This window comes from Citrobacter sp. Cpo142 (genome assembly GCF_030332425.1).
Classification (GTDB): domain Bacteria; phylum Pseudomonadota; class Gammaproteobacteria; order Enterobacterales; family Enterobacteriaceae; genus Citrobacter; species Citrobacter portucalensis.
In genome coordinates this window covers 1-115,343 of the sequence record NZ_JAOWHW010000133.1, presented here as the reverse complement: position 1 = coordinate 115,343, position 115,343 = coordinate 1, and the positions used below count along the sequence as shown (strand labels likewise).

Below are 115,343 nucleotides of genomic sequence, written 5' to 3'. Positions count from 1 at the left end.
GACGGCAATGCCGTGGCGGTGACGTATACCCTGAATACCACCTTCGGGACAGGCATCGTGGCGGGTAACACCGGCATTCTGCTCAATAATGAAATGGACGATTTCTCCGCCAAGCCGGGCGTGCCGAACGTTTATGGACTGGTGGGCGGTGATGCCAACGCGGTTGGGCCGAAAAAGCGTCCGCTGTCATCGATGTCGCCGACTATCGTGGTAAAAGACGGGAAAACCTGGCTGGTTACCGGCAGCCCTGGCGGAAGCCGAATTATCACTACCGTGCTGCAAATGGTGGTCAACAGCATTGATTTCGGGATGAACGTCGCCGAAGCGACTAACGCGCCGCGCTTCCATCATCAGTGGTTACCGGATGAACTGCGCATCGAGAAGGGCTTTAGCCCGGATACAATCAAACTGCTGGAGCAAAAAGGACAGAAAGTCGCGCTGAAAGAGGCGATGGGCAGCACGCAGAGCATCATGGTTGGACCGGATGGCGCACTGTATGGTGCTTCTGACCCGCGTTCCGTGGATGATTTAACGGCGGGATACTGATTTTTGATTAATAGCCCGGTGTCAGGCACCGGGCGTTTTGTTGGCTATGCCGTGAGTAACCGCGCTGGATTATCAATACAGAGCTTGCGAAGAGTATCGTTGTCTACTCCACGGGCAGCCAGATAGGCGAGGAAAACATTCGGGACAAACCCCCAACCGTTCCCCCCATTTTTTGCCCACATCTGTTTGAGAAAAACATCATGGCTTAAAACTATCTGATCGGCGTAACCCAGTTCAATCAGATGAGCTACCGCATCTGCGGTCTCCTGAACGCCTGGGGCGATACCTTCTTTAGGGAAGGTAATGTCCATACCAATCATGTCAAATTCAAGCCACACGCCGCGGTCGAGCATTTTACGTTGATAGGCAACATCTTTTCCTGACGGGTCCGAGTGTGCCAGCGAAACTTTTGCCGGAGAGACGTTCATCTCTTCAAGGACAATATCCAGTACCTCATCACCCAGCCGCAGCCACCCTGGCATATGGATATTCATCGCCGTATGGGGATTATTACGTTGTGCCAGAGACGCCGCTCGCAGACTGTTACGTTCCGCTTGGGTAAATGCGGGTGACACGCCAATTTCACCGATCATACCGGCGCGAATATCCGTTTCGCCAATCCCCTGATTCAGTTCCTTATCAATCAGTGCGGCTAATGAATCGACAGGTTTATGGATCCTGGTGCTTTCAAACTTCTCCAGATAAGGTCCTGATGAAGCAACGATATTCAAACCGGTTTTTATTGCCACTTCCCGTAACGATGAAGCGTCCCGACCGATAGACTCAGAACCCGTCGCGTCGACAATCGTCCTGCCTCCTAGTGACATAAAATTATTGATTTCAAAGATGACATCATCAATCTCTTTTCTGTCCATGTTATCGGCGCAGCAGTATGGGTCGTGTTTCAGTCCCCACTGAAGGTCAGCACTGACTTTTTTTCCTACCAGTTGCTGTGAAAAAGCATAATGTGGTTCATCAACAACGGATGACAGATCGTTAAACAGATGCTCATGCGGGAGCGTTAGCCCCATATCAGTGCGCGCCACTGGGCCTGTCACTGTTTGCAGGAAACCTTTCATCCTGACACCTCCATTTTTTGCGCCATTTTGGATGCTCTGTATTCTGGAATGGTGGTAACAATTGCGCCCACTAACGCGAACAACGTGCCGATGATGGTGACCAGATAGACCGTATTGCCTAAGGATGGGATCAATTCATCAATCAATACCGACCCAAGCAACTGGCCTGCGGTAGACGCTACCCCCAGCATTAGCAGACCTAAGCCTCTGACCAGAATCGCCATCAGCCCGATGGACAGCAGACCCAGCGGGCCACCGAGATACATCCACCACGTATCGGGTAACTGGACGGTGACATGGCCTAATGCGACACGTATCGCCAGTGCAGCGCCCAGCACACAAAAGCCGACAATGAAGTTCCAGGTAATGGAAACCAGCATAGAGCCCGTGGCCTCGGCAACTTTGGCATTTCCAGCAGGCTGCCAGCCAGCGAGTAATCCTGCCAAAAATGGAAGGATAGCGAGCAGGATAAAGGAGGTTGAATGCCACTGTGGCGACACGACAAAAATCGTGGCAATAACCGCGAACAATGCGCCAGCAACGCGCCATGGGGTGAAATATTTCTTCTCATCCACACCGACACCAAAACGGTCGCACAGTAGGCCGGAAAGGAGCAGGGCGGAAATTAATGCAGTTTGAAACGTGGCAACGCCCAACGCGCTGGCTGATGCCCCTTCCGAAAATACAACCATCGCTCCACATAATCCGGCAAACCAATTCCACAGCGGGATTTTTCTCTTTTTAATCAGCGTCGGGATCGATGCGAATTGCTGGCGTGTTTCTTTACGCGCAATAATAATGAAAAACATGACGACCAGACCGCTGGCGAACGAGATTACTGCACAAGCATTACCATCTTGCAACCAGTGTCCCAATTGCCCATTAACGGCAGACTGCATTGGGGAAAGCATACCGGCTAAGATGGTTGCAAGCATCAGTAAGGGAGTTGAGTACTTATTTTTGTTCATACATCAATCCTTGTATTTTATAAAAGGAGTAACTTTCGTTACTCCATTGTTTTTTATTTTCTGGCGATGAATTGAAGCGTGTTAACCCACAGGTCGGTATAAAACGGCCAGGACATAAATTGCTGTGTTCCCCAGTGTGGCGAACAGTCGCTCATGAAGCAGGCGGTTTTACCCTGTTGGTATTCACCGAACACTAACAGCGGGTCATTATTTATTGTTAAAACAACATCGGCATCTTCTCTGGCGACAACCTGGTTATATCCAAGAAATACCGGGTAGTCTGAGAATCCGTTAACGACAGGATGTTCCGGGGAGATAGCCTCAGCGCAGATACCCTCTGGTTTTTCTACCCGGTCATCGCCGTCAAGCATAATAACTGGCAAAACCTCGGCAAGAATGGTGTTCTTGTAATTAGCCTTGGCCTCAATGCCCATAAATGACAGATAGCCGCCAATCATGAGCAGACCACCACCATTTCTGACATACTCTTTAATTGATTCCAGAGCATTTGGCTTTATTTTTAGCTGATAGAACGTCTCGTTTTGCAACAGGAACGTATTGCTGCCGATATCGCTAATAACAATGACATCATAACGGTTTAGTTCATCAATGCTTTCTGGAAATACAATTTGCACGGTGTGAGCCGGCATATAATCAATTTCTACGCCACCTTTCTTTAAGCATTCCAGCAACCATGTAGCACCTTCTTCATATTTACTGGAGGTAAAACTGTCATAGCCTTTTGAATGAATCATGTGAATATGCCAGGATTCTCCAATAAAGAGCACCTTTAGTTTTTTCTGCGTATTGTTCATAGTCTGCTCCTTGATTTAGTGAGTAGAGATAGTTTGTTTGTAATGTGAGCCCTGAATGCGATGAAGAACGGATTCGTTTTCTGGCATGTCAGAGGCATTGGGTGTTTCAACAGCAAGCGAGGCGAATGCGCTCGCGTAGCACAATGCAGATGCCAGTGATTTTCCTTTAGCAAGGCCAGACGCGAGTGCGCCATTGAAGGCATCGCCAGCGCCAGCCGTATTTTTTACAACGGCCGGAAATGCCGGAGAATAGATGAATTGCGTTCCGTCATAAGCGAGAGAACCTTTGCTACCCAATGTGATAATGGTATTTTTGACACCTTTTTGATGAATAATCTTTGCTGCACATTTGGCTGATTCAATATCGTTGACGGACATGTTTGCCAGCAGACCAGCTTCGGTTTCATTTGGCGTGATATAATCGATGTCATCAATGATGGTATTAACCATTTCATTATATGGCGCTGGGTTAATAATGACCGGGATATCATTTTTCTGTGCGAGACGAATGGTTTGTTGAAGTGCTTCGTAATTTGTCTCCAGTTGTACGAGAACAATATCTGAATGAACGATGGCTTCTTTTTGTATGGTGATTTCATCAGGTGAAATTGTCATGTTAGCACCTGGATAGATAGCGATGACGTTATCCCCGGTATCTCCATTCACCATAATAGTCGCTGTACCTGTCTGTGTTTCTTTGGTCTGATAGATAACGCTTTTATGGATTTTTGATGAGTTTATAAAATTAATGGCGTAATCACTGAAATGGTCTGACCCTACTTTAGTAATAAAATGCACATCAGAATCGGCATAGCTTGCCGCTAATGCCTGATTGCATCCTTTACCACCGGGCGAAAAAATAAATTTATCGGCAAGTAATGATTCGCCTGTCGAGGGTAGCCTCGGTAGGTAACTGATAATATCAACATTGAACGAGCCAATAACACATACATTATTCTTCATGGCAGAGAGACCTTTTTTTATTTTCTGCGCTGATTCATATTTTTCCAGCACATAAGCAATTTCGTTTTTTGCAACGTTATCAAGAGAGTCAAGGGTAATAAATGCACCACCATGACAGCGAGTGAGATATCCCTGCCCGGCAAGTTCATTGAGATCTGAGCGAATAGTTTCCTTTGTTACCTTGAGACTTTTCGCCAGATTTGAAACTTTTACAACTCCCGAAATACTGATTTCTTTCAATATTCTATGATGGCGTTCAAATTTCATTTTTTACCTCACCGTGGTTAAGTTAGTCCTAGGGGAAGTATATTGTTGTGATTGTCACCATAAAGTGATGGCAGAAACCAAAAAAAAACAAAAATGTAATATTAATATTATTAAAGTTACGAAAAATAGCGATGAAGATAGAAAGCTGAATAACCATATAATTCAGGTGGTTGTTAAGCCTGAACATGACGGTGGGGGAAGGCGATAGGCTGTAATCAACAACTCTATGTCAGGACTGGATGGCGCTTCCGTTCTTGAATTTTTCGGTGGGATATAAAAAGAATGGCCTACAGCGTTTTGAACGATGTAGGCCTGACCGGTAGGTTATGGCGCATATCGCTGCAGTGATTCGGACCAGCGGAATATTTGGCTGCTTTTATCCTGTAGGTTAACGCGCTCTAAGTCATAAAACCCGTGCGTCTTTGCCGAGCGCATTTTAAGAATGTACTTACTTTCGCTGATGTCGTGCTGCCTTGTGCCGTCTTTATTCCAGTCTCCAGCAATGTCCGAATAGTAATAAACAAGGTCAGAAAACACGTTGATTATCTTGCTGTCTTTGATGGTGTAGAGTTCCAGCACTTCATAAAATGCGCCGCCGCCGGAATACGCATCAGAGTATCCACCCCGCACCCCGAATGCCAGGGTATCGGGGGCGATCCGGTAGGGTGCCAGATCCAGTTTTGTATAATAAGCCAGCGGTCTGACGGACTCATCATCGCTCTCTTTTTCTGCGGCTTTATTCCACTCTGAGAGCTGGTTTAACGGTTTTTCCGAGCGTGCAATCGGCGTTAGCTGTGGATTCTGCCAGGAAAAAACGCCGAGATATAATTTATTAGCGCGCCCGTTGCTGTAGTTTTCCGGACAGGTGTTATCCGCGTATTTTTTTGCTTGCACGGTGTCAGCCTTATTATCGGCGAAACAGGCAATGCCAATATATTTACCGTCTTTTCCCCAAGATTTAGCACCAGTCAGAATCAGGTTGTCAGGATCTTCATTCGGTGCAACCCAGGCAATCCACTGCTTTTCAGATAAGCCCTGAGGAAGCTCACCAAATCCTTTCGCGGGTGTTGCTCCCGCCATTTGTTCAGCGAAAATCTGTTTACCTTCCGGATGTTGGATGGCACTGGGTACAGAATCGAGATTTTGTACGGTAGTGGCAAAAGCAGGGGAGAGCGAGGCCAGCAACACCAGGGGAAGGTACTTTTTCACTATTGCGTCCTTTCAATAAGCAGGGCGATATGACTCGCCCTTAAATTTATTTCACGCGCGCCATAAAGTAGGCATCAACATACTCACCGTTGCGCAGGCCGTATTTCTTACCGGTGCCTTCGATTTCAAAGCCGTACTTCTTATAGACTGCTACAGCAGGCTCATTATCAACAAATACCGTCAGCTCAATGCGCTCGACGCGCAGCCAGTTGTCGCACATGTCGATCATCGTACGAATCAGCGCGCTGGCAACGCCACGATTGTGCCACCTGGCATCCACGCAGATACCAAAATCGGTCACGTGGCTGCGGCGCGGGCGCTGCGCGACCTCAATACAGAGATGCCCCACGACGATACCGTCAATGCAGGCAACCAGTTGTTTGACACCGGCTTGCTCGGTTAGCCGTGCTTGCCACATTTCGAGGGAAGGATGAGGAACCTGTAGCGTGTTGTGGTACACCTCCGGCTGGGCGTGGATCTGACGAATTGCGTCGTAATCTTTCGGTTCAGCGTGGCGTATCACTATCTCACTCATTCCTTATCTCCTGCAGGGTTAATTGTGCATTTACACTCGCTGAGAAAGAAAAATCCGTCAACTGCATTTTTTTGCAAAAAGAAGTAGACAAGTGCGAATGAGAATGATTATTATTGCTCTGCGTTCAGGGGAACCCCTACGGAGAACCTGAAAGCACGACATTGCTCACATTGCTTCCAGTATTACTTTAGCCAGCTTTTGCTGGCTTTTTTTTTGGGGTTTTGTTTCAGCCTGGCTTACTTGTCATTTTGTCCCCGGGGTGGGGCGACTGATGCCGGATGGCGCTTGCGCTTATCCGGCCTACAGCTGAGACCTGGGTTTTGTAGGCCGGATAAGGCAACGCCGCATCCGGCACGATGACAGGATGGATTCAGTCTCCAGCCGCTTTGCGCTATGGTGTAGACAATCACCTTCAAAAGGATCGTCTCATGACCTTACACTGCGCATTTATTGGATTCGGTAAAAGCACCACTCGCTACCATTTGCCGTACGTCCTCAACCGCAAAAATAGCTGGCACGTCGCGCATATTTTTCGCCGCAACGCCAGGCCAGAAGAGCAGGCGCCGCAGTATTCACATATTCACTTCACCAGCGACCTCGACGAGATCTTAAACGATCCGCAGGTGAAACTGGTTATCGTCTGTACCCATGCTGACAGCCATTTTGAATACGCTAAACGCGCGCTGGAAGCGGGTAAAAATGTGCTGGTTGAGAAACCCTTCACGCCGACGCTTGTGCAAGCAAAAGAGCTGTTCGAGCTGGCGCAAAGTAAAGGGCTGACCGTTACGCCGTATCAGAATCGTCGTTTTGACTCCTGCTTCCTCACCGCGAAAAAAGCCATTGAGAGCGGCAAGCTCGGCAAGATTGTTGAGGTTGAAAGCCATTTCGATTACTACCGTCCTGAAGCAGAAACCAAGCCGGGACTGCCGCAGGACGGCGCGTTTTATGGTCTGGGCGTACACACCATGGATCAGATTATCTCGTTGTTCGGACGCCCCGATCATGTGGCCTACGACATCCGCAGCCTGCGCAACAAAGCGAACCCGGACGATACCTTTGAAGCGCAGCTGTTTTACGGCGACCTGAAAGCCATTGTTAAAACCAGTCATCTGGTGAAAATCGACTATCCGAAGTTTATCGTCCATGGCACCAAAGGCTCGTTTGTGAAGTACGGCATCGACCAGCAGGAAACCAGTCTGAAGGCTAATATCATGCCGGGTGAGCCAGGTTTCGCTGCTGATGATTCTGTTGGGGTGCTGGAGTACGTCAACGATGACGGCATCACGGTGAAAGAAGAGGTGAAGCCGGAAGTGGGGGACTACGGTCGCGTCTATGATTCGCTGTACCAGACGCTAACCGCCGGTACGCCTAATTACGTCAAGGAATCTGAAGTTCTTACCAACCTGGAGATCCTCGAACGTGCCTTTGAACAAGCAACGCCTGCCACGATAACCCTCGCCAAATAGCCTGCACAGACTCCTCTGGGCTTGTTCATATTTTTTGAACAGAGGAGTCAATTTTCACCCTCTATGATCCCAGGCGGATTGAGTCCACACTTACTCCATCGAAAACATCTGGGGGTGAACACAATGATCTACTTACGCAAAGCTAACGACCGTGGCCACGCTAATCATGGCTGGCTCGATTCCTGGCATACCTTCTCTTTTGCCAACTACTATGACCCGAACTTTATGGGGTTCTCGGCACTGCGCGTGATTAACGATGACGTAATCGATGCAGGCCAGGGCTTTGGCACTCACCCCCATAAAGACATGGAAATTCTGACCTATGTGCTGGAAGGCGCGGTGGAGCATCAGGATAGCATGGGCAATAAAGAGCAGGTTCCGGCCGGTGAGTTTCAGATCATGAGCGCCGGGACGGGGATCCGTCACTCGGAGTACAACCCGAGCAATACTGAGAAGCTGCATTTGTATCAGATCTGGATCATGCCGCAGGAAAACGGTATTACGCCGCGCTATGAACAGCGCCGTTTCGATGCCGCTCAGGGTAAACAACTGGTGCTGTCGCCGGATGCCCGTGATGGTTCGCTGAAAGTGTACCAGGATATGGAGCTGTACCGTTGGGCGCTGCTCAAAGATGAGCAGTCGGTGCATCAGATTGCCGCGGAACGCCGCGTGTGGATCCAGGTCGTAAAAGGTAACGTGACGATTAACGGGACCAAAGCGACCACCAGCGACGGTCTGGCAATCTGGGATGAACAGGCAATTTCTATTCATGCCGACAGCGACAGTGAAGTGTTGTTGTTTGATCTGCCGCCAGTATAAAAATACACGTCATCCTTCAAGCTGCATCTGTGTTGGCTTTCCTCGCTCACCCCGGTCGCGTACTTAATGTACGCTCCCGGGGATTTAATGAGGGACATCCTTGTCCCTCACCAGAGGCAACCTTCGGTTGTTCAAATTCGTTCCTGACGAATTTGTCACTGCGTCGCCGCCTTGATGCAACTCGAATGATTTTGTGTATTTATCACAATAAAAAACTCCTTTTTTTCTCTGCGAAGGTTCACGCACGTCCGTGGTAAACTGGGGGAATCTATCCCTTTTTAACGCTTCAGGACGATGAAAAAGAAAAGACCCGTACTTCAGGATGTAGCCGACCGCGTGGGCGTGACCAAAATGACGGTCAGTCGCTTTTTGCGTAATCCGGAGCAGGTCTCCGTGGCGCTGCGGGGCAAAATTGCCGCTGCACTTGATGAGCTGGGTTATATTCCCAATCGCGCTCCTGATATCCTTTCTAACGCCACCAGCCGCGCTATCGGCGTGCTGTTACCGTCTCTCACTAACCAGGTTTTTGCTGAAGTGCTACGCGGCATTGAGGCCGTCACCGACGCCCATGGTTATCAAACCATGCTCGCGCACTACGGCTATAAGCCTGAGATGGAACAAGAGCGCCTGGAATCGATGCTGTCGTGGAATATCGATGGCCTGATCCTCACCGAACGTAGCCATACGCCCCGTACGCTGAAAATGATTGAGGTTGCGGGTATCCCGGTGGTTGAATTGATGGACAGCCAGTCTCCGTGTCTGGATATCGCCGTCGGTTTCGACAACTTCGAAGCCGCGCGTCAGATGACTGCCGCTATTATCGCCCGCGGGCACCGTCATGTAGCCTATCTTGGCGCACGTCTTGATGAGCGTACTATCATCAAACAGAGAGGCTACGAGCAGGCAATGCGCGATGCCAACCTGGTGCCGTACAGCGTGATGGTGGAACAGTCTTCTTCCTACTCCTCCGGTATTGAACTCATCCGTCAGGCGCGGCGCGAATACCCGCAGCTCGACGGCATTTTCTGTACCAACGATGACCTGGCGGTAGGGGCGGCCTTCGAATGCCAGCGTTTAGGGCTGAAAATCCCGGATGACATGGCGATTGCCGGATTCCACGGTCACGACATCGGGCAGGTGATGGAGCCGCGTCTGGCGAGTGTGCTCACGCCGCGTGAACGGATGGGCAGCATTGGCGCAGAACGCCTGCTGGCGCGCATTCGTGGTGAAGCAGTCACGCCTAAAATGTTAGATTTAGGTTTCACCTTGTCACCGGGCGGATCTATTTAAGCCAACAACTTTGAAGTAGCTCACACTTATACACTTCGAGCACGAATGGATATTGCTTCTCTATTTATCCGGCTGGACAATGTTACCGATAACAGTTACCCGTAACAATTTCCTGATTCTTGTACCAGTGGGGGCAACGCTTTGAGCACGACTAATCATGATCACCACGTTTACGTTCTGATGGGCGTATCGGGCAGCGGTAAATCTGCTGTCGCCAGCGAAGTGGCGCATCAACTGCAGGCCGCGTTTCTTGATGGCGATTTTCTCCATCCGCGCAGCAACATCATGAAAATGGCTTCCGGTGAGCCACTCAACGATGACGACCGTAAACCGTGGCTACAGGCGCTGAATGACGCCGCTTTTGCGATGCAGCGTACCAACAAGGTTTCGCTGATCGTCTGTTCTGCCTTGAAAAAAGTCTACCGCGACCAGTTGCGCGACGGTAACCCGAACCTCTCTTTCATTTATCTGAAAGGGGATTTTGACGTTATCGAAAGCCGTCTGAAGGCGCGTAAAGGCCACTTCTTCAAAACACAGATGCTGGTTACCCAGTTTGAAGCGCTGGAAGAACCGGGTGCGAATGAAAACGATGTACTGGTGGTCGATATCGATCAACCACTGGACGGTGTGGTCGCCAGCACCATTGAGGTTATTAACCAAGGCAGTAAGTAGTGAGCACATTAACGCTTGTTTTAACAGCAGTAGGGTCCGTTTTATTACTGCTGTTTTTAGTGATGAAGGCGCGTATGCACGCCTTCGTTGCTTTGATGGTGGTATCCATTGGTGCAGGTCTCTTTTCCGGTATGCCGCTCGATAAAATCGCGGCGACCATGGAAAAAGGGATGGGAGGCACGCTCGGTTTCCTGGCGATTGTGGTGGCGCTGGGGGCGATGTTCGGCAAGATTTTGCATGAGACCGGCGCGGTCGATCAGATTGCCGTCAAAATGCTGAAATCCTTCGGTCACAGCCGCGCACATTACGCGATTGGCCTGGCCGGTCTAATTTGCGCGCTGCCGCTGTTCTTTGAGGTGGCGATTGTGCTACTGATTAGCGTAGCGTTTTCAATGGCACGCCATACCGGTACTAACCTGGTTAAGTTGGTCATTCCGCTGTTTGCGGGCGTGGCGGCTGCCGCAGCGTTCCTGCTGCCGGGGCCTGCGCCGATGCTGCTGGCCTCTCAGATGCACGCCGACTTTGGCTGGATGATCCTGATTGGCCTGTGCGCCGCGATTCCGGGCATGATTATCGCCGGGCCGCTGTGGGGTAATTTCATCAGCCGTTACGTTGAGCTGCACGTACCGGAAGACATTACCGAGCCGCATCTGGGCGAAGGCAAAATGCCCTCCTTTGGCTTCAGCTTATCGCTTATCCTGCTGCCGCTGGTGCTGGTTGGTCTGAAAACCATCGCCGCACGCTTTGTTCCGGTCGGTTCTTCAACCTACGAATGGTTCGAGTTTATCGGTCATCCGTTTACCGCGATTCTGGTTGCCTGTCTGGTGGCGATTTACGGTCTGGCGGTGCGCCAGGGCATGCCAAAAGACCGCGTGATGGAGATCTGCGGCCATGCGCTGCAGCCAGCGGGAATTATTCTGCTGGTGATTGGCGCGGGCGGTGTGTTCAAACAGGTACTGGTGGATTCCGGCGTTGGTCCGGCGCTGGGCGAAGCGTTAACCGGTATGGGCTTGCCGATTGCCATCACCTGCTTCGTGCTGGCGGCGGCGGTGCGTATCATTCAGGGTTCCGCGACCGTGGCCTGCTTAACGGCGGTCGGTCTGGTGATGCCAGTGATTGAGCAACTGAACTATTCCGGTGCTCAGATGGCAGCGCTGTCTATCTGTATCGCGGGCGGCTCTATCGTGGTCAGCCACGTTAACGATGCCGGTTTCTGGTTGTTCGGTAAATTTACCGGCGCGACCGAAGCGCAAACGCTGAAGACCTGGACGATGATGGAAACCATCCTCGGTACGGTCGGCGCGATTGTCGGTATGATTGCCTTCCAGCTGTTGAGCTGATGGCATTGCCCGGTGGCGCTTGCGCTTACCGGGCCTGGAAACGAGCATATATCAACACCGTAGGCCGGGTAAGGCGAAGCCGCCACCCGGCTTTTTTACAGCACCATCACACCATCCTCGATTTTCAACCAACGCGGCGCTTTTAACGTATCGGCGAAATAGCCTACCAAATCCTGCAGTAAATCGCCCGCCACGCGTTCCATCTCGTCAGACAGCGTTTTGCTCATCAGTAAATGCGTCAAAAGCTGGCAGTAACGCCCCATCTGATCTGGTTCGGGTTCAAAGAGGGGAGTGCGGGTCGGTAAGGTTTCTACCGTCAGGCTGGCCTGTAGATGCTGCGGTACAGGTTCCGTTAAGGTTGCTTGTAGTAGTGCCAGACAGGCCGACAGGCGCGCACATATCGCCAGTTTTTCAACAGGGTCATGACATTCAACAAGCCCTTCGACAAAACGCTCACAGTTATCTGCCAGCTCGGTAAAATCCGTTGCATGGCTAAAGGGCAGGGTAAATAAGAGTGTGAAAAGAGAGGGGTAGTCGCCATAGGGCAGCCTCCAATGAGTGAAATTTACCACCACCGAAGGGACCAACCTTTTGGTGGCGGGCTGAACGGAGTTGGTCCTACCGGCCTCATTGGATACCGGTGCGTCTTGTGACGCCACCGTCCAGCCCACCATTGAGGTGTAGCTGGTCGCACGACAAAAGTGAATTTTATCGCGAATGAGGTAATCAGGGGACCAATCCTGGCACCTGATTTTGCAGGTGCAGCGAGAAGATAATTCTTATCCGCGATGCTGACAAGAGCGTATTCCGGAAGGTGCTTCGCAGAAATGAAAATACGCTTTTTCAGAGACTTAAATGATTGAGGTGTTTCTCACAAACACATTCACGGCGCTGATTGCCCGGTGGCGCTAGCGCTTACCGGGCCTACAAACGAGCACATATCGACACCGTAGGCCGGGTAAGGCGAAGCCGCCACCCGGCATAAAGTGAGTGCGTTACCCCTTCATCCACATCCGAACGCCGTCGAGGAACATCTGGGTTGCCATCATCACCAGAATCAGCCCCATCAGGCGCTCCAGCGCGTTAACCCCTTTCTCTCCCAGCAGGCGTAAAAATAGCGAAGACTGCAGCAAAATCACGAATGTGCCGCCCCAGGCGATCAGCAGCGCAATCACCAGGTGCCCCATCTGGTTTGGATACTGATGCGACAACAACATTAATGAGGCCAGGATTGTCGGCCCGGCTACCAGCGGAATCGCCAGCGGTACGATAAACGGCTCTTCACCAGCCGGAAGCCCGGTGCTATTCCCGGTGGCGCTGGGGAAAATCATCTTAATGGCGATCAGGAACAGAATGATGCCCCCGGAGATCGATACGGTTTCTGCACGCAGGTTAAGAAATGCCAGAATTTTCTCGCCCGCAAACAGGAATATCAGCATCACCAACAGCGCAATAAACAGCTCGCGAATCATAATCGCGCGGCGACGTTTTGGTTCGGTATGTTTCAATACGGACATGAAAATGGGCAGATTTCCGAGCGGATCCATAATCAGGATCAATAAAACTGCCGCTGAAATGATTTCATTCATAACTCAAATTCCCTGATAATTACCGCGGACTTTCTGCTTGCTTGCGCAGCGGGATAAGTCGCATTACTGATGGCTTCGCTATCATTGATTAATTTCACTTGCGACTTTGGCTGCTTTTTGTATGGTGAAGGATAGGCCAGTAGGATACTGGTTAGCATACACAGCACACATCTCTGCAGGAAAAAACGCTATGAAAAATGTTGGTTTTATCGGCTGGCGCGGTATGGTCGGCTCTGTTCTCATGCAACGCATGGTTGAGGAGCGTGACTTCGACGCCATTCGCCCTGTTTTCTTCTCTACTTCCCAGCTTGGGCAGGCGGCACCGACGTTCGGTGGCACCGCGACCGGCACACTTCAGGACGCTTTTGATCTGGATGCGCTGAAGGCGCTCGATATCATCGTGACCTGTCAGGGCGGCGATTATACCAACGAAATCTATCCAAAGCTTCGTGAAAGCGGTTGGCAAGGTTACTGGATTGACGCAGCCTCTTCGCTGCGTATGAAAGACGATGCCATCATTATTCTCGATCCGGTTAACCAGGATGTCATCACCGACGGCCTGAATAAAGGTATTAAGACCTTTGTCGGCGGCAACTGTACCGTTAGCCTGATGCTGATGTCTCTCGGTGGCCTGTTTGCCAATGACCTGGTTGACTGGGTTTCCGTGGCAACCTATCAGGCGGCTTCCGGCGGCGGCGCGCGCCATATGCGTGAACTGCTGTCTCAGATGGGGCATCTGTATGGCCATGTGGCCGAGGAACTGGCGACCCCTTCCTCTGCTATTCTCGACATCGAACGTAAAGTGACGACCCTGTCCCGCAGCGGCGAACTGCCGGTTGATAACTTTGGCGTACCGCTGGCCGGTAGCCTGATTCCGTGGATCGACAAACAGCTCGATAACGGTCAGAGCCGCGAAGAGTGGAAGGGACAGGCGGAAACCAACAAAATTCTCAACACGTCTTCCGTGATCCCGGTTGATGGTCTGTGCGTGCGCGTCGGCGCGCTGCGCTGCCACAGCCAGGCGTTCACCATTAAACTGAAAAAAGATGTGTCTATTCCGACCGTGGAAGAACTGCTGGCGGCGCACAATCCGTGGGCCAAAGTTGTACCAAACGATCGGGATATCACCATGCGTGAGCTAACCCCGGCGGCCGTCACCGGCACGCTGACCACGCCAGTAGGCCGTCTGCGTAAGCTGAACATGGGACCGGAGTTCCTGTCAGCCTTTACCGTGGGCGACCAGTTGCTGTGGGGTGCTGCGGAGCCATTGCGCCGTATGCTGCGCCAATTGGCGTAATAGTTTGTTAACGATCAAGGGGTGAGGAATCACCCCTTTTTTTGCGTAATACAGGAGTAAGCGCAGATGTTTCATTTTTTACCAGGAGTAAGATAAAGCATTGGCTATTCTTTAAGGGTGACTTAGTACCGGAGGTATTAAGTTGTTGCCTGAAGGTGGGACGACGCAGAGAGGATGCACAATTGTGCTGCGCCGTTCAGGTCAAAAAAAGTGTCACTACCTGATGTCGAAAATCAGTTGGAAGGGGTGACACCATAAAACAGGATGACAACCATGTCCGTTCGTATCGATAGAGACGTGATTAATGCGCTAATTGCAGGCCATTTTGCGGATCCTTTTTCCGTACTCGGTATGCACCAAACTGATGCTGGACTCGAAGTCCGCGCCCTATTACCTGACGCCACCGAAGTGTGGGTGATCGAACCCAAAACCGGACGCAAAGTCGGCAAGCTGGATTGCCTCGACTCTCGCGGTTTTTTCTGTGCAGTACTTCCCCGCCGTAAAAATTTCTTTCACTATCAGCTGGCCGTTGTCTGGCATGGACAGCAGAATCTGATTGATGACCCTTATCGTTTTGGTCCGCTGATCCAGGATATGGATGCATGGCTGTTATCTGAAGGTACGCATCTGCGACCTTACGAAACGCTGGGTGCGCATGCGGATACCATGGATGGCGTCACCGGTACTCGTTTCTCCGTCTGGGCACCCAACGCCCAGCGTGTTTCGGTGGTTGGTCAGTTCAACTACTGGGATGGCCGTCGCCACCCGATGCGCCTGCGTAAAGAAAGCGGTATCTGGGAGTTGTTTATCCCCGGTGCGCAGCATGGTCAGCTGTATAAATACGAGATGATCGATGCCAACGGTAAGCTGCGGATTAAAGCCGACCCTTACGCGTTTGAAGCGCAAATGCGCCCGGAAACCGCGTCACTTATTTGCGGTCTGCCGGAAAAAGTGGTGCAAAGCGAGGAGCGTAAAAAAGCCAATCAGTTTGATGCGCCGATCTCTATCTATGAAGTACATCTGGGTTCATGGCGTCGTCATACCGATAACAACTTCTGGCTGAGCTACCGCGAGCTGGCGGATCAGTTAGTGCCTTACGCCAAGTGGATGGGCTTTACCCACCTCGAACTGTTGCCGATTAACGAGCATCCGTTCGACGGTAGCTGGGGTTACCAACCTACCGGCATGTATGCGCCGACCCGTCGCTTCGGGACGCGTGATGATTTCCGCTATTTCGTGAATGCCGCGCATCAGGCGGGGCTGAACGTCATTCTCGACTGGGTGCCGGGCCATTTCCCATCGGACGACTTTGGTTTGGCAGAGTTTGATGGCACTAACCTTTATGAGCACAGCGACCCGCGCGAAGGGTATCACCAGGACTGGAACACGCTGATCTACAACTACGGTCGCCGTGAAGTCAGCAACTACCTGGTGGGTAATGCTCTGTACTGGATTGAACGTTTTGGGATCGACGCGTTGCGCGTGGATGCCGTGGCGTCGATGATTTATCGCGACTACAGCCGCAAAGAAGGGGAATGGATCCCAAACGAATTTGGTGGTCGTGAAAACCTTGAAGCCATTGAGTTTTTGCGCAATACCAACCGCATTCTTGGCGAGCAAGTTCCGGGCGCGGTGAGCATGGCGGAAGAGTCCACCGACTTTGCCGGCGTTTCAAGACCACAGGATATGGGCGGTTTAGGGTTCTGGTATAAGTGGAACCTCGGCTGGATGCACGACACGCTGGACTACATGAAGCTGGACCCGATTCATCGTCAGTACCATCACGACAAGCTGACCTTCGGCATGCTGTACAACTACACCGAAAACTTTGTCCTGCCGCTGTCGCATGATGAAGTGGTACACGGTAAAAAATCCATTCTCGATCGCATGCCGGGAGACGCATGGCAGAAGTTTGCCAACCTGCGCGCCTACTACGGCTGGATGTGGGCCTTCCCGGGCAAAAAACTGCTGTTTATGGGCAACGAGTTTGCGCAGGGACGTGAATGGAACCATGACGCCAGCCTCGACTGGCACCTGCTGGAAGGTGGCGATAACTGGCACCACGGCGTACAGCGTCTGGTGCGCGATCTGAACCACACCTACCGTCATCACAAAGCGCTGCACGAGCTCGACTTTGACGCCTATGGCTTTGAGTGGCTGGTGGTAGATGACAATGAACGTTCGGTGCTGGCTTTCGTGCGTCGTGACAAGGTCGGCAATGAAATCATCGTGGTCAGTAACTTTACGCCTGTGCCCCGCCACGGCTATCGCTTCGGTATCAATCAGCCAGGCAAATGGCGTGAGATCCTCAATACCGACTCGATGCATTACCACGGCAGCAATACCGGTAACGGCGGTGCGGTGCACAGCGATGAAATCGCCAGCCATGGTCGTCAGCACTCACTGAGCCTCACGTTACCGCCGTTGGCAACGATTTGGCTGGTCCGGGAGGGGTAATGACGCAACTGGCAACCGGCAACGCCACCCCCCATGGTGCAACGTATGACGGCCATGGTGTCAATTTCACACTCTTCTCGGCCCACGCTGAACGCGTTGAATTATGCGTATTCGATGAGCAAGGGTGCGAACTTCGCTATGACCTGCCGGGGCGTAGCGGTGATGTCTGGCATGGCTATCTGGCCAACGCCCGGCCCGGTCTGCGCTATGGCTATCGTGTTCATGGCCCATGGCAACCGCAGCAGGGCCACCGGTTTAATCCGGCCAAGCTGCTGCTTGACCCTTGCGCCCGTCGGGTGGATGGCGAGTTAAAAGATAACCCGCTGCTGCACGGTGGGCTAAATGAACCGGATCATCATGATAATGCCACCATCGCGCTGAAGGGCGTGGTGGTGTCCGATCATTATGACTGGGAGGATGATGCCCCGCCGCGCACGCCGTGGGGCAATACCGTGATTTACGAAGCGCATGTCAAAGGGTTGACGTATTTGCATCCTGAGCTGCCGGAAGAGATTCGCGGAACCTACAAAGCGCTGGGCCATCCAGTGATGATCGATTACTTCAAGCGCCTCGGCATTACCGCGCTGGAGCTGCTGCCGGTGGCGCATTTTGCCAGCGAACCACGGCTTCAACGGCTGGGGCTGTCGAACTATTGGGGCTACAACCCGGTAGCGATGTTCGCGCTGCATCCGGCCTATGCCTGTTCGCCGGAGAGTGCGCTTGATGAGTTTCGCGACGCGGTAAAAGCGCTGCACAAAGCGGGGATTGAGGTCATTCTCGATATCGTTTTGAACCACAGCGCCGAGCTGGATCTCGAAGGCCCCGTCTTCTCGCTGCGCGGAATTGATAACCGTAGCTATTATTGGATCAGGGACGATGGTGATTACTACAACTGGACCGGTTGTGGGAACACCCTCAATCTGAGCCATCCCGGCGTTGTGGAATACGCATGTGAATGCCTGCGCTACTGGGTTGAAACCTGCCATGTGGATGGTTTTCGTTTTGATTTGGCTTCCGTCATGGGGCGTACACCTGCGTTTCGTCAGGATGCGCCGCTGTTTACCGCGATCCAAAACTGTCCGCAGCTCTCACGCGTTAAGCTGATTGCGGAACCGTGGGATATTGGTGAAGGCGGCTATCAGGTGGGGAATTTCCCTCCGCCGTTTGCCGAGTGGAATGACCATTTCCGCGATGCGACCCGACGCTTCTGGCTCCAGCGTAATCTCTCGTTGGGTGAGTTTGCCGGGCGTTTTGCCGCATCAAGCGACGTGTTTAAACGCAATGGTCGCAAACCCAGCGCGACGGTCAATCTGGTGACTGCGCACGACGGTTTTACGCTACGCGACTGTGTGTGCTTCACAAATAAGCACAATGAAGCGAATGGTGAGGAAAATCGCGACGGCACTAGCAATAACTACAGCGACAATCATGGTAAAGAAGGATTAGGCGGCACGCTGGACCTGATTGAGCGGCGGCGCGACAGCATTCATGCGCTGTTAACCACGCTGTTGCTCTCCCAGGGGACGCCGATGTTGCTGGCGGGCGATGAGCATGGTCATAGCCAGCACGGCAACAATAACGCTTACTGCCAGGATAACGTCCTAACCTGGCTGGACTGGCAGCAGGCAAACAGCGGACTAACCACATTTACCGCAGCCCTGATCCATCTTCGTCAGCAAATTCCTGCATTAACGGGTGATCGCTGGTGGGAAGAGGGCGATGGCAATGTTCGTTGGCTGAATAAGTACGCACAACCCTTAAGTGCGGATGAGTGGCAAAACGGCCCGAGGCAGATGCAAATCCTGCTTTCAGACCGTTTTCTGATTGCAATAAATGCCACGCTTGAGGTGACAGATATCGTTTTACCTGAAGGGGGATGGTGCGCCGTTCCCCCATTTGCCGGAGAGGATAATCCGGTGCTTACGGCTGTCTGGCAGGGACCTGCGCACGGACTGTGTGTGTTCCAGAGAAGATAAAAAAGGAGTTAGTCATGGTGAGTTTAGAGAAGAACGATCGTGTAATGTTGGCGCGCCAGCTGCCATTAAAATCTGTTGCCCTGATCCTGGCCGGTGGCCGCGGTACCCGCTTAAAAGATTTAACCAACAAACGTGCCAAACCTGCTGTGCACTTTGGCGGTAAGTTCCGCATTATCGATTTTGCCTTATCCAACTGTATTAACTCCGGGATCCGTCGCATTGGCGTGATCACCCAGTACCAGTCCCACACGCTTGTGCAGCACATTCAGCGCGGCTGGTCATTCTTTAGCGAAGAGATGAATGAGTTTGTCGATTTGCTGCCTGCCCAGCAGAGAATGCAGGGTGAAAACTGGTATCGCGGCACGGCGGATGCGGTGACCCAAAACCTGGACATCATTCGACGCTATAAAGCGGAATATGTGGTGATCCTCGCGGGCGATCATATCTACAAGCAGGACTACTCACGCATGCTGATCGACCACGTCGAGAAAGGCGCGCGTTGCACAGTGGCCTGTATGCCAGTGCCTATTGAAGAGGCCAGCGCGTTTGGCGTAATGGACGTGGACGACAGCGACAAAATTATCGAGTTTGTTGAAAAACCCGCTAACCCGCCAGCCATGCCAGGCGACCCGACCAAATCTCTTGCCAGTATGGGGATCTACGTTTTCAACGCCGATTATCTGTATGAATTGCTGGCGGAAGATGACCTCGATGAAAACTCCAGTCACGATTTCGGTAAAGACATTATCCCGAAAATCACCGAAGCTGGCATGGCGTATGCACATCCATTCCCGTTGTCCTGCGTGCAGTCTGACCCGGAATCCGAGCCGTACTGGCGTGATGTGGGTACGCTGGAAGCCTACTGGAAGGCGAACCTCGATCTGGCTTCGGTGACGCCTGAACTGGACATGTACGACCAGGACTGGCCAATCCGTACGCACATGGAATCGCTGCCACCGGCAAAATTTGTTCAGGACCGTTCCGGCAGCCACGGAATGACGCTGAACTCGCTGGTTTCTGGCGGATGCATAATTTCAGGTTCGGTGGTGGTGCAGTCCGTTCTGTTCCCGCGAGTGCGGGTGAATTCATTCTGTAACATTGATTCGGCAGTGTTGTTACCTGAAGTGTGGGTGGGACGTTCGTGCCGCTTACGTCGTTGCATTATCGACCGCGCCTGCGTTATTCCTGAAGGCATGATAATTGGTGAAAATGCGGAAGAAGATGCACGTCGTTTCTACCGTTCAGAGGAAGGTATTGTGCTGGTCACGCGTGAAATGCTGCGCAAACTGCAGATCAAACAGGAGCGATAATGCAGGTTTTACACGTTTGTTCAGAGATGTTCCCCCTGTTAAAAACCGGGGGACTGGCGGATGTTCTTGGGGCGTTACCCGCAGCGCAAATAGCGGACGGCGTGGATGCCCGCGTGCTGCTCCCGGCATTTCCTGATATTCGTCGCGGCATTCCCGATGCACAGGTCGTGACGCGTCGGGATACCTTCGCCGGACGTATCACGTTGCTGTTCGGGCATTTCAACGGCGTGGGTATTTACCTGATTGACGCGCCGCATCTCTATGACCGCCCCGGTAGTCCGTATCACGACACTAACCTGTTTGCTTATACCGATAACGTGCAGCGTTTTGCATTGCTGGGCTGGGTTGGCTGTGAAATGGCCTGTGGCCTTGACCCATTCTGGCGCCCGGATGTGGTGCATGCGCACGACTGGCATGCGGGTCTGGCTCCGGCGTATCTGGCGGCGCGCGGCCATCCGGCGAAATCGGTGTTCACCGTCCACAACCTGGCGTATCAAGGCATGTTTTATGCAAAGCATATGGATGACATCCAATTGCCATGGTCGTTCTTTAATGTGCACGGACTGGAGTTTAACGGGCAGATTTCGTTTCTGAAGGCAGGGTTGTACTACGCCGACCACATTACGGCGGTCAGTCCGACCTACGCGCGGGAAATTACCGAGCCGCAGTTTGCCTACGGCATGGAAGGTCTGTTGCAGCAACGTCATCGCGAAGGGCGCCTTTCCGGCGTGCTGAACGGCGTTGATGAAAAAATCTGGAGCCCGGAAACCGATCTCCTGCTGGCATCGCGATATACGCGCGACACGCTGGAGGAGAAGGCAGAAAACAAACGTCAGCTTCAGATAGCGATGGGACTTAAGGTCAACGATAAAGTACCGCTGTTTGCTGTGGTGAGCCGTCTGACCAGTCAAAAAGGGCTGGATCTGGTGCTGGAAGCGCTGCCGGGGTTGTTAGAGCAGGGTGGACAGCTGGCATTGCTAGGCGCGGGCGATCCGGTATTACAGGAAGGATTCCTCGCCGCAGCGGCGGAACATCCAGGACAGGTGGGTGTGCAGATCGGCTATCACGAAGCCTTCTCGCACCGCATCATGGGTGGGGCCGATGTGATATTGGTTCCCAGCCGTTTTGAGCCGTGTGGCTTAACGCAGTTGTATGGACTGAAGTACGGCACGCTGCCGCTGGTGCGGCGCACCGGTGGGCTGGCTGATACAGTCTCTGACAGTTCGCTGGAAAACCTGGCGGACGGTATCGCCAGTGGGTTTGTATTTGAAGATAGTAATGCCTGGTCGCTGTTACGCGCGATCCGGCGTGCTTTCGTATTGTGGTCCCGGCCTTCGCTTTGGCGGTTTGTACAACGTCAGGCCATGACCATGGATTTTAGCTGGCAAGTCGCGGCGAAGTCATACCGTGAGCTTTACTATCGCTTGAAATAGATATCCAGGAATCACCTATATGAATGCTCCATTTACTTATGCATCGCCCACACTCAGCGTAGAGGCACTTAAGCATTCTATTGCCTATAAGCTGATGTTCACGATTGGTAAGGACCCGGTCATTGCCAATAAACATGAGTGGCTGAACGCCACGTTGTTCGCGGTGCGCGACCGTCTCGTGGAGCGCTGGCTGCGTTCTAACCGTGCGCAATTATCTCAGGAAACTCGTCAGGTCTATTACCTGTCTATGGAGTTTCTGATTGGCCGCACGCTTTCCAATGCACTGTTATCGCTGGGCATTTATGACGATGTCAAAAATGCGCTGGAAGGAATGGGGTTGGATCTTGAAGATCTGATCGACGAAGAAAACGACCCGGGTCTTGGCAATGGCGGTCTCGGGCGCCTGGCGGCCTGCTTTCTGGACTCTCTGGCAACGCTGGGATTGCCGGGACGCGGCTACGGTATTCGTTATGACTACGGCATGTTCAAGCAGAACATTGTTGATGGCCGCCAGAAAGAGTCGCCGGACTACTGGCTGGAATACGGTAACCCGTGGGAATTCAAACGCCACAACACGCGCTACAAAGTGCGTTTTGGCGGGCGCATTCAGCAGGAAGGTAAGAAAACGCGCTGGATAGAAACCGAAGAGATCCTCGCGGTCGCCTACGACCAGATTATCCCCGGCTACGACACCGACGCCACCAACACGCTGCGTCTGTGGAATGCCCAGGCCAGTAGCGAGATTAATCTCGGTAAATTTAACCAGGGCGACTACTTTGCGGCGGTGGAAGATAAAAACCACTCCGAGAACGTCTCCCGCGTACTGTACCCGGACGACTCCACCTATTCAGGACGTGAACTGCGGCTGCGCCAGGAGTATTTCCTGGTCTCCTCCACGGTGCAGGACATTCTGAGCCGTCATTACCAGCTGCACAAAACCTACGACAACCTGGCGGATAAAATTGCCATTCACCTCAACGACACCCATCCGGTGCTGTCGATCCCAGAGCTAATGCGTTTGCTGATCGATGAGCATAAGTTCAGCTGGGACGATGCGTTTGAGGTCTGCTGCCAGGTCTTCTCGTATACCAACCACACTTTGATGAGCGAAGCGCTGGAGACCTGGCCTGTCGATATGCTGGGCAAAATTCTGCCGCGCCATCTGCAAATCATCTTTGAAATCAACGACTACTTCCTGAAAACGTTACAGGAACAGTATCCGAACGATACCGATCTGCTGGGGCGGACGTCGATTATCGATGAATCTAACGGCCGTCGTGTGCGTATGGCATGGCTGGCGGTGGTGGTGAGCCACAAGGTTAACGGCGTTTCCGAGCTGCACTCCAACCTGATGGTGCAGTCACTGTTTGCTGATTTTGCGAAGATTTTCCCGACTCGTTTTTGCAACGTCACCAATGGCGTGACGCCGCGTCGCTGGCTGGCGCTAGCCAACCCGTCGCTCTCTGAAGTGCTGGATGAGAACATTGGACGCACCTGGCGAACCGATCTCAGCCAGCTCAGTGAGCTTGAGCAGCACTGCGATTACCCGCTGGTAAATCAGGCGGTGCGCCGCGCGAAGCTGGAGAATAAAAAGCGTCTGGCCACGCTTATTGCCCAGCAGCTGAACGTGGTGGTGAACCCGAAATCGCTGTTTGATGTGCAGATAAAGCGTATTCACGAATACAAACGTCAGTTGATGAACGTGCTGCATGTGATTACCCGCTACAACCGCATTAAGGCCGATCCTGACGCTGAGTGGGTACCGCGTGTGAATATCTTCGCAGGTAAAGCGGCTTCTGCTTATTACATGGCGAAACACATCATTCACCTGATCAACGACGTCGCGAAAGTGATCAACAACGATCCGCAAATTGGCGACAAGCTGAAAGTGGTGTTTATCCCCAACTACAGCGTCAGCCTGGCGCAGGTGATTATTCCTGCTGCCGATCTGTCTGAGCAGATTTCTCTGGCCGGGACCGAAGCCTCCGGTACCAGTAATATGAAATTTGCTCTTAACGGCGCGCTGACCATCGGGACGCTGGACGGTGCCAACGTTGAGATGTTGGAGCATGTGGGCGCAGAAAATATCTTTATCTTTGGTAATACGGCGGAAGAGGTCGAGGCTTTACGCAGCCAGGGCTACAAGCCGCGTGAGTATTACGAGAAAGATGAAGAGCTGCACCAGGTGCTGACGCAGATCGGCAGCGGCGTATTCAGCCCTGAGGAGCCGGGACGCTATCGCGACCTGGTGGATTCGCTGATTAACTTTGGCGACCACTATCAGGTTCTGGCGGATTATCGCAGCTACGTTGATTGCCAGGATAAGGTTGATGAACTGTATCGTCACCCGGAAGAGTGGACCACCAAGTCGATGATTAATATCGCCAACATGGGGTACTTCTCGTCGGACAGGACGATCAAAGAGTACGCCGAAAACATCTGGCATATTGATTCGGTGCGGTTGTAATAAGGGATAGGACTACCTGTAGGCCGGATAAGGCGCTAGCCGCCATCCGGCAAAAGGCCCGATAGCGATGACGCTTACCGGGCCTACAGGGCGCTCGTTGCCGGGGGCGCTTCGCTTGCCCGGCCTACGTTCGTGTACTTGCTTACGACGCCAGCGACAGCTGGTGTTTCTCGATATACTCCGCCAGCCACTGGGTCATGCGTGACTGCTGCTCAGCGTTCAGCCACATACCTTCTTTCGTGCGACGCCACAGCGCATCTTCCGCGCGACGAACCCATTCGTGATCGACCAGATATTTCAGCTCGGCCTCATAAAACTCATGGCCAAAGTCTTCACCTAACTCGGCAAGCGAGGTGGCTTCGCCGATGACCCATTCGGTGTTGCTGCCGTAGGTGCGAGAATAATGGCGTGCCAGCGACTCGGTCAGGAACGGGTATCGACGGCGCAGTTTGGCTGCGTAATCTTCGCGATCGCCGCCAATGTCACCGCCAGGCAGAATGCACTCTTTCGTCCACGCCGGACCAATTCCCTGATAGTACGATGCCAGTTTTTCCATCGCGTGCTCAGCCAGCTTACGATAGGTCGTCAGCTTACCGCCAAAGACCGACAGCAGCGGCGCTTTGCCGTTTTCGTCGTGGATATCCAGCGTGTAATCACGGGTGATCGCCTGCGGTGAGTCAGACTCGTCATCGCACAGCGGACGCACGCCCGAGTAAGTCCAGACGATATCACCACGGCCCAGCTGTTTCTTAAAGTGCGCGTTGTAGACCTTCAGCAGGTAATTGATTTCGCTTTCATCAATTTTCACTGCTTTCGGATCGCCTTTGTATTCAACGTCTGTCGTCCCAATGATCGAGAATTCATCCATCCATGGGATAACAAACACAATGCGTTTATCTTCGTTTTGCAGAATATAAGCTTGCTTCTGGGTATGTACGCGCGGCACTACGATGTGGCTGCCTTTAATCAGGCGAATGCCGTACGGCGATGGCAGGTGCATACCGTCGTCGAAGAACTCTTTCACCCACGGACCGGTGGCGTTGACCAGGCCACGCGCCTGCCAGGTGTATTTTTTGCCGGTATCGATATCTTCAGCTTCAACAATCCACAGACCGTTTTCACGGCGAGCAGAAGTGGCGCGAGTGCGGGTTAATACTTCTCCGCCTTTGCGTACGACCATTTGGGCGTTTGCCAAAACCAGTCGCGCATCGTCTACCCAGCAGTCAGAATATTCGAAACCGCGCACAATCTCAGGTTTCATTACGGAATCTGCGCCAAAACGCAAACCGGTAGAACTTGGCAAACTGGTGCGTTTGCCCAGATGATCGTACATAAACAAACCAATGCGGATCATCCACGCCGGACGCAGGTGCGGGCGGTGGGGCAGACGAAAGCGCATCGGGAAGGCGATATGCGGTGCCATTTTCAACAGCACTTCACGTTCGGCCAGCGCTTCGCTTACCAGACGAAATTCGTAGTGTTCCAGGTAGCGCAGGCCACCGTGGATGAGTTTGGAGCTAGCGGAAGAGGTGGCGCAGGCTAAATCCTGCGCTTCCAGCATCAGCACGGATAAACCGCGTCCAGCGGCATCTGCCGCGATACCGGCACCGTTGATGCCTCCACCTATCACAATCAGATCTTTGGTTTCCATGCTGGCCTCTCGCACTTTCGTTATAGCTCATTAATGTTCGTTATCGAGCATAATAGCAAAGAATCGCGCCATTGGTAACATCGGATAAACAATTTACAGTGATACATATAACATTATGGCGTTTAACTGCCGTCGGGACGTACACTAAGCAGTAACATGTCCGAAAAGCGTCACCTGCCATATAAAGAAGAGAGAGCAATGGATCAGTTTGAATGTATTAATGTCGAAGAAGCGCATCAGAAGCTGCATCAGGGTAGCGCGGTGTTAGTGGATATCCGTGATCCGCAAAGCTATGCCATGGGTCATGCCCCGCAGGCGTTTCATCTGACGAACGACACGCTGGGGTCATTTATGCGCGAGCATGATTTCGACACCGCCGTGTTGGTGATGTGTTATCACGGCAACAGCAGTAAAGGCGCGGCGCAATATCTTCTTCAGCAGGGCTATGACGCGGTTTACAGCGTTGACGGCGGCTTCGACGCCTGGCATCGACACTTTCCGGCAGAAGTGGCATACGGTTCGTAAGCTAACAAAGATGCAGCCTGAAACGGGCAGGGTATATATACTGTCCTCTTTTGTGTGGATGAAGCGACAGCAACCATGTTGATGATTACCTCTTTTGCTAACCCCCGCGTGGCGCAGGCATTTGTTGATTATATGGCGACACAGGGCGTTACCCTGACGATTCAACAACATCAGCAAACGGATGTCTGGCTGGCGGATGAGTCCCAGGCCGAGCGCGTGCATGCTGAACTGGCGCGATTTCTGGAGAATCCGGGCGATCCGCGCTACCTCGCGGCAAGCTGGCAGTCGGGTCAGACCGACAGCGGTCTGCACTACCAGCGTTATCCGTTCCTGGCCACATTGCGCGAACGCGCAGGTCCGGTAACCTGGTTGGTGATGGCCGCGTGTGTGCTGGTGTTTATTGCGATGAACGTGCTGGGCGACCAGGCGGTGATGCTCTGGCTGGCATGGCCGTTTGACCCTTCGCTGAAATTTGAATTCTGGCGTTATTTCACCCACGCTTTTATGCACTTCTCGCTGATGCATATTCTGTTCAACCTGTTGTGGTGGTGGTATCTCGGCGGTGCGGTTGAAAAGCGTCTGGGCAGTGGAAAACTGATTGTAATTACCGTGATCAGCGCCCTGTTGAGCGGCTATGTTCAGCAGAAATTTAGCGGCCCGTGGTTTGGTGGACTGTCTGGCGTGGTATATGCGCTGATGGGCTACGTGTGGTTGCGCGGCGAGCGCGATCCGCAAAGCGGTATTTTCCTGCAGCGTGGTTTGATTATCTTTGCTTTGATCTGGATTGTTGCCGGCTGGTTTGATCTATTCGGCATGTCGATGGCGAATGGCGCTCATATCGCCGGATTGGCCGTGGGTCTGGCAATGGCGTTTGCCGATACTATAAATGTACGAAAACGAACTTGACTCAAGTTTTGTGGTGCCGGAAGGCGGTGTGCGTTTGGACCAATTTGTAGGCCGGATAAGCGTCAGCGCATCCGGCAAAATTTCAGGGAACCATAATGAAGCAAACACAACGACATGACGCGATCATCGAGCTGGTAAAAAAACAGGGATACGTCAGTACTGAAGAGCTGGTGGAGCATTTCTCCGTCAGCCCGCAGACGATTCGCCGCGATCTTAACGATCTGGCCGATCAGAACATGATTTTGCGCCATCACGGAGGCGCGGCGCTGCCATCCAGCTCGGTCAACACCCCGTGGCATGACCGTAAAGCGACGCAGACTGCGGAAAAAGAGCGCATTGCCCGCAAAGTTGCCACGCAGATCCCGAACGGCTCTACGCTGTTTATTGATATCGGAACCACGCCGGAAGCGGTGGCTCACGCGCTGCTTAATCACAGCAATTTACGTATTGTGACCAACAACCTCAATGTGGCGAACACGCTGATGGCGAAAGAGGATTTCCGCATAATCCTCGCCGGTGGTGAACTGCGTAGCCGCGACGGCGGTATTATGGGTGAAGCGACCCTCGACTTTATTTCTCAGTTCCGTCTGGACTTCGGCATCTTAGGGATCAGCGGCATCGACACCGATGGTTCTCTTCTGGAGTTTGATTATCACGAAGTTCGCACCAAACGCGCGATCATTGAGAATTCACGGCATGTGATGCTGGTGGTGGACCACTCGAAGTTTGGGCGTAACGCGATGGTGAATATGGGCAGCATCAGCATGGTGGATGCGGTATATACCGACACGCTGCCGCCTGCTGGTGTGATGCAGGTGATTGCTGACCATCATATCCAGTTAGAGCTGTGCTAAGGTAATTCCCGGCCTGATAAGCGTTGCGTATCAGGCATTAACTAAACGCCGTACCCCATCATCTTCAGCAGCTTCTGCGCATGTTGCACCGCATCCTGGCGATGTGCGACGCCGAGCTTTTGGTACAAATTGCGGATGTGCGTCTTGATGGTCGTTGCCGCGACGGCCAGCTCTCCGGCGATCTGCTCGTTGCTGTAGCCCGAATAAATCAGTCCCAGAACCTGCCATTCGCGCTGGGTCAGCGGGCTGGTGCGGATAAGCTCCGGCACTTCCGGGTGAGTAAGCAGACGCTCAACGAACCCTTCATCGAAGTGGGCAAATTTATGGCGGTGGTGCTGGTTAATCTCACGCAAAATGCGCTGGGCGCGGTGCTGATCGAGTTCCGGTAAGGTATTGAGCTGAATCAGCTGACGCAGTTGTTGCGCCATGGCCTCGCCTTCGATAACAAAGTGGCTGATGAATCCGGTGCGGTTCGCCAGCTGTAGGGCGTCGAGTAACACACGCTGGGCGTCATTTTTGCGCCCTGCCTGCCAGTAGAGCTGATTAAGCAGCAACAGGTTACGGTTCAGATCGCTCATCAGGCGCAGATTGCGCGCATTTTCATTCAACTCTTCCAGCACAATCTCAGCCGGTTCAAACTCGCCGAGCAGGATTTGCGCGCGAGCGATGTTGCGCCACTGGCTTTGCAGGAAGTGGTTATTGGCGAATTCTGGTTTTGGCGTGTGGCGCAGCCAGTTGGCGGCCGAGTTTTTGTCGCCCACCATTTGCCAGTAAATCACCCGCACCTTATCGGCGTTGGAGATCCAGTCGCTGTGATAGTGACCGTTGCCCAGCAGGTTTTCCAGACGGTTGAGCAGGCTGCGAGCGTTATCAAGATCGCCCCGCGCAAGTGAACACTGAACCAGCAGCGCCAGACACTGTAGCTGTTGCTGCGGCTGGAAAGTGGAAAGCAGTTCAATACCGCTACGGGCAGAGGCTTCTGATTCGTCCAGACGCGCCCATGCCCACAGTAGCTGCGCACGAATACGTACCAGAAATTCGTGCATCGGCAGCTGTTCCAGGTGCTGCTCTTTGATCAGCTGGAATGCTTTTTCCTGAGTTTCCCAGGCGGCCTGTAAAAAGCCCTGGGCAAACAAAATTTCGCTTTGCTGGATAAGACTCCACAGCGCGTAATGCCAGACGTCATGATGACGCGCCATTTGCTCGGTTTGCTGCATTAACGCCAGAGAGCGCGTGAGATCGCCCTTACAGTGCAGGACTTCGCCGTGCACCGAGGTGGCGACGATCCGGCTATAGAACCAGGCGATGGGTAACTCATCCAGGGCCAGTTTCGCCAGGCGTTCGGCTTCGTCAGGGTTGCCGTCGTTAATCGCTACCTGCGCCCGTAAAGCGTTGAATTCGGCGTGCAGTGTCGGCTCCATGTCGCCTTTCATTTCCTGCTCTGCGCGCGCCAGCAAGGTGTTAACCTCTCCGTAGCGGTGCTGGCTTTGCATCAGCCAGGCTTGCAACAGAACCAGACGCGGATTTTCCAGCAGGCTTTCCCACGGCAGGGCTTTCAGCGACTCTTCCAGTAACGTCAGCTCGCTATGGTTAAACAGTCCCCACGCATGATTCAGCAGGATATCGCGTAGCATATGGGCGTCGCCGGCTGCCAGCGCGTGGTGGATAGCTTCGCTGGGGAAGCCTTGCGCCATCCAGCTTTCGGCGGCGGCGCGGTGTATTTCGGGCAGTTCGTTCGCCAGCTCCCATTGGCAGCGCTGGCGTAAAAAGCTGCCAAACAGCGGGTGATAGCTGAACCACTCGCCAACGTCATCCATCCGCTGCAGGAATAACCCCTGGCGCTCAATTTCTTCCAGCCGCATCTGGCCGTTTTCTTCCCCGGTAACGCGGACGATTAGCGCATCGTTCATGGAACGCAGAATGGCGCTTTTCAGCAGGAAGTGACGGGTGCCGAGGTCGACGCTGTCCAGCACTTCATCAACCAGATAATCGGACAAATGGCTGGCGTTGATCCCCGCGAGGCGTCGTGCCGACTGGTGAGCAGAGTTATTATTCTGACGGGCGGAAAGGGCGATCAGTTGTAACGCTGTGGCCCAGCCAGCAACGTCATCGCACATCCGGCTGCTTTCTGCCGCTTCAATGGGAGAGGACAAACGTCGGTCGAAAAATTGTTTGGCTTCCTGATGGTTAAAGGCCAACTGTTGGCTGCCTATCTCCAGCAGTTGATCGCGTACCCGCAGGTTGGCAATACCCAACTGCGGCAGATTGCGCGACAGCACGACCAGCGTGAGGTTCTCAGGCTGGTGACGCAGGAAGAAACGCATCGCTTCGTGAATGGCCGGGTTAGAGATCAGATGATAATCATCTACTACCAGGTAGAGCGGGCGGTGCCACTCGGCCAGTTCGATAAATAGCTGGGCAAACAGTGATGTCAGGCTGGCGTACTGACGTTTTTGCACCATTGCTTCACTGGTGGTGCAGTGTCCACCTGTTGCCTGTTGGATAGCGGCGATCAGATAACTGGCAAAGCGCTCTTGCTGATTATCGCCCTCATCCAGAGAATACCAGCCTAAATCATTTTTCCCTGCCGCCCATTGTGAAACCAGCGTCGTTTTTCCATAACCAGCAGGACTTGTTATCAGGGCAAGCCTGAAATTGTTCGCGCCGGAAAGTTTAGCCAACAGGCGCTCACGAACCACCGTATGGTCGAGTCGAACCGGACGACTTAATTTAGACGGAATCAACATAAGTTAGTCACTTCACTGTGTGAAAATAGGGAAGAATGATTTTTTTTGCGCTTCGTAATTAATAGATATAAGGTCGGCCAGATTGGTGTTTTATGCAAGCTAAGCGGACTTTTTGTGTGTCTGATTTTGCACTATGTCACAAATCTATACATCTATTGCAATAAATGCTTTAAAGAGTCGCAACAGGCGTGGCGACTGGATCCGTTGTAATTTTGACTGTGTCGAAAAATCCCTCTCTTTTTATATGGTTACTCAAATAGCTAATGAATATCACCGAATCTTGTGGCCGACTTAAAAGTTTTATGTGAATTATCTTATCGGGCACAGATATTTCAGGTTAGAAACTATTTCCCTATTTACACATTGTTTCTCATCGTCATATCGCTATTTGATATTGTCGATTAATCCTTTGTTACTAATGCGTCATTCGAAGAGCGTTATGCGGGGTTTGCGCGAATTTACGGGCAATTACCTCCCCTTTAAGTGGCGGAGATCACACTTTTATGCTCATCCCCGCTCCTCCTCCCTCCCTAATCCGTGCCAGGATGAGGAATGTCAACCACGAGCCAGGCAAACTAGCGATAACGTTGTTTTATTACCTAAGGATCTGGAACCCCTATGTCACAGCCTACTTTCAACAAAGATCAATTTCAGGCTGCCCTGACGCGTCAGTGGCAGCGCTTCGGTTTACTGTCGGCTCAAGAAATGACGTCGCGCCAGTGGTGGCAGGCAGTGAGTGGGGCGTTGGCTGAGTTACTCAGCGCCCAGCCTGCGGCAAAACCGGCAAAAAATCAGCGTCACGTTAACTACATCTCGATGGAGTTTTTGATTGGTCGCCTGACCGGCAACAATTTACTCAACCTCGGCTGGTATCAGGTGGTGAGCGATGAGCTGAAAGCGCATGACGTCAACCTGACAGACCTGCTGGAAGAAGAGATCGATCCGGCGTTGGGTAACGGTGGATTGGGACGCCTGGCGGCCTGCTTCCTTGATTCGATGGCGACAGTCGGCCAGTCGGCGACGGGCTATGGCCTCAACTACCAGTACGGCCTGTTCCGTCAGTCGTTTGCCGATGGCCAACAGATGGAAGCCCCGGATGACTGGCATCGTGGCAGCTACCCGTGGTTCCGTCACAACGAGGCGCTGGATGTGCAGGTTGGGATTGGTGGCAAGGTCACCAAAGAAGGGCACTGGGAGCCAGGGTTTACCATCACCGGCCAGGCATGGGATCTGCCGGTTCTCGGTTACCGTAACGGCGTAGCGCAACCGCTGCGTCTGTGGCAGGCCAGCCATGCGCACCCGTTTAACCTGACCAAATTTAATGACGGCGATTTCCTGCGCGCAGAGCAGCAGGGCATCGACGCTGAAAAACTGACGAAAGTGCTGTACCCGAACGATAACCACACCGCGGGTAAAAAGCTGCGCCTGATGCAGCAGTACTTCCAGTGCGCCTGCTCCGTAGCCGACATTCTGCGCCGCCATCATCTGGCAGGGCGTAAGCTGCACGAACTGGCTGATTACGAAGTCATTCAACTTAACGATACTCACCCGACTATCGCGATCCCTGAACTGCTGCGCGTGCTGATTGATGAGCACCAGATGAGCTGGGACGATGCGTGGGCGATTACCAGCAAGACCTTCGCTTACACCAACCACACCCTGATGCCGGAAGCGTTAGAGTGCTGGGATGAGAAACTGGTGAAAGCACTCCTGCCGCGCCACATGCAAATCATCAAAGAGATTAACGACCGCTTTAAGACGTTGGTTGATAAAACCTGGCCGGGTGATGCTGAAGTCTGGGCGAAGCTGGCAGTGGTGCACAGTAAACAGGTGCGTATGGCCAACATGTGCGTGGTCAGCGGTTTTGCGGTCAACGGTGTGGCGGCGCTGCACTCCGATCTGGTAGTGAAAGATCTGTTCCCGGAATATCACCAGCTCTGGCCGAACAAATTCCATAACGTCACCAACGGGATTACTCCGCGTCGCTGGATTAAGCAATGCAACCCGGCGCTTGCCGCACTGCTGGATAAATCGCTGAAAAAAGAGTGGGCTAACGATCTCGATCAGCTGATCAATCTGGAAAAATACGCCGACGACGCGAAGTTCCGCCAGCAGTATCGTGACATCAAACTGGCGAACAAAGAGCGCCTGGTGAAGTTTATTAAAGCGCGTACCGGTATTGAAATAACGACTAACGCTATCTTTGATATTCAGATTAAACGTCTGCATGAGTACAAGCGCCAGCACCTGAATCTGCTGCATATTCTGGCGTTGTACAAAGAAATCCGTGAGAACCCGCAGGCAGATCGCGTGCCGCGCGTATTCCTGTTTGGCGCAAAAGCTGCTCCGGGTTACTACCTGGCGAAAAATATCATCTTCGCCATCAACCAGGTTGCACAAACCATCAATAACGACCCGAAAGTCGGCGACAAGCTGAAGGTCGTCTTCCTGCCGGATTATTGTGTCTCGGCGGCGGAAATGCTGATTCCGGCGGCGGATATCTCTGAACAGATTTCAACCGCAGGGAAAGAGGCTTCCGGCACCGGTAACATGAAGCTGGCGCTGAACGGTGCGTTAACCGTAGGTACGCTGGATGGCGCAAACGTCGAAATCGCCGAGAAGGTGGGTGACGAGAATATCTTTATCTTTGGTCATACCGTGGAAGAGGTGAAGGCGCTCAAAGCCAAAGGCTACGACCCGGTGAAATGGCGTAAAAAAGACAAAGTGCTGGATGCTGTCCTGAAAGAGCTGGAAAGCGGGAAATACAGCGATGGCGACAAGCATGCCTTTGACCAGATGCTGCACAGTATCGGCAAGCAGGGCGGCGACCCGTATCTGGTGATGGCGGACTTCGCGGCCTACGTTGAAGCTCAGAAGCAGGTTGACGTGTTGTATCGTGACCAGGACGCCTGGACCCGGGCGGCGATTCTGAATACCGCGCGTTGCGGCATGTTCAGCTCGGATCGCTCCATCCGCGATTATCAGGCTCGTATCTGGCAGGCGAAACGTTAAGGAATCGCGATGGAAAGCAAACGTCTGGATAATGCCGCGCTGGCGGCGGGGATCAGCCCCAATTACATTAATGCCCACGGTAAACCGCAGTCTATTGGCGCCGAAACCAAACGGCGTTTGCTTGACGCCATGCATCGCACCACCGCTGCCACTCAGGTGGCGGTAACCCCGGTGCCGAATGTCATGGTCTATACCGCTGGCAAGAAAATGTCGCTGGCGGTTGAGGGAAGCGGAGAGTTTAACTGGCTGCTGACCACCGAAGAGGGCGTGCAGCACAAAGGGCATGCCGTCGGCGGTAAATCTTTTAACCTTCCGGCGAAGCTGCCGGAGGGGTATCACACGTTGACCCTGACCCAGGGCGAGCTGCGTTCCCATTGTCGTATCATCGTGGCACCAAAGCGCTGCTATGAACCGCAGGCGTTGTTAGCCGGGCAGAAGCTGTGGGGGGCATGTGTTCAGCTCTACACCCTGCGATCGGAAAAGAACTGGGGGATTGGCGACTTCGGCGATCTCCGCACCATGCTGGTGGATGTGGCGCAACGCGGCGGCGCGTTTATCGGGCTTAATCCGATTCACGCGCTGTATCCGGCGAATCCGGAGAGCGCCAGCCCGTACAGCCCGTCGTCACGCCGCTGGCTGAACATTATTTATATTGATGTGAACGCAGTTGATGATTTCCGTCTGAGTAAAGAGGCGCAGGCGTGGTGGCAGAAACCCGCGACTCAGCAAGCTCTGCAACGCGCGCGCGATGCCGAGTGGGTTGATTATTCTGCTGTTACCGCACTGAAGATGACGGCGCTACGTATGGCGTGGAAAAGCTTCTCTGCGCGTGATGATGAGCAGATGGCGGCATTTCGCCAGTTTGTGGCTCAGGAAGGGGATAGCCTCTACTGGCAGGCGGCCTTTGATGCGCTGCATGCGCATCAGGTGAAAAAGGACGCATTGCGCTGGGGCTGGCCGGTGTGGCCAGAAGCTTTCCAGTCAGTGGACTCGCCAGAGGTAAAACGCTTCTGCGAAGAACATCGTGATGACGTAGATTTCTACCTGTGGTTACAGTGGCTGGCGTATACCCAGTTTGCTGACTGCTGGAAAACCAGCCAGGGCTTTGCAATGCCGATAGGGCTGTATCGCGACCTGGCCGTTGGCGTGGCCGAAGGCGGGGCGGAAACCTGGTGTGACCGCGAGTTGTATTGCCTGAAAGCTTCAGTTGGCGCACCGCCGGATATTCTCGGTCCGCTTGGGCAAAACTGGGGACTGCCGCCGATGGATCCGCACATCATCGCGGCACGTGCTTACGAACCGTTTATCGAACTGCTGCGCGCCAATATGCAGAACTGCGGCGCGTTGCGTATCGACCATGTCATGTCGATGCTGCGTCTGTGGTGGATCCCTTACGGTGAAACTGCCGATCACGGTGCCTACGTGCATTATCCGGTCGACGATCTGCTGTCAATTTTGGCGCTGGAAAGTAAACGTCACCACTGCATGGTGATTGGTGAAGATCTGGGTACCGTGCCGGTGGAGATCGTCAGCAAGCTGCGTGACAGCGGCGTCTACTCCTACAAAGTGCTTTATTTTGAGAATGACCATGAGAAAAACTTCCGTGCGCCGAAAGCGTACCCGGAACAATCAATGGCAGTCGCGGCGACGCATGACCTTCCTACGCTTAAAGGTTATTGGGATAGCGGCGATCTGACGCTGGGTAAAGCACTGGGCCTGTACCCGGATGAAGTCGTGCTGCGCGGGTTGTATCAGGACCGGGAACTGGCGAAACAGGGGCTGCTGGACGCGCTGCACAAATACGGCTGCCTGCCAAAACGTGCCGGTCACAAGGCTTCCCTGATGTCGATGACGCCGATTCTGAATCGCGGCATGCAACGCTACATCGCTGACAGCAACAGTGCGTTGCTGGGCCTGCAACCGGAAGACTGGCTGGATATGGCTGAGCCGGTCAACATTCCGGGGACCAGCGACCAGTACAAAAACTGGCGGCGTAAGCTCACCGCCACGCTGGAGCAGATGTTTGCCGATGAGGGCGTGAATAAGCTGATTAAGGATTTGGATAAGCGGCGAAAAGCGGCCGCGAAGAAGAAGTAAAAATGCCGGGGATTTCCCCGGCTTTTTTATGGTGATAGCTCGTAGCTCGTAGGCCTGATAAGCGCAGCGCCATCAGGCAATTCTGACGCACATTGCCGGATGGTGGCTTTACCTTATCCGGCCTACAAACTGTCTCGATTAAACCACCATACCCAGCAGCAGACACCCTACCAGACCGCAGACGGAGATAATGGTTTCCAGCATTGACCATGACTTGATGGTTTCACCGATGGTCAGGTTGAAATACTCCTTGAACAGCCAGAACCCAGGATCGTTCACGTGGGAGAAGATGACGGAACCGGAGCCAACCGCAATAACCATCAGCTCAGGGCTTACGCCGGTCGTTGCAATCAGCGGTGCCACAATCCCACCTGCAGTAATCGCTGCAACGGTTGCGGAACCCAGTGCGATACGCAGTACTGCAGCGATAGACCATGCCATCAGCAGCGGAGAAACGTTAGAGCCGTGCATCATTGAGGCGATGTATTTGTCCACGCCGCTATCAACCAGAACCTGTTTAAAGGCACCGCCACCACCGATGATCAACAGCATCATCGCGATGATTTTGATTGAGGACACCAGCGTGTCGTTAATCTGATCCATCGAACGTCCGCGGTTCAGACCAAAAGTGAACATCGCAATCAGCACCGCAATCAACGTTGCCATGACCGGGTCACCGAGGAATTCAGCAACCGTCAGGAAAGCATGGCCTTTCGGCAGAATCATCTCCGCCACGGCGCGCATTGCCATCAGGATAACCGGGACCAGAGAGGTCCAGACGCTGACGCCAAAGCCTGGCATCTCTTCTTCAGTGAAGGTTTTTGCGCTGTACAGACCTTCCGGGATTGGCTTATCGATGCCTTTCAGGAAACGCGCGTATACCGGACCGGCGAGAATAACGGTCGGGATTGCCAGAATCGTACCAAACAGCAGAGTTTTACCCATATCTGCGTGGAAAATGGTGGCAATAGCGGTTGGACCCGGGTGCGGCGGCAGGAAGCCGTGAGTAACGGACAGCGCAGCCGCCATCGGCACACCAACGTACAGCAGCGGGATGTTAGCAGCAGCGGCGATGGTGAATACCAGCGGCAACATCAGCACGAAGCCAACTTCGTAAAACAGGGCAAAACCGACGGTGAAGCCGGTTAATACCACCGCCCACTGAATGTGTTTTTTGCCGAATTTAGCAATCAGCGTGGTTGCGATGCGCTGTGCGCCGCCGCAGTCCGCCAGCATTTTGCCCAGCATGGCGCCAAAACCCATAATCAGGGCGAGGCTGCCAAGGGTTCCGCCGACGCCGGCTTTAATCGAACCGATGACTTTATCCAGTGGCATCCCTTGCATCAATCCGACAGCAAGCGCCACCAGGACGAGAGCGATGAAGCCGTTCATTTTGAAACGGATCATCAGGAGGAGTAACAAGATTACACCGATAGCAACGATGACTAATGGCATGATTTACCTGGCCTTTACTTTGTTATGGGTAACGTCAGTGTTTAGATGACAAATTCCGATTGTCCCGACCGGGAACAGAGTATTCTCAGCACCAATGCTGGTTGCCTTCAAAACTAATCAGTTTAACTGGCTATTATGTGTGTGTTAGGTGCTGATACGAATGATACGGGTAACATACTGCGCTTGAAAATCACCTGGATAGGCAAAATTTAAAATATGAGAGGCTGGTCAAATTATGCAGGGGATTGTTGCAGGATAAATGCGAAAAAATGTTGGGACGTAAGCCGGAGTCAGCGATTACGCTACCACCCGGCATTAATGCCCGATAGCGACGCGGGGGCGTCTTATCGGGCCTACGGATACTCTACAGGTTCAGGCGTTAGTAGTAAGAGTGCTCGCCGCGCTGGTGTTCGGTTAAATCGCGAACGCCTTTCAGTTCAGGGAATTCAGCCAGCAGCTGCTTCTCGATACCTTCTTTCAGCGTTACATCTACCATTGAACAGCCGTTACAGCCGCCGCCAAACTGCAGAATGGCGTAGCCTTCATCGGTGATTTCCATCAGAGAGACACGACCACCGTGGCCAGCCAGCTGTGGGTTGATCTGCGATTGCAGCATGTACTCCACGCGTTCCATCAGCGGCGCATCATCGGCAACTTTACGCATTTTGGCGTTTGGTGCTTTCAGGGTCAGTTGGGAGCCTAACTGGTCGGTAACGAAATCGATTTCTGCATCTTCCAGATACGGTGCGCTCAGTTCATCAACATATGCGGTCAGCAGGTCAAATTTAATGGCGGTGTCGGTTGCTTCCACGGCGTCCGGCGGACAATAAGAAACGCCGCATTCAGCGTTAGGCGTGCCGGGATTAATCACAAATACGCGGATTTGTGTCCCTTCTTCCTGATTTGCCAGCAGTTTGGCAAAGTGCGCTTGTGCAGCATCGGAAATATGGATCATAGTAATGGCCTAATAGTTGACTATTTTACTTGGTTATAATACGCCCATCATCGAGGCTCTACAAGGTTCGACACAGGCACCATACCTGGACAGTCGCCGCGCCGTTGCGTAAAAGCAGCTGCGCGATTTCCGCGACGGTACTTCCGGTAGTGACGACATCATCCACAATAACCATATGGAGTCCCTGCACCGGCAATTCAAGGCGAAAGGCATTTTTCAGGTTTTGTTTACGTAATCGGGCGCTGAGATGGTGCTGTGTGGCGGTTGCCCGAACCCGCGAGATGGTCCGGCTGTCCCAGTCGCAACCCAGCCAGCGTGCCAGCGGACGGCACAGTAAATCGCTCTGATTAAACCCTCTGCGCCAGTGTCGGCGTTGCCAGAGCGGGACGCTGACCAGCCTGTCCGGTAGAAGAAGGCCGCTGGCGCGCCGGGCCTGTAGTACCTCCAGCAATAACAAACGTGAAAGAGCTGAGGCTGTTTCGCTGCGTCGTGAAAACTTGAGCTGGTGGATAAGCCCGCTCAACGGCGGAACATAGTCGCTGACGGTAACCAGTCTCTGCCACGGCGGCGGTTTTTGCAGGCAGCGCCCACAGGGAATGACGGTATGAGCGGCAGGGAGTCCACATTGAGGGCACAGGCTGGCGTGTTGACGCGTTGCCCGCGTACAGACTGAGCAGATCCCCCAATGCCCTAACGTCAGGGGCATTCGGCATAGCCAGCACAATCCCGGTACTGTTAGCATAGATGCATCCTTTCAGGCTAAAAGAGAACAATAACTGATGAATGACATCTGGTGGCAGACCCAGGGTTCGGGAAATTGCCATCTTGTGCTGCTGCACGGATGGGGACTGAATGCGCAAGTGTGGCATTGCATAAGCGAGGAACTGAGCTCGCATTTTACGCTGCATCTTGTCGACTTACCGGGATTTGGTCGTAGCCAGGGTTTCGGTGCAATGTCGCTGGAAGAGATGGCTGAGCGGGTATTGAAACAGGCACCGGAGAAAGCTATTTGGCTCGGCTGGAGTCTGGGTGGGCTGGTCGCGAGTCAGGTAGCGTTAACGCATCCTGAGCGTGTTCAGGCGCTGGTGACCGTCGCGTCTTCCCCTTGCTTTAGCGCGCGGGATGAGTGGCCGGGAATCAAGCCAGAGGTGCTGGCAGGTTTCCAGCAGCAGCTGAGCGAAGATTTCCAGCGTACGGTGGAGCGTTTTCTGGCATTGCAAACGATGGGCACAGAAACTGCGCGTCAGGATGCGCGAGCGCTGAAGAAAACGGTACTGGCTTTACCCATGCCGGACGTCGAGGTGCTCAATGGTGGACTTGAGATCCTGAAAACGGTCGATCTGCGAGAACCGCTGTGCGCGGTGGCAATGCCTTTCCTGCGGTTGTATGGCTATCTTGACGGGCTGGTGCCGCGCAAAGTCGTCCCGATGCTGGATGCACTGTGGCCGCAGAGCGAGTCTTTGGTGTTTGCCAAAGCGGCGCATGCGCCGTTTATCTCGCATCCCGCCGAATTCTGTGCTGCGCTTGTGGCGTTAAAACAGAAACTATAAATTTGATGTGTTGCCCGGTGGTGCCATGCTCGCCGGGCCTGAGATTAATGGCTGCGCGTAGCCAGATCCTCAGCGGTCAGGCCAGTAATTCTGAAGATGGTTAGTGGGTCTATACCATCAGCCTGCATAGTTGATGCAATACGTAATGCTTCCTCTCGTTTGCCTTGTTGCAGACCCGTTTGCAACCCTTCTTGCAACCCTTTCCTATGGCCTTCCTGAAGACCATTAAGGTGCCCTTCCTGTCGTAATCTTTCGGCGATAGTCATCAACTTGTCCTTATGTTGGGGTAAACGTTCTGCGACTTCATGAAGAAACTCGCCAAAATGTGTGGTGTTACCGGCCTGCATTAAATAATTAAACAAGGCTTTCAACTGGTTGTCATTAGCGTGTCCTTTAACAAGCAGGATGGCCAGTTTTTCTACCAGCCCCATCAAATCGCGTTTACGAATATGCTTTTGGATGAGCTCCAACAGCGCCACCCGGCGATGCTGCATAATCTCGTCATCGGGCACAACAGTGATATCGATCAGTGGAAACGCGGTGCTATAAAGTTGTCTGGCGGACTCCGGGTCATCAAACTCGTCCAGCCAACAAAGTGAATAGGGGTATGGGCTTGCTGAGCCATGATAAAAAAGCATGGGTATCACCAGCGGGAGTTTTTAACGACCACAGCACATCAGAGTAGTACGCGCGCAAATCGTCCTCAATAAAGCTGCCCGATTCCAGTTGCAGTGTTTTAAGATCGCAAAGTTTTTGCAAAGAGGCTGGAAGATGAAGCTGAAGAAAGTCGCGTGCGGTCGCCGGGTGGTTTAAGAACGTTTTGAAAATCGCGTCATGCGGCGTAGCAGTCGTGTCAGTATTCATGGCGATCCGTCACCTGAGAAAAAAGATGACGAGACTCTACTTCCCAGGTTACCAGTAATCATCCACGAATTAATAACGATGCGTGGCTGGCTGGAGGATAGATCTTTTTTGCTGAAATAATGAAATCTGCGTGGAATCCATTTCGCAAAAAAGCCGGATATCAGCGTAAACGCGTTATCCGGCCTGGACGTTTGCATCATTTGTAGGCCGGATAAGCGTAGCGCCATCCGGCAAAGAGCATCTGATTAGCGTAAAGCCCACCACTCGCGCAGGCAGGCTTTACCTTCTGGGCAACTTTTGCAGCTTCCGGAAAGACACCCGTCGGCATCTTCCTGAATCCGCACCACTTTGCCCATCTTTTCTAACTGATTCAGCATGGCGTCAATCATGGGCTGCGGGGTATGCAGCGTGTGGCTAATTTGTGTCGCCTCCATGCGCCCCCGCAAAGCCAGTAAATCACGAACCTGAATAAGCGATGCCATTGTCGATAACCTTAGTGGCAATCGCCAGTCGTGCTGGAACAGCAGGAACTCGCCGTTCTGTTGGTTGCCAGCAGTGCGAGGTCCACGCGGCTGCGAGCTCGACGCAGCAGGCCCAGCAACACGATGTTAAACAGGATGACCGCTAAAATGCACACCAGGCTGTAGGTCGGGTGTTCTTTGTAGCTGACCGTCTGATAAAACAGCGTCGACAGAGAGTAGGCGATATTCAGGCCCCACAGAATCGAGAAGCTCATCCAGCCACGGCTGGATTCACGTGCGATAGCGCCCATCACTGAAATGCACGGTACATACAGCAGAACAAAGATCAGATAGCTGTATGCGGCGGCGGCGCTGCCAAATTTCTCGCCCATCACGCCCATTGCACCGGTAGCCATTTCACCGTCGCCCTTGCTGGCTTCGATAGGGTTAGCCAGCACGCTCAGGCTGAAAGTGTCTTTCAGGCTTTGCCAGGTTTCATCTACCGCGCCGAGCAGCTCGTCACCGAGGTGGAAATCTGCCGGGTTGAACTCTTCTTCCTGAATGTTTTCTGCGGTATAGAGCGTGTTCAGCGTACCGACAACCACTTCTTTCGCCATCGCGCCGGTGAACAGACCTACGGTTGCCTGCCAGTTATCTTCGTGAACACCAATCGGCTTAAAGACTGGGGTAATGACGCGGCTAACTGAAGCCAGAGCAGAGTCGTTGATGTTGTCGACGATTTTCCCGCTCAGTGAGAAGCTGTTAAACGCGCTGAGGAAAATGCTGACGATGATGATGACTTTACCTGCACGCAGAACGAAGCCTTTCAGACGTTGCCAGGTTTGAATGATCAGACTCTTAATGTGCGGTACGTGATATACCGGCAGCTCCATCACGAACGGCGTTGCTTCGCCACGCATGATGGTGTGTTTGAGCATCAGGCCGGTCAACACCGCCATAACGATACCCAGCACGTACAGCGAGAAGACCGCCAGCGCGCCGTTCTGACCAAAGAACGCGGCGGCAAAGACGGCGAAAATCGCCAGACGTGCGCCACAGGACATAAACGGCGCCATCATGATGGTCATCAGACGCTCACGCGGGGCGTCCAGCGTACGTGCGCCCATCACTGACGGTACGTTACAACCAAAGCCGACGATCAGCGGGACAAATGATTTGCCCGGCAGTCCCAGCGCCTGCATTAGACGGTCCATCACAAATGCGGCGCGCGCCATGTAGCCGGAGTCTTCAAGGAAAGAGAGGAACAGATACATCATGCCGATTTGCGGTACCAGCGGCAGCACGGTGTTAATCCCGCCGCCAAGGCCCTGGGCCAGGAAGATAGTCAGCCAGTCCGGGAAATGCAGCGTATAGCCAATCCACTGAATACCATGGATAAAGAGCGCCACGGAGCCAACATCAAACAACGGCTGCAGCGCGCCGCCAATGTTGATGGCAAGCAGGAACATCAGGTACATCACGAACAGGAAAATCGGCAGACCGAGGAAGCGGTTGAGGATAATTTTATCTACCGCTGTGGTGAAACGGCTCGGCTCTGCCGTCAGGGTATTACTGACGGTATCGCAGATAGCGGCAATGCACTGGTAACGTGCATCGGCAATATGTAGCGCCGGGTCGTCCATTGTCTCACTCAGGCGAGCAACAGCGGCATCAAGGTTTTGTGCTGCATCACCGGCGTAAGCACGGCTGTAGATATCGCCTTCGAGCATCTGCAGGCCTAGCCAGCGGCGCTGTTTGAGCGGCATATCTTTGGCCATTGCGTCGGCGAGGGAATCAGCTTCTTGCAGCAGCGGCTGGGCATAATGGACCAGCTCAACGGTGTCGTTTTCTTTGTAGCGATCGATCGCCAGCTTCAGTGCTTCAATGCCGCGCGCACGAGTGGAAACCAGTGGAACCACCGGACAGCCAAGACGAGCGGAGAGGGCGTCGATATCGATACGGATTTGCTGTTTCTCAGCAATATCCAGCATGTTCAGTGCAACGATACAGGGAATACCCAGCTCAAGCAGTTGCAACGTCAGGTAGAGGTTGCGTTCAAGGTTTGAAGCATCGACCACGTTGATCAACAGATCCGCGTCGCCGCTTAAAATATAGTGGCAGGCAATCTGCTCATCGAGAGAGGTTTGGGATGAGATTGTCGTCAGAGAATAAGTGCCGGGTAAATCGACCAGCGTGACCTGGTGGTCCGTCGTGGCGAAATGGCCTTCTTTACGCTCAACGGTAACGCCAGCCCAGTTGCCTACACGCTGGCGCGCGCCGGTGAGCTGGTTGAATAAAGTTGTCTTGCCGGAATTAGGATTACCAATTAAACCAATGGTTAGTTTTTTCATTTTTATAGACTCACTGTATTAACAGGAAACCGCTTCCACTTCTAATAACGCCAAATCCTTCTTACGCAATACCAGACTTACGCGACGCGTTTCGATATGGATAGGATCGCCGAGCGGGGCGACGCGTACCACGTTGAAGGATGAGCCGGGTAGCATGCCAAGTGACAACAGTTTCTGACGATAAGCCGGGCTGATTTCACGGGCAAAACCGGTAATTTTCCACGCACTGTCAGGAGTGAATTGCATAGGGACCTACTTATATCTCGCTAACTGGATGATTACCTCATGGGGCGACAGGGCGGCATGAGACCAGATGATTAGCCAACGTAAGGGAAGAGTAAATAATCAACAAATCAATGATAATGAGAATGGTTTCTATCATCAATAGAATAAATGTGACGGAATGTACAATTGGATAATAATTTAAGCCAATTTTGATATTCCTCAATATTTATTCTGGTTGGAAACGAGTGATTCGCGGAAGTAATTATTGGGGATCTTAATGTTTAATTAAGGTTTCATCTGTTAATGAAGTGATAAATATATTGTGGTGCAAAGCGGGGCATAGATTAAATATGCCGGATGGCGACGCTCATGCGTCTTATCCGGCCTGCAAATTAATTGCGATAACCTGGCCGGACAGGGCGTTTACACCACCATCCGGCACAGGGTTTAAACTTAGCGTTTTTTACCCATCGCCGCCGCCAACGCATCCATCATCGCACTGTTGCCTGTAGGCTGTGCGTCACGGCCACGCGGTTTCGCCGCTTTTGGTGCCGGGCGATTGCCCTGAGCGCGATCGTTATTCCCGCCGCCGCGACGCGCATTGGTTTCACCCGGCTGCTCGTCCAGACGCATGGTCAGCGCGATACGCTTACGTTGCAGGTCCACTTCCAGCACTTTCACCTTCACAATGTCGCCCGCTTTCACCACGGTGTGTGGATCTTCGACGAACTTATTCGACAGTGAAGAGATATGCACCAGACCATCCTGATGAACGCCGATATCAACAAACGCGCCGAAGTTGGTGACGTTGGTGACCGCCCCTTCCAGAATCATTCCCGGCAGCAGATCGTTCATGGTTTCTACGCCATCGGCAAACTGCGCGGTTTTAAATTCAGGACGCGGATCGCGGCCCGGCTTTTCCAGCTCTTTGATGATGTCGGTGACGGTCGGCACCCCGAAGCGTTCGTCGGTAAAATCAGCGGGTTTCAGATTGCGCAATTCGCTGCTGTTACCCATCAGATCACGCAACGATTGCTCGGTGGCGGCCAGAATGCGTTCCACAACCGGATAAGCTTCCGGGTGGACGGTAGAGGCATCCAGCGGGTTATCGCCGTGGTTGATACGCAGGAAGCCCGCGCACTGTTCAAAGGCTTTAGGTCCAAGGCGGCTGACTTTTAACAGTTGCTGACGGTTCTGGAATTGACCGTTCTCATCACGCCAGGCAACGATATTCTGCGCCATCATGCGCGTCAGACCAGCAACACGGGTCAGCAGCGGTACGGAGGCGGTATTCAGATCGACGCCGACGGCGTTCACGCAGTCTTCCACCACCGCATCCAGCTTACGCGCCAACTGAGTCTGGCTTACGTCGTGCTGATACTGGCCCACGCCGATAGATTTCGGATCGATTTTCACCAGCTCAGCCAGCGGATCCTGCAGACGACGGGCGATAGACACCGCGCCACGCAGAGATACGTCGAGGTCCGGGAACTCCAGCGCCGCCAGTTCGGATGCAGAGTAAACCGACGCGCCGGCTTCACTGACGATCACTTTCTGCGCGGTCACTTGCGGGAACTGCTTTTGCACGTCGAGGAAGAAACGCTCGGTTTCGCGCGATGCCGTACCGTTACCAATCGCCACCAGTTCAACGTTGTGTTTTTCACACAGCGTCGCAACGGCAACGGCGGCTTTGGCGGCCTGACCGGTATGCGGATAAATAGTGTCGGTCGCGACCAGCTTGCCGGTACCGTCAACCACTGCCACTTTTACACCGGTACGCAGACCTGGATCGAGGCCCATGGTGGCGCGCAGCCCGGCCGGAGCGGCCATCAGCAGGTCATGCAGGTTACGGGCAAAGACGTTGATAGCTTCATCTTCCGCACGTTCGCGCACGGTACCCATCAGCTCCGTTTCGAGGTGCATCAGCACTTTGATGCGCCAGGTCCAGCTAACCACGCCTTTACGCCAGCTGTCTGCTGGGGCGTTGTTCAGGCGTAGTCCCAGGTGATCCCGGATAATCTGCTCGCCGTGGCTCTCTTTTGGTGGCTCATCGAATTGTGGATCGGCATTTAGTGAAAGTTGCAACACGCCTTCGTTACGGCCACGGAACATGGCCAGCGCACGGTGGGATGGCACGGTAGAAATCGGTTCGTGGTGATCGAAGTAGTCGCGGAACTTAGCGCCTTCCTCTTCTTTACCGCTTACCACGGTGGCGACCAGGTGGGCGTTTTTCCACAGATAATTACGTACTTTTGCCAGCAGAGCAGCATCTTCAGCGAAGCGCTCCATTAGAATGTAGCGCGCGCCGTCGAGGGCGGCTTTGGTATCCGCCACGCCGTTTTCGGCGTTGAGATATTTTGCGGCTTCCGTTTCCGGGTCGTGAGACGGTTCGTTCCACAGCAGGTCTGCCAGCGGCTCCAGTCCAGCCTCAATGGCGATCTGCCCACGGGTGCGGCGCTTTGGTTTATACGGCAGATAGAGATCTTCGAGTTCGGTCTTACTTAACGTGCCGTTGATCGCTTTCGCCAGATCGTCGGTCAGTTTGCCTTGCTCGCCGATAGATTTCAGGATTGCCTGACGGCGGTCTTCCAGTTCACGCAGATATCCCAGACGGGTTTCCAGATTACGCAGTTGCGTATCGTCCAGACCGCCGGTGATTTCCTTACGATATCGTGCGATAAACGGCACGGTGTTCCCTTCGTCAAGCAGGCGAACGGCAGCTTCTACCTGTTCAGCACGAGCCTGAATTTCACCTGCGATAATGCGGCAGAAAGAATCATTCATCATGGATAGCTTCGTCTATAGGATAAAAAATCAGGGGATAGTTATACGGATTGACTGGCAAAAATGCCAGCCATCTGCCGGGGCTTCGGATTGTTCCGGTCTCACTTCACGTATTCAATCTCATTCACGTACCAGCTGGCTTCGCCACCTGGGGTGTTTACTACTGCGAGATCGCCGACCTCTTTTTTCAATAGCGCCCGCGCCATTGGTGAGTCGATTGAGATGTAATCCTTACGACCGAAGATCTCATCGTAGCCAACAATACGGAATTTGCGGATGTCGCCATCGTCATTTTCAATCTCAACCCATGCGCCAAAGAAGACTTTGCCTTCCTGCTGCGGGGAGTAATCGACGATTTTTAGATTCTCCATGCACTTGGTCAAATAACGGACGCGGCGGTCGATCTCACGCAGGCGCTTTTTATTATACTGGTAGTCGGCATTTTCGCTGCGGTCACCCAGACTTGCAGCCCAGGTAACTTTTTTGGTGACTTCCGGGCGCTCTTCACGCCAGAGATAATTCAGCTCTTGTTTAAGTTTTTCATACCCTTCACGGGTTATCAGGGGCGTTTTCATCTTATTGTTTTACCTTCGACTCTGTGATGATGCGCACAATTAGTATTACGTGAGCATATCAACAGAATAAATAATGTATTGCGAGAAACATTGTATACTTAAGCTGCTGTTTAATATGCTTTGTAACAATTTAGCCTGGAATTCATACCAGAATTCGCTGGTGACTCACGTTAGCTTTCTTAAGAATATACACTTAATTGTTGCGAACCTTTGGGAGTAATAACAATGCAAGAGAACTATAAGATTCTGGTGGTCGATGACGACATGCGCTTGCGTGCGCTTCTGGAGCGTTATCTGACCGAGCAGGGCTTCCAGGTTCGAAGCGTCGCAAACGCTGAGCAGATGGATCGTCTGCTGACCCGTGAGTCCTTTCACCTGATGGTGCTGGATTTAATGCTGCCTGGAGAAGATGGCCTGTCTATTTGCCGTCGCCTGCGCAGCCAGAGCAACCCGATGCCGATCATTATGGTCACAGCGAAGGGTGAAGAAGTTGACCGTATCGTAGGGCTGGAAATCGGTGCCGACGATTACATCCCGAAACCGTTTAACCCGCGTGAGCTGCTGGCTCGTATTCGCGCAGTCCTGCGTCGTCAGGCGAATGAACTGCCGGGCGCACCTTCTCAGGAAGAAGCGGTTATCGCTTTTGGTAAGTTCAAGCTGAACCTCGGTACGCGTGAAATGTTCCGCGAAGATGAGCCGATGCCGCTCACTAGCGGGGAATTTGCAGTACTGAAAGCGCTGGTAAGCCACCCGCGCGAGCCGCTGTCGCGAGACAAGCTGATGAACCTCGCCCGTGGTCGTGAATATTCTGCGATGGAACGTTCTATCGACGTCCAGATCTCCCGTCTGCGCCGCATGGTGGAAGAAGATCCGGCTCATCCACGCTACATTCAGACCGTATGGGGTCTGGGCTACGTCTTTGTTCCGGACGGTTCTAAAGCATGAGGCGAATGCGCTTCTCGCCACGAAGTTCGTTTGCCCGCACGTTATTGCTCATCGTCACCTTGCTGTTTGCCAGCCTGGTGACGACATACCTGGTAGTGCTGAACTTCGCGATTCTGCCGAGCCTCCAGCAGTTTAATAAGGTCCTGGCGTACGAAGTTCGTATGCTGATGACCGATAAACTGCAGCTGGAGGACGGTACGCAATTGGTGGTGCCGCCCGCATTCCGCCGGGAAATTTATCGTGAGCTGGGTATTTCCCTCTATTCCAACGAGGCCGCTGAAGAAGCCGGACTGCGTTGGGCGCAACACTATGAATTCTTAAGCCATCAGATGGCGCAGCAACTGGGTGGCCCAACGGAAGTCCGCGTTGAGGTAAACAAAAGCTCGCCGGTCGTGTGGTTGAAAACCTGGCTGTCGCCCAATATCTGGGTACGCGTGCCGCTTACGGAAATTCATCAGGGCGACTTCTCGCCGCTATTCCGCTATACGCTGGCGATTATGCTGTTGGCTATCGGTGGGGCCTGGTTGTTTATCCGTATCCAGAACCGGCCATTGGTGGATCTTGAACATGCGGCGCTGCAGGTGGGGAAAGGTATCATTCCGCCGCCGTTGCGTGAGTATGGCGCTTCGGAGGTGCGCTCCGTAACCCGAGCCTTTAACCATATGGCTGCGGGCGTGAAGCAGCTGGCCGATGACCGTACGCTGTTAATGGCGGGCGTGAGCCACGATTTACGTACCCCGCTGACGCGTATTCGTCTGGCGACGGAAATGATGGGCGAAGAGGACGGTTATCTTGCGGAGTCCATCAATAAGGACATCGAAGAGTGTAACGCCATCATCGAGCAGTTCATCGATTACCTGCGTACCGGTCAGGAGATGCCAATGGAGATGGCAGATCTGAACTCGGTGCTGGGTGAAGTGGTTGCGGCAGAAAGCGGCTACGAACGTGAAATCGAAACTGCACTGCTGCCGGGCAGCATTCAGGTGAAGATGCACCCGCTGTCGATCAAGCGTGCGGTTGCCAATATGGTGGTTAACGCCGCCCGCTACGGCAACGGCTGGATTAAGGTCAGTAGCGGAATGGAGCAGCATCGCGCCTGGTTCCAGGTAGAAGATGATGGTCCGGGCATCAAGCCGGAGCAGCGTAAACACCTGTTCCAGCCGTTTGTCCGCGGAGACAGCGCGCGCAGTACCAGCGGTACGGGCCTGGGGCTGGCGATTGTGCAGCGTATTATTGATAACCATAACGGTATGCTGGAGATTGGTACCAGTGAACGCGGTGGGTTGTCGATTCGTGCATGGCTTCCGGTTCCCTTCACTCGCGCGCCGGGCAACACGAAAGACGCATAACAAAGGGAGGCAAAATGCCTCCCTTTTTGTTGCTGTAGGCCGGATAAGGCGAAACCGCCATCCGGCACTTTTCGTTACAGCTTCGGTCCGGCGCTAACCAGCGCTTCACCTGCAGGGGTGTCGGTATATTTCTCGAAGTTCTCGATAAACAGTTTCGCCAGTGCGTTGGCTTTTTCCTGCCACTGCTCCGGAGATGCGTAGGTATTACGCGGATCGAGAATGCGAGTGTCCACACCCGGCAGCTCGGTCGGGATAGCCAGGTCAAACATCGGCAGACGGAACGTTTCCGCGTCATCCAGCGAACCGTTCAGGATGGCATCGATAATCGCACGGGTATCTTTGATAGAGATACGCTTGCCGGTACCGTTCCAGCCGGTGTTAACCAGATACGCCTGCGCACCTGCCGCCTGCATACGTTTCACCAGTACTTCTGCGTACTGCGTTGGGTGCAGAGACAGGAATGCTGCGCCGAAACAGGCAGAGAAGGTCGGGGTCGGTTCGGTGACGCCGCGTTCGGTACCGGCCAGTTTGGCGGTGAAGCCAGACAGGAAGTGGTACTGCGTTTGGTCTGCCGTCAGGCGAGAAACCGGCGGCAGCACGCCAAATGCGTCGGCGGTCAGGAAGATCACTTTGGTAGCATGGCCCGCTTTTGACACCGGCTTAACGATATTATCGATGTGATAAATCGGGTAGGAAACGCGGGTGTTCTCAGTTTTTGAACCATCATCGAAATCGATGGAACCATCTTCGCGCACGGTGACGTTTTCCAGCAGCGCGTCACGACGGATCGCGTTGTAGATTTCCGGCTCGGCATCTTTAGACAGTTTGATGGTCTTCGCGTAGCAACCGCCTTCGAAGTTAAACACGCCGTCGTCATCCCAGCCGTGTTCGTCATCGCCAATCAGGCGACGTTTCGGGTCGGTGGACAGCGTGGTTTTACCGGTGCCGGACAGGCCAAAGAAGACTGCCACATCGCCTTTTTCCCCAACGTTTGCTGAGCAGTGCATGGAGGCAATGCCTTTCAGCGGCAGCAGGTAGTTCATTACGGAGAACATACCTTTCTTCATTTCGCCGCCGTACCAAGTGCCACCAATCAACTGGATACGCTCAGTCAGGTTGAAAGCCACGAAGTTTTCGGAGTTCAGACCCTGCTCTTTCCACTGCGGGTTGGTGCATTTAGCGCCGTTCATCACGATGAAATCAGGTTTGAAATCAACCAGCTCTTCGTCGCTTGGGCGGATGAACATGTTTTTGACAAAATGCGCCTGCCAGGCAACTTCGGTAATGAAGCGCACGGAAAGACGGGTATCGGCGTTAGCGCCGCAGAAAGCATCAATGATAAACAGGCGCTTGCCGGAAAGTTGCTGGGTGACTAATCCTTTCAGATGCTGCCAGGTTTCCGGGGAGAGCGGTTTGTTGTCGTTCTTACCTTTACCTTTGTCGGACCACCACAGCGTGTCGCGCGTGGTGTCGTCACGGACAATGTACTTATCCTTTGGCGAACGTCCGGTAAAGATACCGGTATCAACGGCAACGGCGCCCAGATTCGTTAACACGCCACGTTCATAACCTTCCAGGTTTGGATCAAGTTCTTCCTGGAAAAGCGTGTCGTAGTCTGGATTGTAAACGATATCCTGAACGTCATTGATACCATAAGCCTTGAGATCTTGCGGGGTTAAACTGTTGTTCACACGCATTTCACTGCTCCTTAGCCAATATGTATTACCTGGAATAGTAAGGTTTTTTAGGGATTGTTAACCGCGACAAGGCTCATAGATTTACGCATCCGGGAAAATCACGGGCGACCGAATGCGCTGCGACTCCTGTCACAAAGAGGCAGATATTATGGCAGGAAACCCTTTTTTGTTGTGGAAAATGTTCTTAAAACGTTAATGGAGAGTGTTTTTGGCGGGAATCTTGTGAGTGTAATCGCATTCACGTAAGAAATGAATGTGGGTTATACATAAACAATATCGATTCACTTCCCGTCATCGTGGTCTGAAATCGCTCTATCAATGCTCAAAATTGTGAAGTTGATGCGATAATTAGCTTTTCCCTTCATTCTGGATACTGACATGGATAGTGCTGAAATTTCACGTACGACGCGTTGGGGCATGATATTTATCGGCCTGTTGCAGGGGACATTATGCTATCTGCTGATGACATATCTGGCGCCCCATAATGACGGCTGGCTGTTCTATGGCATGCCTGCGACGATTGCGATCACCTCGGCCCTTTTGCTTACTGTTGTTTCTTTCAAACAACGCGCGCTGTGGTACTGGATGGCGTTGATCTTTATTGTCGTGCTGGCGATGAGTGTCTGGCTAAAGTGGCAAGTCGAGGACAGTGATAAGTGGCGGCAACATGAAGTTTTTATGTTCTACGGTTGGCGCTTACTGCTGATGGCGATGCTTGCCTTGCCCTGGATTCAGTACTCGCTTCATGTCTCTCGTGAGCAGGCGCGTTACCCGCATTTTTATCGGCAATTGTGGCTTAATGCGTTGACGTTGCTGATTGTCTTTGTCGCCAACGGTCTGTTCTGGCTGGTGCTCTTGCTATGGAGCGAGATGTTTAAGCTGGTCGGTATTCCCTTCTTCAGCACGCTCTTCTTTGATACCGACTGGTTTGGCTATGTGGCCTTTGGTCTGATTACCGCACTGGCAGTGGTACTGGCCCGTACACAGTCGCGTCTGGTCACGGCGGTACAAAAATTACTGACGTTTATCGCCACCGGTCTGTTACCTCTGGTCGCGCTGTTGGCGCTGATGTTCATACTGACCTTACCCTTCACCGGGCTGGAGGCTATTTCGCAACGTGTGTCTGCGGCCGGGCTGATGTCAACGCTGACGCTGCTCCTGTTGCTGTTGATAGCTATCGTGCGTGAACCGCAAAAAGAGGCGTTACCCTATCCTGGCGCGTTACGCTACCTGATCAAATGCTCTCTGATTGTCGCGCCCATCTATATGCTGATTGCCGGTTGGTCACTGTGGGTGCGAATACAGCAGTACGGTTGGACGCCTGAGCGCGTTTATGGCGTGCTGGTGGTCGTGGTGCTGCTGGTATGGTCGTTTGGCTATCTGGCCAGCATTTTGCGCCGCGGGCGCAATCCGCTTGAGCTTCAGGGGCCGGTCATTCTTGGCGTTTCGTTGCTGGCGTTGGGGCTGTTGGTTCTGCTGTCATCGCCGGTTATTGATGCTTGGCGCATCAGCGTTAACAGCCATATGGGGTTGTATCACAGCGGGAAAATTAAACCGGATCAAGTCAGCCTGTATATGTTGGATCACAGCGGAAAACCGGGGCGCGCAGCGTTGGAAGCATTACAAAAAGATGTGGCGTTTAATCAAGACAGTAAACGCAGACGCGACTTGAATTCTCTGCTGCAAGGGCGCCGGGATCCGGTTAAAGAGCTAACCGCAACACAGTTAGTATCGAAGGTTGTGATGGCTCCGGGGAGCCAGAAGCCAGACGATGCGTTCTGGGCGTTTGTCAAAACACAGGGGTATCGCATCACCTCTTGTGCTGAGCAGAATGCGTGCGTACTGGTGAGTCAGGACCTCAATGCGGATGGTCATCCTGAGCAGGTGTTATATGCCTTTGGCGATGGGGAGAGTCTGGTCTTCGGCATGCAGAAAAACAAATGGGATTTGTTAGCGGTCGCCACGCTACCTGAAGGATTCACTAAGGATAAATTGCTGCAGGCGGTAGCGAATCAGCAACTGGGCTCAACCCCCAGAATCTGGCGGGATATCACTATTGATGGCAAAAGACTGCCGATGACTTATTACACCGAGTGAGTGTGTTGCCGACATCGTTTTTGCCGGATGGCAGCGTGAACGTCTTATCAGGCCTACGACAGTTTTTCCGTAGGCCTGATAAGCGCCGTGCCATCAGGCAAGACAGTGATTAATGCACCTGGGGATCGGCAGGGGAGGCATTGCTGCGGATCTCAGCAATATCCATGGCGTTAAACAGATAGTGACTACCGCAGTAATCGCAGTGCATATCGATCTCGCCTTCTTCCGCCAGAATGCTGTCCACTTCTTCGTCCGGCAACGTTTTCAGTGCGCCTGCGCAGCGTTCGCGTGAACAGGTGCATTTGAACTCAACGTCCTGCGGATCGTAGAGAGTAACTTCTTCTTCGTGGTACAGGCGCCACAGCACTTCGTTGGCCGGCAGCGTCAGCAGCTCTTCGGCTTTGATGGTTTCAGTCAGGGCTGTCAGGTGATCGAAATCATCTGCCTGCGCGTTTTGCGCCGGCATTACCTGCAGCAGCATTCCGCCAGCAGCGGGTTTGCCATCAACGTCGCCAGTGCGGATGAACAGGCGTGTCGGCAGCTGTTCAGAACGCATGAAGTAATCTTCCAGACACGCTGCCAGCGTGTCACCTTCCAGACCGACCACGCCTTGATAACGCTCGCCTTCTTCCGGGGTAATGGTGATCACCAGGTAGCCGTTGCCCACCAGCGTTTTCAGGTCGGCATCTTCAGGAATATCACCCTGCATGCGGGCCACGCCGCGCATCTGCTGATTGTTGTTGCCGTTGATGACGGCCAGGCTCAGCGGACCATCACCCTGCAACTGCACAGTGATATCACCGGCAAATTTCAGCGTGGCGGTGAGCAGGCTGGTGGCAACCAGTAGCTCAGCCAGTACGTTTTTGACCGGTTGCGGGTAAGTATGATTTTCGAGGATCTGTTGCAGGGTTTCCGAAACGGTCACCAGTTCGCCGCGCACGGCAAAGTTTTCAAACAGATAACGATGTAATTGGTCATGTTGCGGCATAATCATCTCTCTTGCAGGTGACAGTCACTCGCTGTCGCCGTGTTTAAATCGTAACAGGTCGCGGCGCTCTTTTTTGTCCGGTCGCCTGTCCGGGTGCGGCATGGTTAACGCGTTAAGTTTACGCGCCAGCGCCACTTTTTCGCGTTTTTCCACGCTTTCCGCGGTTTCTTCATACAGCGTAACGGCTTCCGTTGCCGGGCGACGCTGCTCGGTAATGGCCTTGATAATGACCGTTCGCTCGTCATTTCCCTGGCGCAGGGTGAGGGTAGCGTTCAGCTCGACAATCTTGCTTGGCTTACTGCGCTGGCCGTTGTAGTGCACCTTACCGCCTTCAACCATTTCGCGGGCTAGCGCACGCGTTTTGTAAAAGCGTGCAGCCCACAGCCATTTATCCAGCCTGACTTCAGCAGAGGGCTTTTCTTTCATGGCGTCTCCTTCACATCAGTGAGGGGATCAGTCGGCGGTAGTCATTCAGTGACGGATGGCGTGCGTACTGTTTTTCGGCGATGCCGGAGTCGGGATTGGTCACGCCGAGGCAGTAACGAATACCGTACAGAGCAGCGGCGTCGAGAATGGGTTCGCTGTCGTCAATAAACAGCGTCTTCTCTGCACTCATTCCCGTTTCTTCAGCCACAGCGTGCCATAACCGCTGATCCTCTTTGGGATAACCAAATGTGTGGGTGGAAAGTAATAAATCAAGGTGTGAGGCCAGACCGGTATGCTCAAGCTTCACCGCCAGATTATGCGGATGCGCGTTGGTGAGCAAAATGCGGCGCTTGCCGCTGGCTTTTAAGGCATCAAGAAACGGTACGGTATCTTCGCGCAAAACGGCGCGCGGTCCCTGTTCCGTGGTCATGGCGCAAATATCCAGATCCAGGCACTCGCTCCAGTAATCCAGGCAATACCAGTTTAGCGTATGCTGCACGGCATGATACTGCTGACGAATATAGTCCTGAGCTTCCTGAGGAGAGATACCCTGCTTCGCGCCATAGGTTTCCGGCACCAATTTTTGCCAGAAATAGTTATCGAATGCCAGGTCGAGCAGCGTGCCGTCCATATCTAACAACACGGTGTCGACATCCTGCCAGGCAATATTGATATGCATGGAAACTCCCCAGAAGAAAACATGATGCGCGACAGGGTAGCATATCCTGTCGCGCGAGCGTGTTATCGAATCAGGCTTTCCGGGTTGTCAATCAGTGTTGGATTGAGACAACTTTCGTAGTAGCTCTGAATTTCCGCGATGCGGGTGCGGTGACGCTGGTAGCGTCTGAATGCCTGTATGCTGTTGTAGATAGCGCATCCGAGCATGGAGAACATCAGCAGCGTCGTGCCAAGGTAGCGCCATAATCCTGAACGATCCGGAATACGATGCAGGCCAATGTGCTGGGTGCCATTGGCGTCAGTCGAAATATTGGTGACGATCCCCTCCGCGCGAAATGGTGTCTGCATTAGCATCTGCGCCAGGCGCTGGAAGGCGTTCCACTGTTCCTGGGGAGGATAGTCATATAGCGAGGTCGTCGGCCACGGCTGATCGACCAGATCGCTGCCTTCGTCGCTGATAATCAGGAAACCGCCAGGGGCAGGGCTATTCAGCGCCTGGGCTGCTCGCGCAGTCTCGCGTGAAATAAACGGCGCCGTAGAGGTATTCACCAGATTATCCAACGACTCTGCGCTTACCGGACGCAGCAGCACGTTCACCCCATCCAGCTTGCCTGCGTTCGCTCGCTTCACCAGCGCGGCCCAGTCTTTACTGTTACCGAGGTTAACCAGCGCATTCTTTAAGCGTACACATTCATCTTTGGCTGCACACAGATCGGCCGTTTTAAGGACAATCTCACCAAAATCGTCCAGTAACACCATGCCGGACTTTTGGATTGCCGAGCGTAGCGATGCGCTGACGCGAGAGTCATCGTCAGGTTTGGGATGCAGCTGACGGCTCACGGCCTGCGTGAGCGCGGTGGCCTTATTCACCAGATCGGATTCGGGCAGCGGTAATGCGCGCGCGTCATTCCAGATAATTTGCGAGCAATCGAAAGGCATAAACGGCGTGGTGGGCTGCGCATTCCAGCTCCCTTGGGTATGAATATTACACATACCCGTACCGCTCAGGTGCAGCGTGTCACCCACGCGAACGCCCGCGTTTTCGAGCTGTTTAACGCTGGTGGCTTCGATAGTTTGCGCGCCCTTCATCCAGGAAAGCGTGACCTTTATCGGCATATCCAGCGGGATCCAAAATAGCAGCATCAGCAGTACCAGCAACGAGCCGCCCGCGATGACGGCGTTGCGCAGCCAGTGCTGTAATGGGAAGTTTTTCACTTCATCGTGCAGAGATAAAAAACGCCCCTGGCGGACAACGTGGCGATCGAGATAAATATCGATATCCGTTTGCTGGCCAAGGTCTTGGGCGATGTAAGGTTGCCAGTGAGGTGGGTAGATCAGATCAATAATACCCAGCGAGATATTATTAATTTGCTCCTGGTCGTTTTCGCCAAACAACCCCCAGCGACGCGGCGTACCGCGCAGACAATGAATTTCCCGCAGGGCGCTTTTGGACGGCGGAGCGAATAATCCCCACAGTCCCGCAGCTAACAGCAACACCGCGCCACCGACTGCCCACGGCACAAACGTATTCGGGATAACCAAACAGAAAAAGAACAGCAGGAATGATGCGGTTATCAGCAACGCCTCGCGCAATCCCGAAGGGCGGCTGAGCGCATATTCTTCATGGGTTTCCTGGCGAATATTCAGCAGTTCAATCTGCTCACTTTCTTCACCACGAATGGATGCCTGGGTAGAAGCGGTGTGCTGCAACGCATAGCCACGCGCTTCCTGCATATATTCCTGTAGCGTATGGCCGTTCAACGAGATAACCAGTGGTATTGTATTGGTGTGGATTATCTCAACGCTGTTTTCGTCATTGATGTATTGTTCCCAGAAAGGGGGAAGATGTACCTCAACGGAATCAAGATAGTAGCGCCATTTGTTAGGATCGTCGGTGGTAATGCCGTAACGTGTAATCGAACGAGTAAGCACGATGACGCTATTACTTTGGGCATTCAACGTTAATGAGACCGGCGCAGAACTGGCTCCCGTTGGACCAGGTACTTGCTGAATTTGACTAAGGCTTTCGAGATAGTTTTCGACTGCACTGCGTTCTTCAGGCGCGAGTTTACGTTTCGAGGCGTCTGAGAAGACACTGCTCAAGGGTAAATTTTTCTGCCTGGATTTTGATTTGAGTAGCCATCCTGCAAGCAATGAGCAGGCCAGCAAAGCAGCTAAAAAAATCAGAATGGTGCTCATGCTTTCCCCATCTTACTTAGTCTGTCAGGCGTGGTCAGTCGCACCCTGTTCAATATTCGTGATTCTGTGGTTGGCTATCGGCAAGTGTGGAGTCGAACTTGAGCATCTTTAAATACAGCCCAGTAAATGCGAATCATAGCAAAATCACCAAAAATGGAATATCAGCAAATTCCTGGAGTTATTTCAACCTATTGACTTTTAATTTGAAATAGGGATTAACTTTTAGTACGTTACATAAATGTAAATAAACGGCAATTCACATTGCCGAAACCGTGCGGTATATCGCACAATAACCCCAGATTTCACAGCAAAGATCCTCACAATGAGCAAATCATTACAGAAACCCACGATTTTGAAAGTGGAAACCGTCGCCCAATCCCGGCTTTTTAAGGTCGAAAGCGTGGACCTTGAGTTCAGCAATGGCGTACGCCGCGTTTATGAACGCATGCGTCCATCCACGCGTGAAGCGGTAATGATTGTGCCGATTGTTGACGATCATCTGATCCTTATTCGCGAGTACGCGGTCGGGACCGAATCCTACGAACTGGGTTTTTCCAAGGGATTAATCGATCCTGGCGAAAGCGTGTTTGAGGCGGCGAATCGGGAGCTGAAAGAAGAGGTGGGGTTTGGCGCAAAAGATCTGACGTTTTTAAAGAAACTCAGCATGGCGCCATCTTATTTCTCCAGCAAGATGAACATCGTAGTGGCAGAGGATTTATATCCTGAATCGCTGGAGGGTGATGAACCTGAGCCATTACCGCAGGTGCGCTGGCCGCTGGCGCATTTGATGGACCTGCTGGAAGATCCTGATTTTCACGAAGCGCGTAATGTCAGTGCGCTGTTCCTCGTACGCGAATGGCTGAAAGGGCAGGGGCGGCTTTAATTACGATTGCCAACTGATACCTTATCCAGCCTACAAAATTTCGGAAGATCAAATAATTGTACCGAAATTGTAGGCCGGATAAGCGAAGCGCTATCCGGCAATCGATCAGAACAGTTCGTGTGTCTCACCATTATCAATAATGGTTGTTCCCACCTCATGCACCGCTTGTTGCGTCGGTTGTGTGCCTTCAATGAAGTACTCTGCGCGGCTATTGCCACCGCTCGCCAGTTGTCCTGTGCTGCGATCGATATTGACCGTCACGATACCCGGCGGTGGCGTCAGCGGCTGTTCAGGCACACCTTCCAGCACGGATTTCATGTAAGCATCCCATGCAGGCTGCGCACTCTTCGCACCGCCTTCGTAGCCGGAGATTTGGTCTTTGATCGCGCCGGAAGCCGTTGTATGACCAAGGTTGCGGCGATGGTCATCAAAGCCGATCCATACCGACGTTACTACCCCTGGTCCGTAACCGGAGAACCACGCATCTTTAGAGCTGTTGGTAGTCCCGGTTTTCCCGCCGATATCATGACGCTGTAAATCGCGACCTGCGCGCCAACCGGTTCCCATCCAGCCTGGTTCACCAAAGATATTGGTGTTCAGCGCGCTTTTAATCAGGAAAGCCAGCGGTGTGTTGATCACGTGCGGAGCGTACTCTTGTGTGCCGCTTTGCGCGACCAGAGCCTGGTTAGCCTGCTCAAGCTGCGGCATAGGCACGGCGGAATTTTGCTGTTCCTGCGAGACGGCGACATCTTCTACGTTACTGTTTTCCAGCACATTAGATTTCTGGGTATCGCCATATATCACCGGAATATCGCATTCCGGGCAGGCAATTTTCGGCTTCGCTTCGAAGATAACGCCGCCCATATCGCTTTCAATCTTACTGATGAAATACGGATCGACCAGGAAGCCGCCATTAGACATCACTGCGTAACCGCGTGCCACCTGCAACGGTGTGAACGAAGCAGAACCCAGCGCCAGCGACTCGGTATGCACAATGTTCTGTGCCGGGAAGCCGAAACGTTGCAGATACTCTGCCGCGTAATCCACGCCCATGGCGCGCATGGCGCGTACCATGACTACGTTTTTCGACTGACCCAGCCCCTGACGTAAGCGGATAGGACCGGCGTACTGCGGCGGGGAGTTCTTCGGCTGCCAGTCGGAACCAGCACCGGCATCCCAGCGGGAGATCGGCACGTCGTTGAGCATGCTCGCCAGCGTCAGACCTTTATCCATCGCGGCGGTATACAGGAATGGCTTGATGTTGGAGCCCACCTGACGTAACGCCTGGGTTGCACGGTTAAACTTGCTCTGGTTGAAGTCAAAACCACCAACCAGCGCCAGCACCGCGCCGTTTTGCGGATTGATGGAGACCAGGGCTGAGTTGACGTCCGGCACTTGCGCCAGCCACCAGGCATCTCCCACCTGGCGTACCCAGATTTGCTGGCCAGTCTGTACTACGTCAGTCACTTTACGCGGCGTTGGGCCTTGTTGAGTATCTGAACGGTAAGGACGCGCCCAGCGCATACCATCCATCCGTAATGACACTGATGTACCATCCGCCAGCGCGGCAATGGCTTCCTGTGGATTGGCGCTGGTAACAACCGCCGGCAGCAGGGGGCCATAAGTCGGCAGCGCTTTCAGCGTATCGGTAATTTTCTTGCTGTCCCAACTGCTTTCGCCCACTTTCCACAGCACGTTCGACGGGCCGCGGTAGCCGTGGCGCATGTCGTAATCCATCACGTTGTTACGTACTGCCTGCTGAGCTGCCTGCTGTACTTTGCGCGTAATGGTGGTGGTGATGCGATACCCGTCTTCATAGGCTTTCTCGCCATAACGGTTATACATCTCCTGGCGCACCATTTCAGACAAATACGGTGCAGAGAAAGCGATTTCCGGCGCGTGGTAGTTAGCGTCAATGGCCTCGCCGCGCGCCTGATCGTACTGGGCCTGCGTGATGTAGTTTTCGCTCAACATACGCGACAGTACAACGTTACGTCGCGCGGTTGCACGGTCCATCGAATAGAGCGGGTTGAAGGTTGACGGCGCTTTTGGCAGACCGGCAATCACCGCAATTTCACTTAAGCTGAGTTGATCCACTGTCTTACCGAAATAGACCTGCGCGGCAGCACCCACGCCATAGGCGCGATACCCCAGATAGATCTTGTTCAGATACAGTTCGAGGATCTCATCTTTACTCAGCAGTTGTTCAATGCGGATCGCCAGGAACACTTCTTTGATCTTACGCATCAGCGTACGTTCCGGGCTCAGGAAGAAGTTTCTCGCCAACTGTTGGGTAATGGTACTCGCCCCTTGCGACGCGTGACCGGAGAACAACGCGACGCTGGCCGCACGGAAGATCCCCACCGGGTCTACCCCATGGTGCTCATAAAAGCGGCTGTCTTCTGTGGCGATAAAGGCTTTAACCATTACCGGCGGCATCTGATCCAGTGTGACCGGGATTCGACGTTTCTCGCCATATTGCGCGATTAGCTCGCCGTCAGCGCTGTAAACCTGCATCGGGATCTGTAAACGCACATCTTTGAGCGTCGCGACGTCAGGTAATTGCGGCTCGATATAGCGATAAAGGCCATAAATCGAGCCTGCTCCCAGCAGGATGCAACATACTGCAAGGATTAATAAATACTTTACGAACTTCACTGGAGATTTCCCATTTAGTGGCATTTGGGCAGTTTATAAACAAACGCGCGGTAGTATAAAGGCAAGCCAGACGCATTGATATACCCGTTAAAGCGACGGGTGATAAGGAGATCATCAGCAATGGCTTTCAATATCTGGAAAATTGGTCTGCATATTCAGCAACATGAAGCGCTGGCTGTCGCTATCGTTCGCGAAGCATCAGGTTGGTATCTGCAACGCTGGTGGCGTATACCGCTGACGCCTCAGGTTATCGTCGATGGCCACATTCGCGAGCCTGAACAGCTGGTCGCCGCGCTACTGCCGTGGAGCCGGGAGCTCCCTCGCCGACACCATATTCATCTCTCTTTTCCCGCCAACAGGACGTTACAAAAAAAGTTTCCTCGTCCGACAATGACGTTACGCGAGCCAGAGCAAACCGCATGGTTGTCCGGTTCGATGGCGCGTGAACTCGATATGGCGCCGGATGCGCTGCATTTTGATTATAGCGAAGACACGTTGAGCCCGGCGTTTAACGTCACTGCTGCGCAAAGCAAAGAGATTTCAGCGCTTCTGACGCTTATCCAAACCCTGAAGGTGCAGGTTACGGCGATTACACCGGATGCCAGCGCGTTACAGCGATTTATTCCCTTCTTGCCAGAGCATCAGCAGTGTCTGGTATGGCGTGATGACGCCCAGTGGTTATGGGCGACCCGTTCGGCATGGGGACGTAAATCAACGGGCGATATTGGCAGTATCGGCGAGTTTGCCACGGCATTGTCTCTGCCCACGACAGCCATTGCGCAATGCTCACCCGGCGGCTTCGATCCTTTAAGCGCCGTGTCTGTACGCCAGCCGCCCATTCCAACGCAAAGCCATCACTTCGCCATTGCGCTGGGACTCGCTATGGGGGGCGCGTATTGATGATAGCGACTATCAACCTTCTGCCCTGGCGCCAAACACGACGCCGCGCCTGCCTGCGCTTCTGGTGTGTTTTATTTAGCGCTTCAATCCTTCTCAGTATCGGCGTGTTATTGCGCTATTACAGCGTGATGAGTGTAGAAAACCGGGCTGAATTGTTGCTGGCAGACGCCGAAAAGACGCGGGCCGAGGCCTTAATGGCGCTAAAGCCGCGTATGCAGCAGCGCCAGCAACGATGGCAGCAGGTGCAGGCAAGGAACAAACAGCGTGAGCAGACCCGAAGCTGGCAGTCGGTATTGCAAGAGCTGGCGGAATTACTGCCGGAGCAGGCGTGGTTAACAAAAATGACCTGGCAGCAGGACACGCTGGAACTGACGGGAAACACGCTGAACTTTGCCGCGCTGCAGGCGCTGGAGGCGCAATTACGCCAGCAGCCATTGTTTCAGTTGAGCAGCCCCGGTGAAACGCAGCAGGATGCGCAGGGACGCTGGCAATTCCACTATCGACTGACACGGAGCGGTGCGCATGATAACGCTCTGTGATGTCTGGTTAGCGCAGTCGCCGCGCTTTCGACTCATCTGCTGGTGCGGCTGGATGTTAGGGCTACTCATACTGGTGACGTTATGTCTTTATCCCGTCGCGCGGGAGCGGACGATGCAACGCGAGACGCTGGTCCAACAACGGGCAGCTATTCAGATGCAATGGCGAGATGTCTATCTGCTGGCGGCATCACCAGCAGAGCCGGAAGAGAAACTGACCCTGTTCTCCCCGCTGCTGTTTCAGACTTCACTTACTCGTCTTATCCACTGGCAACCCTCCGCGCAAGGCGGAGAGATGGCGCTGATATCGGCCTGGGATGCTATCCCGCAGACGTTTGTCCAGTTGGCGGAACAGGGGATGAACGTCAGCCGATTTTCGCTTAGCGCAGAAGACACGGAGTTGCTGCTAACGCTACAGCTGGAGCGTCTGAATGACGGTTGAACGCTGGCTGTTGGCATGTATGAGCGTACTGATGCTCACCGGTATGCGTAATCCCTTCCTGCCGCCGGAGGACCGTTGCCAAATTGCTGAGCTGTCGACATGGCGGTTTCAGGGCATGGTGAGCCAGGGCATGCGACCCATCGGCATCGTTCAGGATAGCCAGAAAAAATGGCAGCGAGTTAAGCGAAATGACGTCCTGAAAAACGGTTGGACGATTACGCAGATAACGGCCCAGAACATAACCCTCGATACAGAAAAAAACTGCGAACCGCCGCGATGGCAGTGGCAACGACAAGGAGCGGTAAATGAAGCGATGGATAGCGTGGATAGTAATAGCGCTGGCGGTCGGGATAACGAGCGCGCTGGCGACGAAACCGCAAAACGTGACGCTGGTGGTCGATGATGTGCCGGTTACGCAGGTATTGCAGGCGCTGGCTGAACAGGAACAGAAAAACCTGGTGGTTTCGCCAGATGTCAGCGGTGTGCTGTCGTTGCATTTGACGGATGTCCCCTGGAAGCAGGCATTGCAGACGGTGGTAAAAAGTGCCGGGCTGGTATTACGCCAGGAGGGCAATATCCTGCATGTGCATTCTGTTCAATGGCAGAGTGAAAATGCGGCCCGCCAGGACAATGAACAGGCGCGGATTCAGGCCAGTATGCCGCTGGAGCAGCGCAGCATTATTTTGCACTATGCCGATGCTGCCGAGCTGGCAAAAGCAGGAGAAAAGCTGCTCAGTGCCAAAGGAAGCATGACGGTGGATAAACGGACCAACCGCTTACTGCTGCGTGATAATAGCGTTGCGCTTAACACCCTGGAAAAGTGGGTATCGCAAATGGATTTGCCGGTTGCCCAGGTCGAACTGGCGGCGCATATCGTCACCATAAATGAAAAAAGTTTGCGCGAGCTGGGGGTGAAGTGGTCGCTGGCTGACGCACAACAATCGGGGGCGGTTGGGAATGTTACAACGCTTGCCAGCGATCTCTCTGTAGCCACCGCCACATCCCGCGTGGGATTTAACATTGGCCGCATTAACGGTCGTTTACTGGAACTGGAGTTGTCTGCGCTGGAGCAAAAACAGCAGTTGGATATCATCGCCAGTCCACGATTACTGGCATCTCACCTGCAACCTGCCAGTATTAAGCAGGGCAGTGAGATCCCTTATCAGGTCTCCAGCGGTGAAAGCGGTGCGACATCCGTCGAGTTCAAGGAAGCGGTACTGGGGATGGAGGTAACACCAACGGTATTGCAGAAAGGGAGAATCAGGCTGAAACTGCATATCAGCCAGAATGTTCCCGGACAGGTTCTACAGCAGGCAGATGGCGAAGTGCTGGCTATCGACAAGCAGGAGATTGAAACGCAGGTCGAGGTAAAAAACGGCGAGACAATTGCGCTTGGCGGGATTTTTTCACATAAGAATAAATCCGCAGCCGACAGCGTGCCGCTATTAGGCGACATTCCCTGGCTTGGCTCTCTTTTTCGCCATGATGGTAAAGAAGATGAACGGCGCGAATTAGTGGTCTTTATTACGCCCAGACTGGTTTCAACGGAATAACTTATGCATGAAAAGCCATTGTTTTTGCACTGAACACGTTTCAGGGATTTGACGTGAGGGTGTATTTAGCATACAAGGAGTACCGATTTGAGCGTCGGTACTTTTCTTTACTTATGCGGCAGTGAATACGCTTTGCCTTTCCGGTGGTGTGCCATAGGCTTATTGGGTGTCATTTGACTGCGCGATACGTCGCCAGGTCTGATGTTTGCAGGGTAGCATGCCTGCCACGACCAGAAATGCGTTAGGTTTGGTGATTTATTCAGTTGCCAAACCCGCTTGAGTATTGAGATAATTTTCAGTCTGACTCTCGCAATATCTTATGAGGTTTCAGTTCATGTCCTGCTGCGCTGGGTGTCTGCGAAGCGGGTTTACCATTAACGAATAGTCTTAGTAGTACCGAAAAAATGGCAGAGAAACGCAATATCTTTCTGGTTGGGCCTATGGGTGCCGGAAAAAGCACTATTGGGCGCCAGTTAGCTCAACAACTCAATATGGAATTTTACGATTCTGATCAAGAGATTGAGAAACGAACCGGAGCTGATGTGGGCTGGGTCTTCGATGTAGAAGGTGAAGACGGCTTCCGTGATCGCGAAGAAAAAGTCATCAACGAGTTGACGGAAAAACAGGGTATTGTGCTGGCAACTGGCGGTGGCTCTGTAAAATCACGTGAAACACGTAACCGTCTTTCCGCGCGTGGCGTCGTGGTCTATCTTGAAACGACAATTGAAAAACAACTTGCGCGTACTCAACGTGACAAGAAACGCCCGCTGCTGCAGGTAGAATCACCGCCTCGTGAAGTTCTGGAAGCGTTGGCTGACGAACGCAATCCTCTGTACGAAGAGATTGCTGACGTGACCATTCGCACCGACGATCAGAGCGCAAAAGTCGTAGCAAACCAGATTATTCATATGTTGGAAAGCAACTAATTCTGGCTGAATACACACTCGTCTGCGGGTACAAGTAACTAAGGTGGATGTCGCGTAATGGAGAGGATCACAGTCACTCTCGGGGAACGTAGTTACCCTATCACCATCGCGGCTGGTTTGTTCAATGAGCCAGCTTCATTCTTACCGCTGAAATCGGGCGATCAGGTTATGTTGGTGACCAACGAAACCCTGGCTCCCCTTTATCTCGATAAGGTTCGCGGCGTACTTGAACAGGCGGGTGTTAACGTTGATAGCGTTATCCTTCCCGATGGCGAGCAGTATAAAAGCCTGACGGTTCTGGATACGGTTTTCACCGCGTTACTGCAAAAACCGCACGGTCGTGATACCACGTTAGTTGCCCTTGGCGGCGGCGTGATTGGCGATCTGACCGGTTTTGCGGCAGCCAGCTATCAGCGTGGTGTTCGTTTTATTCAAGTCCCGACAACCCTGTTGTCGCAGGTCGACTCCTCCGTTGGCGGCAAAACCGCCGTAAACCATCCCCTCGGTAAAAACATGATTGGCGCGTTTTACCAACCGGCCTCCGTGGTGGTGGATCTCGATTGTCTGAAAACGCTTCCTGCGCGTGAGCTGGCATCGGGGCTGGCGGAAGTGATCAAATACGGCATCATTCTTGACGGTGAATTTTTCAGCTGGCTGGAAGACAATCTGGATGCGTTACTGCGTCTGGACGGTCCGGCGATGGCGTACTGTATTCGTCGTTGTTGTGAGCTGAAAGCAGAAGTTGTCGCAGCAGACGAGCGTGAAATGGGCTTACGTGCTTTACTGAATCTGGGACACACGTTTGGCCATGCGATCGAAGCTGAAATGGGTTATGGCAATTGGTTACATGGTGAAGCAGTCTCCGCAGGTATGGTAATGGCTGCCCGTACGTCAGAACGTTTGGGTCAGTTCACCTCCGCTGATACGCAGCGCATCATTACGCTGTTACAGCGAGCAGGCTTACCGGTGAATGGGCCGCGTGAAATGTCCACCGAGGCTTATCTGCCGCACATGCTGCGAGATAAAAAAGTGTTAGCGGGAGAGATTCGTTTGGTGCTTCCGCGAGCGATAGGGAAGAGTGAAGTGCGCGGCGGAGTGTCGCACGAGGTGGTTCTTAACGCTATTGCTGATTGCCAGCAGGCGTAACAACAAGAAAGGTCAGGCTTACGTTGCGAAACGTAGGTCTTTTAGCTTCAGGTTATGTGCAAAGTCGTAAGCATTAACCTTTGAGTGGGGTGTTAAATGGATGAATTCAAACCAGAAGACGAGCTGAAACCCGATCCCAGCGATCGTCGTACTGGTCGTTCTCGTCAATCGTCTGAACGCGATAATGAGCCGCAAATCAATTTTGATGATGTTGATCTGGATGCTGACGATCGCCGTCCTGCGCGCGCACGCAAAGAGCGTGATGAAGAGCAGGACATTGAAGAAGAGTATGAATCTGATGACGATGCGGTGGATGAAGAGCGTGTAGAACGTCGTCCGCGCAAACGTAAGAAAGCCGTCAGCAAGCCTGCCTCCCGCCAGTATATGATGATGGGCGTGGGTGTTTTGGTACTGCTGTTGCTGATTATCGGCATTGGTTCTGCGCTGAAAGCCCCCTCATCTTCTTCCAATGAGCAGGCAGCATCTGGCGAGAAGAGCATCGATCTCTCTGGCAGCAATGCAACGGATCAGGCGAGTGCAACGACACCTGTAACGGGCGCTGAGCAGACCGCTGGCAATACCCAGCAGGATGTTTCCCTGCCACCGATTTCCTCTACCCCGACTCAAGGTCAGGCACCTGCGGCAACTGAAGGGCAGCAGCGTGTTGAAGTGCAGGGCGATTTGAACAACGCTCTGACGCAACCGCAAGGTCAGGAACAGGTTAACAACGTTGTGGTTAACTCTACGCTGCCGACCGAACCTGCGACCGTTGCGCCGATGCGTAATGGTAATGCTGTGCGCCAGACTGCGAAAACGGAAACGACTGAACGTCCTGCGGCTTCGCATCAGGAACGCAAACAGGCCGTCATTGAGCCGAAGAGCAAACCGCAAACTACGGTGAAAGCGACGCCGACAGAGCCGAAACCTGTTGCCCAGGCAAAACCAACCGTAACTGCTACCGCGCCGACCACCACAACTAAAGCACCTGTGGTAACCGCTACGCCGAAAGCGACCGCTGAGCCGAAAGCAACCACAACTGCGCCAGCACAGACTGCAACGCCTGCGCCAACGGCGACAGCAACAACGCCTGTTGCTGGCGGAGCGAAAAGTGCAGGTAATGTTGGAGCGTTAAAATCTGCGCCGTCCAGCCATTACACGCTGCAGCTCAGCAGTTCTTCTAACTACGACAACCTGAACGGTTGGGCGAAGAAAGAAAACCTGAAGAACTACGTGGTGTACCAGACGACGCGTAACGGTCAACCGTGGTATGTTCTGGTGACAGGCGTGTATGCGTCTAAAGAAGATGCGAAACGTGCAGTGTCTACGTTACCCGCTGATATTCAGGCGAAAAACCCGTGGGCAAAACCGCTGCATCAGGTTCAGGCCGATTTGAAGTAAGATAGGATATGTTCTGCAATGGTTTGATGTTTCGCCCAATTGCGGGACAAAGACTAAAGCGCAGGATGCTGTCGGAGCTTTCTCCACAGCCGGAGAAGGTGTAATTAGTTAGTCAGCATGAAAAAAAATCGCGCTTTTTTGAAATGGGCAGGGGGGAAATACCCCCTGCTTGATGATATCAAACGGCATTTACCTCAGGGTGAGTGCCTGATTGAACCTTTCGTGGGTGCCGGGTCGGTGTTTCTCAACACCGACTTTTCTCGTTATATTCTTGCCGATATCAACAGCGACCTTATCAGTCTCTATAACATCGTGAAGACGCGTACCGATGAGTATGTGCAGGCTTCGCGTGAGCTGTTTATGCCTGAAACCAATCAGGCTGAGGTGTACTATCGGTTCAGAGAAGAATTTAATGCCAGCGAGGATCCGTTCCGCAGAGCAGTACTGTTCTTGTATCTGAACCGCTTTGGTTACAACGGATTGTGCCGTTATAACCTGCGCGGCGAGTTTAACGTCCCGTTTGGGCGTTATAAAAAACCTTACTTCCCAGAAGCCGAGTTGTACCATTTTGCTGAGAAAGCGCAGAATGCGGAGTTCCATTGCCTCTCCTATGAAGAGTGCATGAACCGTGCGGATAGCAACTCTGTGGTCTATTGTGACCCGCCTTATGCACCGCTTTCGGCGACGGCAAATTTCACTGCGTATCACACCAACAGCTTTAGCCCGAAAGAGCAGGCGCATTTGGCCGAGATGGCAGAAAAGCTGGTCAGTAAGCAGATCCCGGTGTTAATTTCGAACCACGATACGCCCGATACCCGTGAATGGTACCGAGCGGCGAAACATTTTCAGGTCAAAGTGCGGCGCAGCATAAGCAGCAATGGCGGCACGCGTAAAAAGGTGAACGAACTGCTGGCACTGTATAAACCAGGAGTCGTAACGCCTGCGAAGAAATAAATCTCAAGGAGAAGCGGATGAAACAGTATTTGATCGCCCCCTCAATTCTGTCGGCTGATTTTGCCCGCCTGGGTGAGGACACCGCGAGAGCGCTGACTGCCGGTGCCGATGTCGTGCACTTCGACGTCATGGACAATCACTACGTACCGAACCTGACCATCGGACCGATGGTACTGAAATCGCTGCGTAAATATGGCATCACCGCCCCGATTGATGTTCACCTGATGGTGAAACCGGTCGATCGTATTGTCCCGGACTTCGCCGCCGCTGGCGCCAGCATCATTACTTTTCATCCGGAAGCCTCCGAGCATGTCGATCGCACTTTACAGCTGATCAAAGAGCATGGCTGTAAAGCGGGTCTGGTGTTCAACCCGGCAACACCGCTGAGCTATCTGGACTACGTCATGGATAAGCTCGATGTGATCCTGCTGATGTCCGTTAACCCAGGCTTTGGCGGACAGTCCTTCATCCCACAAACGCTGGATAAGCTGCGCGAAGTGCGTCGTCGTATTGATGAATCTGGCTACGATATCCGCCTCGAAGTGGACGGTGGCGTCAAAGTGAATAACATTGGTGAAATTGCCGCGGCAGGCGCAGATATGTTTGTCGCAGGCTCCGCCATTTTCGACCAACCAGACTACAAAAAAGTCATTGATGAAATGCGTAATGAACTGGCGAAGGTAAGTCATGGATAAGTTTCAGGATATTCGGGGCGCTGCATTTGACCTCGACGGCACGCTGGTCGACAGCGCGCCGGGATTAGCCGCAGCGGTGGACATGGCGCTGTATGCGCTGGAACTGCCGGTTGCCGGAGAAGAACGCGTTATCACCTGGATTGGTAATGGTGCAGATGTACTGATGGAACGCGCGCTAACGTGGTCCCGTCAGGAGCGCGCAACATTACGTAAAACGATGGGTAAACCGCCCGTTGATGATGATATTCCCGCCGAGGAGCAGGTACGTATTTTGCGTAAGCTGTTCGACAGATACTACGGCGATGTCGCAGAAGAGGGGACATTCCTGTTCCCTGATGTTGCCGACACGCTGGGCGCGCTGCATGCGAAAGGATTGCCGCTGGGTCTGGTGACCAACAAACCGACCCCGTTTGTCGCACCATTGCTCGAAGCATTAGATATCGCCAAGTACTTTAGCGTGGTCATCGGTGGTGATGACGTGCAGAATAAAAAACCGCATCCGGATCCGCTGCTGCTGGTGGCAAGTAAGCTTGGCATCAAGCCTGAGCAAATGCTCTTCGTAGGGGATTCACGCAATGATATTCAGGCGGCAAAAGCTGCTGGCTGTCCGTCCGTTGGCCTGACCTATGGCTACAACTACGGCGAGTCGATCGCGCTGAGCCAGCCCGACGTTATTTACGACCGTATTAATGAACTACTGCCCGCTCTCGGGCTTCCGCATAGCGAAAATCAGGAATCAAAAAATGACTAAGCCCATCGTTTTTAGTGGCGCACAGCCCTCAGGTGAATTGACCATTGGCAACTATATGGGTGCGCTGCGTCAGTGGGTGAGCATGCAGGATGACTACCATTGCATCTACTGCATCGTTGACCAACATGCCATCACCGTTCGTCAGGATGCTCAGCAGCTGCGTAAAGCAACGCTCGATACGCTGGCGCTGTATCTGGCATGCGGTATCGATCCTGAAAAAAGCACCATTTTCGTGCAGTCTCACGTACCGGAGCATGCACAGTTAGGTTGGGCGCTGAACTGCTACACCTACTTCGGCGAGCTGAGCCGTATGACCCAGTTCAAAGACAAATCCGCGCGCTATGCGGAGAACATCAACGCCGGTCTGTTTGATTATCCGGTACTGATGGCGGCAGACATCCTGCTGTATCAGACCAACCAGGTACCGGTTGGCGAAGATCAGAAACAGCATCTGGAACTGAGCCGCGATATCGCCCAGCGCTTCAACGCCCTGTATGGCGACATCTTCAAAGTGCCTGAGCCGTTCATTCCTAAATCCGGCGCGCGCGTAATGTCGCTGCTGGAGCCGACGAAGAAAATGTCCAAGTCGGATGACAACCGCAACAACGTGATCGGCCTGCTGGAAGATCCGAAATCTGTGGTTAAGAAAATCAAACGCGCGATGACCGACTCTGAAGAGCCGCCTGTTGTACGCTACGACGTGCAGAACAAAGCGGGTGTTTCCAACCTGCTGGATATCCTCTCTGCGGTCACCGGTAAGAGCATTCCGGAGCTGGAGCAGCACTTCGAAGGCAAAATGTATGGTCATCTGAAAGGTGAAGTCGCAGAGGCCGTTTCCGGTATGCTGACCGAGCTTCAGGAGCGTTATCACCGTTTCCGTAACGATGAAGCTTTCCTGCAGAAAGTGATGAAAGACGGTGCAGAAAAAGCCAGCGCCCGCGCATCTGTTACGCTGAAAGCTGTTTACGAAGCGATTGGTTTTGTCGCCAAGCCGTAATGCGCTCTGTGTTGTTGAAGAAACCGGGTTACGCCCGGTTTTTTTTCGCCTGTTGGTTTGTGAACCTCAAAAAATGTGAAGCGCCTCGCCGTTTGCATATTTCCTCATTGCGTTATATCTTCACTTTAATGAAGATATAAATATTCAATTTACTGAAAATATAAAATGCGTCGGACATTTATCAAGAAAGAGGGGGTTGTGCTGACAACCCTGGCCCGCTACCTGCTCGGTGAGAAGTGCGGTAACAGATTGAAAACTATCGATGAACTGGCAGCCGAGTGTCACTCATCGGTAGGGTTAACCCAGGCCGCGTTAAAGACGCTGGAATCCTCAGGGGCGATCCGTATTGAGCGTCGCGGGCGTAACGGTAGCTATCTGGTGGAGATGGATAACCGTACGCTGCTGAAGCATGTGGATATTAATAACGTGGTCTGTGCGATGCCGCTGCCCTACACCCGTTTATATGAAGGACTGGCGAGTGGGCTGAAGGCGCAGTTCGATGGGATCCCGTTTTATTACGCACACATGCGTGGGGCTGATATTCGTGTGGAATGCCTGCTAAACGGCGTCTACGACATGGCGGTGGTTTCTCGTCTGGCGGCGGAAAGTTACCTTGCTCAGGACGGACTGCGCATCACGTTGGCGCTGGGACCGCATACCTACGTCGGCGAGCATCAGCTGATTTGTCGCAAGGGCGAATCTGCAGATGTAAAACGTGTTGGGCTCGATAACCGTTCGGCGGATCAGAAAATCATGACCGAGGTCTGTTTTGGCAACCGTGACGTTGAATTGATCGATATGCCTTATCACGAAAGCTTGCAGCGCATCGCGAAAGGGGATGTGGATGCGGTTATCTGGAACGTGGTTGCAGAGGCCGAGCTGGCGGTACTGGGGTTAGAAGCCACGCCTCTCACCAACGATCCGCGATTTCTGCAGGCCACGGAGGCCGTGGTACTGACCCGCGCAGAGGATTATCCGATGCAGCAGCTACTGCGGGCCGTTGTTAACAAAGAGGCGCTGCTTGCCCATCAACAACGTGTGGCGAACGGTGAACAGGAACCCAGTTATTAAGTGAAGGCAAACGACATGGAAAACAGGCTTAACCTGCTGTGTGAAGCAGGCGTTATCGACAAGGATATTTGTAGCGGCATGCTGCAGGTGGTCAGGCGGTTGGATGAAGAGTGGCGTTTGCCGATTCACAGCGAGCAAGGGACCATGGCAATGACCCATATGGCGAGTGCGTTAATGCGCAGTCGCCAGGGCGAAGTGATTGAAGCGCTGGATGGTGAGCTGCTGGAGGAGTTGGCGCAATCTCATCTCTGGCCAACTATTTTATTGGTACATCAGGCGCTGATGAAAGAGTTTACGGTGGCGCTGCACACGAATGAAGAAGGCTATATGCTGGCGAACTTGTATGGATTGTGGATGGCGGCGAACGAAGGCGTCTGAAATCAATGGGCAATGAGCTTATTGCACCTTAAATATTCAAAAAAATGAATATTTAACTGAAGGATTAGAAACGAGGCAGAGAAATGTTTATAGACGCATTGAAACGCCAGAACCCCGCGCTAATCTCGGCTGCTATCGCGTTATGGCAGCAGGGAAAGATCGCACCTGACAGTTGGGTCATTGATGTTGACCAGGTCATTGAGAATGGCAAACGTCTGCTGGATGTCGCCAGGCAACATGGTATCTCGCTGTATCTGATGACCAAACAGGTAGGACGTAACCCGTGGCTGGCGGAGAAGCTGTTGCAGCTTGGCTATGAAGGCATCGTGGTTGTCGATTACAAGGAGAGTCGCGTCATGCGCCGTGCCGGGTTGCCGGTTGCGCATCAGGGACATCTGGTGCAGATCCCGTCGCGGCTGGTCAATGAGGCTGTAGCGCAGGGTACTGAAGTCATCACATTGTTCTCACTGGAGAAAGCGCGCGAAGTTTCCGCTGCTGCAGTGAAGGCCGGCTGTGAACAGAACGTGATGCTGAAGGTGTACGACAAGGATGATTTTCTCTACCCGGGGCAGGAAAGCGGATTTCCGCTGATGTATCTGACGGATGTGGTCAATGAAATCCGCAGGCTTCCGGGTCTGCGTCTGAGCGGCCTCACTCATTTCCCCTGCCTGTTATGGGATGAAAACTCAGCGCAGACGATGCCGACGCCTAATCTGCATACGCTGGTAAATGCCCGACGTCAGTTGGCTGAGGCCGGGATTGCCATTGAGCAGCTTAATGCGCCGTCAGCCAGTAGCTGTTCGTCACTCCCCCTGCTGGCGGAATATGGCGTCACCCATGCGGAGCCGGGTCATGCGTTGACCGGCACCATTCCTTCCAATCAAAAAGGCGACCAGCCGGAGCGCATTGCGATGCTGTGGTTGAGCGAGATATCGCACAATTTTCGTGGAGACAGTTATTGCTACGGTGGCGGCTATTACCGTCGCGGCCATGCGCAAAATGCGCTGGTCTTTACGCCAGAAAGTGACACGCCGATCGCAGCGAAGCTAAAACCCGTGGACGACAGCAGTATTGACTACTACCTGCCTGTTGCCGGGGAGTTTCCGGTGAGCAGTGCGGTGATCTTCTGTTTTCGCACCCAGATCTTCGTGACGCGTAGCGACGTGGTGCTGGTATCGGGCATTCAGCGCGGTGCAGCTGAAATCGTCGCGCGTTACGACAGTCTCGGTAATATTCTGGAGGACTAATGGCCCGATTCGTGGTGTTAGTAATCGACAGTTTCGGCGTTGGCGCCATGAAAGACGTCACGCTGGTCAGGCCGCAGGATGCAGGAGCGAATACCTGTGGCCATATCCTGGGAGAACTCCCGCAGTTACGCCTGCCAACGCTTGAGAAGCTGGGGCTGATTAACGCTCTGGGCTTTGCCCCGGGTGTGATGCAACCTTCAGCATCGGCAGTCTGGGGCGTTGCAGAGCTGCAGCATGAAGGGGGAGATACCTTTATGGGCCATCAGGAGATTTTAGGTACGCGGCCTCAGGCGCCGCTGCGGATGCCGTTTAGCACCGTGATTGACAGCGTTGAGCAGGCGCTAAAGGCCGCTGGCTGGCAGGTGGAACGTCGCGGCGGCGACCTGTCGTTTCTTTGGGTCAACGATGCGGTTGCAGTGGGCGATAACCTCGAAGCGGATTTAGGTCAGGTCTACAACATTACTGCCAATCTTGCCGTTATCCCGTTTGATGAGGTGCTAAAGATAGGCCGCGTGGTGCGTGAGCAGGTTCAGGTCGGGCGCGTGATTGCGTTTGGCGGTCAGCTTGCAGACAGCCAGCGCATTCTGGATGCCGCCGAGACCAAAGAGGGACGCTTTATCGGCATTAACGCCCCACGTTCCGGCGCCTATGAAAATGGCTTCCAGGTCAGGCATATGGGTTTTGGCGTCGATGAGCAGGTACAGGTACCGCAAAAACTGCATGACGCTGGGATCCCTACCGTGCTGGTCGGTAAAGTGGCGGACATCGTTGGTAATCCACACGGGCGCAGCTGGCAAAACCTGGTGGATAGTCAGCAGATTATGGATATCACACTTAACGAATTTAACGCGGAATCGACGGTATTTATCTGTACCAACATTCAGGAAACCGATCTCGCCGGGCACGCTGAAGACGTAGCACGTTATGCCGAACGGCTGCAGCTTGTTGATCTTAATCTTTCACGCCTTCTGGCCGCTATGGATCCAAATGACTGTCTGGTGGTTATGGCCGATCACGGCAACGATCCGACCATCGGTCACAGCCACCATACCCGGGAAGTTGTACCGGTTCTGGTGTATCGGGAGGGGTTAGAGCCTGCGCAATTAGGCGTCCGGGCGACGTTATCTGACGTTGGCGCTACGGTATGTGAATTTTTCGGCGCGGCGGCACCACAAAACGGCAGCTCTTTTCTTTCGGCATTACGCCTTACAGGAGACACCTTATGAATTTTGATCCGACGGGCTACACCTGGGTCCACGAACATCTGCATATTGATCTCTCCGGGTTCAAGAATAATCTCGACTGCCGGTTAGATCAGTACGATCTCATTTGTCAGGAAATGAAGGATCTCCGGGCGTTGGGCGTCAGCAACATTATTGAGATGACCAACCGCTATATGGGGCGTAATCCGCAATTCATGCTCGACCTGATGCGCGATACCGGAATTAACGTGATGGCCTGCACAGGCTATTACCAGGATGCGTTCTTTCCTGAACATGTCGCGGCCCGCAGCGTGGAACAGCTCGCGCAGGAGATGGTCGATGAGATTGTCATCGGTATAGATGGCACTGAATTGAAGGCCGGAATTATCGCCGAAATTGGTTCCAGCGAAGGGGTGATTACGCCGCTTGAAGAGAAGGTATTTATCGCCGCGGCGCGGGCGCACATCGAAACCGGACGCCCCATCTCGACCCACACCTCTTTTAGCACCATGGGCCTGGAACAGCTGGTGTTGCTACAGGCTCACGGCGTCGACCTTTCCCGCGTAACCGTTGGTCACTGCGACCTGAAAGATAACCTCGACAATATCTTACGCATGATCGATCTCGGTGCGTATGTGCAATTCGATACCATCGGTAAAAACAACTATTACCCGGACGAGAACCGCATTGGCATGCTGCATGAGCTACGTAATCGCGGGCTGCTTAATCGCGTGATGCTCTCCATGGACATTACCCGCCGCTCGCATTTAAAAGCCAATGGCGGCAATGGCTATGACTATCTGTTAACCACTTTTATCCCACAGTTGCGCCAGTCAGGATTCAGCCAGGCCGATGTGGACACGATGTTGCGTGATAACCCCTCACAATTTTTCCAATAAGGACAGAATCATGAAAAAGATTGGCGTTGCTGGCTTACAGCGTGAGCAGATTAAAAAGACCATCGAAACCGCAGCTCCGGGCTGCTTTGAAGTCTCCATTCATAACGATATGGAAGCGGCGATGAAGGTGAAATCCGGACAACTGGATTACTACATCGGCGCTTGTAACACCGGCGCGGGTGCAGCGCTGTCGATTGCCATTGCGGTGATTGGCTACAACAAAAGCTGCACTATCGCCAAGCCGGGTATTAAGGCGAAAGACGAACATATCGCAAAAATGGTTGCGGAAGGGAAAGTGGCTTTTGGTCTCTCCGTCGAACATGTTGAACATGCGATTCCGATGCTGGTTAACCACCTGAAATAAAAGGCATGACTATGGATCTGTATATTCAGATTGTGGTGGTGGCCTGCCTGACCGGCATGACGTCACTTCTGGCACATCGCTCGGCGGCTGTCTTTCATGACGGTATCCGTCCGATTCTGCCGCAGCTGATCGAGGGGTACATGAACCGCCGTGAGGCGGGAAGTATCGCGTTTGGTCTGAGTATTGGCTTTGTGGCGTCGGTTGGGATCTCTTTTACCCTGAAAACCGGCTTGCTCAACGCCTGGCTGCTGTTCCTACCGACGGATATTCTCGGCGTGTTGGCGATGAACAGCCTGCTGGCGTTCGGTCTGGGCGCTATCTGGGGCGTATTGATTCTGACCTGCCTGCTGCCGGTGAACCATCTGCTCACGGCGCTGCCGGTTGATGTACTGGGTAGCCTCGGTGAACTGAGTTCTCCGGTGGTATCCGCATTCGCACTCTTCCCGCTGGTGGCGATTTTCTACCAGTTTAGCTGGAAGCACAGCATTATCGCGGCGGTGGTGGTACTGATGACCCGCGTGGTGGTGGTGCGTTACTTCCCGCATCTGAACCCGGAATCAATTGAGATTTTTGTGGGGATGATGATGCTGCTGGCGATCGCCATTACGCATGATATTCGCCACCGCGGCGATGACGAGATGGATGCCAGCGGGCTATCGGTCTTTGAAGAACGAACCTCGCGGATTATAAAAAACCTGCCGTACATCGCCATTGTCGGCGCACTGATTGCCGCCGTCGCCAGTATGAAGATTTTCGCTGGCAGCGAGGTTTCAATTTTTACGCTGGAAAAAGCCTATTCGGCGGGGATTACGCCGGAGCAGTCGCAGACGCTGGTGAATCAGGCTGCCCTGGCGGAGTTTATGCGCGGGTTGGGCTTTGTGCCGATGATTGCGACAACGGCGCTGGCGACGGGCGTTTATGCGGTAGCGGGTTTCACCTTCGTTTATTCCGTTGGCTACCTGGCGCCGAACCCGTGGATTGCGGCAATCCTGGGCGCGATCGTGATTTCAGCTGAAGTGCTGCTGCTGCGCTCTATCGGTAAATGGCTGGGGCGTTATCCATCGGTACGTAACGCATCGGACAATATTCGTAATGCGATGAATATGCTGATGGAAATGGCGCTGTTGATCGGTTCGATTTTTGCCGCCATCAAGATGGCAGGCTATACCGGCTTTTCGATTGCGGTAGCGATTTACTTCCTCAACGAATCGATTGGACGTCCGGTACAGAAGATGGCCGCGCCGGTCGTGGCGGTGATGATCACCGGTATTGTGCTGAATATTCTCTACTGGTTTGGTCTGTTTGTTCCGGCCTGAGGAGGCTAAAGCATGAAGACGTTTCCTCTGCAAAGTCTGACGCTCGCGCAGGCACAGCAAAAGCAGTTTGCGCTGGTGGATACGCTCTGCCGTCACTTTCCTGGCGCTGATTTTCTGGCGGGTGGTGATTTGGGGCTGGTCCCGGGGCTGAATCAGCCTCGGGTCACGCAGCGTGTGGAAAAGGTACTGGCTGAGGCGTTTCATGCTGAGGCCGCAGCGTTGGTTCAGGGGGCTGGCACCGGGGCTATTCGTGCCGGGCTGGCTGCGTTACTCAAACCCGGCCAGCGGCTGCTGGTTCATGACGCGCCAGTGTATCCTACGACACAGGTGCTCATTGAGCAGATGGGTATTATCCTCGTCAGGGCAGATTTCAACGATCTTAAGACCATAAAGCAGTTCATTGAAGAGCATCGCCCTGATGCTGCGCTGGTACAGCATACGCGTCAACAGCCGCAGGATCGTTACGTTTTAGCTGAGGTGCTGGCGGAGATTACGCAGTGTGGCGTACCGACGTTGACCGATGATAACTACGCGGTGATGAAAGTCGATCGTATCGGTTGTGAATGCGGGGCGACGCTGTCTACTTTTTCGTGCTTTAAACTCTTCGGCCCGGAAGGCGTCGGAGCGGTGGTCGGCAAGGCGGAGGCTATCGCTAAAATCCGCGCGACGTTTTATTCCGGCGGCAGCCAGATCCAGGGGGCGCAGGCGCTGGAAGTGCTTCGTGGCCTGGTTTTCGCGCCAGTGATGCATGCAGTACAGGCTGGCGTTTCCGAACGTCTGCTAACGATTCTCAATAGCGGCGTGCTACCCGAGGTGAAAAAGGCGGTTATCGCTAATGCCCAGTCGAAGGTGCTGATTGTGGAGTTTCATCAGCCGATTGCCGCCCGTGTGCTGAAAGCGGCGCAAGAGAGAGGTGCGCTGCCATACCCGGTGGGGGCTGAGTCGAAGTATGAGATCCCTCCGCTGTTCTATCGCCTTTCGGGGACGTTTCGCGAAGCGAACCCGTCGTTGGGTGATTATGCGATTCGTATCAATCCAAACCGCAGTGGAGAAGAGACGGTGCTGCGTATTTTGCGAGAAAGCGTGAGTGCGATGACGTTTGAATGAGCATCTAATCTATAAATGCAAAAACCGGGAAGCTCCCGGTTTTTTGTATCTGCGCAATCGCTTCTATTACTGATCTGCAGCCGGGCCACAGCCACCAATAATTTTAGAAATTGAAATTGCTGGATGCAGGAAATAATCGTAGCTGCAGTTATTTTTTTTGTTTTCGATATGACCAGTACACGCGGTCAGTGTAGCCAGAACCCCAGCAACAATAGTGATCTTTGCAAATTTAAACATGTCAAAATCCTTGTTAGATATCTATTTCTAAATGGATGAAATCCATTTTTCGACGGTTAAGATATCAACTAACATAAACTTTAAGTAGTCCAGAAAAGGACATGTCTGTTTATATATAAAACATACGATTAGTGAATTGGATTCAAATAAAAAAGCCTGGTATTAATAAATAATACCAGGCTGCTGGGTTTAATTAATTAGCGGAATGTTTTTCTGAAATTCAACATAAAGCCTTTATCGCTGATGTTGTCCTCTTTCCACTGGTAAGCGTCCAGATTCAGGCTGGCATCTTTGGTGCTGTACTTCACGCCGACCGTCGCCAGACCGTTGACGCCGCCGCCTTTTTGGTCGTCGTCTACGCTAAAGGACTGGCCTGCGGCACCTTGCAACGACGCGGTACGCTGGCTTTTGCTGTAGCTCAGGTTCGGACCACCTTCCAGTGTGGCGCTGGCGCTCCAGCCATTTTCACCGGTATAGTCGAACTTCATTCCGACAATGGAATCTACGGCGGTTTCGCTGCCAGCGTTCATCGACAGGTTGAAGTCCCCCGCGCTGCGCTCTTTGTAGCCGCCTTCCAGCGTGTGACGGAATTTCACCCCGGCGTACGGCGTGACTTTCAGCGTATCATTCATCAGCGTGAAGGTTTTCGCCCCTTCGCTGCGGAACTCAAGATACTGTTGGTGTACGTCGGAGTCCGCTACTTTGTTGGTATCGCCATAAGAGACAGAGCGGCTGCTGTCGAGGTTGTGGAGGTCATAACGCAGGCTGTTATTCCAGGCCAGACCTTCATCAAACGCCATGCTGTGCTTCAGACCAAAGAACTGGCTGTAGCCGCCGGTCAGGCCGTTGTCGCCCGCGGTCTGCGAACCGTCACCGTCCAGACGCGCTATACCGTACTCCAGCGTCAGATTCTGGCTGGCGGTCAGATCCAACGTCTGGCGCAATGCGAGCATGTCGTACTGGGTATCGTTGCCCAGCTCGGCGCGTGGATCTCCTTTTGCCACCACGTTGAACGCCAGACCATCTTTAATTTGCGGCGCGGCATCGGCCAGCATCGTAAAACGGTTGCTTAATACCCGTGCTTCCCGGAATACCGTGGTGGCCTGGCTGCCGCTGACCTGCTTCAGTGCGCTGTTGAGTTCGGCGGTCGTGCCGACGTTGAGGCTGGTGTACAGCTCGTTGTTGGTGTAGCCCGCATCCAGGGCGCTTGCCACATCGGATACGCTGCTGTCGGTTGCGACATCCGCGTAGGCGTTTTTGATCATGGTGACGTCCACATTACCGTCGGCGTCCTGGCTGCCGTTAGCGTTCCACACGACAGAAGTGGACTGGATTGCGCTGGCATCTGACAAGTTGTTGCCTTCGACCACGTTGTCAAAGCTGACGGTAGTATCGGCGGTGCCTGCGGTAAAGCCAGTATTGATACCGACGCCATTCATGCTGGCGTTGCTCACTTTCAACTGGCCTGCGCTGCCGTCGGCGCTGGTGCCGACCACGTAGCCGGAAAGATCGTTCGTCCCTGACGATGTAGCGGTGCTGTCAGCGGTCACGGTTGTCGTGCCGTTGTTAACGGTGGGCTCTGTCGGGGCGGTAAAGTCAACATAATGCACTTCCGTGCCGTCGCCGTTTTCGCCGCTGCCTTCGATGGTTTTACCTTGCTGCTTGATAAAGCCGGAGTTTGTCACGCTGTCGTCGATATAGACCGTGCCGTTGTTGACAATATGACCGTTGCTGCCCAACTGGCTAAAGGCGTAGGAGTTGCTGGCATAGATATTAATCGCACCATTGTTTTCGATGACGGCATCGGATTTGGCGTTGGATTCCAGCTGCATTGCTACCATGCCGGTATCACTGGTTCCTTCTGTTCCCAGATTAATTACGCCGTTGTTTACCATTTTTGCGCTGCCGGAAGCTGACATGGCGACGGTATTATTGCCGCTGGCGTTGATAACGCCATCATTAATTACCTTACCGCCATTTGCGCTGGCGGTTTTAACCTTACCGTTGAACGTTCCCGCGTTATAGAAGGTAAACGCACTGCTGGCGATATTCATCGTGCCATCAACTTCGCCCCAGTTGTTCAGCGTTCCTTTCCACATATCTTCCGGCACGCTGAGCACGCCACTGCTCAAATTATTGAAGGTGGCACCCTGGGCTATGGCTGCATCATTTACCGTACCGTTGTTGTTAAATACGGTGGCAGCGTTGAAATTGATTTTGTTAATCGTACCTTCATTGCTCACTACGCCAGTAGTGTTTTCCAGCATCAGTGTGCCAATATACCCTTGGTTATCCAGCGTCCCTTTCCACATCTCGACTTTGTTAACAGAGGCTGTGTTACCGTTAATGACCGTTGAGCCGCCACCTACGGTTAATGTGCCGGTAACTTCGCCACCGTTCGTGAATGTGCTCCCGCCTTCCGCATCAACAGAGCCTATTTTACCGCTGTTGGTAATCGTACCGCCCTGGGAGGAAACCGTACCGGAAATCTCTCCGTTATTAGTTAGCATTCCCTTATCAAGACTGATATCGCTATTAAGCGTACCGCTGGTGTTATTCGAAAGATTGCCACTCTCAATAACAGAGATATTATCGGTGTTGACCGTGCCATCATTACCCACTTTACCGGAAACATATATGTTATTGGGTGACGTCATGTTTTCACCCTCGGCGGTGATAAGACCGTCAGCATAGTTCAACGAGACATTTGTATCGGTTGGGTTATATTCCGCGCTGTCCTGGCAATCATCGCCGATACAGACCGTACCGTAGTTAATTACCATGCTGCTGCTATCGGCAAAAAATGGTTTGCCATAATCAGCATCAATATTGATAACCCCGGTCGTGTCGTTCACCACCGTACCACCGTTTAATGCCGCCATGCCAACCAGTTGGTTTTCATCGGTTTTTGTTACGCCTTCGTCTGCGGTCAGCGTAATGATGCCCTGGTTAATCGCCGTCCCGCCATTGAGCGCCATCATGCCGAAGCCGGCGTTGTTGACGGTTATCGTGCCAGTATTGGTTGCCGTGGCGTCGCCGTTTCCTTTATCCGTTGAGCCTGCGACCATGCCGGAACTGGTCAGATAAAGGGATGACGGATGCCAGTACGTACTGCCGAGGGTATTGCCTTCTTCATCCAGCGTCGGGACAAAGCCGTCCAGGTCGATATCACCTGCATTCAGCGCCGTTCCTTTACTGGCTGAGACACCATATACGCCAGCCCCCTGCAGGTGAATGGTTGCGCCTTCATCGTTAATGACGTTGCCGTATGCGGAGGCCAGCATTGCATAGAAGGTGTGGGTGTACCAGACTATGGGATATGAGGAAGTACCGTCGTCGCCTGCTGGCGTCTGATCGGTAATGACGGTGATATCACCGCCGGATTTGTTATGAACAACACTCTCTTTGCCACTGGCGGAAGCAATAGCGATATTATCATCGCCGCCGCTGCTGGTAGCATAGACCAGAATATTTCCGTTGTTGGTTATTTCAGCGCCATTATCAGCACGCATAACGGAATATACGCCGTTGCTGGTAATATCGCCTCGGTTATCAATAGATGTGCCTTCCCCATTAGCCATGAGCAGGGCATTGTCGGTGTAATAGTTCGAGTTTTTGTAACTGACATTAATATCAATAGCGGAATCTTCATCCAGAACCAGAGAACCGCCGTTGGCTACCTGCGCCAGTATGACACTACCACCTGCTATAGTGGTGGTATCCACAGTAGATTGACCGCTCAGCACAACTTCGCTGTTGCCATCAATCTCAATGCCCGTGATAGTTACAAAATCATAACCCGGGGTTCCGCTGTTGTGGGTGATGTCAATACCGCCAGTAATGTTAGCGCTGTTACCGTCGCCCGTTACGTTCAGGCCAACAGCGTCCAGATACTGCCCATTGCCCGTGGCCAGGTCGTTAACGTCAATGTTAAGTTCGCCGTCAAGAGCAATAGTATTATTGTTGCCGCTGATGCTGACGCCGGTCAGTGGCGTATTACTGGTAATTTTTGAATCCGGCGCATAGTCGGCACTCATGTTGACGTCGCCTACGATATTCACCGTATTGCTGTTGCCGCTAATGCTCACGCCGGTTGCGCCGCGAAATATATCATCGCTGTCCTGGGCGGAGATAACGTTGATATTGCCGTCCAGAGAAACCAGTGAACCCTCACCACTTACCTGTGCGCCCGTACCGTTGAGGCTGGTATTGATATCGCCGTTGCTGTTAAATGTATTTTGTTTACCGGCAATAACGAAACCAACAGAACCTTCGCCACTCACCGTTGTTTGACCGCTGTTAACGAGTTTGCCACCCTCTCCGTTGATGGTGAGTCCCGTCGCGCCATTGATAACCAGCAGGTCGCCATTCTGCGTCAGCCTCGCGTTATTGCCTGTAATGGTGGAGATGGTTGAACCTGCGCCATCAACGGTCATATTACCTGTATTGATTATTCGGGCGTTGTCGCCATCAATATAGGTACCCGTTGCACCGTCAGCAATAACCTGATCCCCTTCATTGATAACGAGCGCATTATCACCGTCGATATACAGGCCCGTTGAGCCTTCGCCGCTGACGGTGGAAGTACCTGTGTTATCGACAATGGCGCCATCACCGATGATTTTTGCTCCGGTGGCGCCGTCCAAAATGTTCAGGTTACCGTCGTTGGCGACTTGTGCATTATTACCGTTAATAATCGAGCCAGTGGAGTCTTTGCCGCTAATGTCGGAGATACCTGTATTGCTAATCGACATATTGTCGCCATCGAAAACGATGCCGGTGCCGCCACCGCTGACGGTAACGTCGCCGGAAAAGGTGGAGGAGGTGCTATTACCGGAAATCAGCGCGCCTGTTGCCCCATCTACTGTCGTATGGCCTGAAATCGTATTGGTCGTGTTATCGCCGGTAATCACCAGACCCACAGCGCCGCCAGTAACGGTGGAATCGCCAGTCAGCGTGTTGTGGGTCTTATCGCCGGAAATAATTGCAGCGGTATTGTTTGCGCCACTGATCTCCAACCCGCGATCGGTGATATTGGTCGTGCCATCGCCAGCAATGACTTGTGTGTTCTCATTGGCAAGGATTAAGTATCCCCGGCTGTCATACTTCCAGTACTGACCGTTTTCCTGCGTCCCTTCAATTACGGCGGCATTATCGCTGGTAACGTGCCAGCCGGTAATTTGCAGCGTTTTGCCATCCGGCGTGGTGAGTTGCCATTGATCGTTTTGCTGGCTGTAACTGACCGTAGCTTCGCCGAGGCTGGTACCGTTATCCAGTTTGATGTTGTCAAAATGGAGCGTATCTGCACCTTTATCGAGGGTGACGCCGTTGCTGAAGGTAATGACTGAGGTGTCGGGAGGAGTTACATCACCGCCGCCATCGTCGGGAGGAGTTACATCACCGCCGTCATCGTCGGGAGGAGTTACATCACCGCCGTCATCGTCAGGAGGAGTTACATCACCGCCGTCATCGTCAGGAGGAGTTACATCACCGCCGTCATCGTCGGGAGGAGTCACGTCACCACCGTCGTCGTCGGGAGGGGTCACATTACCTCCACCATCGTCGGGAGGGGTCACATTACCTCCACCATCGTCGGGAGGAGTCACATTACCTCCACCATCGTCTGGAGGGGTAACGTCGCCGCCATCGGGTATTGCTGGCGTACTGCTATGATGAGCATCGTGGTCATTGCTGTCTACGCCAATTGCTACTCCTGCGGCAAGCGCCGCAATACCGCCAATGGCCCATCCCCAGTGGTTATCTTGTGTTTTATAATCGGCAAGGCAACGTTTGGAAAGTTTGTCGCGTTCTATTTTAGATAATACGGATACATCAGTAGGGCAATCGTTGTCATCGTCGCTGCTATCTGCGGCTATCGCCGGGAGATAGTAAGTTTGCAACGCAAGAGCAATACCCACGGCAATGAGTTTTTTCCTTTGCATAATCGACATCCTTAAATAAATACGTGCAGAATATGCCATTGAAGGCATAAAGTTATTTTTAGGTATTTTTTGATTTTGCCACTGAATGACCATACTTCGTCAAATTATTCAATGATCATGTATTATTTAGGATGTGAATCCTATTGGTGAGTTACAGGGATATAAATGATTTTTTTACGCGTTTTTTATAAATCAGAATATAAATGTATTTTAATGGTGAATAAAATGAATATTTCTTAATGCAGATTTAAGAATAAATAATGATAAACAGGCGAGAAAAATAAATGCCCTGAATTGGACTGCACCTTACTCAGTTGGGTGTCCAACTTTTGGGGTGCAGCCCAATATCAGGGCATTTTTCAGCGTTCAATTAATAGTTCGAGAACCAGTTCAGCTTATCGCGAAGGCCTACCACACGACCGACGATAATCAGCGCCGGACTTTCAACCTGTTGCGCCAGTTCGCCGAGCTGGGTCAGCACGCCATTGACGACGCGTTGCTTCACGGAAGTCCCGTTTTCTACCAATGCAACGGGCATATCAGGCTGCATACCAAATTCGATCAGTTTTTCCTGAATGGTGGCCGCCTGATTCAGACCCATATAGAACACCAGCGTCTGTTTCTCTGCCGCCAGGTTTTCCCAGTCCAGCTCACCACCGGTTTTCAGGTGTCCGGTAACCAGACGAACGCTCTGGGCGTAATCACGATGAGTCAGTGGAATGCCGGAATAGGCGGAACAACCGGAGGCGGCGGTAATACCGGGTACTACAGAGAATGGAATACCGGCATGGCACAGGGTTTCCAGCTCTTCGCCACCGCGGCCAAAGATGAACGGGTCGCCACCTTTCAGTCGAACCACGCGTTTACCCTGTTGCGCTTCACGCAGCAGGATCTGGTTGATCTCTTCCTGCGGTACGCAGTGATAGCCCGCACGTTTACCGACGAACACCCGGTCTGCATCGCGGCGTACAAGGTTCATGATGTCGTCGGAAACCAGACGGTCATAGACCACGACATCCGCTTGCTGGATCTGCTGTAGCCCTTTCAGCGTCAGCAGGCCGGCATCGCCAGGACCAGCGCCAACCAGTACCACTTCACCACGGTGATCCAGTGGTTCGCTGAGCATGTGCTCGGTGGTTTCCTCGACGGCTTTCAGGTCATTGTTCGCCAGCGACTGCGCCAGGCGGTCATTCACGAACAATTTTTCCCAGAAGCGGCGACGCTCACCCATGCTGGCAAACTGCTGCTTCACGCGGGAGCGCAACTTGCCGGCATACTGTGCGACCTGGCCCAAATGCTGAGGCAGTACGGATTCAAGCCTTTCACGCAGCAGACGGGCCAGCACTGGCGATGTCCCGCCGGAGGAGACCGCCACCATCAGCGGCGAGCGGTCGATGATGGAGGGCATGATAAAACTGGCTGCTTTTGGCGCATCGACCACGTTGCAGAAGATACGACGTGATTCTGCGGCGGTGCTGACGCTTTGGTTGACGGCATCGTCATCGGTGGCGGCAATAGCCAGCCAGCAGGTGTCGAGCAGGGACTCATCGAACGGCCCCTCCACCAGCGTCAGCATGCCTTCATCTGCCCATACGGTGAACTGTGGAATAAACGCCAGCGCATTAACCGTTAAACGGGCGCCCGCTTCCAGCAGTAACCGCGCTTTGCGTTCTGCGACATCACCACCGCCGACGATCAAGCAGTCGCGGTCACGTAGTTGACAAAATATAGGCAAATGATCCACGACATTACCCCTTAATTATTGGCAGCAGCCTCAGAATCTACCCATTAGGCTATCTTATTTGTCAGTTTGTCCCTGGGCAGTGCTCGCAATCCTCACGTACTGCATGTACGTTCCGGTTGTTCCGCGCTGTCCGTGTTCAAACTGCCTGCATCGAATACGCCTACTGGGCAAGATTTTCAGCTTGATTGATTTTTACCGGAGCCGGACGCTCCGATTTTGGCGTAGCATACCAATAACCTAATCCCATGAATACGACACCGGACAAAGTATTACCGAGTGTCACCCACAGCAGGTTATGACCAATTCCTGACAGGGTATAGGCTTCGCTGTGATGGCCGAACCAGGAGAGGGCAAACAGCGTCATGTTGGCAACGGAGTGCTCGTAGCCGGAAGCGATAAACGCCAGCAGACACCACCAGATAGCGAGGAATTTTGCCGCGCCTTCGGTACGGATTGCCATCCAGATTGCCAGACAAACCAACCAGTTACACAGTGCCCCTTTAAAGAACAGCACCATCGCAGGCGCGGTGGTTTTCGCCAGAGCAACAGAATGGACGATGCTGGTATCGACCGGCAGCAGGCTACCGCCGCCCCAGCTGTAAAGCAGAGCGACAAACACGGAACCGACCAGGTTACCCAGCCAGGTTTTTGGCAGGATTGCCCACATCTGGCCGTGACTTATGGTGCCCGCTTTGACGCCGAGCGTCAGGAACATGGTATGTCCGGTGAACAGTTCAGAACCGGCAATAATGACCAGTGTTAAGGCAATACCAAAGGTTGCACCCATCACCAGAGGACGAACGGACGGGTCGAGCAGATTACCGAGGGTGAAAATAAGAATGATGCCGAGACCAACATAGGCTCCCGCCATTGCCGAACTAATCCAGAATCCGAGCGGGTTATTAGCCGACAGGCGTGCGATGCGCGCAGCGTTAGCCGCACACTTATTGATAGTGTCTGTGAACATGTGTTGATTATCCTTGAAGTACAAACAATAAAAAGAAATCGTAACCGTAGGCCGGATAAGGCATTTATGCCGCCATCCGGCAATGTGCTTGTGCAATTGCCTGATGGCGCTACGCTTATCAGGCCTACTAATAAAAGACCTACAAATACGTCAAAAAAGGGGAGGCGTTGCGCCTCCCAAAAATTTATTAACCGCGCAGTTGCACCGTGCCGTCTTTCACTCGCGCTTCGTAATGTTTCACGGAGAACTGTTCGTCTTCCATGCACAAACCGTCGCTTAAGCGAAAACGCTGCTTTTTCAGCGGGCTGGCAACCCACAATTCGCCCTGATGTTCAGCAATCAGCCCACGAGAAAGCACGCTGGACTCAAAGAACGGGTCGATGTTGCTGATCGCAAACACCTGGTCGCTGTGATACGGGCGGAAAATCGCAACCTGCTCGTTACCTAACAGGGCGCAGACGCCTGTTGCAGGCAGAATGTCATCGATTTTGCAGATGTTTTTCCACTGGCTCATGCGTTTTCCTCCACCAGAGTCACCGGGATACGCTCATAAGGCGTGGCCGGACGATGTTGTTCACGTTCAGGCACAACCTGGACATTCGGATCGCGTTTTTCGCTGTTGATAAAGTGTTTGAAGCGAACCTGCGCGGATGGGGTGTTAACGGTTTCTGTCCACTCACACACCACTGCTTCACGCAGACGAGCCATCTCTTCTTCCAGGTGCTGGTTCAGGCCCAGCTTGTCGTCGATGATGACGGACTTCAGATACTCGATACCGCCTTCCAGATTGTCTAACCACGGTGCGGTACGGGTCAGTTTGTCAGCGGTACGGATGTAGAACATCATGAAACGGTCAAGGTACTTGAGCAGAGTTTCGCGATCGATATCCGCGGCCAGCAGGTCCGCATGACGAGGTTTCATCCCGCCGTTACCGCAAACGTACAGGTTCCAGCCTTTCTCAGTGGCGATGATACCCACGTCTTTGCCCTGAGCTTCCGCACATTCACGGGTACAGCCGGAGACGCCGAATTTCATTTTGTGCGGGGTACGGATGCCTTTGTAGCGATTTTCCAGCTCCACGCCGAAGCCAACGCTATCGCCGACGCCGTAACGGCACCAGGTGCTGCCTACGCAGGTTTTCGCCATACGCAGCGCTTTGGCGTACGCGTGGCCGGTTTCAAAACCGGCTTCAATCAGCTGACGCCAGATTTCCGGCAGGTCATCTTTCTGCGCGCCGAACAGACCGATACGCTGAGAACCGGTAATTTTGGTGTACAGGTTAAACTCACGCGCGATACGGCCCACAGCCACCAGGCCTTCAGGGGTAATTTCGCCACCCGCAGAGCGCGGGATCACGGAGTAAGTACCGTCTTTCTGGATGTTCGCCAGGAAGTTGTCGTTGGTGTCCTGCAACGGCGTGTGCTGTGGTTTGAGGATGTACTCATTCCAGCAGGAAGCCAGCAGGGAACCGACGGTCGGTTTACACACTTCGCAGCCGTAGCCTTTCCCGTGTTTTGCCAGTAGCTCTTCGAAGGTTTTGATGCCTTCTACGCGGATGAGATGGAACAGTTCCTGACGTGAGTACGGGAAGTGTTCGCACAGGTTGTTGTTAACTTCGATACCCTGTTTCGCCAGTTCGGCGTTCAGGACCTGCGTTACCAGTGGGATACACCCACCGCAACCGGTACCCGCTTTGGTTTCCGCTTTCAGCGCCGCAACGGTATGGCAGCCTTTGTTGATAGCGGCAATCAGCATGCCTTTGGTGACATCGAAGCAGGAGCAAATCTGCGCGCTGTCCGGCAGTTTATCGACACCGATAGACGGCTTACCGCTGCCCGCATGTGCTGGCAGAATCAGTGAATCCGGGTTTTCCGGCAGCTCGATGGCGTTCAGCACCAGTTGCAGCAGATTGCCGTAATCGCTGGTATCGCCCACCAGAACCGCGCCGAGCAGGGTTTTGTTATCTTCGCTAACGATGAGGCGTTTGTAGACTTCTTTGCTTTCGTCGAGATAGACATAGCTACGTGCGCCCGGCGTGCGCGCATGCGCGTCGCCAATACCGCCGACGTCAACGCCGAGCAGCTTCAGCTTGGCGCTCAGGTCCGCGCCTTCAAAGGCGTTTTCAGTTTCGAGAATATGGTCAACGGCAACCTGCGCCATTTTGTAGCCCGGAGCGACCAGACCATACACGCGGTTGTTCCAGCTGGCGCATTCGCCGATAGCATAGATGTCCGGGTCAGAGGTCTGGCAGGTGTCGTTAATGACGATACCGCCGCGAGGGGCGACGTCCAGGCCGCACTGGGTGGCCAGTTTGTCGCGTGGACGAATACCGGTAGAGAAGACGATGAAATCGACTTCCAGTTCGCTACCGTCGGCAAAACGCATGGTTTTGCGCGCTTCGGTGCCTTCCTGAACGATCTCTTTGGTGTTTTTGCTGGTGTGCACACGCACGCCCATGCTTTCAATTTTGCGACGTAACTGCTCGCCACCCATATGATCCAGCTGTTCAGCCATCAGCATTGGGGCGAATTCAATCACGTGGGTTTCAACGCCGAGGCTTTTCAGCGCGCCGGCGGCTTCCAGGCCCAGCAGGCCACCGCCGACCACGGCACCGCGTTTGCTGCGGCGCGCGCAAGACTCAATGGCGTTGAGGTCTTCGATGGTGCGGTAAACGAAGCAGTCCTGGGTTTCCGAACCTTTAATCGGTGGGATCCACGGGTAAGAGCCCGTCGCCATGATCAGCTTATCGTAGTAAACCGTACGACCTGCGCTGGAGTGGATCACCTTCTCCTGGCGGTTAATGGTAATTGCGCGCTCGCCCACTAACACCTTAACGCCGTGCTTCTCGTAGAATCCTTCACGCACCAGAGAAAGCTCTTCAGCGGTGTGGTGGGAGAAGTAGGAAGACAGGTGTACGCGGTCGTACGCTTTGCGGGGTTCTTCACAGAAGACGGTAATATCAAAATTGGCAGCGTCGGATTTATCAAGAAGATCCTCAATAAAGCGATGGCCGACCATACCATTACCGATAATAGCGAGTCTGACTTTGCTCATTTTTGCCTCGATTTCTTTTCTATTACTGCCTACCTTAACGATTCAGCAACCGCGCTTATTGATGCAAATCAAATTCGCCCTTATATACTCCTTAAGAGGTATATAACTGATTTGTCAGCATTTTTATAAGTGACGGAATTATTTGGGTTTTCGTGTTTGTATAAATAGCGTACAAATTAAGGGGTTTTTGTAAGAATTGGCCTACATGACCAGTGAAAGAAGAGAGGAGGGGAAAATATGCCGGATGATGTGGATACCATCCGGCAGTGAGATTAATGCGCTGCTGGGGCGTTATGCTGGCGATGACGCGTGACAAACCCAAGAATAAAGCACATCACGAATACAACCGCATACAAGCCGTTAGCCGTTTGCAATGCCGCCTGCGGGCCGCTGTGTGCCACGATAGGGCCGGTGACGACGAAAGTGAGCATAGTGCCGATGGTGCCGCAGGTCAGAACGAAGTTAACCAGTTTGGGTGAGGCGACCTTCGTCTGCTGGGAGCCAAGGGTAATGATGGTGGTATAAATCGCGCTGGAGAAGAAGCCCAGCGTCATAATAAACCACGGCATATGCTCTGGCGTACCGGTGATAAACAGATACATCAGGACGGTAGCCAGACCCGCCAGTACGGTCAGGATGCGCTGCAAATCGAAGAAACGCAGAATAAAGCTAAATGCCCACATGCCAACCATGTAAGACATCCAGAAGTCGCTGACCAGTTTACCCGCATCGTTCAGGCTCATGCCCAGACTTTTGGCGTACTCCGGGACCCAGGAGATAAAACCCAACTGACCGAGGATGTAGCACAGTGCAGCGATCGCCAGAAACAGCACGCCAATCCCCCATTTTTCTTTTACTACCGGCGCGTCTGACTGCTGAGCGTGTTTACCCAGTGCCGGGAATTCACAACCGAAGGTCAGCAGGAAAATGGCGACGTATACGAGGCCGATGCAGGCATAGACCCAATACCATTCGATGCTGCGCGCTAACAAGAACGCGGCAACCATCGGGAAAATCATGCCGGCCATGCTGAAGAAAGAGTCAGTAAACAGCAGGCGGGAACCGCGCTGGCGACCTTCATACATTTGAGTTACCAGGAACGTACCAATCGACATGGTAATACCGCTCACCAGACCCAATACAAACATGGCGGCGGAGAACAAGGCCAGGCTATGGCTGAACATCAGTCCGGCAACGGCCAGTACCATCAGGATAAAGCCGAAGCGCAACTGGGTTTTCAGTGGCACGATTTCCATTAACCATGCATTCAGAAAGATAGAGATCAGAATGCCGGCATTCAGGAAGGTGAAGGTGTTACTCATGCTGGAAACGGGCAAATGGAAGTAATCTGCGATGTTTCCCATCACCATCCCGGTGACAATTACCAACGCACCTGTCAGGGCGTAGGAGAGAAAGCTAATCCATGTGAGCTTGATGCGATTGCTGTTAGTCATGACTGGCCTGTATAGAAGTGTAAGGCGCATTGACTGCGCCGTGAGCGGGCAGATTTTAGGCGCTTTAGTGACGCATTTAAATATTTATTGGTAATAACTTGGTGCGTTACATTTTTCTATGTGATCTTGATCACATAGATACTTGCAGCCATGAGGTTACATTTGTTTCAGGTACGTAAAATTAAGTAAAGGGATGGCCTTGTCCTTGAAGGCTCTTTAGAATCAATTCACTTGCTTCATTTCTGCTCTTGTTAAGGAATTCTCATGCTCAAATCGACTCTGGCGGCTGTTGCAGCTGTTCTCGCTCTTTCTGCTCTCTCTCCCGCAGCACTGGCAGCAAAAGGTGATCCACATGTTCTGCTGACAACCTCTGCTGGTAACATTGAGCTGGAGCTGAACAGTCAGAAAGCCCCGGTTTCAGTGCAAAACTTTGTCGATTATGTCAACAGTGGTTTCTATAACAACACCACGTTCCACCGTGTGATCCCAGGCTTCATGGTGCAGGGTGGCGGTTTTACCGAGCAGATGCAGCAGAAGAAACCTAATCCGCCAATCAAGAATGAAGCCGATAACGGACTGCGTAACACTCGCGGCACGATTGCTATGGCGCGTACAGCGGATAAAGACAGCGCGACCAGCCAGTTCTTTATCAACATTGCAGATAACGCTTTCCTCGATCACGGCCAGCGCGACTTTGGCTACGCTGTTTTTGGTAAAGTTGTGAAAGGTATGGATGTCGCGGATAAGATCTCTCAGGTACAGACCCATGATGTCGGTCCATACCAGAATGTCCCGTCAAAACCGATTGTTATCCTTTCTGCTAAAGTCCTGCCGTAATCGTATCTTGCGCGGGTAGTTCTTGCCCGCGTTCACCCCTCTCTCTGCGTAACCCGAAATTGCTGCTTATACTTGTGGCAAGTGTCGGCTCATTCAGGGAGGTCACGTGAAAAAACTCACCGATAAACAAAAGTCCAGGCTGTGGGAACAACGGCGAAACGCCAATTTCCAGGCCAGCCGACGGCTGGAAGGCGTAGATATTCCGCGGGTTACTCTGAGTGCTGAAGACGCTCTGGCGCGTCTTGAAGAGCTGAGGAGGCACTATGAGCGATAAATTCGGTGATGGTCGCGACCCGTATTTATATCCGGGCCTGAATGTCATGCGTAACCGTCTGGGGATTCATCAGGCGCAGCGTTTAGCGCAGGCGGCTTATGAACTGACAGCGCTGCGTGCGGCGACTATCGAATTGGGGCCGCTTAAACGGGGCTTACCGCACCTGTGCGCCATTCATCGCCAGCTGTATCGGGATATTTTTGACTGGGCGGGACTCCTGCGCGAAGTCGATATTTACCAGGGCGATACTCGCTTTTGCCATTTCGCCTATATCGAGAAAGAGGGCAATGCGCTGATGCAGGACCTGGAAGATGAGTCCTGGCTGGTGGGATTGCCGGAAGACAAGTTTGTCGATCGTCTTGCGCACTATTATTGCGAAATCAATGTGCTGCATCCGTTTCGCATTGGCAGTGGCCTGGCGCAGCGTATTTTCTTCGAACAGTTAGCGATTCATGCCGGGTATATGCTGAGCTGGGATGGCATTCCGGTTGAAGAGTGGAATCAGGCTAATCAGAGTGGGGCGATGGGTGACCTGTCTGCATTGCGGGCGATATTTCGTAAAGTGGTAAGCGAAGCCCCGGAAACTGAGTAGAATAGCGCGGTTCTTATGTACCGGAGCCGCCATGATCCTGCTTATTGATAACTATGATTCTTTTACCTGGAACCTGTACCAATACTTCTGCGAACTGGGCGCTGATGTCCTTGTCCGGCGCAACGACGATCTGACGCTGGCGCAAATCGATGCGCTGAACCCGCAAAAAATCGTGATTTCCCCTGGGCCATGCACGCCGGATGACGCCGGTATCTCACTGGACGTTATTCGTCATTTCGCCGGTAAGCTTCCCTTGTTGGGTGTTTGTCTTGGTCACCAGGCGATGGCGCAGGCCTTTGGCGCGAACGTAGTTCGGGCGGCTAAAGTGATGCACGGTAAAACCTCGCCGATTACCCATACCGGGCAGGGTGTTTTTCAGGGACTCGCTAACCCATTAACGGTAACGCGCTACCACTCTCTGGTGGTTGCTCCTGAGACGCTTCCCGAGTGCTTTGAAGTGACAGCATGGAGTGAAACGCTGGAGATAATGGGCATTCGTCACCGCGAGTGGGATATGGAAGGGGTACAGTTTCACCCGGAGAGTATTCTCAGCGAACAGGGGCATCAGCTGCTGGCTAATTTCCTCAATCGCTGATTTGTAGTTGCTATTCAGTGATTTTTTATTCATATTTTGTGATTATAATTTCACTAGCGTTTCTGCTTAACAGGGTGGTAATGACATGGCAACTGAACAAACTGCAATTACGCGCGCGACATTCGATGAAGTGATTCTGCCGATTTATGCACCGGCTGAGTTTATCCCGGTAAAAGGAAAAGGGAGTCGAGTGTGGGATCAACAGGGCAAAGAGTATGTTGATTTCGCGGGCGGCATTGCAGTGACCGCGTTAGGGCATTGCCATCCGGCATTGGTTGAGGCGTTAAAAACTCAGGGCGAAACCCTGTGGCATACCAGCAACGTTTTCACCAACGAACCGGCGTTGCGCTTAGGCCGTAAAATCATTGATGCGACCTTTGCCGAGCGCGTGCTGTTCATGAACTCCGGTACTGAAGCCAACGAAACCGCCTTTAAGCTGGCGCGCCACTATGCCTGCGTGCGTCATAGCCCGTTCAAAACCAAAATCATTGCCTTCCATAATGCGTTTCACGGCCGTTCGCTGTTTACCGTATCCGTTGGTGGGCAGCCGAAATACTCCGACGGCTTTGGACCAAAGCCAGCGGATATCATCCATGTCCCGTTTAACGATCTGCATGCGGTCAAAGCGGTGATGGACGATCACACCTGCGCGGTGGTGGTTGAGCCTATTCAGGGAGAAGGTGGCGTCACTGCGGCAACGCCGGAATTCCTGCAAGGTTTACGTGAGCTTTGTGACCAGCACCAGGCGCTGTTGGTATTTGATGAAGTGCAGTGCGGGATGGGGCGTACCGGCGATTTGTTTGCCTATATGCACTACGGCGTGACGCCGGATATCCTCACCAGCGCGAAGGCGCTCGGCGGCGGCTTCCCGGTAAGCGCGGTGTTGACCACTCAGGAGATTGCCTCCGCGTTCCACGTGGGCTCGCACGGATCCACTTACGGCGGCAACCCGCTGGCCTGCGCGGTAGCGGGGGCAGCGTTTGATATCATCAACACGCCGGAAGTGCTGGAAGGCATTCAGGCCAAACGTCAGACGTTTGTCCAGCATTTGCACAAGATTGATCAACAGTTCGACATTTTCAGCGATATTCGCGGAATGGGGCTGCTGATTGGCGCCGAGTTGAAGCCGCAGTTTAAAGGCCGGGCGCGCGATTTCCTCTATGCCGCCGCGCACGAAGGGGTGATGGTGCTGAACGCCGGGCCGGACGTAATGCGTTTCGCGCCGTCGCTGGTAGTGGAGCAGGCGGATATCGATGAAGGGATGCAGCGCTTCGCGCAGGCGGTAGCGAAGGTGGTGGGCTGATTGCCGGATGGCGTACAGGGTAAGCTGTGATTCGTAGGCCGGATAAGCGTAGCGCATCCGGCAAATCTCTTAACCCTTCATGTCCCGCAGTCGGCGACTCAGCCAGATCCCGTGGTGCGGTCGCTGACGCCATGCTACCGACGAAATGGTATGCATGGTGTTCAGGTGCCCAAGAACCCGCTGCAGATGCTGCTCAAGGGTGCTTAACGGACCATGGGACAGCATCTCTGGCGCTTCGAGAATATTCACATCTCCCGAGCTTCCCGGCCCATCATATTCCAGCCGCTGCTGACAGCGCTGGAGCGCAATTTCACAGGACTCCAGATACCGCTGCGCCAAATCCGGCGTCAGCATCGTATGTTCCCTTGCCAGAGTGGTCATCGCGTTGATGTGTTCGACGATGAACTGGCTGTGCGTGACCCACAGTTTCATGTCTGCAAGGTAGTGCGAGTTAAATCCTGGCTCCTGCATTGCCTGGTTCAGCGAGTTGAACAGCGTGTTTTGCGTCTGGTTGACGCGCATGCGCTGATACGCCAGCGGCGTGGCCTGTGGATCGTTGCTGAGGATCAGACGAATGGCCTCCTGGTCGGCTTCTAACGCATCGTGGGCGTTCTTACGCAGCAGACCGCTCTGCCACTGTGGCCACAGCCAGAGCGTGCCGCCAAAGGCGATTAAGCAGCCAATGACCGTATCGACAAACCGCGGCACGATAAACTCTTCCCCGTTCAGCGTCAGCAGTTGCAGGGTGTATACCGCCGTTACCGTAAAACCGACGGTAGCCCAGCCGTAGTTTTTACGGATGATCAGATAGCTCACCAGGGTGATCAGCAGCATGGCCGCCAGCGTGAAACCTTCAGGAATATGAAAGTGCAACGTGACGCCGGCAATAACCAGTCCAACGAGCGTACCTACGGAACGGTGTAAGATGCGCACCCGGGTCGCCCCGTAGCCATTTTGCGTAACAAACAGGACTGTCATCAAAATCCAGTAAGGCTTTGGCAGGTGTAAGGCGCTGCCCATCAGGCTGGCGATACTCAACATAACGCTGATGCGTCCGGCATTGCGCAGCGCTGGGGATTTCAACGACAGGTAGTTTTTCAGGGCAGGGATCAGCGGCAACCGACGCTGCTTGTCAGCCATTAAGTCACGGGCATACAGCGGACGCTGGGTCCGTAGCACGCGGGCAATACGGCTGAAGTGCCAGTAGCAAAATTGCCCCACCGGATTGTCCGGATGCTGCCTGGCGATTTTCTCCAGCGTGCCAATCTGCTTTTCCATCGAGAAACGGGTCGGCAAGCGGTGATACAAAATATCATCGGCCAGTACCCGAAGGCGTTCGGCGACGGTTCGCGCGTTCCAGCGAATTACCTGCTCCGCGTGGCTACGCTCAACCAGTTTTTGCACTTCTTCTGGCTGGTGGAGGCTAACGGAAATATGCTCCTGTAAATCCAGCGCCTCCTGAAAGGCACGCAGCAGGCGTTTGTATTCGTTGTTGTGATGTGCCGACAGCATATGCATTTGCTGATAGCACTGGGTAATCAGATCCACTGCCTTTTGTTGGCGAACCAGCAGGGGAGGCAGCGCTTTTTCTGGGTCGGCATGCTGGGTCAGCATGCTGTACTTGGCTTCACAGTAATCGGCTAATTCACGGTACAGCAAGCTGAGCGATTCGCGGAGCGGTTGCTCGCGCCACATCCAGAACCAGAACCAGTTGAACAGGCCGTACCATAACGTGCCTAGCGCGTAGATCAGCAGCGGCTCCCAGACGGGCATATTCCCGGCCAGGCTGAGCGTGAAAATCGCCGCGATAAGCGAGGCTGGCAGTAATCGCGCATGCAAAGGGCTTAGCTCGGCGGTTACGCCAAGAATCAGCGTCAGGCCGGTGAGGATCAATGGTAACGGTATAGTTTGCGCAAGCAGTAACTGCATGATCAAACTGCACCCGGCAAACAGCGATGCACCAATGACTAAGCGTTTGAAAAAGCGCTTGTGCGGAGTATCAAGACCGGCAATGTTGCAGCAGGCAGGGACGAGGGAAAAGAGAAGCCCCAAATGAAGCTGACCGATGATCAGACCAACAGCCACAGGTAAACATAGCACCAGCGTTTGTCGTAGTGCGTAGTTGATCTCTGGGTGGTATATCAGTCTTCGCCACATCGGAGTAAACAAAAGTGGCGCATTACTGGGTAACGCGCCACTTCGATGGGGTTAACGCGTGCCGTAGACGACGATGGTCTTACCGTGTGCGGAGATCAGGTTCTGATCTTCCAGCATCTTCAGAATACGACCGACGGTCTCACGGGAGCAGCCAACGATCTGGCCGATTTCCTGACGGGTGATTTTAATCTGCATGCCGTCCGGGTGGGTCATCGCATCAGGCTGTTTCGCCAGATTCAGCAGAGTCTGCGCGATACGACCGGTTACGTCGAGGAAGGCAAGGTTGCCCACTTTTTCAGACGTGACCTGCAGACGACGAGCCATCTGAGAAGACAGGCGCATCAGAATATCCGGGTTGACCTGGATTAATTGGCGAAATTTTTTGTAGGAAATTTCAGCGACTTCACATGCGGTTTTGGCACGTACCCAGGCGCTACGTTCCTGACCTTCTTCGAAGAGGCCTAATTCACCAATAAAATCGCCCTGATTCAGATAAGAAAGGATCATTTCTTTCCCTTCTTCATCTTTGATCAGCACTGCCACGGAGCCTTTAACGATGTAATACAACGTTTCCGCTTTTTCACCCTGGTGAATCAGCGTGCTCTTCGATGGGTACTTATGAATATGGCAATGAGACAAGAACCATTCGAGAGTCGGGTCTGTTTGCGGTTTGCCAAGCACCATGCGCGGTTATCCTCTGTTATAAGCTGTCTCCAGAGCCAGAAAACGACGCTGCCTCTGGGTTTGCAAAAATATGCTTCCCGCTACCTGGGAAAGGGGCTGTCAAAAATATACTGCAGCCTGTAATGTGATGTCCTCTGCATACATGCAGTACGTCAATGTATTACTGTAGCATCCCGTCTGTTTTAGCATAGCTTTCGCCGTGTGTCTCCTGGTGTCTCGCTTCAGCATGACGCAGGTCGCCTTCCGTTGCGAGAATTGTTATGTGCGCGTAATCTGTCAGGAAAATTGAAACATTGGAGTTACGAAATATGCAAGCGCGTGTAAAGTGGGTTGAGGGGTTAACCTTCCTCGGTGAGTCCGCCTCTGGTCACCAAATTTTGATGGACGGTAACTCCGGTGATAAAGCGCCGAGCCCGATGGAAATGGTATTAATGGCTGCTGGCGGTTGTAGCGCGATTGATGTGGTATCGATCCTGCAAAAGGGTCGTCAGGATGTGACCAACTGCGAAGTGAAACTGACTTCAGAGCGTCGTGATGAAGCGCCGCGCCTGTTTACCCACATCAACCTGCATTTCATCGTAACGGGTAACGATCTGAAAGATGCGTCTGTCTCCCGCGCCGTCGATCTTTCAGCGGAAAAATACTGCTCCGTAGCGTTGATGCTGGAAAAGGCAGTGAATATTACCCATTCCTATGAAGTGGTTGCTGCTGCGTGATGCCATGCCTGATGGCGTTTCACTTATCAGGCCTACAGGATATAAACGCGTAGGCCGGATAAGGCATCAGCCGCCATCCGGCAAAAGACCAAATCACTCGATCTTCTTACCTTCCATCAGTCGCTGTACCAGCGGCAGCATAATCAATTCCATCGCCAGACCCATTTTGCCGCCAGGTACGACTAACGTATTGATATGGGAAATGAATGAGCCCTGCAGCATGGCCAGTAACCACGGGAAGTCGATCCCTTCCAGGTTACGAAAATGAATCACGACAAAGCTTTCATCCAGTGACGGAATACTCTTAGCGGCAAAGGGATTAGAGGTATCGACGGTCGGTACGCGCTGGAAGTTAATATGCGTCCGGGAAAACTGCGGCGTGATGTAATTGATGTAATCGTCCATTGAGCGCACCACCGAGTCCATCACCGCTTCACGCGAATGGCCACGCTCGCTGGTATCGCGAGTCAGCTTCTGGATCCATTCCAGGTTTACGATAGGTACCACGCCAACCAGCAGATCGACATGCCGGGCCACGTTTTGCTGCGGGGTGACGACACCACCGTGCAGCCCTTCGTAGAACAGTACATCCGTCGGTTCAGGCAGCGGCTGCCAGGGCGTGAATGTCCCCGGAACCTGGTTCCATGGTACGGCCTCATCGTAAGTGTGCAGATATTTTCGCGACTGGCCTTTGCCCGTCTGACCGTATTCGATGAAGGTTTGTTCCAGCAAGCCGAAGTCATTAGCTTCGGGGCCAAAATAGCTGATATGCCGCCCGGCATCGCGTGCTTTGCGAATCGCCATATCCATTTCCGGACGGGTATAGCGATGAAAACTGTCACCTTCCACCTCGGCGGCGCGCAGATTTAACTGCGCGAAAATTTTACGAAACGCGAGGCTGGTGGTAGTGGTCCCCGCGCCGCTGGATCCTGTTACCGCAATCACCGGATGTTTGGCAGACATAACAACTCCATGAAATGGTTGTAATTATAGTAAAGTCGGCCGGCGGCTACGGATTACTCGTGAATCTGCTTCCTCGGCATAATGTTGACCGTTTCATGCAGTTCAGACCACACCAGCACGGCTTCACCTGATTGTAGTTGGCGTTTGACGTCGGCGACTTTTTGTTCGAGCGAGCGTTCATGTTCACCATAATCGGTGCCTTCGCGCAAGACAAAGCTTTCAATCAAATTGTCCAGCGCGTCCGGGGAGATATCTTGCCATGGGATAATCATGATGATGCCTCCAGATACGTTGTCAGCCAGTCCGGGATTCTTGATTCCAGCCACATCTCAGGACGGCGCACCGTGCCACCTATAAATCCAACGTGGCCGCCGCGTTCAGTAAGCTGGTACTCCACCTGTGAGGGCAGATTTTCCGGTTTCGGGATCACATGATGATCCATAAACGGATCGTCTTTCGCATGGATAATCAGCGTTGGTTTGGCGATCCGATTGAGCAACGGCATGGCGCTGCACTGGCGGTAATAGTCTATAGCATCGGCGAAACCGTGGATTTTGGCGGTGATTAGATCGTCAAAATCGCGAATGCGGCGTAAAGATTTCAACTGGGCCAGACTCACCGGCAGCGAACCTGGATAAGCTTCAAGCTTACGTGAGGCATTGGCTTTCAACAGATTGAGCAGGTAGCGCTGGTAGACCCGGGAGAAGCCCTTGTCCATATGGTAGCTACAGGCTTCGAGCACGAAAGGTGCAGAAACGATAACCGCCGCATCTATCGGAATATCGTTGCCTTCTTTTGCCAGCAGGCAAGCCAGCATGTTTCCACCGAGTGAATAACCTACCGCCGCGGTCGGTACGCGACCGAACTCACGCTCCAGCCAGTGTAAAAACCAGGTGCCATCTTCTGTTTCGCCCGAGTGATAAATGCGGTTCAGACGATTGGGTTCGCCGCTGCAGCCGCGAAAATGCATTACCACGCCCAGCCAGCCGCGCTTTTGTGCTGCTTCAATCAGGCCATGTGCGTAGGGGCTGTTTAGACTGCCTTCCAGACCGTGAAAAACCACCAGGCGCGGTTTGTGTTTCGCCTGTTGCGGATCTTCGCTCCACGCCAGATCGACGAAATCACCGTCGGGCAATTCCAGACGCTGCCAGTGGGCGTCGAACTTCACCTTGCGGCGAATTAAACGCGGCAGCATCGTCTGCAGATGGCGGTTACTGATACCGCGCATCGGGCGGAATTCTCGCGAATCGTCGGTAGGTGGGGTCATTTCTGTGGACGTGATTTCAACCATAACACCGGAGCAATTAATAATCGGAAAGAGTAACTATACCGCGCACAGCGCGTGCGGGTTAGCCAATATGTGATTTTGTCGCTAGTCAGTCAGCAGGTTACGCGAGATTGGGTCACAACTACGTCAACGAAACGTAGGCCTGATAAGACGCGCGAGCGTCCTCATCAGGCATTTTCGGCTCTGGCGCCGGATGGCAGCTTCGCCTTCTCCGGCAATCATGACTACTCGGCGAGCATTTGCTCAAGCTGCTCCTGAGCCTCCAGCCAGGCCATTTCACACTCTTCCAGCCCGGATTTCGCACTGGCCTGCTGCTGCAAACAGGCGGTAAGTTCGGCTTTGCGACTTTGGTCGTACAGTTCGCTGTCGCCGAGTTTTTCTTCCGCCTGCGCCAGCTGTGCGTGCAGTTTCTCCATCTCTTTTTCCAGACGGGTAATCTCTTTACGCAGCGGCTGCGTCAGGGAGCGCAGTTCCGCTTCGCGGCGCTTCTGGTCTTTACGCGCCTGGGCGCTGTTAACGCTCTCTTTCGCCGGTTCGTCGCCCTGGTTTTCCTGTTTCTGGACATCGCTCAGCCACTGCTGATAATCCTCCAGATCGCCATCAAACGGCTCGACTTTCTTGTCGTGTACCAGATAGAGGTCGTCGGTGGTGGAGCGGATCAGGTGACGGTCGTGCGAGACGACAACCAGCGCGCCTTCAAAATCGATCAGCGCTTCGGTCAGCGCCTGGCGCATATCCAGGTCCAGGTGGTTGGTCGGTTCATCGAGCAGCAGTAGGTTAGGGCGCTGCCAGACGATCAACGCCAGCACCAGACGCGCTTTTTCGCCACCGGAGAAGCGGCGTGTCTCTTCGCTGACTTTATCGCCCTGGAAGCCGAATCCACCCAGGTAGTCACGCAGTTTCTGTTCCAACTCCTGCGGTGCCATGCGTGCCAGATGCTGAATGGGTGATTCTTCGGCGCGTAAAAACTCCAGCTGGTGCTGCGCGAAGTAGCCCAGCTTGATGCCTTTCGCCAGGCCAATCTCGCCGCTGATGGGGGCCAGTTCGCCGGCCAGCAGCTTAATCAGCGTCGATTTACCCGCGCCGTTGCGACCGAGCAGGCCGATGCGGGAACCCGGCACCAGATTCAGTTTGATCGAATCGAGAATGACGCGATCGCCGTAGCCAGCGCTGACCTTTTCCATCTTCAGCAGCGGGTTTGGCAGGCTTTCCGGCTCACGGAAGCTGAAGTGGAACGGGTTGTCCACGTGCGCTGGGGCAATCAGCTCCATGCGTTCCAGCATTTTGATACGGCTCTGTGCCTGCTTCGCTTTCGTTGCTTTAGCGCGGAAACGATCGATATAGCTTTGCAGATGCGCCACGCGCTCCTGCTGGCTTTCGTACATTGCCTGTTGCTGTGCGAGGCGCGTCGCACGCTGGATTTCAAACGCGCTGTAGTTGCCGGTGTACTCGAACATGGTTTGCTGTTCGATATGGATAATTTTATCTACCACCGGATCGAGGAAGTCGCGATCGTGGGAGATCAAAATCAGCGTACCCTGATAGCTTTTCAGCCATCTTTCCAGCCAGATCACCGCGTCGAGATCGAGGTGGTTGGTGGGTTCATCGAGCAGCAGTAGGTCTGAACGGCAAATCAGCGCCTGGGCCAGGTTGAGACGCATACGCCAGCCACCGGAGAAGTCGCTGACCGGGCGCTCAAGCTGTTCGTTGGAGAAGCCGAGGCCATGCAGCAGGCTGGCGGCGCGTGAGCGCACAGTCCAGGCGTCGATGGCATCCAGCTTGCCATGGACAGTGGCAATGGCATGTCCATCGTTACGTTCGTTAGCGTCGTTCAACTGCGCTTCCAGTTGACGATACTCGCGGTCGCCGTCAATGACGTACTCCAGCGCGGGCTGTGGCAACGCAGGCGTTTCCTGATTCACCCACGCGAGCTGCCAGTTTCCCGGATAGGTAAATCCTCCAGCGTCGGCGCTGAGTTCATTTTTCAGCAATGCCAGCAGGGTAGATTTACCGCAGCCATTTTTACCCACCAGGCCAACCTTCTGCCCTGGATTAATGGTGGCCGTGGCATTGTCCAGCAAGACGCGCACGCCGCGACGAATTTGTAACGATGAGAAAACAATCATAAGGCGCCGTATGTTCAGACTATGTTAATTTATCATTATGATAATGTAATGTGCGGGCCGTTTGCCGCACCGAGGCGCAATGGTAGCCCAAAACGTCGAAAATAGACAAAAGACAAAACCGGGAGGGGGATGATGTTCCAGCCAGCGAAAGTCTTGCTGCTGTATGCCCATCCGGAATCTCAGGACTCGGTCGCGAATCGTGTTCTGCTTAAACCGGCCATGCAGCTCAGCAATGTTACCGTGCACGACCTTTACGCGCACTATCCTGATTTTTTTATCGATATTCCGCATGAACAGGCGCTGCTGCGTGAGCATGATGTGATTGTTTTTCAGCACCCACTCTATACCTATAGCTGTCCGGCGCTGTTAAAGGAATGGCTTGACCGCGTACTGAGCCGCGGATTTGCCAGCGGTCCCGGAGGGAATCAACTGGCGGGAAAGTACTGGCGTAGCGTTATCACTACCGGAGAACCGGAAAGTGCCTACCGCTATGACGCGCTAAACCGTTATCCAATGAGCGATGTGCTGCGTCCTTTCGAGCTAACGGCCGGTATGTGCCGCATGCACTGGATGAGCCCAATTATCGTTTACTGGGCCAGACGGCAAACGAAGCAGGAGCTGGACAGCCATGCGAAAGCGTATGGTGACTGGCTGGCGAATCCAATCCCTGTGGGAGGCCGCTAATGGAAGGTTCTGATTTATTGACAGCGGGAGTGTTGTTCCTCTTCGCGGCGGTGGCTGCAGTTCCCCTGGCCTCAAAGCTGGGTATCGGTCCTGTGCTGGGTTACTTGCTGGCGGGTATTGCTATCGGCCCGTGGGGATTAGGATTCATCAGCGATGTGGATGAAATTCTGCACTTCTCCGAGCTGGGCGTAGTCTTTCTGATGTTCATCATTGGGCTGGAACTTAATCCCGCCAAACTGTGGCAACTGCGGCGTTCAATTTTTGGCGTCGGTGCCGCGCAGGTGATGCTGAGCGCGGTGGTGCTGGCCGGATTATTGATGCTCACTGCGTTCTCCTGGCAGGCGGCAGTGGTTGGCGGCATTGGTCTGGCGATGTCATCGACCGCTATGGCGCTACAGTTGATGCGCGAAAAAGGCATGAACCGCAGTGAATCCGGACAACTGGGTTTTTCGGTACTGCTGTTTCAGGATCTGGCGGTGATCCCCGCGCTGGCACTGGTTCCGCTGCTGGCGGGTTCTGCTGACGAACATTTTGACTGGATCAAAGTGGGAATGAAGGTGCTGGCCTTTGCCGGCATGCTGATTGGCGGTCGCTATTTGCTGCGACCGGTTTTCCGCTTTATTGCGGATTCTGGCGTGCGGGAAGTGTTCACCGCTGCCACGCTGCTGTTGGTGCTGGGTTCTGCTCTATTTATGGATGCGCTGGGGCTGTCAATGGCGCTGGGAACGTTTATCGCGGGCGTGCTGCTGGCGGAAAGCGAATACCGACATGAGCTGGAAACGGCAATCGATCCGTTTAAAGGCCTGTTGCTCGGGCTGTTTTTTATCTCCGTTGGCATGTCGCTCAACCTCGGCGTGCTCTACACCCATATTCTGTGGGTGGCAGCGAGCGTGATAGTGCTGGTGGTCGTAAAAATGCTGGTGCTGTATGTGCTGGCGCGTCTTAACGGCATGAGAAGCTCTGAACGGATGCAATTTGCCGGGGTTTTAAGTCAGGGTGGTGAATTCGCTTTCGTGCTGTTTTCAACGGCATCCTCGCAACGGCTGTTTCAGGGCGACCAAATGGCGTTGCTGCTGGTGACCGTCACGCTGTCGATGATGACCACACCTCTGGTGATGAAGCTGATTGATAAATGGCTCTCCCGCCAGTTTAACGGCACGGATGAGGAAGATGAAAAACCCTGGGTGGAAGATGATAAACCGCAGGTGATTGTGGTGGGGTTTGGGCGTTTTGGTCAGGTTATTGGTCGCCTGTTGATGGCCAATAAAATGCGCATTACCGTTCTGGAGCGGGATATCAGCGCGGTGAATCTGATGCGTAAATATGGCTATAAGGTTTATTACGGTGATGCCACGCAGGTGGAACTGTTGCGCTCCGCAGGGGCAGAGGCGGCGCAATCTATTGTTATTACGTGTAATGAGCCTGAAGACACCATGAAACTGGTGGAACTGTGCCAACAGTATTTTCCGCATTTGCATATTCTTGCGCGAGCGCGCGGACGTGTAGAGGCACATGAGTTATTACAGGCTGGTGTGACGCAGTTTTCCCGCGAAACGTTCTCCAGTGCGCTGGAGTTGGGGCGTAAAACGCTGGTTACACTGGGAATGCATCCGCACCAGGCTCAGCGCGCTCAGCTGCATTTTCGGCGGCTGGATATGCGCATGCTGCGGGAACTGATCCCCATGCATACAGATACGGTACAAATCTCTCGAGCCAGGGAAGCCCGACGCGAGCTGGAGGAAATTTTCCAACGAGAGATGCAGCAAGAGCGACGTCAGTTGGATGGCTGGGATGAATTTGAGTAGAGGATAACCATGGCAATTCGTAAACGTTTTATCGCAGGTGCAAAATGTCCGTCCTGCCAGGCGCAGGATACGCTGGCGATGTGGCGCGAAAATAATATCGATATTGTTGAGTGTGTTAAGTGCGGTCATCAGATGCGGGAAGCGGATAAAGAGGCGCGCGAGCACGTTCGCAAAGAAGAGCAAGTGATCGGGATTTTTCATCCGGACTAGCGATATGGCGCAGCTTTTTTTAAGCTAGAGGGTACACGGGTGCAGAATTCCGCTACAATCTGCGCCACTATTCTTTCCATGCTCAGGAGATATCATGAAAGTAGCAAAGGACCTGGTGGTCAGCCTGGCCTATCAGGTACGTACAGAAGACGGTGTGTTGGTTGATGAGTCTCCGGTGAGTGCACCGCTGGACTACCTGCATGGTCACGGTTCCCTGATTTCTGGCCTGGAAACAGCGCTGGACGGTCATGAAGTTGGCGACAAATTCGATGTTGCTGTTGGCGCAAACGACGCATACGGTCAGTACGACGAAAACCTGGTGCAGCGCGTTCCTAAAGACGTCTTCATGGGCGTTGACGAACTGCAGGTTGGCATGCGTTTCCTGGCTGAAACTGACCAGGGTCCAGTACCGGTAGAAATTACCGAAGTGGAAGACGACCACGTTGTGGTTGACGGTAACCACATGCTGGCTGGCCAGAATCTGAAATTCAACGTAGAAGTTGTTGCTATCCGCGAAGCGACCGAAGAAGAACTGGCTCACGGCCACGTTCACGGTGCGCACGGTCACGACCACGATCATGACCACGGTCATGACGGTTGCTGCGGTGGTCACGGCCACGGTCACGACCATGGTCACGAGCACGGCGGCGAAGGCTGCTGCGGCGGTGGCGGTAAAGGTAACGGCGGCGGCTGCGGTTGCCACTGATCGGTATGATTGCCTGATGGCGCTACGCTTATCAGGCCTACCGTAGGCCGGATAAGACGTTTCCGTCGTCATCCGGCACAAAAAAGCGGGGATATCCCCGCTTTTTTTACGTCTCAATAATGTGGCGGCGGGGTCTCTTCAGACTGCGACGCAATGTGGGACGGCTGCGTTGCTTTGAGCTTTTCCGTCAGCAGACGCAGATGGTCGCGCAGTTTGGCCATTTCCAGTTCATGCGCGGTCACCGTCACGTTGAGCTCTTCAATGGTGATCTCCTGAAATGCCAGGCGACTTTCCAGTTCAGCCAGGCGAGTTTCCATTGTTGTATCCTGCATGATTCACCTCTTTCTTTTTTCTCCGGCAGATCGCGGACTGCGGCGAATTCTACTTAACTTTGCCTGTTTGCACAGCACTCAATCTTCGGTAACGAAACTAATTTAAACAAAAAGAGTCTGAAAAGTGGTGATAATAGGGCGTGCCTGTATGTTGATTTGTTCTGCAACGCTTTATAGTACATTTTTATGTTAGCTAACCCTGGGGTGAGATGCCCCGGCCCTGGAGATATGGATGAAATCACTGTTTAAAGTAACGCTGCTGGCGACCACAATGGCTGTTGCTCTGCATGCCCCGATCACCTTCGCTGCTGATGCTGCGAAACCAGCCGCTACTGCTGACAGCAAAGCAGCATTCAAGAATGACGACCAAAAAGCCGCTTACGCGCTGGGCGCGTCCCTGGGTCGTTATATGGAAAACTCTCTGAAAGAGCAGGAAAAACTGGGCATCAAACTGGATAAAGATCAGCTGATCGCTGGTGTTCAGGATGCGTTTGCAGACAAGAGCAAACTGTCTGACCAGGAAATCGAACAAACTCTGCAGGCGTTTGAAGCGCGCGTGAAGAGCTCCGCTCAGGCGAAAATGGAAAAAGACGCGGCTGACAACGAAGCCAAAGGTAAAGTTTACCGCGAGAAATTTGCTAAAGAGAAAGGCGTTAAAACCTCTTCTACTGGCCTGGTCTACAAAGTAGAGAAAGAAGGTACTGGCGCTGCACCGAAAGACAGCGATACCGTGGTAGTCAACTACAAAGGTACGCTGATCGATGGTAAAGAGTTTGATAACTCCTACACCCGTGGTGAGCCGCTGTCTTTCCGTCTTGACGGTGTAATCCCTGGTTGGACTGAAGGCCTGAAAAACATCAAGAAAGGCGGCAAAATCCAGCTGGTTATCCCACCGGATCTGGCTTACGGCAAAACCGGCGTCCCGGGTATTCCGGCCAACTCTACGCTGGTCTTTGATGTTGAACTGTTAGACATCAAACCGGCACCGAAAGCTGACGCGCAGCCAGATGCTGCACCGGCAGATAAAGCTGCAGACAGCAGCAAAAAATAAGCTAACAGAAACCGCCGCCCACAGGGCGGCGGTTTTTTATTATCGACAGGATATAATTAATACTGGAAAGCGCCTTGTGCGCTGTATTACTTTAGATGCCCCTATAATAGTGATGAGCCTGCCCTGACAACATAACGACAGGCTCCTGAAAAGGAGTGCTTTTTTTCATGTCCAGGTCGCTTTTAACCAACGAAACCAGTGAGCTAGATTTGCTGGATCAACGTCCTTTCGATCAAACCGACTTCGATATCCTCAAATCCTACGAAGCGGTAGTGGACGGGTTGGCGATGCTCATTGGTTCCCATTGTGAAATCGTATTGCACTCTTTGCAGGATTTGAAATGCTCGGCCATCCGCATTGCTAACGGTGAACACACGGGCCGTAAAATTGGCTCACCGATTACCGACCTTGCGTTGCGTATGCTGCATGATATGACGGGTGCGGATAGCAGCGTGTCGAAGTGTTACTTCACACGTGCGAAAAGCGGTGTCTTGATGAAGTCGGTGACGATTGCCATTCGCAACCGTGAGCATCGCGTGATTGGTCTGCTGTGCATCAACATGAACCTTGATGTTCCTTTCTCGCAGATAATGAATACCTTTATCCCACCGGAAACCCCGGAAGTGGGCTCTGCCGTCAACTTCGCTTCTTCGGTGGAAGATCTGGTTACCCAGACGCTGGAATTCACGATCGAAGAAGTGAATGCCGATCGCAATGTTTCCAACAACGCGAAGAACCGCCAGATCGTCCTGAATTTGTATGAGAAAGGCATCTTCGATATTAAAGATGCCATCAACCAGGTCGCCGATCGGCTGAACATCTCCAAACATACGGTCTACCTCTATATTCGTCAGTTCAAAAGCGGCGATTTCCAGGGGCAAGACAAGTAATGCGTTTTGCCATCATGGTGACAGGGCCTGCTTATGGCACGCAGCAGGCGAGTAGCGCGTTGCAATTTGCTCATGCGCTTCTCGAAGAAGGGCATGAGTTATGCAGCGTCTTTTTCTATCGTGAAGGTGTATATAACGCCAATTTCCTGACTTCACCCGCCAGTGATGAATATGATCTGGTGCGGGCCTGGCAACAGCTGAACCAACAGCATGGTGTAACGCTGAATATCTGCGTGGCGGCGGCGTTGCGTCGCGGCGTTGTTGATGAAACTGAGGCAAAGCGGCTGGGGCTGGCAGGGGCTAATTTACAACCAGGTTTTAACCTCAGCGGGCTTGGATCGCTGGCTGAGGCATCCCTGACCTGCGATCGCGTGGTGCAGTTCTGATGAAACGTGTTGCTTTTGTTTTTTCTACCGTACCGCACGGCAGCGCATCAGGCCGTGAAGGATTAGATGCATTGCTGGCGACATCTGCATTAACGGAAGACCTCGGCGTGTTTTTTATCGGCGATGGCGTCTTTCAAATCCTCCAGGGACAACAACCGGATGCCGTGCTGGCGCGAGACTATATCGCAACCTTCAAGCTGTTAGGGTTGTACGATATCGATCAATGTTGGCTGTGCGCCGCTTCATTACGCGAGCGGGGCCTTCAGCAGGGGGTTAATTTTGTGGTCGATGCGACAGCGCTTGAACCGGAAGATTTACGCCGTGAGTTAGGCAACTTTGACGTCATTTTAAGGTTTTGAGACTCTCATGCTGCACACACTACATCGCTCCGCGTGGCTTACCGATTTCTCCTCTCTTCTTCGCCTGATAGATAAAGACGATGAACTTTTATTGCTCCAGGATGGTGTGACGGCGGCAATTGAAGGCAGCCGTTTCCTTGAAAATCTGCAAAATGCCTCCATTAAGGTCTATGTACTGGAAGAAGACATTAAGGCCCGCGGGTTGAGTGGTCAAATTTCAGACAGTGTCGTCAGGGTTAGCTATACTGACTTCGTCAGACTTACGGTGAAGCATCCCAGCCAGATGTCCTGGTAATTGTGGGATCGTTGTATATTTCTTGACACCTTTTCGACACCGACCTAAAATTCTGCGTCCTCATATTGTATGAGGTCGTTTTATTACGTGTTTACGAAGCAAAAGCTAAAACCAGGAGCTATTTAATGGCAACAGTTAACCAGCTGGTACGCAAACCACGTGCACGCAAAGTTGCAAAAAGCAACGTGCCTGCGCTGGAAGCATGCCCGCAGAAACGTGGCGTATGTACTCGTGTATATACTACCACTCCTAAAAAACCGAACTCCGCACTGCGTAAAGTTTGCCGTGTTCGTCTGACTAACGGTTTTGAAGTGACTTCCTACATCGGTGGTGAAGGTCACAACCTGCAGGAGCACTCCGTGATCCTGATCCGTGGCGGTCGTGTAAAAGACCTCCCGGGTGTTCGTTACCACACCGTTCGTGGTGCGCTTGACTGCTCCGGCGTTAAAGACCGTAAGCAATCACGCTCCAAGTATGGCGTGAAACGTCCTAAGGCTTAATGGTTCTCCGTTAAGTAAGGCCAAACGTTTTATATTAATGTCAAACTAAACTCTTAGAGTTTTGGACAATCCTGAATTAACAACGGAGTATTTCCATGCCACGTCGTCGCGTCATTGGTCAGCGTAAAATTCTGCCGGATCCGAAGTTCGGATCAGAACTGCTGGCTAAATTTGTAAATATCCTGATGGTAGATGGTAAAAAATCTACTGCCGAAACTATCGTATACAGCGCGCTGGAGACCCTGGCTCAGCGTTCTGGTAAAAACGAACTGGAAGCTTTCGAAGTAGCTCTCGAAAACGTGCGCCCGACTGTCGAAGTTAAGTCTCGCCGCGTTGGTGGTTCTACTTATCAGGTACCAGTTGAAGTCCGTCCGGTCCGTCGTAATGCTCTGGCAATGCGTTGGATCGTTGAAGCTGCTCGTAAACGCGGTGATAAATCCATGGCTCTGCGCCTGGCGAACGAACTTTCTGATGCTGCAGAAAACAAAGGTACTGCAGTTAAGAAACGTGAAGACGTTCACCGTATGGCAGAAGCCAACAAGGCGTTCGCACACTACCGTTGGTAATCCCTTCGGAGTTTTAGTCACCAGGCGGGCGCTTCTAGTAAGCAGCCCGCTTTGGGCTACTTAAATTGAACGCCTAAAAGATAAACGAGGAATCAAATGGCTCGTACAACACCCATCGCGCGCTACCGTAACATCGGTATCAGTGCGCACATCGACGCCGGTAAAACCACTACTACCGAACGTATTCTGTTCTACACCGGTGTAAACCATAAAATCGGTGAAGTTCATGACGGCGCAGCCACCATGGACTGGATGGAGCAGGAGCAGGAACGTGGTATTACTATCACCTCCGCAGCGACTACTGCATTCTGGTCTGGTATGGCTAAGCAGTATGAACCGCATCGCGTAAACATCATCGACACCCCGGGGCACGTTGACTTCACTATCGAAGTAGAACGTTCCATGCGTGTGCTTGATGGTGCAGTAATGGTTTACTGCGCAGTTGGTGGTGTTCAGCCTCAGTCTGAAACCGTATGGCGTCAGGCAAACAAATATAAAGTTCCGCGCATTGCGTTCGTTAACAAAATGGACCGTATGGGTGCGAACTTCCTGAAAGTTGTTGGTCAGATCAAAACCCGTCTGGGCGCGAACCCTGTTCCGCTGCAGCTGGCAATTGGCGCTGAAGAAGCGTTCACCGGTGTTGTTGACCTGGTGAAAATGAAAGCCATCAACTGGAACGAAGAAGATGCAGGTGTAACCTTCACTTATGAAGATATCCCGGCTGACATGCAGGAACTGGCTGAAGAATGGCACCAGAACCTGATCGAGTCCGCTGCAGAAGCTTCAGAAGAGCTGATGGAGAAATACCTGGGTGGTGAAGAACTGACTGAAGAAGAGATCAAAAAAGCTCTGCGTCAGCGCGTTCTGAACAACGAAATCATCCTGGTAACCTGTGGTTCTGCGTTCAAGAACAAAGGTGTTCAGGCGATGCTGGATGCGGTAATTGATTACCTGCCATCCCCAGTAGACGTACCTGCGATCAACGGTATTCTGGACGACGGTAAAGATACTCCTGCTGAGCGTCATGCTAGCGATGACGAGCCGTTTGCTGCTCTGGCATTCAAAATCGCTACCGACCCGTTCGTGGGTAACCTGACCTTCTTCCGTGTGTACTCTGGTGTGGTTAACTCCGGTGACACCATCCTGAACTCCGTGAAAACTGCACGTGAACGTTTCGGCCGTATCGTACAGATGCACGCTAACAAACGTGAAGAGATCAAAGAAGTTCGCGCGGGCGATATCGCTGCTGCAATCGGTCTGAAAGACGTGACCACTGGTGACACTCTGTGTGACCCGGATCACCCGATCATTCTGGAACGTATGGAATTCCCTGAGCCGGTAATTTCCATCGCGGTAGAACCGAAAACCAAAGCTGACCAGGAAAAAATGGGTCTGGCTCTGGGCCGTCTGGCGAAAGAAGACCCGTCATTCCGCGTATGGACTGACGAAGAATCTAACCAGACCATTATCGCTGGTATGGGTGAGCTGCACCTCGACATCATCGTTGACCGTATGAAGCGTGAATTCAACGTTGAAGCGAACGTCGGTAAACCTCAGGTTGCTTACCGTGAAGCGATTCGCGCGAAAGTTACCGATATCGAAGGTAAACACGCTAAGCAGTCTGGTGGTCGCGGTCAGTACGGTCATGTTGTTATCGACATGTACCCGCTGGAGCCGGGTTCAAACCCGAAAGGCTACGAGTTCATCAACGACATCAAAGGTGGTGTAATTCCTGGCGAATACATCCCGGCCGTTGATAAAGGCATCCAGGAACAGCTGAAATCTGGCCCGCTGGCTGGTTACCCGGTTGTTGATCTGGGCGTGCGTCTGCACTTCGGTTCTTACCATGACGTTGACTCCTCTGAGCTGGCGTTTAAACTGGCCGCTTCTATCGCCTTCAAAGATGGCTTTAAGAAAGCGAAACCAGTTCTGCTTGAGCCTATCATGAAGGTTGAAGTAGAGACTCCGGAAGAGAACACCGGTGACGTAATCGGTGACTTGAGCCGCCGTCGTGGTATGCTTCGTGGTCAGGAATCCAACGTCACTGGCGTTGTTATCCATGCTGAAGTTCCGCTGTCTGAAATGTTCGGATATGCAACCCAGCTGCGTTCTCTGACCAAAGGCCGTGCTTCTTACTCCATGGAGTTCCTGAAGTACGACGATGCGCCGAACAACGTTGCTCAGGCCGTTATTGAAGCCCGTGGTAAATAATCCACAGGATTAAAACCTAAGTCCCGTGCTCTCTCCATAGGGGAGAGCACTATAGTAAGGAATATAGCCGTGTCTAAAGAAAAATTTGAACGTACAAAACCGCACGTTAACGTCGGCACCATCGGCCACGTTGACCACGGTAAAACTACCCTGACCGCTGCAATCACTACCGTACTGGCTAAAACCTACGGCGGTGCTGCTCGTGCATTCGACCAGATCGATAACGCGCCGGAAGAAAAAGCTCGTGGTATCACCATCAACACTTCTCACGTTGAATATGACACCCCGACTCGCCACTACGCACACGTAGACTGCCCGGGCCACGCCGACTATGTTAAAAACATGATCACCGGTGCTGCGCAGATGGACGGCGCGATCCTGGTTGTTGCTGCGACTGACGGCCCGATGCCGCAGACTCGTGAGCACATCCTGCTGGGTCGTCAGGTAGGTGTTCCGTACATCATCGTGTTCCTGAATAAATGCGACATGGTTGATGACGAAGAGCTGCTGGAACTGGTAGAAATGGAAGTTCGTGAACTTCTGTCTCAGTACGATTTCCCGGGCGACGACACTCCGATCGTTCGTGGTTCTGCTCTGAAAGCGCTGGAAGGCGAAGCAGAGTGGGAAGCGAAAATCATCGAACTGGCTGGCTTCCTGGATTCTTACATCCCAGAACCAGAGCGTGCGATTGACAAGCCGTTCCTGCTGCCTATCGAAGACGTATTCTCCATCTCCGGTCGTGGTACCGTTGTTACCGGTCGTGTAGAGCGCGGTATCATCAAAGTTGGTGAAGAAGTTGAAATCGTTGGTATCAAAGAGACTGCTAAGTCTACCTGTACTGGCGTTGAAATGTTCCGCAAACTGCTGGACGAAGGCCGTGCTGGTGAGAACGTTGGTGTTCTGCTGCGTGGTATCAAACGTGAAGAAATCGAACGTGGTCAGGTACTGGCTAAGCCGGGCTCTATCAAGCCGCACACCAAGTTCGAATCTGAAGTGTACATTCTGTCCAAAGACGAAGGCGGCCGTCATACTCCGTTCTTCAAAGGCTACCGTCCGCAGTTCTACTTCCGTACTACTGACGTGACTGGTACCATCGAACTGCC

General features: G+C 53.0%; 97 protein-coding genes and 3 pseudogenes (1 of these 100 running past the window's edge). 61 read left to right on the top strand and 39 right to left on the bottom strand.

Translation table 11 applies throughout. From position 1 onward, the window contains the following. On the top strand, positions 1-546 hold the 3' portion of the coding sequence (gene ggt, locus OGY18_RS18455; protein WP_003827593.1) for a gamma-glutamyltransferase. It extends 1,200 nt beyond the left edge of the window; only the last 546 of its 1,746 coding nucleotides appear in the window; its start codon lies beyond the left edge, outside the window; the stop codon is at positions 544-546. 44 nt (positions 547-590) lie between these two features. Here the strand turns inward: ggt and OGY18_RS18450 are convergent, their stop codons facing one another. From OGY18_RS18450 to yhhY, 6 genes are all read right to left on the bottom strand, one after another. Next, positions 591-1,625: a phosphotriesterase family protein gene (locus OGY18_RS18450; protein WP_286553951.1), complete on the bottom strand. Its 1,035-nt coding sequence runs from the start codon at positions 1,623-1,625 to the stop codon at positions 591-593. Beyond that, complete coding sequence (locus tag OGY18_RS18445) at positions 1,622-2,593, bottom strand: DMT family transporter (RefSeq protein WP_079934302.1); 972 nt, start codon at positions 2,591-2,593, stop codon at positions 1,622-1,624. The genes OGY18_RS18450 and OGY18_RS18445 overlap by 4 nt, the downstream gene beginning before the upstream one ends. A 53-nt stretch (positions 2,594-2,646) precedes the next feature. Then, positions 2,647-3,408, bottom strand: coding sequence for a glutamine amidotransferase (locus tag OGY18_RS18440; RefSeq protein WP_286553946.1), 762 nt, complete (start codon positions 3,406-3,408; stop codon positions 2,647-2,649). A 15-nt stretch (positions 3,409-3,423) separates the two neighbouring features. Beyond that, complete coding sequence (locus OGY18_RS18435; RefSeq protein ID WP_003827600.1) at positions 3,424-4,638, bottom strand: PfkB family carbohydrate kinase; 1,215 nt, start codon at positions 4,636-4,638, stop codon at positions 3,424-3,426. Positions 4,639-4,962: 324 nt separating this feature from the next. Then, on the bottom strand, positions 4,963-5,847 hold the full coding sequence (locus OGY18_RS18430) for a hypothetical protein (protein WP_286553944.1): 885 nt from the start codon (positions 5,845-5,847) through the stop codon (positions 4,963-4,965). Between the two features lie 46 nt (positions 5,848-5,893). After that, positions 5,894-6,382: an N-acetyltransferase gene (yhhY, locus tag OGY18_RS18425; protein ID WP_286553941.1), complete on the bottom strand. Its 489-nt coding sequence runs from the start codon at positions 6,380-6,382 to the stop codon at positions 5,894-5,896. A 428-nt stretch (positions 6,383-6,810) separates the two neighbouring features. Between yhhY and OGY18_RS18420 the strand changes: the two genes are divergently transcribed. The 5 genes from OGY18_RS18420 to gntU all read left to right on the top strand — a co-directional run bounded on the left by OGY18_RS18420 (position 6,811) and on the right by gntU (position 11,969). Next, positions 6,811-7,848, top strand: coding sequence for an oxidoreductase (locus tag OGY18_RS18420; protein ID WP_286553939.1), 1,038 nt, complete (start codon positions 6,811-6,813; stop codon positions 7,846-7,848). A 123-nt stretch (positions 7,849-7,971) separates the two neighbouring features. Continuing rightward, positions 7,972-8,667 (top strand): quercetin 2,3-dioxygenase, encoded by a 696-nt coding sequence (gene yhhW / locus OGY18_RS18415; protein WP_016151113.1) that lies wholly within the window; start codon positions 7,972-7,974, stop codon positions 8,665-8,667. A gap of 294 nt (positions 8,668-8,961) precedes the next feature. Next, positions 8,962-9,957 (top strand): gluconate operon transcriptional repressor GntR, encoded by a 996-nt coding sequence (gene gntR / locus OGY18_RS18410; protein WP_003023473.1) that lies wholly within the window; start codon positions 8,962-8,964, stop codon positions 9,955-9,957. Between the two features lie 141 nt (positions 9,958-10,098). Beyond that, on the top strand, positions 10,099-10,629 hold the full coding sequence (gene gntK, locus OGY18_RS18405; RefSeq protein ID WP_003023475.1) for a gluconokinase: 531 nt from the start codon (positions 10,099-10,101) through the stop codon (positions 10,627-10,629). Continuing rightward, the gene (gene gntU, locus OGY18_RS18400; RefSeq protein ID WP_003827609.1) at positions 10,629-11,969 is read left to right on the top strand and encodes a gluconate transporter; all 1,341 of its coding nucleotides are present in this window, start codon (positions 10,629-10,631) and stop codon (positions 11,967-11,969) included. Before gntK ends, gntU begins: the two co-directional genes overlap by 1 nt. Positions 11,970-12,064: 95 nt before the next feature. Here the strand turns inward: gntU and OGY18_RS18395 are convergent. Together OGY18_RS18395 and yhgN are read right to left on the bottom strand one after the other, a co-directional pair. Continuing rightward, a pseudogene (locus OGY18_RS18395) lies at positions 12,065-12,510 on the bottom strand (hypothetical protein). A 454-nt stretch (positions 12,511-12,964) separates the two neighbouring features. Next, positions 12,965-13,558 (bottom strand): NAAT family transporter YhgN, encoded by a 594-nt coding sequence (gene yhgN / locus OGY18_RS18385; RefSeq protein ID WP_003023480.1) that lies wholly within the window; start codon positions 13,556-13,558, stop codon positions 12,965-12,967. A 190-nt stretch (positions 13,559-13,748) separates the two neighbouring features. Between yhgN and asd the strand changes: the two genes are divergently transcribed. From asd to glgP, 6 genes are all read left to right on the top strand, one after another. Continuing rightward, positions 13,749-14,855: an aspartate-semialdehyde dehydrogenase gene (asd, locus tag OGY18_RS18380; RefSeq protein WP_003827614.1), complete on the top strand. Its 1,107-nt coding sequence runs from the start codon at positions 13,749-13,751 to the stop codon at positions 14,853-14,855. Between the two features lie 273 nt (positions 14,856-15,128). Beyond that, positions 15,129-17,312: a 1,4-alpha-glucan branching enzyme gene (glgB, locus tag OGY18_RS18375; RefSeq protein WP_286553936.1), complete on the top strand. Its 2,184-nt coding sequence runs from the start codon at positions 15,129-15,131 to the stop codon at positions 17,310-17,312. Then, positions 17,312-19,288, top strand: a complete 1,977-nt coding sequence (gene glgX, locus OGY18_RS18370) for a glycogen debranching protein GlgX (protein WP_126956389.1) — start codon at positions 17,312-17,314, stop codon at positions 19,286-19,288. Before glgB ends, glgX begins: the two co-directional genes overlap by 1 nt. 14 nt (positions 19,289-19,302) lie before the next feature. Further along, positions 19,303-20,598 carry a glucose-1-phosphate adenylyltransferase gene (gene glgC / locus OGY18_RS18365; RefSeq protein WP_148361375.1) on the top strand — a complete coding sequence of 432 codons (1,296 nt, stop codon included), beginning with the start codon at positions 19,303-19,305 and terminating at the stop codon, positions 20,596-20,598. Further along, entirely contained in the window at positions 20,598-22,031 is a 1,434-nt protein-coding gene (gene glgA, locus OGY18_RS18360; RefSeq protein WP_148361376.1) for a glycogen synthase GlgA, read from the top strand. Before glgC ends, glgA begins: the two co-directional genes overlap by 1 nt. Before the next feature lie 19 nt (positions 22,032-22,050). Next, positions 22,051-24,498 (top strand): glycogen phosphorylase, encoded by a 2,448-nt coding sequence (glgP, locus tag OGY18_RS18355; RefSeq protein WP_148361377.1) that lies wholly within the window; start codon positions 22,051-22,053, stop codon positions 24,496-24,498. A gap of 142 nt (positions 24,499-24,640) precedes the next feature. Here the strand turns inward: glgP and glpD are convergent, their stop codons facing one another. Next, complete coding sequence (gene glpD, locus OGY18_RS18350) at positions 24,641-26,149, bottom strand: glycerol-3-phosphate dehydrogenase (protein WP_218667124.1); 1,509 nt, start codon at positions 26,147-26,149, stop codon at positions 24,641-24,643. 198 nt (positions 26,150-26,347) lie between these two features. Between glpD and glpE the strand changes: the two genes are divergently transcribed. From glpE to OGY18_RS18335, 3 genes are all read left to right on the top strand, one after another. Beyond that, complete coding sequence (glpE, locus tag OGY18_RS18345; protein ID WP_003827629.1) at positions 26,348-26,674, top strand: thiosulfate sulfurtransferase GlpE; 327 nt, start codon at positions 26,348-26,350, stop codon at positions 26,672-26,674. A gap of 75 nt (positions 26,675-26,749) precedes the next feature. Continuing rightward, positions 26,750-27,580: a rhomboid family intramembrane serine protease GlpG gene (gene glpG, locus OGY18_RS18340; RefSeq protein ID WP_286553933.1), complete on the top strand. Its 831-nt coding sequence runs from the start codon at positions 26,750-26,752 to the stop codon at positions 27,578-27,580. A gap of 95 nt (positions 27,581-27,675) precedes the next feature. After that, a complete protein-coding gene (locus tag OGY18_RS18335; protein ID WP_275397920.1) occupies positions 27,676-28,434 on the top strand; it encodes a DeoR/GlpR family transcriptional regulator in 759 nt (252 codons plus the stop codon). A 41-nt stretch (positions 28,435-28,475) separates the two neighbouring features. On the opposite strand, the gene malT is transcribed toward OGY18_RS18335, so the two are convergent. After that, on the bottom strand, positions 28,476-31,181 hold the full coding sequence (gene malT, locus OGY18_RS18330) for an HTH-type transcriptional regulator MalT (protein WP_032945235.1): 2,706 nt from the start codon (positions 31,179-31,181) through the stop codon (positions 28,476-28,478). A 618-nt stretch (positions 31,182-31,799) separates the two neighbouring features. On the opposite strand from malT, the gene malP reads away from it, so the two are divergent. Continuing rightward, positions 31,800-34,193 (top strand): maltodextrin phosphorylase, encoded by a 2,394-nt coding sequence (malP, locus tag OGY18_RS18325; protein WP_149280742.1) that lies wholly within the window; start codon positions 31,800-31,802, stop codon positions 34,191-34,193. A gap of 9 nt (positions 34,194-34,202) precedes the next feature. After that, on the top strand, positions 34,203-36,290 hold the full coding sequence (gene malQ, locus OGY18_RS18320; RefSeq protein ID WP_286553926.1) for a 4-alpha-glucanotransferase: 2,088 nt from the start codon (positions 34,203-34,205) through the stop codon (positions 36,288-36,290). Between the two features lie 138 nt (positions 36,291-36,428). Here the strand turns inward: malQ and gntT are convergent, their stop codons facing one another. From gntT to gntX, 3 genes are all read right to left on the bottom strand, one after another. Continuing rightward, on the bottom strand, positions 36,429-37,745 hold the full coding sequence (gene gntT, locus OGY18_RS18315; RefSeq protein ID WP_003023507.1) for a gluconate transporter: 1,317 nt from the start codon (positions 37,743-37,745) through the stop codon (positions 36,429-36,431). Between the two features lie 379 nt (positions 37,746-38,124). Next, entirely contained in the window at positions 38,125-38,700 is a 576-nt protein-coding gene (gene nfuA, locus OGY18_RS18310; RefSeq protein ID WP_003023509.1) for a Fe-S biogenesis protein NfuA, read from the bottom strand. Positions 38,701-38,758: 58 nt separating this feature from the next. Beyond that, positions 38,759-39,442: a DNA utilization protein GntX gene (gene gntX / locus OGY18_RS18305; RefSeq protein WP_126317290.1), complete on the bottom strand. Its 684-nt coding sequence runs from the start codon at positions 39,440-39,442 to the stop codon at positions 38,759-38,761. A 37-nt stretch (positions 39,443-39,479) separates the two neighbouring features. Here gntX and bioH point away from each other — a divergent pair, with 37 nt between their 5' ends. Then, positions 39,480-40,250: a pimeloyl-ACP methyl ester esterase BioH gene (gene bioH / locus OGY18_RS18300; RefSeq protein WP_126956377.1), complete on the top strand. Its 771-nt coding sequence runs from the start codon at positions 39,480-39,482 to the stop codon at positions 40,248-40,250. Positions 40,251-40,294: 44 nt separating this feature from the next. On the opposite strand, the pseudogene OGY18_RS18295 reads toward bioH, so the two are convergent. The 6 genes and pseudogenes from OGY18_RS18295 to greB form a co-directional block, all read right to left on the bottom strand. Further along, positions 40,295-41,114 (bottom strand): annotated as a pseudogene (locus OGY18_RS18295) (Rpn family recombination-promoting nuclease/putative transposase). A 245-nt stretch (positions 41,115-41,359) separates the two neighbouring features. Then, positions 41,360-41,596 (bottom strand): [Fe-S]-dependent transcriptional repressor FeoC, encoded by a 237-nt coding sequence (feoC, locus tag OGY18_RS18290; RefSeq protein ID WP_137364116.1) that lies wholly within the window; start codon positions 41,594-41,596, stop codon positions 41,360-41,362. Between the two features lie 11 nt (positions 41,597-41,607). Then, positions 41,608-43,926: a Fe(2+) transporter permease subunit FeoB gene (feoB, locus tag OGY18_RS18285; RefSeq protein WP_003827652.1), complete on the bottom strand. Its 2,319-nt coding sequence runs from the start codon at positions 43,924-43,926 to the stop codon at positions 41,608-41,610. A gap of 18 nt (positions 43,927-43,944) precedes the next feature. Further along, complete coding sequence (feoA, locus tag OGY18_RS18280) at positions 43,945-44,172, bottom strand: ferrous iron transporter A (protein WP_003023519.1); 228 nt, start codon at positions 44,170-44,172, stop codon at positions 43,945-43,947. Positions 44,173-44,604: 432 nt separating this feature from the next. Then, positions 44,605-46,938 carry a Tex family protein gene (locus tag OGY18_RS18275; RefSeq protein ID WP_286553922.1) on the bottom strand — a complete coding sequence of 778 codons (2,334 nt, stop codon included), beginning with the start codon at positions 46,936-46,938 and terminating at the stop codon, positions 44,605-44,607. A gap of 98 nt (positions 46,939-47,036) precedes the next feature. Next, positions 47,037-47,510 carry a transcription elongation factor GreB gene (gene greB / locus OGY18_RS18270; RefSeq protein ID WP_003023524.1) on the bottom strand — a complete coding sequence of 158 codons (474 nt, stop codon included), beginning with the start codon at positions 47,508-47,510 and terminating at the stop codon, positions 47,037-47,039. Positions 47,511-47,735: 225 nt separating this feature from the next. Between greB and ompR the strand changes: the two genes are divergently transcribed. Next, on the top strand, positions 47,736-48,455 hold the full coding sequence (gene ompR / locus OGY18_RS18265; RefSeq protein WP_001157751.1) for an osmolarity response regulator transcription factor OmpR: 720 nt from the start codon (positions 47,736-47,738) through the stop codon (positions 48,453-48,455). After that, positions 48,452-49,804: a two-component system sensor histidine kinase EnvZ gene (gene envZ, locus OGY18_RS18260; RefSeq protein ID WP_003827658.1), complete on the top strand. Its 1,353-nt coding sequence runs from the start codon at positions 48,452-48,454 to the stop codon at positions 49,802-49,804. The genes ompR and envZ overlap by 4 nt, the downstream gene beginning before the upstream one ends. 74 nt (positions 49,805-49,878) lie before the next feature. Here the strand turns inward: envZ and pckA are convergent, their stop codons facing one another. Next, positions 49,879-51,501 (bottom strand): phosphoenolpyruvate carboxykinase (ATP), encoded by a 1,623-nt coding sequence (pckA, locus tag OGY18_RS18255; protein WP_003023529.1) that lies wholly within the window; start codon positions 51,499-51,501, stop codon positions 49,879-49,881. Positions 51,502-51,879: 378 nt separating this feature from the next. Between pckA and OGY18_RS18250 the strand changes: the two genes are divergently transcribed. Continuing rightward, positions 51,880-53,598 (top strand): DUF4153 domain-containing protein, encoded by a 1,719-nt coding sequence (locus OGY18_RS18250; RefSeq protein ID WP_126956373.1) that lies wholly within the window; start codon positions 51,880-51,882, stop codon positions 53,596-53,598. A gap of 109 nt (positions 53,599-53,707) precedes the next feature. Here the strand turns inward: OGY18_RS18250 and hslO are convergent, their stop codons facing one another. From hslO to igaA, 4 genes are all read right to left on the bottom strand, one after another. Next, positions 53,708-54,586 (bottom strand): Hsp33 family molecular chaperone HslO, encoded by an 879-nt coding sequence (gene hslO / locus OGY18_RS18245; protein ID WP_003023531.1) that lies wholly within the window; start codon positions 54,584-54,586, stop codon positions 53,708-53,710. Positions 54,587-54,610: 24 nt separating this feature from the next. Continuing rightward, positions 54,611-55,012 carry a ribosome-associated heat shock protein Hsp15 gene (gene hslR, locus OGY18_RS18240; RefSeq protein WP_016157639.1) on the bottom strand — a complete coding sequence of 134 codons (402 nt, stop codon included), beginning with the start codon at positions 55,010-55,012 and terminating at the stop codon, positions 54,611-54,613. Positions 55,013-55,022: 10 nt separating this feature from the next. Continuing rightward, positions 55,023-55,691, bottom strand: coding sequence for a GMP/IMP nucleotidase (gene yrfG / locus OGY18_RS18235; protein WP_003023533.1), 669 nt, complete (start codon positions 55,689-55,691; stop codon positions 55,023-55,025). 62 nt (positions 55,692-55,753) lie between these two features. Next, the gene (igaA, locus tag OGY18_RS18230; protein WP_286553919.1) at positions 55,754-57,889 is read right to left on the bottom strand and encodes an intracellular growth attenuator protein IgaA; all 2,136 of its coding nucleotides are present in this window, start codon (positions 57,887-57,889) and stop codon (positions 55,754-55,756) included. Positions 57,890-58,211: 322 nt separating this feature from the next. Between igaA and nudE the strand changes: the two genes are divergently transcribed. Beyond that, complete coding sequence (gene nudE / locus OGY18_RS18225; RefSeq protein ID WP_003827667.1) at positions 58,212-58,772, top strand: ADP compounds hydrolase NudE; 561 nt, start codon at positions 58,212-58,214, stop codon at positions 58,770-58,772. A gap of 105 nt (positions 58,773-58,877) precedes the next feature. Here the strand turns inward: nudE and mrcA are convergent, their stop codons facing one another. Further along, positions 58,878-61,430 carry a peptidoglycan glycosyltransferase/peptidoglycan DD-transpeptidase MrcA gene (mrcA, locus tag OGY18_RS18220; RefSeq protein ID WP_166465280.1) on the bottom strand — a complete coding sequence of 851 codons (2,553 nt, stop codon included), beginning with the start codon at positions 61,428-61,430 and terminating at the stop codon, positions 58,878-58,880. Positions 61,431-61,550: 120 nt separating this feature from the next. Between mrcA and OGY18_RS18215 the strand changes: the two genes are divergently transcribed. The 20 genes from OGY18_RS18215 (at position 61,551) to OGY18_RS18120 (ending at position 79,312) form a co-directional block, all read left to right on the top strand. Further along, positions 61,551-62,330, top strand: a complete 780-nt coding sequence (locus OGY18_RS18215) for a type IV pilus biogenesis protein PilM (RefSeq protein ID WP_286553912.1) — start codon at positions 61,551-61,553, stop codon at positions 62,328-62,330. Further along, a complete protein-coding gene (locus OGY18_RS18210; RefSeq protein WP_286553910.1) occupies positions 62,330-62,869 on the top strand; it encodes a PilN domain-containing protein in 540 nt (179 codons plus the stop codon). The genes OGY18_RS18215 and OGY18_RS18210 overlap by 1 nt, the downstream gene beginning before the upstream one ends. After that, entirely contained in the window at positions 62,853-63,308 is a 456-nt protein-coding gene (locus OGY18_RS18205; protein ID WP_148361394.1) for a HofO family protein, read from the top strand. Before OGY18_RS18210 ends, OGY18_RS18205 begins: the two co-directional genes overlap by 17 nt. Next, entirely contained in the window at positions 63,298-63,711 is a 414-nt protein-coding gene (locus OGY18_RS18200) for a HofP DNA utilization family protein (protein WP_286553907.1), read from the top strand. The genes OGY18_RS18205 and OGY18_RS18200 overlap by 11 nt, the downstream gene beginning before the upstream one ends. After that, positions 63,614-64,861 (top strand): DNA uptake porin HofQ, encoded by a 1,248-nt coding sequence (gene hofQ / locus OGY18_RS18195; protein ID WP_286553905.1) that lies wholly within the window; start codon positions 63,614-63,616, stop codon positions 64,859-64,861. Before OGY18_RS18200 ends, hofQ begins: the two co-directional genes overlap by 98 nt. Positions 64,862-65,265: 404 nt before the next feature. Then, on the top strand, positions 65,266-65,787 hold the full coding sequence (aroK, locus tag OGY18_RS18190; protein WP_003023552.1) for a shikimate kinase AroK: 522 nt from the start codon (positions 65,266-65,268) through the stop codon (positions 65,785-65,787). Between the two features lie 57 nt (positions 65,788-65,844). Further along, the gene (gene aroB / locus OGY18_RS18185; RefSeq protein ID WP_063941382.1) at positions 65,845-66,933 is read left to right on the top strand and encodes a 3-dehydroquinate synthase; all 1,089 of its coding nucleotides are present in this window, start codon (positions 65,845-65,847) and stop codon (positions 66,931-66,933) included. 96 nt (positions 66,934-67,029) lie between these two features. After that, positions 67,030-68,331 carry a cell division protein DamX gene (gene damX, locus OGY18_RS18180; protein ID WP_198579437.1) on the top strand — a complete coding sequence of 434 codons (1,302 nt, stop codon included), beginning with the start codon at positions 67,030-67,032 and terminating at the stop codon, positions 68,329-68,331. A gap of 117 nt (positions 68,332-68,448) precedes the next feature. Beyond that, on the top strand, positions 68,449-69,285 hold the full coding sequence (dam, locus tag OGY18_RS18175) for an adenine-specific DNA-methyltransferase (RefSeq protein WP_003827684.1): 837 nt from the start codon (positions 68,449-68,451) through the stop codon (positions 69,283-69,285). 17 nt (positions 69,286-69,302) lie between these two features. Further along, the gene (gene rpe, locus OGY18_RS18170; protein ID WP_003023561.1) at positions 69,303-69,980 is read left to right on the top strand and encodes a ribulose-phosphate 3-epimerase; all 678 of its coding nucleotides are present in this window, start codon (positions 69,303-69,305) and stop codon (positions 69,978-69,980) included. After that, on the top strand, positions 69,973-70,731 hold the full coding sequence (gph, locus tag OGY18_RS18165) for a phosphoglycolate phosphatase (protein ID WP_003827686.1): 759 nt from the start codon (positions 69,973-69,975) through the stop codon (positions 70,729-70,731). Before rpe ends, gph begins: the two co-directional genes overlap by 8 nt. Then, entirely contained in the window at positions 70,724-71,728 is a 1,005-nt protein-coding gene (trpS, locus tag OGY18_RS18160; RefSeq protein WP_148361397.1) for a tryptophan--tRNA ligase, read from the top strand. Before gph ends, trpS begins: the two co-directional genes overlap by 8 nt. Before the next feature lie 165 nt (positions 71,729-71,893). Next, complete coding sequence (gene yhfZ / locus OGY18_RS18155) at positions 71,894-72,799, top strand: GntR family transcriptional regulator YhfZ (protein WP_286553901.1); 906 nt, start codon at positions 71,894-71,896, stop codon at positions 72,797-72,799. 15 nt (positions 72,800-72,814) lie between these two features. Further along, the gene (locus OGY18_RS18150) at positions 72,815-73,177 is read left to right on the top strand and encodes a PRD domain-containing protein (RefSeq protein ID WP_181510062.1); all 363 of its coding nucleotides are present in this window, start codon (positions 72,815-72,817) and stop codon (positions 73,175-73,177) included. Between the two features lie 83 nt (positions 73,178-73,260). Continuing rightward, positions 73,261-74,424, top strand: coding sequence for a YhfX family PLP-dependent enzyme (locus tag OGY18_RS18145; protein ID WP_286553896.1), 1,164 nt, complete (start codon positions 73,261-73,263; stop codon positions 74,422-74,424). Further along, entirely contained in the window at positions 74,424-75,650 is a 1,227-nt protein-coding gene (locus OGY18_RS18140; protein ID WP_286553894.1) for a phosphopentomutase, read from the top strand. The genes OGY18_RS18145 and OGY18_RS18140 overlap by 1 nt, the downstream gene beginning before the upstream one ends. Next, entirely contained in the window at positions 75,647-76,525 is an 879-nt protein-coding gene (locus OGY18_RS18135) for a phosphotriesterase-related protein (protein WP_126317307.1), read from the top strand. The genes OGY18_RS18140 and OGY18_RS18135 overlap by 4 nt, the downstream gene beginning before the upstream one ends. A 10-nt stretch (positions 76,526-76,535) precedes the next feature. Beyond that, positions 76,536-76,889, top strand: a complete 354-nt coding sequence (locus OGY18_RS18130; RefSeq protein WP_003023576.1) for a DUF2620 domain-containing protein — start codon at positions 76,536-76,538, stop codon at positions 76,887-76,889. Between the two features lie 11 nt (positions 76,890-76,900). Next, positions 76,901-78,205 (top strand): YhfT family protein, encoded by a 1,305-nt coding sequence (locus OGY18_RS18125; protein ID WP_286553891.1) that lies wholly within the window; start codon positions 76,901-76,903, stop codon positions 78,203-78,205. Between the two features lie 12 nt (positions 78,206-78,217). After that, on the top strand, positions 78,218-79,312 hold the full coding sequence (locus tag OGY18_RS18120; RefSeq protein WP_286553889.1) for an aminotransferase class I/II-fold pyridoxal phosphate-dependent enzyme: 1,095 nt from the start codon (positions 78,218-78,220) through the stop codon (positions 79,310-79,312). A gap of 66 nt (positions 79,313-79,378) precedes the next feature. Here OGY18_RS18120 and OGY18_RS18115 read toward each other — a convergent pair whose 3' ends face one another. The 7 genes from OGY18_RS18115 to tsgA all read right to left on the bottom strand — a co-directional run bounded on the left by OGY18_RS18115 (position 79,379) and on the right by tsgA (position 92,710). Beyond that, complete coding sequence (locus OGY18_RS18115) at positions 79,379-79,549, bottom strand: YhfL family protein (RefSeq protein ID WP_042311973.1); 171 nt, start codon at positions 79,547-79,549, stop codon at positions 79,379-79,381. A 197-nt stretch (positions 79,550-79,746) separates the two neighbouring features. Further along, positions 79,747-85,491 carry a pectate lyase-fold domain-containing protein gene (locus tag OGY18_RS18110; protein WP_286553887.1) on the bottom strand — a complete coding sequence of 1,915 codons (5,745 nt, stop codon included), beginning with the start codon at positions 85,489-85,491 and terminating at the stop codon, positions 79,747-79,749. A gap of 370 nt (positions 85,492-85,861) precedes the next feature. Next, on the bottom strand, positions 85,862-87,235 hold the full coding sequence (gene cysG, locus OGY18_RS18105) for a siroheme synthase CysG (RefSeq protein WP_148361401.1): 1,374 nt from the start codon (positions 87,233-87,235) through the stop codon (positions 85,862-85,864). Positions 87,236-87,395: 160 nt separating this feature from the next. Beyond that, positions 87,396-88,202 carry a nitrite transporter NirC gene (nirC, locus tag OGY18_RS18100; RefSeq protein ID WP_003827698.1) on the bottom strand — a complete coding sequence of 269 codons (807 nt, stop codon included), beginning with the start codon at positions 88,200-88,202 and terminating at the stop codon, positions 87,396-87,398. 187 nt (positions 88,203-88,389) lie between these two features. Then, complete coding sequence (gene nirD / locus OGY18_RS18095; RefSeq protein ID WP_003023590.1) at positions 88,390-88,716, bottom strand: nitrite reductase small subunit NirD; 327 nt, start codon at positions 88,714-88,716, stop codon at positions 88,390-88,392. After that, entirely contained in the window at positions 88,713-91,256 is a 2,544-nt protein-coding gene (gene nirB / locus OGY18_RS18090) for an NADPH-nitrite reductase large subunit (protein WP_003827704.1), read from the bottom strand. The genes nirD and nirB overlap by 4 nt, the downstream gene beginning before the upstream one ends. Positions 91,257-91,528: 272 nt before the next feature. Then, positions 91,529-92,710 (bottom strand): MFS transporter TsgA, encoded by a 1,182-nt coding sequence (gene tsgA / locus OGY18_RS18085; protein WP_048215419.1) that lies wholly within the window; start codon positions 92,708-92,710, stop codon positions 91,529-91,531. A 264-nt stretch (positions 92,711-92,974) separates the two neighbouring features. Between tsgA and ppiA the strand changes: the two genes are divergently transcribed. The 5 genes from ppiA to argD all read left to right on the top strand — a co-directional run bounded on the left by ppiA (position 92,975) and on the right by argD (position 96,311). Beyond that, positions 92,975-93,547, top strand: coding sequence for a peptidylprolyl isomerase A (gene ppiA / locus OGY18_RS18080; RefSeq protein WP_003023595.1), 573 nt, complete (start codon positions 92,975-92,977; stop codon positions 93,545-93,547). Positions 93,548-93,653: 106 nt separating this feature from the next. Then, positions 93,654-93,821, top strand: coding sequence for a FicA/YhfG family antitoxin (ficA, locus tag OGY18_RS18075; protein ID WP_003827708.1), 168 nt, complete (start codon positions 93,654-93,656; stop codon positions 93,819-93,821). Further along, positions 93,811-94,413, top strand: a complete 603-nt coding sequence (locus OGY18_RS18070) for a putative adenosine monophosphate-protein transferase Fic (protein WP_003827710.1) — start codon at positions 93,811-93,813, stop codon at positions 94,411-94,413. Before ficA ends, OGY18_RS18070 begins: the two co-directional genes overlap by 11 nt. Positions 94,414-94,444: 31 nt before the next feature. Further along, a complete protein-coding gene (gene pabA / locus OGY18_RS18065; protein ID WP_286553882.1) occupies positions 94,445-95,008 on the top strand; it encodes an aminodeoxychorismate synthase component 2 in 564 nt (187 codons plus the stop codon). A gap of 85 nt (positions 95,009-95,093) precedes the next feature. Beyond that, a complete protein-coding gene (gene argD / locus OGY18_RS18060) occupies positions 95,094-96,311 on the top strand; it encodes a bifunctional acetylornithine/succinyldiaminopimelate transaminase (protein WP_123268774.1) in 1,218 nt (405 codons plus the stop codon). A gap of 69 nt (positions 96,312-96,380) precedes the next feature. On the opposite strand, the gene OGY18_RS18055 is transcribed toward argD, so the two are convergent. Both OGY18_RS18055 and crp read right to left on the bottom strand, forming a co-directional pair. After that, on the bottom strand, positions 96,381-98,468 hold the full coding sequence (locus tag OGY18_RS18055) for a YccS/YhfK family putative transporter (protein ID WP_008786302.1): 2,088 nt from the start codon (positions 98,466-98,468) through the stop codon (positions 96,381-96,383). Between the two features lie 51 nt (positions 98,469-98,519). Continuing rightward, the gene (crp, locus tag OGY18_RS18050; RefSeq protein ID WP_000242758.1) at positions 98,520-99,152 is read right to left on the bottom strand and encodes a cAMP-activated global transcriptional regulator CRP; all 633 of its coding nucleotides are present in this window, start codon (positions 99,150-99,152) and stop codon (positions 98,520-98,522) included. A 308-nt stretch (positions 99,153-99,460) separates the two neighbouring features. Between crp and OGY18_RS18045 the strand changes: the two genes are divergently transcribed. Then, positions 99,461-99,868, top strand: coding sequence for an OsmC family protein (locus OGY18_RS18045; protein WP_003827750.1), 408 nt, complete (start codon positions 99,461-99,463; stop codon positions 99,866-99,868). A 93-nt stretch (positions 99,869-99,961) separates the two neighbouring features. Here OGY18_RS18045 and OGY18_RS18040 read toward each other — a convergent pair whose 3' ends face one another. The 4 genes and pseudogenes from OGY18_RS18040 to OGY18_RS18025 form a co-directional block, all read right to left on the bottom strand. Beyond that, positions 99,962-100,831: a phosphoribulokinase gene (locus tag OGY18_RS18040; protein WP_003827751.1), complete on the bottom strand. Its 870-nt coding sequence runs from the start codon at positions 100,829-100,831 to the stop codon at positions 99,962-99,964. Positions 100,832-100,884: 53 nt separating this feature from the next. After that, on the bottom strand, positions 100,885-101,103 hold the full coding sequence (locus OGY18_RS18035; RefSeq protein WP_003023615.1) for a YheU family protein: 219 nt from the start codon (positions 101,101-101,103) through the stop codon (positions 100,885-100,887). Then, positions 101,100-102,168 (bottom strand): annotated as a pseudogene (locus tag OGY18_RS18030) (hydrolase). The gene OGY18_RS18035 and the pseudogene OGY18_RS18030 overlap by 4 nt, the downstream one beginning before the upstream one ends. A gap of 175 nt (positions 102,169-102,343) precedes the next feature. Next, on the bottom strand, positions 102,344-104,245 hold the full coding sequence (locus OGY18_RS18025; protein ID WP_286553878.1) for an ABC transporter ATP-binding protein: 1,902 nt from the start codon (positions 104,243-104,245) through the stop codon (positions 102,344-102,346). Positions 104,246-104,377: 132 nt separating this feature from the next. On the opposite strand from OGY18_RS18025, the gene kefG reads away from it, so the two are divergent. The 4 genes from kefG (at position 104,378) to slyD (ending at position 107,650) form a co-directional block, all read left to right on the top strand. Then, entirely contained in the window at positions 104,378-104,929 is a 552-nt protein-coding gene (gene kefG / locus OGY18_RS18020; protein ID WP_003023629.1) for a glutathione-regulated potassium-efflux system ancillary protein KefG, read from the top strand. Further along, positions 104,929-106,734: a glutathione-regulated potassium-efflux system protein KefB gene (kefB, locus tag OGY18_RS18015; protein WP_003827759.1), complete on the top strand. Its 1,806-nt coding sequence runs from the start codon at positions 104,929-104,931 to the stop codon at positions 106,732-106,734. The genes kefG and kefB overlap by 1 nt, the downstream gene beginning before the upstream one ends. A gap of 9 nt (positions 106,735-106,743) precedes the next feature. Further along, positions 106,744-106,944 carry a YheV family putative zinc ribbon protein gene (locus OGY18_RS18010; protein ID WP_016154768.1) on the top strand — a complete coding sequence of 67 codons (201 nt, stop codon included), beginning with the start codon at positions 106,744-106,746 and terminating at the stop codon, positions 106,942-106,944. Between the two features lie 94 nt (positions 106,945-107,038). Further along, positions 107,039-107,650, top strand: coding sequence for a peptidylprolyl isomerase (slyD, locus tag OGY18_RS18005; protein WP_008786294.1), 612 nt, complete (start codon positions 107,039-107,041; stop codon positions 107,648-107,650). Between the two features lie 113 nt (positions 107,651-107,763). Here slyD and OGY18_RS18000 read toward each other — a convergent pair whose 3' ends face one another. Next, positions 107,764-107,982 (bottom strand): protein SlyX, encoded by a 219-nt coding sequence (locus OGY18_RS18000; RefSeq protein WP_003023639.1) that lies wholly within the window; start codon positions 107,980-107,982, stop codon positions 107,764-107,766. Positions 107,983-108,214: 232 nt separating this feature from the next. On the opposite strand from OGY18_RS18000, the gene fkpA reads away from it, so the two are divergent. The 9 genes from fkpA to tuf form a co-directional block, all read left to right on the top strand. Next, the gene (gene fkpA / locus OGY18_RS17995) at positions 108,215-109,033 is read left to right on the top strand and encodes an FKBP-type peptidyl-prolyl cis-trans isomerase (protein ID WP_003827768.1); all 819 of its coding nucleotides are present in this window, start codon (positions 108,215-108,217) and stop codon (positions 109,031-109,033) included. Between the two features lie 167 nt (positions 109,034-109,200). After that, complete coding sequence (locus OGY18_RS17990; RefSeq protein ID WP_003023643.1) at positions 109,201-109,923, top strand: helix-turn-helix transcriptional regulator; 723 nt, start codon at positions 109,201-109,203, stop codon at positions 109,921-109,923. Then, a complete protein-coding gene (gene tusD / locus OGY18_RS17985) occupies positions 109,923-110,309 on the top strand; it encodes a sulfurtransferase complex subunit TusD (RefSeq protein WP_003827770.1) in 387 nt (128 codons plus the stop codon). Before OGY18_RS17990 ends, tusD begins: the two co-directional genes overlap by 1 nt. After that, positions 110,309-110,668 carry a sulfurtransferase complex subunit TusC gene (tusC, locus tag OGY18_RS17980; protein WP_003827771.1) on the top strand — a complete coding sequence of 120 codons (360 nt, stop codon included), beginning with the start codon at positions 110,309-110,311 and terminating at the stop codon, positions 110,666-110,668. Before tusD ends, tusC begins: the two co-directional genes overlap by 1 nt. A 7-nt stretch (positions 110,669-110,675) precedes the next feature. Then, complete coding sequence (gene tusB / locus OGY18_RS17975) at positions 110,676-110,963, top strand: sulfurtransferase complex subunit TusB (RefSeq protein WP_286553877.1); 288 nt, start codon at positions 110,676-110,678, stop codon at positions 110,961-110,963. A 125-nt stretch (positions 110,964-111,088) separates the two neighbouring features. Then, positions 111,089-111,463, top strand: coding sequence for a 30S ribosomal protein S12 (gene rpsL, locus OGY18_RS17970; protein ID WP_003023654.1), 375 nt, complete (start codon positions 111,089-111,091; stop codon positions 111,461-111,463). Between the two features lie 95 nt (positions 111,464-111,558). Continuing rightward, positions 111,559-112,029 carry a 30S ribosomal protein S7 gene (gene rpsG / locus OGY18_RS17965; RefSeq protein ID WP_003023657.1) on the top strand — a complete coding sequence of 157 codons (471 nt, stop codon included), beginning with the start codon at positions 111,559-111,561 and terminating at the stop codon, positions 112,027-112,029. Between the two features lie 96 nt (positions 112,030-112,125). Then, positions 112,126-114,240, top strand: coding sequence for an elongation factor G (fusA, locus tag OGY18_RS17960; protein WP_003023659.1), 2,115 nt, complete (start codon positions 112,126-112,128; stop codon positions 114,238-114,240). A gap of 69 nt (positions 114,241-114,309) precedes the next feature. After that, on the top strand, positions 114,310-115,343 hold a 1,034-nt coding region (gene tuf / locus OGY18_RS17955; RefSeq protein ID WP_286553871.1), incomplete at its 3' end, for an elongation factor Tu.

Bases quoted from the DNA above. Each gene is read 5' to 3' on its own strand.
- glpE (WP_003827629.1), top strand. From the start codon at position 26,348: ATGGATCAGTTTGAATGTATTAATGTCGAAGAAGCGCATCAGAAGCTG.
- glgA (WP_148361376.1), top strand. From the start codon at position 20,598: ATGCAGGTTTTACACGTTTGTTCAGAGATGTTCCCCCTGTTAAAAACC.
- OGY18_RS18135 (WP_126317307.1), top strand. From the start codon at position 75,647: ATGAATTTTGATCCGACGGGCTACACCTGGGTCCACGAACATCTGCAT.
- rpe (WP_003023561.1), top strand. From the start codon at position 69,303: ATGAAACAGTATTTGATCGCCCCCTCAATTCTGTCGGCTGATTTTGCC.
- OGY18_RS17990 (WP_003023643.1), top strand. From the start codon at position 109,201: ATGTCCAGGTCGCTTTTAACCAACGAAACCAGTGAGCTAGATTTGCTG.
- gntX (WP_126317290.1), bottom strand. From the start codon at position 39,442: ATGCTAACAGTACCGGGATTGTGCTGGCTATGCCGAATGCCCCTGACG.
- gph (WP_003827686.1), top strand. From the start codon at position 69,973: ATGGATAAGTTTCAGGATATTCGGGGCGCTGCATTTGACCTCGACGGC.
- yhgN (WP_003023480.1), bottom strand. From the start codon at position 13,558: ATGAATGAAATCATTTCAGCGGCAGTTTTATTGATCCTGATTATGGAT.
- hofQ (WP_286553905.1), top strand. From the start codon at position 63,614: ATGAAGCGATGGATAGCGTGGATAGTAATAGCGCTGGCGGTCGGGATA.
- nfuA (WP_003023509.1), bottom strand. From the start codon at position 38,700: ATGATCCATATTTCCGATGCTGCACAAGCGCACTTTGCCAAACTGCTG.
- tusB (WP_286553877.1), top strand. From the start codon at position 110,676: ATGCTGCACACACTACATCGCTCCGCGTGGCTTACCGATTTCTCCTCT.
- tusC (WP_003827771.1), top strand. From the start codon at position 110,309: ATGAAACGTGTTGCTTTTGTTTTTTCTACCGTACCGCACGGCAGCGCA.
- yrfG (WP_003023533.1), bottom strand. From the start codon at position 55,691: ATGCATATCAATATTGCCTGGCAGGATGTCGACACCGTGTTGTTAGAT.
- glpD (WP_218667124.1), bottom strand. From the start codon at position 26,149: ATGGAAACCAAAGATCTGATTGTGATAGGTGGAGGCATCAACGGTGCC.
- nirC (WP_003827698.1), bottom strand. From the start codon at position 88,202: ATGTTCACAGACACTATCAATAAGTGTGCGGCTAACGCTGCGCGCATC.
- hslR (WP_016157639.1), bottom strand. From the start codon at position 55,012: ATGAAAGAAAAGCCCTCTGCTGAAGTCAGGCTGGATAAATGGCTGTGG.
- ppiA (WP_003023595.1), top strand. From the start codon at position 92,975: ATGCTCAAATCGACTCTGGCGGCTGTTGCAGCTGTTCTCGCTCTTTCT.
- asd (WP_003827614.1), top strand. From the start codon at position 13,749: ATGAAAAATGTTGGTTTTATCGGCTGGCGCGGTATGGTCGGCTCTGTT.
- nirB (WP_003827704.1), bottom strand. From the start codon at position 91,256: ATGAGCAAAGTCAGACTCGCTATTATCGGTAATGGTATGGTCGGCCAT.
- damX (WP_198579437.1), top strand. From the start codon at position 67,030: ATGGATGAATTCAAACCAGAAGACGAGCTGAAACCCGATCCCAGCGAT.
- OGY18_RS18045 (WP_003827750.1), top strand. From the start codon at position 99,461: ATGCAAGCGCGTGTAAAGTGGGTTGAGGGGTTAACCTTCCTCGGTGAG.
- OGY18_RS18200 (WP_286553907.1), top strand. From the start codon at position 63,298: ATGACGGTTGAACGCTGGCTGTTGGCATGTATGAGCGTACTGATGCTC.
- yhfZ (WP_286553901.1), top strand. From the start codon at position 71,894: ATGCGTCGGACATTTATCAAGAAAGAGGGGGTTGTGCTGACAACCCTG.
- kefB (WP_003827759.1), top strand. From the start codon at position 104,929: ATGGAAGGTTCTGATTTATTGACAGCGGGAGTGTTGTTCCTCTTCGCG.
- aroK (WP_003023552.1), top strand. From the start codon at position 65,266: ATGGCAGAGAAACGCAATATCTTTCTGGTTGGGCCTATGGGTGCCGGA.
- OGY18_RS18070 (WP_003827710.1), top strand. From the start codon at position 93,811: ATGAGCGATAAATTCGGTGATGGTCGCGACCCGTATTTATATCCGGGC.
- OGY18_RS18025 (WP_286553878.1), bottom strand. From the start codon at position 104,245: ATGATTGTTTTCTCATCGTTACAAATTCGTCGCGGCGTGCGCGTCTTG.
- OGY18_RS18035 (WP_003023615.1), bottom strand. From the start codon at position 101,103: ATGATTATCCCATGGCAAGATATCTCCCCGGACGCGCTGGACAATTTG.
- OGY18_RS18215 (WP_286553912.1), top strand. From the start codon at position 61,551: ATGGCTTTCAATATCTGGAAAATTGGTCTGCATATTCAGCAACATGAA.
- fkpA (WP_003827768.1), top strand. From the start codon at position 108,215: ATGAAATCACTGTTTAAAGTAACGCTGCTGGCGACCACAATGGCTGTT.
- OGY18_RS18435 (WP_003827600.1), bottom strand. From the start codon at position 4,638: ATGAAATTTGAACGCCATCATAGAATATTGAAAGAAATCAGTATTTCG.
- OGY18_RS18275 (WP_286553922.1), bottom strand. From the start codon at position 46,938: ATGATGAATGATTCTTTCTGCCGCATTATCGCAGGTGAAATTCAGGCT.
- dam (WP_003827684.1), top strand. From the start codon at position 68,449: ATGAAAAAAAATCGCGCTTTTTTGAAATGGGCAGGGGGGAAATACCCC.
- OGY18_RS18250 (WP_126956373.1), top strand. From the start codon at position 51,880: ATGGATAGTGCTGAAATTTCACGTACGACGCGTTGGGGCATGATATTT.
- OGY18_RS18010 (WP_016154768.1), top strand. From the start codon at position 106,744: ATGGCAATTCGTAAACGTTTTATCGCAGGTGCAAAATGTCCGTCCTGC.
- bioH (WP_126956377.1), top strand. From the start codon at position 39,480: ATGAATGACATCTGGTGGCAGACCCAGGGTTCGGGAAATTGCCATCTT.
- crp (WP_000242758.1), bottom strand. From the start codon at position 99,152: ATGGTGCTTGGCAAACCGCAAACAGACCCGACTCTCGAATGGTTCTTG.
- OGY18_RS18140 (WP_286553894.1), top strand. From the start codon at position 74,424: ATGGCCCGATTCGTGGTGTTAGTAATCGACAGTTTCGGCGTTGGCGCC.
- gntR (WP_003023473.1), top strand. From the start codon at position 8,962: ATGAAAAAGAAAAGACCCGTACTTCAGGATGTAGCCGACCGCGTGGGC.
- OGY18_RS18125 (WP_286553891.1), top strand. From the start codon at position 76,901: ATGGATCTGTATATTCAGATTGTGGTGGTGGCCTGCCTGACCGGCATG.
- igaA (WP_286553919.1), bottom strand. From the start codon at position 57,889: ATGAGCACCATTCTGATTTTTTTAGCTGCTTTGCTGGCCTGCTCATTG.
- tsgA (WP_048215419.1), bottom strand. From the start codon at position 92,710: ATGACTAACAGCAATCGCATCAAGCTCACATGGATTAGCTTTCTCTCC.
- tusD (WP_003827770.1), top strand. From the start codon at position 109,923: ATGCGTTTTGCCATCATGGTGACAGGGCCTGCTTATGGCACGCAGCAG.
- OGY18_RS18210 (WP_286553910.1), top strand. From the start codon at position 62,330: ATGATAGCGACTATCAACCTTCTGCCCTGGCGCCAAACACGACGCCGC.
- trpS (WP_148361397.1), top strand. From the start codon at position 70,724: ATGACTAAGCCCATCGTTTTTAGTGGCGCACAGCCCTCAGGTGAATTG.
- glgX (WP_126956389.1), top strand. From the start codon at position 17,312: ATGACGCAACTGGCAACCGGCAACGCCACCCCCCATGGTGCAACGTAT.
- yhhW (WP_016151113.1), top strand. From the start codon at position 7,972: ATGATCTACTTACGCAAAGCTAACGACCGTGGCCACGCTAATCATGGC.
- rpsG (WP_003023657.1), top strand. From the start codon at position 111,559: ATGCCACGTCGTCGCGTCATTGGTCAGCGTAAAATTCTGCCGGATCCG.
- OGY18_RS18335 (WP_275397920.1), top strand. From the start codon at position 27,676: ATGAAGCAAACACAACGACATGACGCGATCATCGAGCTGGTAAAAAAA.
- ompR (WP_001157751.1), top strand. From the start codon at position 47,736: ATGCAAGAGAACTATAAGATTCTGGTGGTCGATGACGACATGCGCTTG.
- feoA (WP_003023519.1), bottom strand. From the start codon at position 44,172: ATGCAATTCACTCCTGACAGTGCGTGGAAAATTACCGGTTTTGCCCGT.
- OGY18_RS18205 (WP_148361394.1), top strand. From the start codon at position 62,853: ATGATAACGCTCTGTGATGTCTGGTTAGCGCAGTCGCCGCGCTTTCGA.
- OGY18_RS18130 (WP_003023576.1), top strand. From the start codon at position 76,536: ATGAAAAAGATTGGCGTTGCTGGCTTACAGCGTGAGCAGATTAAAAAG.
- feoC (WP_137364116.1), bottom strand. From the start codon at position 41,596: ATGGCATCGCTTATTCAGGTTCGTGATTTACTGGCTTTGCGGGGGCGC.
- OGY18_RS18115 (WP_042311973.1), bottom strand. From the start codon at position 79,549: ATGTTTAAATTTGCAAAGATCACTATTGTTGCTGGGGTTCTGGCTACA.
- OGY18_RS18040 (WP_003827751.1), bottom strand. From the start codon at position 100,831: ATGTCTGCCAAACATCCGGTGATTGCGGTAACAGGATCCAGCGGCGCG.
- glpG (WP_286553933.1), top strand. From the start codon at position 26,750: ATGTTGATGATTACCTCTTTTGCTAACCCCCGCGTGGCGCAGGCATTT.
- OGY18_RS18440 (WP_286553946.1), bottom strand. From the start codon at position 3,408: ATGAACAATACGCAGAAAAAACTAAAGGTGCTCTTTATTGGAGAATCC.
- gntT (WP_003023507.1), bottom strand. From the start codon at position 37,745: ATGCCATTAGTCATCGTTGCTATCGGTGTAATCTTGTTACTCCTCCTG.
- OGY18_RS18450 (WP_286553951.1), bottom strand. From the start codon at position 1,625: ATGAAAGGTTTCCTGCAAACAGTGACAGGCCCAGTGGCGCGCACTGAT.
- malP (WP_149280742.1), top strand. From the start codon at position 31,800: ATGTCACAGCCTACTTTCAACAAAGATCAATTTCAGGCTGCCCTGACG.
- malQ (WP_286553926.1), top strand. From the start codon at position 34,203: ATGGAAAGCAAACGTCTGGATAATGCCGCGCTGGCGGCGGGGATCAGC.
- aroB (WP_063941382.1), top strand. From the start codon at position 65,845: ATGGAGAGGATCACAGTCACTCTCGGGGAACGTAGTTACCCTATCACC.
- argD (WP_123268774.1), top strand. From the start codon at position 95,094: ATGGCAACTGAACAAACTGCAATTACGCGCGCGACATTCGATGAAGTG.
- OGY18_RS18145 (WP_286553896.1), top strand. From the start codon at position 73,261: ATGTTTATAGACGCATTGAAACGCCAGAACCCCGCGCTAATCTCGGCT.
- OGY18_RS18055 (WP_008786302.1), bottom strand. From the start codon at position 98,468: ATGTGGCGAAGACTGATATACCACCCAGAGATCAACTACGCACTACGA.
- pabA (WP_286553882.1), top strand. From the start codon at position 94,445: ATGATCCTGCTTATTGATAACTATGATTCTTTTACCTGGAACCTGTAC.
- OGY18_RS18420 (WP_286553939.1), top strand. From the start codon at position 6,811: ATGACCTTACACTGCGCATTTATTGGATTCGGTAAAAGCACCACTCGC.
- nirD (WP_003023590.1), bottom strand. From the start codon at position 88,716: ATGAGCCAGTGGAAAAACATCTGCAAAATCGATGACATTCTGCCTGCA.
- malT (WP_032945235.1), bottom strand. From the start codon at position 31,181: ATGTTGATTCCGTCTAAATTAAGTCGTCCGGTTCGACTCGACCATACG.
- OGY18_RS18120 (WP_286553889.1), top strand. From the start codon at position 78,218: ATGAAGACGTTTCCTCTGCAAAGTCTGACGCTCGCGCAGGCACAGCAA.
- OGY18_RS18150 (WP_181510062.1), top strand. From the start codon at position 72,815: ATGGAAAACAGGCTTAACCTGCTGTGTGAAGCAGGCGTTATCGACAAG.
- OGY18_RS18000 (WP_003023639.1), bottom strand. From the start codon at position 107,982: ATGCAGGATACAACAATGGAAACTCGCCTGGCTGAACTGGAAAGTCGC.
- glgC (WP_148361375.1), top strand. From the start codon at position 19,303: ATGGTGAGTTTAGAGAAGAACGATCGTGTAATGTTGGCGCGCCAGCTG.
- rpsL (WP_003023654.1), top strand. From the start codon at position 111,089: ATGGCAACAGTTAACCAGCTGGTACGCAAACCACGTGCACGCAAAGTT.
- greB (WP_003023524.1), bottom strand. From the start codon at position 47,510: ATGAAAACGCCCCTGATAACCCGTGAAGGGTATGAAAAACTTAAACAA.
- slyD (WP_008786294.1), top strand. From the start codon at position 107,039: ATGAAAGTAGCAAAGGACCTGGTGGTCAGCCTGGCCTATCAGGTACGT.
- pckA (WP_003023529.1), bottom strand. From the start codon at position 51,501: ATGCGTGTGAACAACAGTTTAACCCCGCAAGATCTCAAGGCTTATGGT.
- yhhY (WP_286553941.1), bottom strand. From the start codon at position 6,382: ATGAGTGAGATAGTGATACGCCACGCTGAACCGAAAGATTACGACGCA.
- feoB (WP_003827652.1), bottom strand. From the start codon at position 43,926: ATGAAAAAACTAACCATTGGTTTAATTGGTAATCCTAATTCCGGCAAG.
- hslO (WP_003023531.1), bottom strand. From the start codon at position 54,586: ATGCCGCAACATGACCAATTACATCGTTATCTGTTTGAAAACTTTGCC.
- glgB (WP_286553936.1), top strand. From the start codon at position 15,129: ATGTCCGTTCGTATCGATAGAGACGTGATTAATGCGCTAATTGCAGGC.
- kefG (WP_003023629.1), top strand. From the start codon at position 104,378: ATGTTCCAGCCAGCGAAAGTCTTGCTGCTGTATGCCCATCCGGAATCT.
- envZ (WP_003827658.1), top strand. From the start codon at position 48,452: ATGAGGCGAATGCGCTTCTCGCCACGAAGTTCGTTTGCCCGCACGTTA.
- glgP (WP_148361377.1), top strand. From the start codon at position 22,051: ATGAATGCTCCATTTACTTATGCATCGCCCACACTCAGCGTAGAGGCA.
- OGY18_RS18445 (WP_079934302.1), bottom strand. From the start codon at position 2,593: ATGAACAAAAATAAGTACTCAACTCCCTTACTGATGCTTGCAACCATC.
- OGY18_RS18110 (WP_286553887.1), bottom strand. From the start codon at position 85,491: ATGCAAAGGAAAAAACTCATTGCCGTGGGTATTGCTCTTGCGTTGCAA.
- nudE (WP_003827667.1), top strand. From the start codon at position 58,212: ATGAGCAAATCATTACAGAAACCCACGATTTTGAAAGTGGAAACCGTC.
- fusA (WP_003023659.1), top strand. From the start codon at position 112,126: ATGGCTCGTACAACACCCATCGCGCGCTACCGTAACATCGGTATCAGT.